General features: G+C 65.2%; 107 protein-coding genes, 3 tRNA genes and 2 pseudogenes (1 of these 112 running past the window's edge). 78 read left to right on the forward strand and 34 right to left on the reverse strand.

What is annotated here, in order from left to right:
- Both EPL00_RS05590 and EPL00_RS05595 read right to left on the reverse strand, forming a co-directional pair.
- Positions 1-967, reverse strand: the 5' end (the start) of a protein-coding gene (locus EPL00_RS05590) for a type II secretion system F family protein (protein WP_135851430.1). Its footprint begins 1,193 nt before the window's first position; 967 of the gene's 2,160 nt are visible here — the first part of the coding sequence; the start codon lies at positions 965-967; its stop codon lies beyond the left edge, outside the window.
- Complete coding sequence (locus tag EPL00_RS05595; protein ID WP_135851429.1) at positions 967-2,625, reverse strand: type II/IV secretion system ATPase subunit; 1,659 nt, start codon at positions 2,623-2,625, stop codon at positions 967-969. The genes EPL00_RS05590 and EPL00_RS05595 overlap by 1 nt, the downstream gene beginning before the upstream one ends.
- 455 nt (positions 2,626-3,080) lie before the next feature.
- On the opposite strand from EPL00_RS05595, the gene EPL00_RS05600 reads away from it, so the two are divergent.
- The 10 genes from EPL00_RS05600 to EPL00_RS05645 all read left to right on the forward strand — a co-directional run bounded on the left by EPL00_RS05600 (position 3,081) and on the right by EPL00_RS05645 (position 13,144).
- A complete protein-coding gene (locus EPL00_RS05600) occupies positions 3,081-3,581 on the forward strand; it encodes a DUF7549 family protein (protein WP_135851428.1) in 501 nt (166 codons plus the stop codon).
- A 130-nt stretch (positions 3,582-3,711) separates the two neighbouring features.
- Positions 3,712-3,864, forward strand: coding sequence for a hypothetical protein (locus tag EPL00_RS05605; protein WP_162224155.1), 153 nt, complete (start codon positions 3,712-3,714; stop codon positions 3,862-3,864).
- A 143-nt stretch (positions 3,865-4,007) separates the two neighbouring features.
- Positions 4,008-4,481, forward strand: coding sequence for a DUF5793 family protein (locus EPL00_RS05610; RefSeq protein ID WP_135851427.1), 474 nt, complete (start codon positions 4,008-4,010; stop codon positions 4,479-4,481).
- Positions 4,482-4,836: 355 nt separating this feature from the next.
- Positions 4,837-6,186, forward strand: coding sequence for a phosphopentomutase/phosphoglucosamine mutase (locus EPL00_RS05615; RefSeq protein ID WP_135851426.1), 1,350 nt, complete (start codon positions 4,837-4,839; stop codon positions 6,184-6,186).
- Between the two features lie 228 nt (positions 6,187-6,414).
- Positions 6,415-7,509, forward strand: a complete 1,095-nt coding sequence (locus EPL00_RS05620) for a BMP family lipoprotein (protein WP_202932545.1) — start codon at positions 6,415-6,417, stop codon at positions 7,507-7,509.
- Positions 7,510-7,612: 103 nt separating this feature from the next.
- The gene (locus tag EPL00_RS05625) at positions 7,613-8,686 is read left to right on the forward strand and encodes a BMP family lipoprotein (RefSeq protein WP_135851425.1); all 1,074 of its coding nucleotides are present in this window, start codon (positions 7,613-7,615) and stop codon (positions 8,684-8,686) included.
- A gap of 149 nt (positions 8,687-8,835) precedes the next feature.
- Positions 8,836-10,392, forward strand: coding sequence for an ABC transporter ATP-binding protein (locus tag EPL00_RS05630; protein ID WP_135851424.1), 1,557 nt, complete (start codon positions 8,836-8,838; stop codon positions 10,390-10,392).
- Positions 10,389-11,729, forward strand: a complete 1,341-nt coding sequence (locus EPL00_RS05635) for an ABC transporter permease (RefSeq protein WP_135851423.1) — start codon at positions 10,389-10,391, stop codon at positions 11,727-11,729. The genes EPL00_RS05630 and EPL00_RS05635 overlap by 4 nt, the downstream gene beginning before the upstream one ends.
- Positions 11,726-12,760 carry an ABC transporter permease gene (locus EPL00_RS05640; protein ID WP_135851422.1) on the forward strand — a complete coding sequence of 345 codons (1,035 nt, stop codon included), beginning with the start codon at positions 11,726-11,728 and terminating at the stop codon, positions 12,758-12,760. Before EPL00_RS05635 ends, EPL00_RS05640 begins: the two co-directional genes overlap by 4 nt.
- A 93-nt stretch (positions 12,761-12,853) precedes the next feature.
- Entirely contained in the window at positions 12,854-13,144 is a 291-nt protein-coding gene (locus EPL00_RS05645) for a hypothetical protein (protein WP_135851421.1), read from the forward strand.
- 60 nt (positions 13,145-13,204) lie between these two features.
- Here EPL00_RS05645 and cdd read toward each other — a convergent pair whose 3' ends face one another.
- Positions 13,205-13,606, reverse strand: coding sequence for a cytidine deaminase (gene cdd / locus EPL00_RS05650; protein WP_135851420.1), 402 nt, complete (start codon positions 13,604-13,606; stop codon positions 13,205-13,207).
- Between the two features lie 790 nt (positions 13,607-14,396).
- Between cdd and EPL00_RS05655 the strand changes: the two genes are divergently transcribed.
- Complete coding sequence (locus EPL00_RS05655; protein WP_135851419.1) at positions 14,397-15,218, forward strand: nucleoside phosphorylase; 822 nt, start codon at positions 14,397-14,399, stop codon at positions 15,216-15,218.
- 33 nt (positions 15,219-15,251) lie between these two features.
- On the opposite strand, the gene EPL00_RS05660 is transcribed toward EPL00_RS05655, so the two are convergent.
- The 3 genes from EPL00_RS05660 to ribH all read right to left on the reverse strand — a co-directional run bounded on the left by EPL00_RS05660 (position 15,252) and on the right by ribH (position 17,780).
- Positions 15,252-16,166 carry a universal stress protein gene (locus tag EPL00_RS05660; RefSeq protein WP_135851418.1) on the reverse strand — a complete coding sequence of 305 codons (915 nt, stop codon included), beginning with the start codon at positions 16,164-16,166 and terminating at the stop codon, positions 15,252-15,254.
- A gap of 68 nt (positions 16,167-16,234) precedes the next feature.
- The gene (locus tag EPL00_RS05665) at positions 16,235-17,377 is read right to left on the reverse strand and encodes a pyridoxal phosphate-dependent aminotransferase (RefSeq protein ID WP_135851417.1); all 1,143 of its coding nucleotides are present in this window, start codon (positions 17,375-17,377) and stop codon (positions 16,235-16,237) included.
- 1 nt (position 17,378) lies between these two features.
- Positions 17,379-17,780 carry a 6,7-dimethyl-8-ribityllumazine synthase gene (gene ribH / locus EPL00_RS05670; protein WP_135851416.1) on the reverse strand — a complete coding sequence of 134 codons (402 nt, stop codon included), beginning with the start codon at positions 17,778-17,780 and terminating at the stop codon, positions 17,379-17,381.
- An 80-nt stretch (positions 17,781-17,860) separates the two neighbouring features.
- Between ribH and EPL00_RS05675 the strand changes: the two genes are divergently transcribed.
- From EPL00_RS05675 to EPL00_RS05750, 16 genes are all read left to right on the forward strand, one after another.
- On the forward strand, positions 17,861-19,687 hold the full coding sequence (locus EPL00_RS05675; RefSeq protein ID WP_135851415.1) for a flippase activity-associated protein Agl23: 1,827 nt from the start codon (positions 17,861-17,863) through the stop codon (positions 19,685-19,687).
- An 89-nt stretch (positions 19,688-19,776) separates the two neighbouring features.
- A complete protein-coding gene (locus EPL00_RS05680; RefSeq protein ID WP_135851414.1) occupies positions 19,777-20,922 on the forward strand; it encodes a 5-(carboxyamino)imidazole ribonucleotide synthase in 1,146 nt (381 codons plus the stop codon).
- Positions 20,919-21,560 carry a 5-(carboxyamino)imidazole ribonucleotide mutase gene (purE, locus tag EPL00_RS05685; RefSeq protein WP_135851413.1) on the forward strand — a complete coding sequence of 214 codons (642 nt, stop codon included), beginning with the start codon at positions 20,919-20,921 and terminating at the stop codon, positions 21,558-21,560. The genes EPL00_RS05680 and purE overlap by 4 nt, the downstream gene beginning before the upstream one ends.
- Positions 21,561-21,927: 367 nt before the next feature.
- Positions 21,928-22,338 (forward strand): NADH-quinone oxidoreductase subunit A, encoded by a 411-nt coding sequence (locus tag EPL00_RS05690; protein ID WP_135851412.1) that lies wholly within the window; start codon positions 21,928-21,930, stop codon positions 22,336-22,338.
- Positions 22,335-23,042: an NADH-quinone oxidoreductase subunit B gene (locus EPL00_RS05695; RefSeq protein ID WP_135851411.1), complete on the forward strand. Its 708-nt coding sequence runs from the start codon at positions 22,335-22,337 to the stop codon at positions 23,040-23,042. Before EPL00_RS05690 ends, EPL00_RS05695 begins: the two co-directional genes overlap by 4 nt.
- A complete protein-coding gene (locus EPL00_RS05700) occupies positions 23,039-24,715 on the forward strand; it encodes an NADH-quinone oxidoreductase subunit D (RefSeq protein ID WP_135851410.1) in 1,677 nt (558 codons plus the stop codon). The genes EPL00_RS05695 and EPL00_RS05700 overlap by 4 nt, the downstream gene beginning before the upstream one ends.
- A complete protein-coding gene (locus EPL00_RS05705; protein ID WP_135851409.1) occupies positions 24,715-25,797 on the forward strand; it encodes a complex I subunit 1/NuoH family protein in 1,083 nt (360 codons plus the stop codon). The genes EPL00_RS05700 and EPL00_RS05705 overlap by 1 nt, the downstream gene beginning before the upstream one ends.
- A complete protein-coding gene (locus EPL00_RS05710) occupies positions 25,797-26,258 on the forward strand; it encodes a NuoI/complex I 23 kDa subunit family protein (protein ID WP_128478025.1) in 462 nt (153 codons plus the stop codon). Before EPL00_RS05705 ends, EPL00_RS05710 begins: the two co-directional genes overlap by 1 nt.
- Positions 26,259-26,310: 52 nt before the next feature.
- Complete coding sequence (locus EPL00_RS05715) at positions 26,311-26,583, forward strand: NADH-quinone oxidoreductase subunit J (protein ID WP_135852455.1); 273 nt, start codon at positions 26,311-26,313, stop codon at positions 26,581-26,583.
- Positions 26,580-27,026, forward strand: a complete 447-nt coding sequence (locus tag EPL00_RS05720) for an NADH-quinone oxidoreductase subunit J family protein (protein ID WP_238398127.1) — start codon at positions 26,580-26,582, stop codon at positions 27,024-27,026. Before EPL00_RS05715 ends, EPL00_RS05720 begins: the two co-directional genes overlap by 4 nt.
- Positions 27,026-27,328, forward strand: coding sequence for an NADH-quinone oxidoreductase subunit NuoK (gene nuoK / locus EPL00_RS05725; protein WP_135851408.1), 303 nt, complete (start codon positions 27,026-27,028; stop codon positions 27,326-27,328). Before EPL00_RS05720 ends, nuoK begins: the two co-directional genes overlap by 1 nt.
- A gap of 4 nt (positions 27,329-27,332) precedes the next feature.
- On the forward strand, positions 27,333-29,399 hold the full coding sequence (gene nuoL / locus EPL00_RS05730; protein ID WP_135851407.1) for an NADH-quinone oxidoreductase subunit L: 2,067 nt from the start codon (positions 27,333-27,335) through the stop codon (positions 29,397-29,399).
- Positions 29,400-30,929, forward strand: a complete 1,530-nt coding sequence (locus EPL00_RS05735; RefSeq protein WP_135851406.1) for a complex I subunit 4 family protein — start codon at positions 29,400-29,402, stop codon at positions 30,927-30,929.
- Complete coding sequence (locus tag EPL00_RS05740; RefSeq protein ID WP_135851405.1) at positions 30,930-32,423, forward strand: NADH-quinone oxidoreductase subunit N; 1,494 nt, start codon at positions 30,930-30,932, stop codon at positions 32,421-32,423.
- A 109-nt stretch (positions 32,424-32,532) separates the two neighbouring features.
- Positions 32,533-34,023: a DHH family phosphoesterase gene (locus EPL00_RS05745; RefSeq protein ID WP_135851404.1), complete on the forward strand. Its 1,491-nt coding sequence runs from the start codon at positions 32,533-32,535 to the stop codon at positions 34,021-34,023.
- 373 nt (positions 34,024-34,396) lie between these two features.
- Positions 34,397-34,696: a hypothetical protein gene (locus EPL00_RS05750; RefSeq protein WP_135851403.1), complete on the forward strand. Its 300-nt coding sequence runs from the start codon at positions 34,397-34,399 to the stop codon at positions 34,694-34,696.
- 296 nt (positions 34,697-34,992) lie between these two features.
- On the opposite strand, the gene EPL00_RS05755 is transcribed toward EPL00_RS05750, so the two are convergent.
- From EPL00_RS05755 to EPL00_RS05795, 9 genes are all read right to left on the reverse strand, one after another.
- Positions 34,993-35,166, reverse strand: a complete 174-nt coding sequence (locus EPL00_RS05755; RefSeq protein WP_162224156.1) for a hypothetical protein — start codon at positions 35,164-35,166, stop codon at positions 34,993-34,995.
- 57 nt (positions 35,167-35,223) lie between these two features.
- Positions 35,224-37,215 (reverse strand): acetate--CoA ligase, encoded by a 1,992-nt coding sequence (gene acs / locus EPL00_RS05760; protein ID WP_135851402.1) that lies wholly within the window; start codon positions 37,213-37,215, stop codon positions 35,224-35,226.
- A gap of 173 nt (positions 37,216-37,388) precedes the next feature.
- Positions 37,389-37,607 (reverse strand): hypothetical protein, encoded by a 219-nt coding sequence (locus tag EPL00_RS05765; protein ID WP_135851401.1) that lies wholly within the window; start codon positions 37,605-37,607, stop codon positions 37,389-37,391.
- A gap of 81 nt (positions 37,608-37,688) precedes the next feature.
- Positions 37,689-38,291, reverse strand: coding sequence for an N-acetylmuramoyl-L-alanine amidase (locus EPL00_RS05770; protein WP_135851400.1), 603 nt, complete (start codon positions 38,289-38,291; stop codon positions 37,689-37,691).
- Positions 38,292-38,388: 97 nt separating this feature from the next.
- Positions 38,389-39,240 carry a DUF7537 family lipoprotein gene (locus tag EPL00_RS05775; RefSeq protein WP_135851399.1) on the reverse strand — a complete coding sequence of 284 codons (852 nt, stop codon included), beginning with the start codon at positions 39,238-39,240 and terminating at the stop codon, positions 38,389-38,391.
- 99 nt (positions 39,241-39,339) lie between these two features.
- Positions 39,340-41,040, reverse strand: a complete 1,701-nt coding sequence (locus tag EPL00_RS05780; protein WP_135851398.1) for an acyl-CoA mutase large subunit family protein — start codon at positions 41,038-41,040, stop codon at positions 39,340-39,342.
- Between the two features lie 101 nt (positions 41,041-41,141).
- Positions 41,142-41,936 (reverse strand): ABC transporter permease, encoded by a 795-nt coding sequence (locus EPL00_RS05785; protein WP_238398128.1) that lies wholly within the window; start codon positions 41,934-41,936, stop codon positions 41,142-41,144.
- Positions 41,933-42,970, reverse strand: coding sequence for an ABC transporter ATP-binding protein (locus EPL00_RS05790; protein WP_135851397.1), 1,038 nt, complete (start codon positions 42,968-42,970; stop codon positions 41,933-41,935). Before EPL00_RS05790 ends, EPL00_RS05785 begins: the two co-directional genes overlap by 4 nt.
- 261 nt (positions 42,971-43,231) lie before the next feature.
- A complete protein-coding gene (locus tag EPL00_RS05795) occupies positions 43,232-44,059 on the reverse strand; it encodes a CBS pair associated ParBc domain-containing protein (RefSeq protein ID WP_135851396.1) in 828 nt (275 codons plus the stop codon).
- Positions 44,060-44,199: 140 nt separating this feature from the next.
- Here EPL00_RS05795 and EPL00_RS05800 point away from each other — a divergent pair, with 140 nt between their 5' ends.
- From EPL00_RS05800 to EPL00_RS05845, 10 genes are all read left to right on the forward strand, one after another.
- Positions 44,200-45,819, forward strand: a complete 1,620-nt coding sequence (locus tag EPL00_RS05800) for a long-chain-fatty-acid--CoA ligase (protein ID WP_135851395.1) — start codon at positions 44,200-44,202, stop codon at positions 45,817-45,819.
- A 320-nt stretch (positions 45,820-46,139) separates the two neighbouring features.
- On the forward strand, positions 46,140-46,817 hold the full coding sequence (locus EPL00_RS05805) for a haloacid dehalogenase type II (RefSeq protein WP_135851394.1): 678 nt from the start codon (positions 46,140-46,142) through the stop codon (positions 46,815-46,817).
- A 207-nt stretch (positions 46,818-47,024) separates the two neighbouring features.
- The gene (locus EPL00_RS05810; protein ID WP_135851393.1) at positions 47,025-48,350 is read left to right on the forward strand and encodes a substrate-binding protein; all 1,326 of its coding nucleotides are present in this window, start codon (positions 47,025-47,027) and stop codon (positions 48,348-48,350) included.
- 132 nt (positions 48,351-48,482) lie between these two features.
- Entirely contained in the window at positions 48,483-49,418 is a 936-nt protein-coding gene (locus tag EPL00_RS05815) for a branched-chain amino acid ABC transporter permease (protein WP_135851392.1), read from the forward strand.
- The gene (locus EPL00_RS05820; RefSeq protein WP_135851391.1) at positions 49,415-50,623 is read left to right on the forward strand and encodes a branched-chain amino acid ABC transporter permease; all 1,209 of its coding nucleotides are present in this window, start codon (positions 49,415-49,417) and stop codon (positions 50,621-50,623) included. Before EPL00_RS05815 ends, EPL00_RS05820 begins: the two co-directional genes overlap by 4 nt.
- Positions 50,624-50,660: 37 nt before the next feature.
- Positions 50,661-51,419, forward strand: coding sequence for an ABC transporter ATP-binding protein (locus tag EPL00_RS05825; protein WP_135851390.1), 759 nt, complete (start codon positions 50,661-50,663; stop codon positions 51,417-51,419).
- A gap of 13 nt (positions 51,420-51,432) precedes the next feature.
- Positions 51,433-52,185, forward strand: a complete 753-nt coding sequence (locus EPL00_RS05830) for an ABC transporter ATP-binding protein (protein ID WP_135852453.1) — start codon at positions 51,433-51,435, stop codon at positions 52,183-52,185.
- A complete protein-coding gene (locus EPL00_RS05835) occupies positions 52,151-53,017 on the forward strand; it encodes a thioredoxin family protein (protein WP_135851389.1) in 867 nt (288 codons plus the stop codon). Before EPL00_RS05830 ends, EPL00_RS05835 begins: the two co-directional genes overlap by 35 nt.
- A gap of 257 nt (positions 53,018-53,274) precedes the next feature.
- Positions 53,275-53,928: a class I SAM-dependent methyltransferase gene (locus EPL00_RS05840; RefSeq protein ID WP_135851388.1), complete on the forward strand. Its 654-nt coding sequence runs from the start codon at positions 53,275-53,277 to the stop codon at positions 53,926-53,928.
- A 336-nt stretch (positions 53,929-54,264) separates the two neighbouring features.
- Positions 54,265-54,335: transfer RNA gene (locus EPL00_RS05845), tRNA-Gly, on the forward strand.
- 332 nt (positions 54,336-54,667) lie between these two features.
- On the opposite strand, the gene EPL00_RS05850 is transcribed toward EPL00_RS05845, so the two are convergent.
- A complete protein-coding gene (locus EPL00_RS05850) occupies positions 54,668-55,516 on the reverse strand; it encodes a hypothetical protein (protein ID WP_135851387.1) in 849 nt (282 codons plus the stop codon).
- A gap of 111 nt (positions 55,517-55,627) precedes the next feature.
- Between EPL00_RS05850 and EPL00_RS05855 the strand changes: the two genes are divergently transcribed.
- From EPL00_RS05855 to EPL00_RS05870, 4 genes are all read left to right on the forward strand, one after another.
- Positions 55,628-56,176: an iron transporter gene (locus tag EPL00_RS05855; RefSeq protein ID WP_135851386.1), complete on the forward strand. Its 549-nt coding sequence runs from the start codon at positions 55,628-55,630 to the stop codon at positions 56,174-56,176.
- Between the two features lie 160 nt (positions 56,177-56,336).
- On the forward strand, positions 56,337-59,642 hold the full coding sequence (locus tag EPL00_RS05860) for a PAS domain S-box protein (RefSeq protein ID WP_135851385.1): 3,306 nt from the start codon (positions 56,337-56,339) through the stop codon (positions 59,640-59,642).
- 105 nt (positions 59,643-59,747) lie between these two features.
- A complete protein-coding gene (locus EPL00_RS05865; RefSeq protein WP_162224157.1) occupies positions 59,748-60,071 on the forward strand; it encodes a HalOD1 output domain-containing protein in 324 nt (107 codons plus the stop codon).
- A 48-nt stretch (positions 60,072-60,119) separates the two neighbouring features.
- Positions 60,120-60,359: a DUF7576 family protein gene (locus EPL00_RS05870; RefSeq protein ID WP_135851384.1), complete on the forward strand. Its 240-nt coding sequence runs from the start codon at positions 60,120-60,122 to the stop codon at positions 60,357-60,359.
- Between the two features lie 33 nt (positions 60,360-60,392).
- Here the strand turns inward: EPL00_RS05870 and EPL00_RS05875 are convergent, their stop codons facing one another.
- On the reverse strand, positions 60,393-62,810 hold the full coding sequence (locus EPL00_RS05875) for a DUF2298 domain-containing protein (protein WP_135851383.1): 2,418 nt from the start codon (positions 62,808-62,810) through the stop codon (positions 60,393-60,395).
- Between the two features lie 189 nt (positions 62,811-62,999).
- On the opposite strand from EPL00_RS05875, the gene EPL00_RS05880 reads away from it, so the two are divergent.
- From EPL00_RS05880 to EPL00_RS05930, 11 genes are all read left to right on the forward strand, one after another.
- Positions 63,000-63,074, forward strand: a tRNA-Met gene (locus EPL00_RS05880).
- A 394-nt stretch (positions 63,075-63,468) separates the two neighbouring features.
- Positions 63,469-64,161: a type 1 glutamine amidotransferase domain-containing protein gene (locus tag EPL00_RS05885; protein ID WP_135851382.1), complete on the forward strand. Its 693-nt coding sequence runs from the start codon at positions 63,469-63,471 to the stop codon at positions 64,159-64,161.
- 54 nt (positions 64,162-64,215) lie between these two features.
- Positions 64,216-64,494 carry a hypothetical protein gene (locus tag EPL00_RS05890; protein ID WP_135851381.1) on the forward strand — a complete coding sequence of 93 codons (279 nt, stop codon included), beginning with the start codon at positions 64,216-64,218 and terminating at the stop codon, positions 64,492-64,494.
- A 145-nt stretch (positions 64,495-64,639) separates the two neighbouring features.
- Positions 64,640-66,685: an ABC transporter substrate-binding protein gene (locus tag EPL00_RS05895; RefSeq protein WP_162224158.1), complete on the forward strand. Its 2,046-nt coding sequence runs from the start codon at positions 64,640-64,642 to the stop codon at positions 66,683-66,685.
- Positions 66,686-66,875: 190 nt separating this feature from the next.
- A complete protein-coding gene (locus EPL00_RS05900) occupies positions 66,876-67,865 on the forward strand; it encodes an ABC transporter permease (protein ID WP_238398129.1) in 990 nt (329 codons plus the stop codon).
- Entirely contained in the window at positions 67,865-68,824 is a 960-nt protein-coding gene (locus EPL00_RS05905; RefSeq protein ID WP_135851379.1) for an ABC transporter permease, read from the forward strand. Before EPL00_RS05900 ends, EPL00_RS05905 begins: the two co-directional genes overlap by 1 nt.
- Before the next feature lies 1 nt (position 68,825).
- A complete protein-coding gene (locus EPL00_RS05910) occupies positions 68,826-69,971 on the forward strand; it encodes an ABC transporter ATP-binding protein (RefSeq protein WP_238398130.1) in 1,146 nt (381 codons plus the stop codon).
- Positions 69,947-71,311, forward strand: coding sequence for an ABC transporter ATP-binding protein (locus tag EPL00_RS05915; protein ID WP_135851378.1), 1,365 nt, complete (start codon positions 69,947-69,949; stop codon positions 71,309-71,311). The genes EPL00_RS05910 and EPL00_RS05915 overlap by 25 nt, the downstream gene beginning before the upstream one ends.
- Positions 71,312-71,406: 95 nt before the next feature.
- Positions 71,407-71,886 carry a hypothetical protein gene (locus EPL00_RS05920; protein WP_135851377.1) on the forward strand — a complete coding sequence of 160 codons (480 nt, stop codon included), beginning with the start codon at positions 71,407-71,409 and terminating at the stop codon, positions 71,884-71,886.
- Entirely contained in the window at positions 71,879-72,325 is a 447-nt protein-coding gene (locus EPL00_RS05925; RefSeq protein ID WP_135851376.1) for a hypothetical protein, read from the forward strand. The genes EPL00_RS05920 and EPL00_RS05925 overlap by 8 nt, the downstream gene beginning before the upstream one ends.
- A gap of 96 nt (positions 72,326-72,421) precedes the next feature.
- The gene (locus EPL00_RS05930; RefSeq protein WP_135851375.1) at positions 72,422-72,682 is read left to right on the forward strand and encodes a hypothetical protein; all 261 of its coding nucleotides are present in this window, start codon (positions 72,422-72,424) and stop codon (positions 72,680-72,682) included.
- 13 nt (positions 72,683-72,695) lie between these two features.
- Here EPL00_RS05930 and EPL00_RS05935 read toward each other — a convergent pair whose 3' ends face one another.
- From EPL00_RS05935 to EPL00_RS05950, 4 genes are all read right to left on the reverse strand, one after another.
- Positions 72,696-72,908, reverse strand: a complete 213-nt coding sequence (locus tag EPL00_RS05935; RefSeq protein WP_135851374.1) for a hypothetical protein — start codon at positions 72,906-72,908, stop codon at positions 72,696-72,698.
- Positions 72,909-72,916: 8 nt separating this feature from the next.
- The gene (locus EPL00_RS05940; protein ID WP_135851373.1) at positions 72,917-73,450 is read right to left on the reverse strand and encodes a hypothetical protein; all 534 of its coding nucleotides are present in this window, start codon (positions 73,448-73,450) and stop codon (positions 72,917-72,919) included.
- A 2-nt stretch (positions 73,451-73,452) separates the two neighbouring features.
- On the reverse strand, positions 73,453-73,662 hold the full coding sequence (locus tag EPL00_RS05945) for a hypothetical protein (RefSeq protein WP_238398131.1): 210 nt from the start codon (positions 73,660-73,662) through the stop codon (positions 73,453-73,455).
- Between the two features lie 83 nt (positions 73,663-73,745).
- Complete coding sequence (locus tag EPL00_RS05950) at positions 73,746-74,141, reverse strand: hypothetical protein (RefSeq protein WP_135851371.1); 396 nt, start codon at positions 74,139-74,141, stop codon at positions 73,746-73,748.
- A 362-nt stretch (positions 74,142-74,503) separates the two neighbouring features.
- On the opposite strand from EPL00_RS05950, the gene EPL00_RS24150 reads away from it, so the two are divergent.
- The 7 genes from EPL00_RS24150 to EPL00_RS05985 are packed head-to-tail and all read left to right on the forward strand — an operon-like array spanning position 74,504 to position 84,450.
- Entirely contained in the window at positions 74,504-78,943 is a 4,440-nt protein-coding gene (locus EPL00_RS24150; RefSeq protein ID WP_368407930.1) for an ATPase, T2SS/T4P/T4SS family, read from the forward strand.
- Positions 78,940-80,961 (forward strand): type II secretion system F family protein, encoded by a 2,022-nt coding sequence (locus EPL00_RS05960; protein WP_135851370.1) that lies wholly within the window; start codon positions 78,940-78,942, stop codon positions 80,959-80,961. The genes EPL00_RS24150 and EPL00_RS05960 overlap by 4 nt, the downstream gene beginning before the upstream one ends.
- 2 nt (positions 80,962-80,963) lie before the next feature.
- Positions 80,964-81,527 carry a DUF7287 family protein gene (locus EPL00_RS05965; RefSeq protein ID WP_135851369.1) on the forward strand — a complete coding sequence of 188 codons (564 nt, stop codon included), beginning with the start codon at positions 80,964-80,966 and terminating at the stop codon, positions 81,525-81,527.
- Position 81,528: 1 nt separating this feature from the next.
- Positions 81,529-82,176: a DUF7288 family protein gene (locus EPL00_RS05970; protein WP_238398132.1), complete on the forward strand. Its 648-nt coding sequence runs from the start codon at positions 81,529-81,531 to the stop codon at positions 82,174-82,176.
- Positions 82,164-83,183, forward strand: coding sequence for a DUF7261 family protein (locus tag EPL00_RS05975; protein WP_135851368.1), 1,020 nt, complete (start codon positions 82,164-82,166; stop codon positions 83,181-83,183). The genes EPL00_RS05970 and EPL00_RS05975 overlap by 13 nt, the downstream gene beginning before the upstream one ends.
- Positions 83,180-83,665, forward strand: a complete 486-nt coding sequence (locus EPL00_RS05980) for a DUF7266 family protein (RefSeq protein ID WP_135851367.1) — start codon at positions 83,180-83,182, stop codon at positions 83,663-83,665. Before EPL00_RS05975 ends, EPL00_RS05980 begins: the two co-directional genes overlap by 4 nt.
- On the forward strand, positions 83,662-84,450 hold the full coding sequence (locus EPL00_RS05985) for a DUF7289 family protein (protein WP_135851366.1): 789 nt from the start codon (positions 83,662-83,664) through the stop codon (positions 84,448-84,450). Before EPL00_RS05980 ends, EPL00_RS05985 begins: the two co-directional genes overlap by 4 nt.
- Before the next feature lie 52 nt (positions 84,451-84,502).
- On the opposite strand, the gene EPL00_RS05990 is transcribed toward EPL00_RS05985, so the two are convergent.
- Positions 84,503-86,443, reverse strand: coding sequence for a DUF7289 family protein (locus EPL00_RS05990; RefSeq protein WP_368407931.1), 1,941 nt, complete (start codon positions 86,441-86,443; stop codon positions 84,503-84,505).
- On the opposite strand from EPL00_RS05990, the gene EPL00_RS24000 reads away from it, so the two are divergent.
- From EPL00_RS24000 to EPL00_RS06015, 6 genes are all read left to right on the forward strand, one after another.
- Positions 86,418-86,549 carry a hypothetical protein gene (locus tag EPL00_RS24000; RefSeq protein ID WP_274380985.1) on the forward strand — a complete coding sequence of 44 codons (132 nt, stop codon included), beginning with the start codon at positions 86,418-86,420 and terminating at the stop codon, positions 86,547-86,549. The genes EPL00_RS05990 and EPL00_RS24000 overlap by 26 nt on opposite strands.
- A gap of 169 nt (positions 86,550-86,718) precedes the next feature.
- Positions 86,719-87,048: a HalOD1 output domain-containing protein gene (locus tag EPL00_RS05995; protein WP_135851364.1), complete on the forward strand. Its 330-nt coding sequence runs from the start codon at positions 86,719-86,721 to the stop codon at positions 87,046-87,048.
- Positions 87,049-87,144: 96 nt separating this feature from the next.
- Positions 87,145-87,351 (forward strand): hypothetical protein, encoded by a 207-nt coding sequence (locus EPL00_RS06000; RefSeq protein ID WP_135851363.1) that lies wholly within the window; start codon positions 87,145-87,147, stop codon positions 87,349-87,351.
- Positions 87,352-87,428: 77 nt separating this feature from the next.
- A complete protein-coding gene (locus EPL00_RS06005; RefSeq protein ID WP_135851362.1) occupies positions 87,429-87,620 on the forward strand; it encodes a hypothetical protein in 192 nt (63 codons plus the stop codon).
- A 133-nt stretch (positions 87,621-87,753) separates the two neighbouring features.
- Positions 87,754-88,041 carry a translation initiation factor eIF-1A gene (eif1A, locus tag EPL00_RS06010; protein WP_135851361.1) on the forward strand — a complete coding sequence of 96 codons (288 nt, stop codon included), beginning with the start codon at positions 87,754-87,756 and terminating at the stop codon, positions 88,039-88,041.
- A 165-nt stretch (positions 88,042-88,206) separates the two neighbouring features.
- The gene (locus tag EPL00_RS06015; RefSeq protein WP_135851360.1) at positions 88,207-88,512 is read left to right on the forward strand and encodes a hypothetical protein; all 306 of its coding nucleotides are present in this window, start codon (positions 88,207-88,209) and stop codon (positions 88,510-88,512) included.
- Positions 88,513-88,664: 152 nt separating this feature from the next.
- Here the strand turns inward: EPL00_RS06015 and EPL00_RS06020 are convergent.
- A tRNA-Ala gene (locus tag EPL00_RS06020) sits at positions 88,665-88,736 on the reverse strand.
- Between the two features lie 582 nt (positions 88,737-89,318).
- Between EPL00_RS06020 and EPL00_RS06025 the strand changes: the two genes are divergently transcribed.
- The 4 genes from EPL00_RS06025 to EPL00_RS06040 are packed head-to-tail and all read left to right on the forward strand — an operon-like array spanning position 89,319 to position 92,013.
- Complete coding sequence (locus tag EPL00_RS06025) at positions 89,319-89,783, forward strand: 30S ribosomal protein S15 (RefSeq protein ID WP_135851359.1); 465 nt, start codon at positions 89,319-89,321, stop codon at positions 89,781-89,783.
- A complete protein-coding gene (locus EPL00_RS06030; RefSeq protein WP_135851358.1) occupies positions 89,784-91,049 on the forward strand; it encodes an exonuclease RecJ in 1,266 nt (421 codons plus the stop codon).
- Positions 91,046-91,381, forward strand: a complete 336-nt coding sequence (locus EPL00_RS06035; RefSeq protein WP_135851357.1) for a KEOPS complex subunit Pcc1 — start codon at positions 91,046-91,048, stop codon at positions 91,379-91,381. The genes EPL00_RS06030 and EPL00_RS06035 overlap by 4 nt, the downstream gene beginning before the upstream one ends.
- The gene (locus EPL00_RS06040) at positions 91,378-92,013 is read left to right on the forward strand and encodes a 30S ribosomal protein S3ae (protein ID WP_135851356.1); all 636 of its coding nucleotides are present in this window, start codon (positions 91,378-91,380) and stop codon (positions 92,011-92,013) included. Before EPL00_RS06035 ends, EPL00_RS06040 begins: the two co-directional genes overlap by 4 nt.
- Before the next feature lie 54 nt (positions 92,014-92,067).
- On the opposite strand, the gene EPL00_RS06045 is transcribed toward EPL00_RS06040, so the two are convergent.
- Positions 92,068-92,493 carry a cupredoxin domain-containing protein gene (locus tag EPL00_RS06045; protein ID WP_135851355.1) on the reverse strand — a complete coding sequence of 142 codons (426 nt, stop codon included), beginning with the start codon at positions 92,491-92,493 and terminating at the stop codon, positions 92,068-92,070.
- 160 nt (positions 92,494-92,653) lie between these two features.
- Between EPL00_RS06045 and EPL00_RS06050 the strand changes: the two genes are divergently transcribed.
- The 3 genes from EPL00_RS06050 (at position 92,654) to EPL00_RS23460 (ending at position 95,194) form a co-directional block, all read left to right on the forward strand.
- Positions 92,654-93,502: a protein sorting system archaetidylserine synthase gene (locus tag EPL00_RS06050; RefSeq protein WP_135851354.1), complete on the forward strand. Its 849-nt coding sequence runs from the start codon at positions 92,654-92,656 to the stop codon at positions 93,500-93,502.
- A gap of 73 nt (positions 93,503-93,575) precedes the next feature.
- Entirely contained in the window at positions 93,576-94,895 is a 1,320-nt protein-coding gene (locus EPL00_RS06055; RefSeq protein WP_135851353.1) for a HEAT repeat domain-containing protein, read from the forward strand.
- Positions 94,896-95,038: 143 nt separating this feature from the next.
- Positions 95,039-95,194: a DUF7837 family putative zinc-binding protein gene (locus EPL00_RS23460; RefSeq protein WP_202932547.1), complete on the forward strand. Its 156-nt coding sequence runs from the start codon at positions 95,039-95,041 to the stop codon at positions 95,192-95,194.
- Here the strand turns inward: EPL00_RS23460 and EPL00_RS06060 are convergent.
- A complete protein-coding gene (locus tag EPL00_RS06060) occupies positions 95,183-95,425 on the reverse strand; it encodes a hypothetical protein (RefSeq protein ID WP_135851352.1) in 243 nt (80 codons plus the stop codon). The genes EPL00_RS23460 and EPL00_RS06060 overlap by 12 nt on opposite strands.
- A 79-nt stretch (positions 95,426-95,504) precedes the next feature.
- On the opposite strand from EPL00_RS06060, the gene EPL00_RS06065 reads away from it, so the two are divergent.
- Entirely contained in the window at positions 95,505-97,376 is a 1,872-nt protein-coding gene (locus tag EPL00_RS06065) for a phospholipase D-like domain-containing protein (RefSeq protein WP_238398133.1), read from the forward strand.
- Between the two features lie 10 nt (positions 97,377-97,386).
- On the opposite strand, the gene EPL00_RS06070 is transcribed toward EPL00_RS06065, so the two are convergent.
- Positions 97,387-99,285, reverse strand: coding sequence for a DHH family phosphoesterase (locus tag EPL00_RS06070; RefSeq protein ID WP_135851351.1), 1,899 nt, complete (start codon positions 99,283-99,285; stop codon positions 97,387-97,389).
- Positions 99,286-99,471: 186 nt separating this feature from the next.
- On the opposite strand from EPL00_RS06070, the gene EPL00_RS06075 reads away from it, so the two are divergent.
- Together EPL00_RS06075 and EPL00_RS06080 are read left to right on the forward strand one after the other, a co-directional pair.
- On the forward strand, positions 99,472-99,981 hold the full coding sequence (locus tag EPL00_RS06075; RefSeq protein ID WP_135851350.1) for a Mov34/MPN/PAD-1 family protein: 510 nt from the start codon (positions 99,472-99,474) through the stop codon (positions 99,979-99,981).
- A 56-nt stretch (positions 99,982-100,037) separates the two neighbouring features.
- Entirely contained in the window at positions 100,038-100,499 is a 462-nt protein-coding gene (locus tag EPL00_RS06080) for an FAD synthase family protein (RefSeq protein WP_135851349.1), read from the forward strand.
- Between the two features lie 45 nt (positions 100,500-100,544).
- On the opposite strand, the gene EPL00_RS06085 is transcribed toward EPL00_RS06080, so the two are convergent.
- Together EPL00_RS06085 and EPL00_RS06090 are read right to left on the reverse strand one after the other, a co-directional pair.
- Positions 100,545-101,702, reverse strand: a complete 1,158-nt coding sequence (locus EPL00_RS06085) for an NAD(P)/FAD-dependent oxidoreductase (RefSeq protein ID WP_135851348.1) — start codon at positions 101,700-101,702, stop codon at positions 100,545-100,547.
- A gap of 129 nt (positions 101,703-101,831) precedes the next feature.
- Positions 101,832-102,365, reverse strand: a complete 534-nt coding sequence (locus tag EPL00_RS06090) for an Rrf2 family transcriptional regulator (protein WP_135851347.1) — start codon at positions 102,363-102,365, stop codon at positions 101,832-101,834.
- 145 nt (positions 102,366-102,510) lie between these two features.
- On the opposite strand from EPL00_RS06090, the gene EPL00_RS06095 reads away from it, so the two are divergent.
- A complete protein-coding gene (locus EPL00_RS06095) occupies positions 102,511-103,434 on the forward strand; it encodes an NAD-dependent epimerase/dehydratase family protein (protein ID WP_135851346.1) in 924 nt (307 codons plus the stop codon).
- 24 nt (positions 103,435-103,458) lie between these two features.
- On the opposite strand, the gene EPL00_RS06100 is transcribed toward EPL00_RS06095, so the two are convergent.
- Positions 103,459-103,710 carry a hypothetical protein gene (locus EPL00_RS06100; RefSeq protein ID WP_135851345.1) on the reverse strand — a complete coding sequence of 84 codons (252 nt, stop codon included), beginning with the start codon at positions 103,708-103,710 and terminating at the stop codon, positions 103,459-103,461.
- A gap of 98 nt (positions 103,711-103,808) precedes the next feature.
- Positions 103,809-104,678, reverse strand: a complete 870-nt coding sequence (locus EPL00_RS06105) for a hypothetical protein (RefSeq protein WP_135851344.1) — start codon at positions 104,676-104,678, stop codon at positions 103,809-103,811.
- Positions 104,679-104,906: 228 nt separating this feature from the next.
- On the opposite strand from EPL00_RS06105, the gene rocF reads away from it, so the two are divergent.
- Together rocF and EPL00_RS06115 are read left to right on the forward strand one after the other, a co-directional pair.
- A complete protein-coding gene (rocF, locus tag EPL00_RS06110) occupies positions 104,907-105,827 on the forward strand; it encodes an arginase (protein ID WP_135851343.1) in 921 nt (306 codons plus the stop codon).
- A gap of 140 nt (positions 105,828-105,967) precedes the next feature.
- On the forward strand, positions 105,968-106,630 hold the full coding sequence (locus EPL00_RS06115; protein WP_135851342.1) for an HAD family hydrolase: 663 nt from the start codon (positions 105,968-105,970) through the stop codon (positions 106,628-106,630).
- A 14-nt stretch (positions 106,631-106,644) separates the two neighbouring features.
- On the opposite strand, the gene gyrA is transcribed toward EPL00_RS06115, so the two are convergent.
- From gyrA to EPL00_RS06130, 4 genes and pseudogenes are all read right to left on the reverse strand, one after another.
- A complete protein-coding gene (gene gyrA, locus EPL00_RS06120) occupies positions 106,645-109,143 on the reverse strand; it encodes a DNA gyrase subunit A (RefSeq protein ID WP_135851341.1) in 2,499 nt (832 codons plus the stop codon).
- Between the two features lie 40 nt (positions 109,144-109,183).
- A pseudogene (locus tag EPL00_RS24265) lies at positions 109,184-109,603 on the reverse strand (DNA topoisomerase IV subunit B); the annotation flags it as partial.
- A gap of 6 nt (positions 109,604-109,609) precedes the next feature.
- A pseudogene (locus tag EPL00_RS24270) lies at positions 109,610-112,792 on the reverse strand (DNA gyrase subunit B); the annotation flags it as partial.
- Positions 112,793-112,893: 101 nt separating this feature from the next.
- Entirely contained in the window at positions 112,894-113,787 is an 894-nt protein-coding gene (locus tag EPL00_RS06130) for a mechanosensitive ion channel family protein (protein ID WP_202932548.1), read from the reverse strand.
- Between the last annotated feature and the right edge of the window lie 333 nt (positions 113,788-114,120).

The following is a 114,120-nucleotide window of genomic DNA, read 5'->3' on the forward strand; positions in this document are numbered from 1 at the left end:
GCATCCGGAGGAGCGGCAGGGTGTCGCCCAGCGCCATCAGCCCCATGATGACGAGGATGGTGATGAAGAGTAGCGGCGCGACGACGAACACCGAGACGTACCCCTCCGCGAGCGTGGCGAGCAGTTCGAGGAACGACTCCTGTTGGGCCTCGGCGTCCTCCTGATATCGCTCGTACTGGGTGTCGAGGTACGACGAGATGCTCTGGCCGCTCTGGAGGACGCTGGCGAGGTTGTCGGCGAACTCGCCGAACTTCTCGCTGGGGGTGCGGTCGGCGAGGCGTTCGATGGCCGACAGCATGTCGAGTCCGGCGTAGTCCATCGCCTTGACCGCGACCGCGACTTCGTCGGCGGCCTCGCCGAACACCTCCCGGTTCCCGGCCAGCGTGCGCAGAATCTCGGGGAACGCCATCCCGGACCGCGAGAGGGCGTAGACGAACGCCACGGTCCGGGCTAGACTCTCGTCTATCTTGCGCTCGCGGGCGTTCGCCCGGTACGAGAGGTTCTCCCACCGGAGCCAGTAGGTCAGGGCACCCGACGCGACCCCGAGCGTCGTGCTACTCGCCAGCAGGATGGCGAACAGTTGCCCCGCAGAGAGGTTCGGCAAGACCAGCAATCCGGCGAGGAAGTCGAGTTGTCCGGGTAAGGTCGCCCGCATCTCCTCGGGCGAGACGCGCAAAATTGCCAGCACGCCCGCGACGACGTAGACGCCGACGATGCTCCCTACCACCGCGGCGTAGCCGGTGTACAACAGCGTCTTGGCCGCGAACATCCGGTAGGTCTCGGCGGAGTGGACCGACTGGAGGAGTCGCCTGCGGACGGTCTGTCGCCGCCCGCGCTCGGAGACCCACCCGCCGAAAGCGGTCAGCGCCAGAAAGACGAGGAGCCGGTCGGCCCGGCGCGATACCGGCGCGAGCGCGACCGGGGCCGCGAACGCGAGTACCGCGAGGAGCGGCAGGAACCCCCACATCAGTCGAACCCGGTCGAGACCTCGGTGTCCAACTCGATGGTGTCCAGCACGCGCTCGGGGTGAGAGTAGTACTCGTTTATCATCGCGGTGAACCGCCGGTAGTCCGAGACGCCCCGTTCGCGGAGGTACTGGAGGACTCGCTCGCGGTCGCGGAGTTCTTCGAGGAGTTCGCTCCGGGACCACCCCCGCTCGTCCTGAATCTCGTCCAAGACGTTGCTGTCGTTGTTCCGGAAGGTGTCCTCGGTGGCGTTCCACGAGAACGTCGTCGAGTAGTCCAAGTCGCCGGTCCGCTGGTCGATGCCCTCGATTTCGGCCAGCACGCGGTTGCGGCGCACGCGCTCGTCGCCGACGTAGGTCAGCGTCTGAACCGACAGGATGTCGAGGCTCTGAATCATCGCCCGCGGGACGTTGATGGGTTCGTTTTCGAGGCGGTTGATGACCGTCTGCACCGAGTCGGCGTGCATCGTGGAGTAGGTCGTGTGGCCCGTGTTCATCGCCTGAAAGAGGGTCATGGCCTCCTCGCCGCGGACCTCGCCGACGACGATGTACTCCGGGCGGTGGCGCAGTGCGGAGCGAAGCAGGTCGTACATCGTGATGTCGGCGCTCTCGCCCCGGCGCTCGCGCGTGACCGACGACAGCCAGTTGTCGTGGTACAGCGCCAACTCGCGGGTGTCCTCGATAGTCAGCACCTTCGAGCGCGGCGGGATGAACATCGAGATGGCGTTCATCGAGGTGGTCTTGCCCGAGGCGGTCCCGCCCGCGAACACGAGCGACTTGTTCGACTCGATGGCGAGCCAGAGGTACGCCATTTGGTCGAGCGAGAAGGTGCCGTACTCAACCAAGTCGATGGGCGTGAACGGCTCGTCGGCGTACTTCCGAATCGTGAACGCCGACCCCCGAGGAGTGACCTCCTCGCCGAGGGCCAACTCCGCGCGCGAGCCGTCGGGAAGGGTGGTCTCGACCACGGGGTCGCCGATGCTGACGTGGCGACCCGACTGCTGGGCGAGGCGCACGACGAGGTTGTCCAGTTCCTCCTCGGCGTAGACGACGTTGGTCTCGATGTCGGTGTACTCGTCGTGGTAGACGAACAGCGGCAAGTCGTAGCCGTCACACGAGATGTCCTCGATGTGGGGGTCGGCCATCAGCGGGTCCAACTTCCCGAACCCGCGGAACGACCGGAAGAGGTAATAAAAGAGCCGGTAGAAGCTCGCGGCCTCCACCTCGACGCCGTACATCGAGAGGAGTTCTTCGAGTTCGTCTTTCAGCACGGCCTCGGCGGTGGCGGCGTCGTCGGTGTCGGCGCGGGTCTCCCGGCGGTGGATGAGCGAGTCGCGGATGTCGGAGAACAGCCGGTCGAGCAGTTCGGTTTCGAGGTCGTCTAGCTCGGGTTCCACGACGTGGTACAGGTACTCGTTCTCCACGTCGTCGTAGTTGATGGAGACGAACGCGAACGGCGCGTCCACCCAGTAGCGTTCGATTTCGTCGTAGCCGGTCAGTCCGGAGAACGTCACCAGCGGGCCGTGTTCCGCGGGGTCGTACTCGTCGGCCTCGACGGTGGTCCCCCGGAAGACCTCGGCGGTCCGGCGGAGCGTCCGCTGGAACTCCCGGATGCGAATCCGCACGTCGTCGGTCCACTCGGAGAGAGGCGACTGAGACATGGTAGTGAATCGCGGGCGGGAACGGCGGTCGCGCGCCCGCGAGGGTTCACGCCCCACGTCACAGCGACGGTACTTAAATTATCGGTCACGCGACGACCGGAACTGAGCGTCGGCGTCGGGCGAGTTCCAGCGGTCAAGCGACTTCCAATCTTTCATCCCGGCGCGTGCGGGCGCGACCGCTCTGCGTGTCGCGCCTTTCCACGCGAGGGATGAGGACCGCAGGCCTTCGGCCGAGGACCGCAATCGGTTGGGGAGGGTGTGGCTCTCGCGGTGCTGTGCCGTGCGGTGACTCCTTCGAGTCGGCTTCAGTGCTGTTTCCGATTCCTGTGTAGCCGGTAGTCGCTGTACGGGTAGTGGCGTCACCAGTCGAACTACCGTTCTTTCCCGACCGACGGACGATTCCCCTTCTCGCCCGTCCCGGTAGTTTTTACTCCCCCGCTTTCGGTGTCTCGCGCATGGTCTGGGTTCGGTCGGAGTACGCGGGCGAGTTGGCAGTGGTGGCGGCGTGGCTCTCGGCGCTCCTCCCGTGGAACGTCACCTACTCGACGCTCGACGGTCTCGGGAGCGTTCTGTTCGTCCGCTTCCCGTTCGTTCAGGTGCGGTACGTCTTCGGCATCGACATCTCGGAGGCCGTCGCGGTCCGGACGCCCCTCGGCGCGCTCGCTTATCAGGAGGGCCAGTCGATAGCGGCCGCCTACCAAGCGTGGACCGTCGGCGCGGCCCTCGTCGGCGCGGCCGTGGTACTGAGCGTCCTCCTCTACCGGTACGAGGAGCGCGTCGAATCGCTCACCGACCCGGTGGCGGCGATGGGGGTTCTCCTCGGGCTGGCGGGCGTCGTCCTCTCGGCGGCGACGTGGTTGCTCTGGACCCGCGGGTTCCCCGGCCTGCCGATTCCGGTCGGGGTCGCGTTCCTCTACCTGTTCGGCGGGACGTTGCTCCTCGCGCGCCGAGAGTGAGTTCCGATCAGTTGGGTTCGGTCGGTTGCGGTCGGCGCGCGTCGCTCCGCGACGCCTGTCGGTCCGTCGGCCGAATTAGTCGTCGCGGAGCTACAGAAAACTTATACCCGAGACAGTTGACCGGCCGAACATGGACGGAGACGGCGGTGGCGGATTCGGCGGGATGGACGGCGACATCACGGGAGAGAACAACTCGCCGCTACTGACCGACGGGGTGAAGGCGATACTGGTCCTCGTCGGATTTCTCGTGGCCTTCTTTCTGCTACTCGTTCTCCTCGGGTAGCGCGGCGATGGGGCGACGAATCGCTCGGGTAGCGCGGCGATGGGGCGACGAGTCCGCGAGAAAGCACGACTTTCTTCGAGTCGTCGGCGTCCTGCCAGTGGCGTTACGTTCATGACGCGCCGGGCCGTAGGTGGTGGTACGGAATGAGGCGCGACTACTTCACGCTGGAGGTTCGGAACGTCGATTGGGTCGAGGAGGACGCCGAAGCCAAGAAACCGACGGTAATGATAGACTTCGAGGGTCCCTCCTCGACGCTCCGCGAGCGCCTCACGGGGACAGACGACGAACTGCTCGACGCCGAGGAGACCGACGTGGCCTTCCGGCTTCAGGGTCCCGTGGACGACGACGACACCACGGGCGTCGTCAGCGTTACGAACCGCATCACGGGTGATTTCGTGCTGGAACTCAACGAGGACGCCGACGACGTGTTGAAGTTCATCACCGCGGCCCGTAAGTACGGGAAATCCACCGGGGACATGGACGGCCGCTACCACGTCGAGATAAGCATCAACGGCGACGACCTCGTGGAGTACGACAAGAGTACGTTCCTCGTCTACAACGACGAGGGGAACCTCCTTCGCCAGCACAGTCTCATCCCGAGCGGCGTCGAACTCTGAGTCCCTGCCGCCGCTCGTCGGCGACAGCTCACCTCCATCTGACCACTCCGAAAATCGACAGTCCGGTAGCTCCTGCTCGGTTCGCCGAACCGCTCAGAAGGTCCCGAACAGTACCATGTACGCGAGACCGACGGCGGCCAGTAGTACGATACCCCAGAGAACGATGTCGAACAGCCCTTGCGGGTCGGTGATGTCCGGTAGCTCCATGTCTTGAGGTATGTCGGACGGGAGTATATCTTTCCTTGGGATTCGACCGAACGCCCTCGGCGTCGCCTCGCGCGCCGAGCGCCGCGGTCGCCGCGCCCGCCGCGCCGAATCGCGGAAAGCTAAGTGCCCGCGGGCGTCACGTGGCAGTATGACTCTCTTCGGGACCGCGGGCATCCGCGGGAGCGCAGTCGATACGGTGACGCCGGAACTCGCGCTGGCAGTCGGGCGGGCCGCCGGACGCGATGGCGAGGAGTTCGTCGTCGCCCGAGACGGCCGCGAGACGGGGTCGGCCCTCGCGGCCGCGATGGAGGCCGGACTGGAGAGCGCGGGCGCGGACGTTCGCCGGGCGGGCCAGCTTCCGACTCCGGCGCTCGCCTACGCCTCGCGGGGTCGCCGCGGCGCGATGCTGACCGCCAGCCACAACCCGCCGACCGACAACGGCATCAAACTGTTCGTGGACGGCGAGGAGTACGACCGGGACGCCGAGCGGACCGTCGAGGAGCGCGTCGCGGCCGACGACCCGTCCGTCGGATGGGACCGGTGGGGCGACAGCGAGCGCGTGAGCGTCCTCGACGACTACCGCGACGCCGTAATCGAGTACGCCCAGCAACAGGGCGCACCCCTCGACGGCCTGCGCGTCGTGGTCGATTGCGGCAACGGGATGGCCGCCGTGGCGACGCCCCAAGTCCTCCGGGCGCTCGGTGCGGAGGTCGTCACCCTGAACGCCAACGTGGACGGTCACTTCCCCGGCCGCGAGAGCAAGCCGACCCCCGAGACGCTCGAAGACCTCCGGGAGTTTCTTCGTGAGGACCCCGAGGCAGACCTCGGCATCGGCCACGACGGCGACGCCGACCGCATCGTCATCGTGGACGGCGACGGCGAGGTCGTCCACGAGGACACCGTGGTCGCCCTCCTCGCGGCCCACTACACCGACGGGAGCGACGCGGGCGACCCCGTGGTCGTGACGACGCCCAACGCCTCGGGGCGAATCGACGAGCAGGTCGAGGAGGCCGGGGGTCGCGTCGAACGCGTCCGCCTCGGGGCGCTCCACGAGGGCATCGCCGCGGCCCGCGACGACACCGAGGTCGTCTTCGCGGCCGAACCGTGGAAGCACGTCCACACGCAGTTCGGCGGGTGGATAGACGGCGTGACCAGCGCGGCCGTCATCTCCCGACTCGTCGCCGACGCGGACGGTCTCGCGCCCCTGCGCGAACCCGTCACCGAGCGACCGTACCGGAAGGTCAGCGTCTCGTGTCCCGACGACGCGAAGGCGGCCGTGATGGAGCGACTGGAGACCGCGATTCCCGAGGCCTTTTCCGACGCCGAAGTGGCGACCGAGTACGGCGTCCGCGCGACCCTCCCCGACGCCTCGTGGGTGTTGGTCCGACCGAGCGGCACCGAACCCTACGTCCGCGTCTACGCCGAGAGCGACGACGTGGACGCGCTGGTGGCGACCGCCAGCGAGGCCGTCGAGGAGGCCGTCGAGGCGGAGTCCTGACGCCCCGAACGAGACGCTCCTCGGGGGGTCTCGGGTGGGACGATTCTCGGGTAGTCTTGAGCGAGACGACTCGGGGCGAATCTCGAACGAGCGCGGCGACTCGGAACCTCGACGCCGAAACGCTCCGCCCCGAAAACGTCGGCGAGGCGTCATCTACCCGCTATTTTCCACAATTTTTGATTCTGAAGCGACGGTTTTATGATGACCTGCCGAACTGGATACGATAAGATGGCGAAAATTGACACGGGTAGACGGCGGATGCTCAAGGTCGGCGGCGCAGGACTCCTCGGAACAGGACTCGCGGGTTGCATCGGCGGCGGTGGCGGCGGTAGCGGTGGATCGGAGACGACCAACGTCGGGATGGTGTACGCGACGGGCGGTCTCGGCGACAACTCGTTCAACGACATGGCCCACAAGGGCATCACGCAGGCCGAAGACGAGTTCTCGGTCAAATCGAAGGACACCGAGCCGTCGAGTCCCAGCGACGTGTCGGCGCTCCAGAAGAAGCTCGCCCGGTCGAGCAACCCGGACTACGACCTCGTCTGCTGTATCGGGTTCGTCCAAGCGACCGCGCTCAAGGAGAACGCCGAGCAGTTCGGCGACCAGAAGTTCATGATCGTAGACTCGACCGTCGAGAAGGACAACGTGTCGAGCTACACGTTCAAGGAACACCAAGGCTCGTTCCAAGTCGGCAACCTCGCGGCCCTCCTCACCTCGCGTGACTTCCAGACCACGGCGTCCGCGGAGGGGACCGAAGTGGCGGCCTCGACCAACGACGACCTGAAAGTCGGCTTCGTCGGCGGCAAGGAGACCCCGCTCATCAAGAAGTTCGAGGCCGGGTTCAAGGCTGGCGTCGAACACGCCAACTCCGACGTGGAAGTTACCTCAGCGTACGCGGGCGCGTGGGCGGACCCCGGCAAGGGCCAGTCCATCGCCAACTCGATGTACGATAGCGGCGCGGACATCGTCTACCACGCGGCGGGCGGCACCGGCAACGGCGTCTTCAACGCGGCCCAGAGCAAGGGCCGGTACGCCATCGGCGTGGACTCCGACCAGTCCAAGAGCCTCCCGAAGTACAGCAACGTCATCCTCGCCAGCATGGTCAAGAGCGTGGACGAGGCCGTCTACCGCTCGGTCGAGGGCGTCATCGACGGCGAGTTCGAAGGCGGGTCGGTCCAAGCGCTCGGTCTCGAACAGGGCGGCGTCGAGGCGGTCTACGGGTCGAAACTCGGCTCCGAGATTCCCGACTCCGTGAAGTCGAAGCTGAAAGACTCCCGCGAGAAGGTCATCAACGGCGATATCGACGTGCCTACAGAGCCGTAGAACGCCCGGAATCCGACGTATCGACGCTTTTCTCTCGGTTTCGGCGCTGACGACTGGCAAGAAAGCATCGGATTCATCACGGTCGATGCTGAACGTGGTGGGTATGCGGGGGAAACGCAAACAACGGCGTCGGTTTCTGCAAGCGGTGGGCGGGGCGGCCGCGTTCGGGACGGTCGGACGCTTGCAGGACCCGACCAACGTCGGGATGGTGTACGCCACCGGCGGACTGGGGGACAACTCGTTCAACGACATGGCCAACTCGGGGGTCCAGCGCGCGGCCGAGGAGTTCGCGGTGCAGTTCCAGAACGCGGAACCGGGGAGTCCGAGCGACGTGGCGACGCTCCAGCGGCGGTTCGCTCGCTCGCGCAACCCCGACTACGACCTCGTCTGTTGTATCGGGTTCGTGCAGGCCGACGCGCTCCAACGTAACGCACAACGGTTCTCCGACCAGAAGTTCATGGTCGTGGACACCGTGGTCGAACTGCCGAACGTCGCCAGCTACGTCTTCAAGGAGCATCTCGGGTCGTTCCAAGTCGGCCACCTCGCGGGGCTGATGACGACGAGGGAGTTCAGCGCGGGCGGCGGCCAGACCAACGACCAGCCGACCGTCGGGTTCGTCGGCGGACAGGAGGTCCCGCTCATCAAGCGGTTCGAGGCCGGATACCTCGCGGGCGTCCAGCACGCGAACCCCGAGGTGAACGTCCTCTCGGCGTACGCCGGGTCGTTCAGCGACCCCGCGCAGGGCCAGTCCATCGCGAGTTCGATGTACAACAACGGTGCCGACATCATCTATCACGCCGCGGGCGGCACCGGCAACGGCGTGTTCAGGGCGGCCCAGAACAACGGTCGGTACGCCATCGGCGTGGACGCAGACCAGTCCAGAAGCCTCCCGGAGTACGCCGACGTGATTCTGGCCAGCATGGTCAAACACGTCGACGAGGCGGTCTTCCGGTCCATCCGGCGCGTCGTGAACGGTAACTTCGAGGGCGGGACGGTCAACGAACTCGGTCTCGAACAGAACGGCGTCGAGGCGGTGTACGGGTCTCAGTTGGAGTCCGAGATTCCCCAAGAGGTCAAGTCGGCGCTCCAGCAGTCCGAACAGCGGATAATCGACGGCGAGATTCAGGTGCCGACCGAACCGGCCGCGGTCGGACAGGGGACGACCACGAGTCAGTAGCCCGCGAGCGCAGAGGCTCCGTCGGGCGAACTCCGTCGCCGACAACGGGAGAAACGCCGAGTTACGACTTTCAGAACACGTCTTCTCCCTGAAAGCTCTTTCACAAATCCGGGTCGCTTAAACGGGCAGACGAAGAACACCGACCAAAGATGAGCGTAGCCGTCCACCTACAGGGAATCACCAAGCGATTCCCCGGCGTCGTGGCCAACGACGAGGTCGACCTCGAAGTCGAGGAGGGGAGCGTCCACGCCCTCCTCGGCGAGAACGGCGCTGGCAAGACGACGCTGATGAACGTACTGTACGGTCTCTACCAACCGGAGGGCGGGACCGTCAACCTGCACGGCGAACCTCGCGAGTTCGACACGCCGCGGGACGCCATCGACGCCGGAGTCGGGATGATACACCAGCACTTCATGCTGGTCGATACGCTGACCACGGCCGAGAACATCGTCCTCGGCCACGAACCTCGCAAGTGGGGCGGACTCGCGATGGACCGCGAGCAGGCCCGCGAGGACGTTCGGGAGTTGAGCGAACGCTACGGCTTCGACGTGGACCCGACCGCCCGAGTCGAGGACGTGAGCGTCGGCGTTCAACAGCGCGTCGAAATCCTGAAGGCGCTGTACGGCGGCGCTGACGTGCTGATTCTGGACGAACCGACCGCGGTCCTCACCCCTCAAGAGGTCGAGGACCTGTTCGGCGTCTTCGACGAGTTGGCGGCCGAGGACAAGACGATTATCTTCATCACGCACAAGTTGGGCGAGGCGATGGAGGCGGCCGACGACATCACGGTCCTCCGGGACGGGGAGAACGTCGGCACCGTGGACGCCGACGCGACGAGTCGCGAGGAGCTAGCCGAACTGATGGTGGGCCGGGAAGTCCTGCTGGAGGCCGACAAGGACGCCGTGGAACCGGGGGAGGTGGGACTGGCGGTCGAGGACCTTCGGGTGACCGACGACCGGGGCGTCGAGCAGGTCGGCGGCGTGGACCTGACCGCCCGCGAGGGCGAGGTGTTCGGCATCGCCGGAGTGGACGGCAACGGGCAGTCGGAACTCGTGGAAGCGGTGACGGGCCTCCGGACGCCCGAGGAGGGAACCGTCTCGATGTACGGCCGGGACGTGACCGACCTCTCGCGCCGCGAGCGCATCGACGCCGGGATGGCTTACGTGCCCGAGGACCGCCAAGCGCGGGGACTGGTCATGGAGTTCGACCTCGTGGAGAACGGCCTGCTCGGGAGCCAGCACACCCCCGAGTTCGCCGAGGGCGGGCGCGTCGATTGGGACCACACGCGCGACCACGCCGAGGACATCATCGAGGAGTACGACGTGCGCCCGCCCGACGCCGACGCCGACGCCGAGTCGCTGTCCGGCGGCAACCAACAAAAGTTCGTCGTCGGTCGGGAGTTCGCCCGCGACCCCGAAGTCGTGGTCGCCTCCCACCCGACCCGCGGGGTGGACGTGGGGAGCATCGAGTTCATCCACGAACGCCTGCTGGACCTGCGCCGCGAGGGCAAGTCCGTCCTGCTGGTCTCGTCGAAACTCGACGAGGTCCAACAGCTTTCGGACCGCCTCGGCGTGATGTACGAGGGGGAAATCGTGGACGTGGTGGACCCCGACCGCGTGACCGAGGAGGAACTCGGCCTGCTGATGGCGGGCCAGACGCCCGAGGACGCGCCGAGCATCGCCGACGCCGCGGGAGGTGAGCGATGAGCGATTCGTCCGACGCCCCCGACGCGTCTGACGGTGGGTCGGGCGACGAGTCGTGGCAGACCCGCGCGGACCGCGCGCTCGGCCGCCTCGTGGACGCTTCGGCCGCCGAGCGAATCCTCATCAGCTTCGCGGCGCTCGGCCTCTCGGTCGTCGTCGGCGCGGTCATCGTCCTCGTGTCGGGGTGGGTCGCGACCTGCGACTCGCCGTTCTTCGCGATGGCTGGCGTCGGGTCGTTCTGCTACGACCCAATCGCGGTCTACCGGGTCATGCTGGTGGGCGCGGCGTGGCCGCCGTACAACTTCGCCATCACGCTCAAGGAGACCACGCTGTTGCTGTTCACGGGTCTCTCGGTCGCGGTCGCGTTCCGCGCCGGGATGTTCAACATCGGGACGCAGGGCCAACTCCTGTTGGGCGCACTCGGGACCGCGCTGTCGGTCCTCTGGGTCGCCCCCTTCGTCCCCGCGGGCGTCGTCGGCGGCGTCCTCCTCATCGCGGTCGGCCTGCTGGTCGGCGGACTGGTCGGCGGCCTGTGGGGCGCGCTTCCCGGCGCGCTGAAGGCCTACGCCGACGCCAACGAGGTCATCACGACCATCATGCTCAACTTCGTCGCGACCGGCATCGCGTTCACGCTGGTCTCGGAGGTGTTCAAGGACCCCGAGAGCCAGACCGTCCAGACGCGAGCGATTCCGAGTTTCGCGCAGTTGCAGGCGGTCTTCTTCGACAGCACGGTGTTCTCGATGTTCGCGCTGGTGGGTGCGCTCGCGCTCGTCGGGGGCGTCTACTGGATGCTCAACGGCACGTCGTTCGGCTTCGACCTGCGGACCAGCGGCGTCCAACCCGAGGCCGCCGAGTACGGCGGCGTCGATTCGAAACAGATGATGGTCTCCAGCATGGCCGTCTCGGGCGCGCTCGCCGGGTTCGGCGGCGCGGTCTACGTGCTGATGGTCGCCTCGCGGTGGCAGACCGGCATCCCGTCGCTGGGCTTCGACGGCATCACGGTCTCCATCCTCGCGGGCAACAACCCGCTCGGCGTGGTTCCGGCCGCACTCCTGTTCGGCGCGCTGAAGACCGGGAGCCTCGCCATCGAGTTCCAACTCGCGGTCCCCAAGCAGTTGGTCGGGGTCCTGCGCGGTCTCATCATCCTCTTCATCGCCATGCCGGAGTTCTTCCGGATGGTCGGCGCGCGGTTCAGCTTCGGCGACGACCAGCAGACGGTCGCCACCGACGGCGGGGAGGCGACGGCCACCGCAGGAGAGACGGCCGACGGTGCGGCCACGCCCGCGGACGAACCGACAGACGGAACTACCGGCGGTAACGAGGGAGGTGACGAGCGATGAGCTACGCCGAACCCACCCGCAAACAGCGGTGGCTCGCAGGTGCCGCGGTGCTAATCGTCGCCGCACTCCTCGCGGTCGAGTTGTTCTTCCCGGAGAGTCCGGTCTCCGAAATCGTCCGCATCGTGGACGCCAACTACGTCCGGTCGGTCCTGCGACTCGCGGTCCCCATCGCGTTCGCGGCGCTCGGTGGTATCTTCGCCGAGAAGAGCGGCGTCATCAACATCGGACTGGAGGGACTGCTCATCATCTCGGCGTTCACCTCCATCGCGGTCGCCGGGACCATCAGCGGCGGGAACCCGACCCAACTCGAACTGTGGGTCGGCTTCTTCGCCGCGGTGCTGACGAGCGTGCTGTTCGCGCTCCTGTTCGCGGTGGTCTGCATCGAGTTCAAGGCCGACCAGATTATCGCCGGTCTCGCGGTGTGGCTCATCGCGCTCGGTCTCGCGCCGTTCGCCAGCAAGGTCATCTGGGGGCAGGTCAACAGCCCGCCGGTCGCCACGCTGAACAACTTCAATCTCGGATTCATCGAGATGAACCCGCCGGTCGTGATGATGCTTCTCTCCGTCCCGGCGGCGTGGTGGGCGCTCAACCGGACCGCGTTCGGTCGCTGGATAGAGGCCAGCGGCGAGAACCCGAAGGCGCTGGACACCGTGGGCGTTGACGTGCGGAAGGTCCGCTACTCGGGCGTCCTGCTTTCGGGGTTCTTCTCCGGCCTCGGCGGGGCCGGACTCGCCTTGGGCCGCGTCGGGCAGTTCATCGGCGGCGGCGCGACGATGGTCAACGGTCGCGGCTGGATCGGTATCACGGCCTACCTGTTCGGTAACTACAACCCCATCGGCGCGTTCGGCGCGTCGTTCCTGTTCGCGAGTCTGGACGCGCTCCAGATTCGCCTCCAGCAACTGGGCTACTCCATCCCGAGCGAACTCATCGGCATCATTCCCTACGTGACGGTCATCGTCGTGCTGGCGTTCGTCGGCCGCACCCGGATTCCGGACGCGGCGGGCGACCACTACGAGTCTGGCGAGGAGTAGCCACCGACCTCGGCGACCGCTTCGTTTCTATTCGTCGCTCCTCGACGCGAATGTCGGTCACACGTTTACTATCCTCGCGTCGTAACACGTATCGTGACAGTCGAATCAGCGATGGGCCGGATTCGAGAGGCCGACGACATCGACCGCACGGAAGCCGACGACCGAGAACAGCAACACGAGATGTATCGCAAGACGTTGCGGGCGCTCGAAGACGTGACGCCGGACGACGACGACGAGGGAGTGACGGTCGTAACGAACTGGATATTAGAGCAGTTAGAGAGCGACGGCGAGCGGCCGAGTTCGAAGGCGGTTCGCCGCCGAGCGCGCGAATACTGCCGAGCGAACGGATACGACGTGTCGGACAACGACTGGCTCGGCCAGTAGCGAACCGCGCACCTCTCGACGCGTGACTTCCGAGGCGATTCCGCGGTCGAAGTCGGGCCGCTACTCCAGCATCTCCTCGGTAATCGTGTTCGGCAGGAGTTCGCCGAGGGTGTACTCGCTCGCGTCGATGCTCCCGTCGTCGCCGCCCTCGTCACAGACCACCGGCAGGTCGTCGTCGCAGAACTCCGCGAGCGTCTGGCGACACATCCCGCAGGGAGTTACACCGTCGCGCGCGCCGGAACTGACCGCCAGCGCCGCGAAGTCGCGGTGGCCCTCCTTGACCGCCTCGGCGATGGCGACCTCCTCGGCGTGCAGGGAGTTGCTGTAGTTGGCGTTCTCGATGTTACAGCCGACGTAGACGCTCCCGTCGGCGGCCCGGAGCGCCGCGCCGACCGTGTAGTCCGAGTAGGGAACGTGGGCCTGCGCTTGGGCGTCGCGGGCCTCCTCGATGAGTTCGTCCATGGTGGCGGCAGTTGGCGGCCGTCGGTCAAATATCTCCCGTCTGCGAGCGGTGGGTGCGAACGAGGAGCCGAGCGATCGTCCGCGAGGAGTGACACTGGGTGCGATAAAAACTCTCTCCCTTGCTAAAAGAACTAAATTCAATCAGTAGACATAGATAGAGGAGTCCCGACTCGCTCGCGTTCCGTGCGGAGGTTGAAGTACGAGAACGGCACGAACCTCGCCCGGACGTTTCGCGCCGTTGCGGGCCAGATAGCTGGCGAGTCAGTCAGCAGTGTCGCTCGGCCGTGCTGTCGTTCGCTGGCGGGACGACGGTACTGCCCCACCCCGTAACGGCCAGTCCGACTAACCTGAGAGAGGGCTGTGCCACACGAGAAATCCGGGTCGTGGTAGTGGAGCGCAATCGCCGCAACACTATTCGTAGCTGTCTCGGGGCGGACCCCGAGGAGCGTGCCGTACCATCGAGTGGAACCCCGGCCACCGACTGGACAGAGCGGCCACTGACCGGACAGCGACCACCGACCGCACTGACGCCGACTCCGAGGAGTCACCGCACCGCGACCGCTCCGCGACAGCCACCGTGAGCCTCACTCCTCCCCAGCCTCGCGGCCGCATCCGCGGCCGCGTCCCTCGCACGGTGGGCGCGGCGCACGAGCCGCCGCGCCCGCGAGCGCCGGGTGGAAAGTTGAGATGTTACAGAACCCGGCCGCATCGTCCCACGCCGAGCCGTGGCCGTCTCGCTCCCGAGGCCGCGACGAACCCTTTAAGCCCCGCCGACGAGTCAACCACGGGCATGACCGGCGACAGCGAAGACCCGAACGACGACGTGCAGTACCACATCGAGGTCGGCGAGGAGGACGTGGCCGACGCCGTCCTCCTGCCCGGCAACCCCGAGCGCATCGAGAAGATCACGCAGTTCTGGGACTCGGCCGACGAGATGGCCAGCCACCGCGAGTACCGGACCGTCACCGGCGACTACGAGGGGACGCCCATCAGCGTGACCTCCACCGGCATCGGCAGTCCCTCGGCCGCCATCGCGGTCGAGGAGCTAGCCCGCGTCGGCGCGGACACGTTCGTCCGAGTCGGCTCCTGCGGTGCCATCCAGCCGGAGATGGAAGTCGGCGACTTGGTTATCTCGACCGGCGGCGTTCGCCAAGAGGGCACCAGCGACGCCTACGTCCGCGAGGACTATCCCGCCGTGGCGGACTACGAGGTCGTCTCGGCGCTCGTCGCGGCCGCCGAGCGGCTGGGCTACGACTACCACACCGGCGTCACGATGAGCGCCGACAGCTTCTACGCCGGGCAGGGTCGCCCCGGCTTCGAGGGTTTCGAGGCCGCCGGGAGCGACGAACTCGTCGAGAATCTCAAGGACGCGAACGTCAAGAACATCGAGATGGAGGCCAGCGCCATCATGACGCTCGCGAACATCTACGGGCTTCGGGCGGGCGCGGTCTGCTCGGTGTTCGCCAACCGCGAGACCGGCGAGTTCCTGACGGAGGGCGAGAACCGCGCCGCCGAGACGGCGAGCCTCGCGGTGAAGCTCCTCGCGCAGATGGACGAGGTGAAAGCAGAGAATGGCGTAGACCGGTGGCATCCCGGCCTGAGTCTCGAATAGGCGTCTCGACCCGCCGGGACGACCCCGGCTGGCTCACTCGCCTTCCGGCGCGCGGACCGAGAGGACGGGCACTTCGGACTTCCGGACGAGCTTCGCGGTCGTGCTACCGAGGAAGTAGCGGTCGATGCCGGTCCGGCCGTGGGTACCCATCGCAATCAGGTCTACGTCGTTCTCGTCGGCGTAATCCAGTAGACTTCGGGCCGGAACCCCGTCGCGGACCTCGGTCACGGCGTCGAGTCCTGCCTCGCGAGCGCGTTCGGCGACGCGCTCGGTCGCGTTCTCGCCGCGCGTTTCGAGGCTGTCCAGTAGGTCGGTCGTCGCCGCCACGTCCACGCCCTCCTCGCTCCACGAGTCGGCACCGGTCGCCACGGCCTGCACGTTGACCACGTTGACGGCGTGGACGGTCGCGTCGTACCGCTCGGCGACGGCGAGTCCGTGTTCGACCGCGACCTCGGCGCAGTCGCTCCCGTCGGTCGGAATCAACACGTCGTCGTAGCCGTCGCCGACGACGCTCCGGTCGGTGACGCGGACGGTGAACACCGGCACGTCCGAGAGGCGGACGACGCGCTCGGTCACACTCCCGGTGGTGTATCGGTCCAGTCCCGTCCGGCCGTGGGTGCCCATGAACACGAGGTCCGCGTCGTTCTCGTCGGCGTAGTCGAGAATTCCCTCGGAGGGCTTGCCCTTGACGACCGCGGTCCGCACGTCGTCGTCGGGTCCGGCGAACTCCTCGACCTCCGAAATCGTCGCTCTGGCTCGCTCTTCGAGTCGGCCGACGAACTCCTGATCGACGCCGCCCGCACTGAAGAGTCCGCCCGCGGTCTGCACGTCCACGACGTTTATGAGGTGGACCGTCGCGTCGAATCTACGAGCGATATCGAGGGCGTGTTCCGCGGCGCGTTCGGCGGGCGGGCTTCCGTCGATGGGAACGAGGAGGGTGTCGTACATGACTACCGCTCACTACGACGGGGCGACCCTTAAGAAGGAAGGAAGTTCTCAGTCGATAGGGGTTCGTTTCACAACAGGTCGGCGTCCACGAGCCGGTCTACCGCTTCGCCGATTCGCTCCTTGCTGTTGGCGTAGGAGATGCGGGCGTAGCCCGGCGCGCCGAACGCGCTCCCCGGCACGGTGGCGACGTGGGCCTGTTCGAGGGCCTGCTCGCACCACGTCTGGTCGTCCTCGGCGACCTCCATCATTAGGTAGAAGGCGCCGTCCGGTTCGGGAGCCGCGACGCCTTCCGCGTCGAGTCTGTCCAGCAGGAACTCGCGGCGTTCGGCGAACGCCTCGACCATCTCGGAAACCGACTCGTCGGTGTGTTCGAGGGCTTCGACGCCCGCGTGCTGGACGAAGTTGGTCGCACACGACACGGAATGAGAGTGGAGCTTTCCGGACTGGGAGACGAGTTCTTCGGGACCGGCGTAGTAGCCGAGTCGCCACCCGGTCATCGAGTAGGCCTTCGAGAAGCCGTTGACGGTGACGGTTCGGTCGGCCATCCCCTCGAAGGTGCCGAGGCTGGTCGGCTCCGGGCCGTAGGTGATTTCCTGATAGATTTCGTCGCTGACGACGGTCACGTCGTGTTCGACCGCGAGGTCGGCGACGCCCGCGAGCGCGTCGTCCGAGTAGACCGCGCCGGTCGGGTTGTTCGGCGAGTTGACGACCAGCAGTTCGGTCTCGTCGGAGATGGCGTCGCCGAGTTCGTCCAGCGCGGGTTCGAGTTGGAAGTCGTGCGGAGCGAGGTCCACGCGATTGAGGTCGCCGCCCGCGAGTTTGACCATCGCCTCGTAGGAGACCCACGCGGGGTCCAGCAGGACCACTTCGTCGCCGTCGTCCACGAGGGTCTGGACGACCTCGTAGAGCGCCTGCTTCGCGCCGGGCGTGACCACCACGTTCTCGGCCTCGTGGTCCAGCCCGTCGCTCCGCAACTTCTCGGCGATGGCGGCCTTGAGTTCGGGGATTCCGTTCGAGGAGGTGTAGCCCGTGTGGCCCGCGTCCATCGCGTCCTTCCCGGCGGAGACGACGTTCTCGGGCGTCGGGAAGTCGGGTTCGCCCACGCTCAGGTCCACCACGTCCGCGCCCTCGGCTTCCAGTTCGGACGCGAGGTTGCTGATAGCCAGCGTCGCGCTCGGTTCGACTCGTTGGATTCTATCTGAAAAGTGCATGTTAGAGTTCCTCCGCAAGTTCGACTGCCGCATCTACCGCCTCTTTGCCTTTGTCCACGCGCTCGCGGGCCTCCGCGCCAGACATCCCCGGTCCGCTCACGCCGAAGGTGACGGGCACGTCGCGGTCGAGGCTCACGTCGGTCAGCCCCTGCGCGGCGGCGTCGGCGATGACTCGGTCGTGGTCGGTGTCGCCGGTCACTATCGTCCCGACCACCGCCACGGCGTCTATCTCCTCGCGCCGGGCCAACCGGTCGGCCGCCAGCGGCGCGTCGTACGCGCCGGGGACGCGGAGGGTCTCGACCACCTCGGCCCCGCGGTCGGCGGCGGCTTCGTGGGCGTGTTCTTCCATCTGGTCGGTAACTTCGCGGTTGAACCGCGAGACGACGAGACCGAGCGAAACCATGTCCGGGTGGAGGTTTGGCCGAGTAAAAGAACTACCGTTCTCCGGAAAACTTGTATCCCTCGGGATGCTTCCCGGAAACGATGACCGCAGACGAGGAGTCCGCGAACGTCCGCCACTGGGCGCGCGAGTCCACGAGTGCGTTCGGGCGAACGGTGGGCACGCGCGCCGCGCTCGCGGTGCTGGCCGTGACGCTGTTCTCACTGACGCTTCGGTTCTTCGCGCTCGGGTCGCGAGTGTTCCACTGGGACGAGGGCCGGGTCGGCTACTGGATTCTGCGCTACGCCGAGAACGGCATCTGGGAGTACCACGCTGTCATCCACGGCCCGTTCGTCTACCACGTCAACAAGTATCTCTTTCAGTTGTTCGGCGCGAGCGACTTCGTGGCGCGCGCGCCGGTCGCGGTGGTCTCCGGCCTCCTGCCGTTGACCGCGTGGCTGTTCCGCGAGCGACTCAACCGCGTCGAGATGGTGACGGTGGGTCTGTTCTTCGCGGCGAACCCCATCATCCTCTACTACTCGCGGTTCATGCGCAACGACGTTCTCCTCGCGGCGTTCATGGTGTACGCGCTCGCGTTCTACACGCGACTGTTCGACACCCGCAAGCCCCGATACCTCTACGCCGGAACGCTGATGCTCGCGCTGGCGTTCACGACCAAGGAGAACGTGCTGGTCTACGTCGTGACGTGGGTCGGCGCGGCGGTCCTGCTTCTGGACCACCGACTCCAACTCTCGGGCGAGGACAGGGCCGAGGCCCTCCCCGGACCGCTCTACGAGGCGGTGCATGCCTACCGGTCGGCCGGTGAGAACGACCGGAGTCCGTTCGGGGCTTTCGGCAAAAAGCTGGTCGTTCGCCTCCTGTCCAGCAGGTGGACGCTCCACGTCGTGCTAGGCCTCCTGTTCTTTTTCGCCGTGGTGATATTCTTCTACGCGCCGCGCTCGCGGGGTATCGCGGAACCGGGTCTCTGGAAGGCGTTCTCGAATCCGGGGCTGTTCCCCGCGGTAATCGAAGAAGCGACGGTCGGGTCGTGGGAGTCGTTCGTCGGCAAGTGGGGCGAGGGCAACCAGAAGTCGTACATCGACACGTTCCGGTCGCTCGGGGCGGTCCTCTGGAAGAGTTCGGCGGCGTTGTTGGCGCTCGCTGGAGTCGGCTTCCTGACCGACCGCTACGTCGGCGACAAGCCCCGCGACGTGGTGGCGTTCGCGTTCTACTGGGGTTTCGTCAGCATCATCGGCTACCCCGTCATCGTGGAGAACGCGTTCCCGTGGGAGGTCGTCCACGCCGTCGTCCCGCTGGCGATTCCGGCTGGGGTCGGACTGGCCATCCTCGTCCGGTGGGGGAGCGAAGCCGTCACGGAGGGCGACGCGATGAGTGCGACGCTGGCGGCGCTCCTCGTCCTGTTGGTCGCCGGGCAAGTCGCCGCGACTGCGGCCACGACGACGTACATGCACCCCGCCGACCAGTACTTGGACGACGGCGAGTCCGAGCGGAACGCGCTCGTCCAGTACGGCCAACCCGCAGAGGGCATTCGGCCGACGCTCGAACGCGTGCGCTACGCCGCGACCAACAACGAGGGAACCGACGTGCTGTACTACGGGTCGGACTTCTACGTCGCCGACGAGTCGGAGAACGACCGGTGGGCCGCTGGCGGCGGGTGGTACGACCGGTTGCCGCTCCCGTGGTACACCGAGATGTACGGCGCGGAGGTAGACAGCACGACCGACGTGCAGGAAATCGAGTCGAACCCGCCTCCGGTCGTCGTCGCCCGCGCTGGCGACCGACAGGTCGTCGCCCAGCAACTCGACGGCTATCGGGCCTTCGAGGAGGAACTCACTCTCTGGGGGAGCGAGACGGTCTTCTTCGTGGACGAGGAGGCCCTTCCACCCGAGCAACGCGGCGAGTCCGGGTGAGCGAAACCGACGAGAAGTAACCACATTCTTGCACAACACTCACCCTAGTTGGCAAATCTTATGCAGGGGCGTCTACAACTGCCGACCAGATGAGCGACAGAGAGACGATTGGCGTCGTCGGCGGGGGACAGCTCGGTCGGATGCTGGCGGAGGCGGCCGCGCCGCTCGGCGTCGAGGTGGTCGTCTTGGACCCAACGCCCGACTGCCCGGCCTCGCCGGTCGCCCGCGACCAAATCGTCGGCGAGTTCGACGACGAGGAGGGAATCGACGAGTTGGCCGCGTGCGCCGACTACTTGACGTACGAAATCGAGTTGGCCGACCCCGACGTGCTGGAACGAGTCGCGAAGCGACACGGCGTGCCGGTCAACCCCGACCCCGACACGCTCCGGACGATTCAGGACAAGTTGGTCCAGAATCGCGCCCTGCGGGACGCCGGGGTGCCGGTGCCCGACTTCCGGCGGGTGGACGACCGCGAGGACCTGCTGGCGGCAGTCGAAGACTTCGGCTACCCTGTCATGCTCAAAGCCCGCGAGGGCGGCTACGACGGCCGGGGCAACGTCCCAATCGCCGACGAGAGCGAGATAGACGCAGCCCTCGACCAAATCGAGGGCGGCGCGGTGGTCGAGGAGTTCGTGGACTTCGAGCGCGAGGTGTCGATTATCGGCGTGAAGGGAGACGGCGAGACGGCGGCGTTCCCGCTCGGCGAGAACGTCCACCGCGAGGAGATTCTGCGCGAGACGGTCGTCCCGGCCCGCACGAGCGAGGCGGTCGCCGAGCGCGCCCGCGAGGTCGCCGAGGACGTGCTGGCGATGCTGTCGGGACGGGGCGTGTACGGCATCGAGTTGTTCGAGACCAGTGACGGCGAGATTCTGGTCAACGAAATCGCCCCGCGACCGCACAACTCCGGCCACTACACCATCGAGGGCGCGCTGACCTCCCAGTTCGAACAGCACGCCCGCGCCGTGACGGGGCGACCGCTCGGCGCGACCGACCTCCGGCGTCCCGTGGTGTCGGCGAACCTGCTGGGCGACGGCGACGAGCGCCGCCCCGCAGACTCCTCGGGCGACGAGGAGATTCTGGCCCATCCGGGCGCGAGCCTCCACTGGTACGGGAAACACGAGGTCTACCCCTTGCGGAAGATGGGCCACCTGACGGTGGTCCGGCGGGACTCCGAATCGACCGACGAACTCCTCGAAACGGCGCGCGAACTGCGCGACGAGGTGACCTTCGAATGAGCGACGACGAACTTCAGACTCTCATCGACGACCTGCGAGCAGAGGCAGAGCGCGACAGGGACCCCGAAGACACCCCCGAAATCGGCATCGTCATGGGGAGCGACTCGGACCTCGACGTGATGGCTGGCTCGGAGGAGGGCCGCCCCGGAGCCTACGACGCGCTGACGCGACTGGGCTTCGAGGAGGTCACCGACTACGACGACCCGCCCGAGGCGCGGTTCACCTTCGAGACGTACGTCGTCTCGGCCCATCGCACGCCCGAGTTGATGTACGTCTACGCCGAGACCGCCGAGGAGCGCGGCCTCGACGTTATCATCGCGGGCGCTGGCGGAAAGTCCGCTGACCTGCCGAACATGACCGCCTCCATCGCGTACCCGCTTCCCGTCGTCGGCGTGCCCGTCCAAGAGAAGTCCCTGCCATCCGTAGTGGGGATGCCACAGGGCGCGCCCCTCGTCGCGGTGGACGCGGGTAAGTCGTTCAACGCGGCGCTGTCGGCGGTCCAGATGCTCTCGCGTCAGCACGACGACCTGCGCGACAGGTTGGTCGAGTACCACGACGACTTGCAGGCGGGCGTCGCGGACGTGTCCCGGCGACTCCACGAGGAGGGCACGCCGGGATTCCGCGAGTCGAGCGAGTAAGGGACCGCGACGGCGACGGACTTGCTTTGTATTCTTCGTGCGCGCGAGCGCGATGTCGCGGCCCCCGAGGCGACCGAAACGACGGGCGGCGGCGACCGACTCACTTCCCCGAAAGTCGGCGCGTCCGACCGTTTCGTCGTTTTCTGGCCGGTTTGGTGGGCTTAACGTCAGGGATGTGGTATCGCGCTGTGTCGGTTCCGAAGACGTTCCCACTCGGAGCGTCAACTCCGACACGAAATATTCGCTTTCCCGACAGAATCCGTCAAGCCGACGAAAGGGGGTTGAGGCGGCCAGATTCGTCCGAATCGCAAGAATCAACGCTTATGAGGGTGCGCTCATAATCTCGGGATGGTAGGAGAATATCGGCATGAATCCATGGATAGCTATTGGCGCGTTGGCGCTGGTGGGGCTGTTGATACCGCTCGGGATGATGGCGGTCTCCAGCCTGCTCCGGCCCACCGTGCCCGAGAAAGGTAAATACGCCACCTACGAGAGCGGCGAGGTGCCGACGGGCGGCACGCGAATCCGATTCAACATACAGTACTACATGGTCGCGCTGCTGTTCGTCATCTTCGACATCGAGACCGTCCTCATCTTCCCTTGGACGGTCATCTACAGGAGCGCGGTTTCGATGGAGGGCGTCGGACTGGTGAAGACGCTGGCCCCGATGTTGCTGTTCATCGGTGTTCTCGTCGTCGGTCTCGGCTGGGCGTGGCGTAACGGTGCCGTACGGTGGGTACGCAACCCCGACCGTTCGCAACGGAGCGTGGATAGATAATGAGTAACGAACCACGGGATACGATTCACAGCAGTACAGACCCACAGACTAAGACCCGCGAAGCCCGGATGGGCGAAGGCGTGGACAACCGGTTCAACTCGAAGCTTCGGGAGGCGTTCGGCTCGTCGCCGTTCATCCTCACCAAGTTCGACAAGTTCATGAACTGGGTGCGGGGCTCGTCGATGTTCATGCTGCAGTTCGGTATCGCCTGTTGCAGCATCGAGATGATGCACACCTACGCGGTCAAGCACGACCTCGACCGATTCGGGTCGGGCGTGCCCCGCGCGTCGCCGCGACAGGCCGACGTGATGATCGTTCCGGGGACCATCGTCTCGAAGTTCGCTCCTCGGATGAAGCGGGTGTACGACCAGATGCCCGAGCCCAAGTTCGTCGTCAACATGGGTTCGTGTTCCATCTCGGGCGGCCCGTTCCAAGAGGGCTACAACGTCATCAAGGGGGCCGAGGAGGTCATCCCGGTGGACATCCACGTCCCCGGTTGCCCGCCCCGGCCCGAGGCGCTCGTCTACGGCGTCGTCAAGCTCCAAGAGCGCATCGCCAACGGCGAGACCAGCCCCGTGACGGTCAAGCCCTACGAACTGGAGCAGTTCGGCGACCTCGAACAGGACGAGCTCATCGACAAGCTCGCGGACGACATCGACGAGGACACCCTCGTCATGCGCTACAACTGGGCTGATTCGCCATGAGTTCCCAAGAGAAATCCCCCGAAGGAGACCTTCCGGCGGTCGAGGGCGTCGATTACGACGCGCTCGAAGCCATGCTCGGCGAGCGGGTCCTCGACCGCGAGACCCACCTGAACGCCGAAGGGTTCGTCGTCCGACCCGACGAGGTCGAGGAGACCCTCGAAATTCTGCGCGACGAAGCCGGGTTCGACCACCTCTCGATGCTCACCGCGCAGGACTACCCCGACCGCTACGAGAGCATCTACCACCTCAAGAAGTACGACGACCCGACCCAAGAGGTCAGCGTCGTCGTCCCCACCGACCCGGAGAACCCGACCAGCGAGTCGGCGGCGTCGGTGTACAAGACGGCGGAGTGGCACGAGCGGGAGGCCTACGACCTCGTGGGCGTCGAGTACGAGAACCATCCGGACCTGCGGCGCATCCTCCTGCCCGAGACGTGGCAGGGCCACCCGCTGAGTTCCGACTACGACCAAGACAAACCTCAAATCGTCACGCTGCAGGAACACGTCAACCCCATCGCCGAGAACCAGCGTGGGACCGACTCCGAGTCGGACACGATGTTCCTCAACATCGGCCCCCACCACCCGGCGACTCACGGCGTGCTGCACGTCAAGACGGTGCTGGACGGCGAGCAGGTCGCGGACGTGGAGCCGGACATCGGCTACCTCCACCGGTGCGAGGAGCAGATGTGTCAGCAAGGCACCTACCGCCACCAGATTATGCCGTACCCCGACCGGTGGGACTACGCGTCGGCGGGCCTGCTCAACGAGTGGGCTTACGCTCGCGTAGCGGAGGACCTGAACGACATCGAGGTGCCCGAGTACGCCCAAATCGTCCGGACGATGAGCGCCGAGTTGTGCCGCATCGCGTCGCACATGCTCGCGCTCGGGACGTTCTGTCTGGACATCTACGGCGACTTCACGGCCATCTTCATGTACGCCATGCGCGACCGCGAGAAGGTCCAGAACATCTTGGAAGACCTGACCGGTCAGCGCATGATGTTCAACTACTTCCGGTTGGGCGGCGTGGTCTGGGACCTACCCGAACCCCGTGACGAGTTCTTCGACAAGATTCGGGACTTCATGGACGACCTGCCCGAGACCCTCGAGGAGTACCACGACCTCATCACGGGCAACGAAATCTTCCAGAAGCGCACCATCGGGACGGGCGTCCTCGAACCCGACGTGGCCAAGCAGTACGGCTGTACGGGACCGGTCGCTCGCGCGTCGGGCGTCGATTACGACCTGCGCCGCGACGACCCCTACGGCTACTACGACGAACTCGACTGGGATGTCATCACGGAAGACGGCTGTGACAACTTCGCCCGTCTCCTCGTGCGGATGCGGGAAGTCGAGGAGTCCGCGAAGATCATCAGCCAGTGCGTGGACCTGCTGGAGGACTGGCCGGAGGACGAACGCGACATCCAAGCGAACGTCCCCCGGACGCTCAAGCCCGACCCGGACACCGAGGTCTACCGCGCCGTCGAAGGCGCGAAGGGCGAACTCGGCATCTACATCCGGTCGGACGGCACCGACAAGCCCGGTCGGTTCAAGATTCGGAGTCCGTGTTTCAACAACCTCCACTCGCTGGAGGCGATGGCCGAGGGCGAGTACGTGCCCGACCTCGTGGCGGCGCTGGGTAGCCTCGACGTGATTCTCGGGGAGGTGGACCGCTGATGTTGCTCCCCTTGCAGGCCGAACCGACCCTGCTACCCGAAACCATCGGTAGAGTGCTGTTCGGCTCCGAGATGGCCATCTGGCAGGAAGCCATCGCGGGGTTCATCGGCGCGTTCATCATCGCGAACGTCATGCTGGCCAACGCCGGGGTCGCCGGGCCGTGGGCCAAGCGGAAGATAACCGCGTCGTTCACCGACCGCATCGCCGTCAACCGCATCGGTCCGTTCGGCCTCCTCATCATTCCGGCCGCGGCGGTCCAGTTGATGGCGAAAGAACTCATCATCCCGGACGGCGTCGACCGACCGGCGTACGACTTCGCGCCCATCGTGTTGGCGGGGTCGGCGCTGCTCGGTTTCGCGGTCATTCCGATGGGTTCGATTTTCGGCATCAATCTCCAACTCGCCGACCCCGAAACCGGGTTGGCCTACGTGTTCGCGGTCGCCTCCATCGCGACGCTCGCGCTGACGATGGCGGGCTACGCGTCGAACAACAAGTACTCGCTGATGGGCGGTCTGCGCGCCATCGCACAGAACATCGCCTACGAGATTCCGCTCGTCGTCACGGCGGCGTCGGTCGTGCTGTTCACGGGGACGCTCCAGACCAGCGAAATCGTCGCACAGCAGGCCGAACCGCTCGTGACGATTGCTGGCGTTACGATTCCGTCGTGGTTCGCGTTCGTGAACCCCTTCGCGTTCGTGCTGTTCATGGTCGCGAACCTCGCGGAAATCGGGCGTAACCCGTTCGACATCCCGGAAGCGCCGACCGAAATCGTCGCCGGGTACATGACCGAGTACTCCAGCATCTACTTCGTCCTGTTCTACATGGGCGAGTTCATCCACATCTTCCTCGGTGGTGCCATCGTTGCGACGGTGTTCCTCGGCGGTCCGTCCGGTCCGATTCTGCCGGGATTCATCTGGTTCATCATCAAAATCTGGGCAGTCTTCCTGTTCACGCAGTGGGCGCGGTCGGCGGTTCCCCGCGTTCGCATCGACCAACTCATCGAGATCGGCTGGAAGGGCATGCTCGTGTTGAGCTTCGCTAACCTCGTCCTGACGGCCGTCATCGTCGGGGTGATGCTCTAATGATCGGAGTACTGAAATCAATGGCGACGACGCTGAAGCACGCACTGGACGGGTCCACGTTCACGGTCGAGTACCCCGACGTGGCACCCGAAGTAAGCCCCCGTTTCCGCGGGGTCCACAAGTTCAGCCAAGAGCGTTGCATCTGGTGTCGCCAGTGCGAGAACGTCTGTCCGAACGACACGATTCAGATCGTTCAGGACGACCAGCGCAACGGCGAGCAGTACAACCTCCACATCGGACAGTGTATCTACTGTCGGCTGTGCGAGGAGGTCTGTCCGGTGGACGCCATCCTGCTCACGGAGAACTTCGAGTTCACGGGCGACACCAAAGACGACCTCGTGTACAACAAAGAGCAGTTGAAGAACGTCCCGTGGTACAAGGACATGGACCCCCTCGAATCCCGCGAACCCGACCGGGGCGCGTGGATCGGCGAGGGCGAGGGCGAGGTGGACTACCAGTAGTCCAGTCTCGAAACGTTAAAAGGACGAATACGAGAACTTCAAGGTGACTGAAATGGTATACGAGCTACTCACGTTCGGGCTGTTCGCTCTCGTCACGATAGCGAGCAGTCTGGGCGTCGTCCTGGTGCGGGACATTTGGCACTCGGCGTTACTGCTGGGTGTCGCGCTGCTCTCCGTCGCTGTACACTACGTACTGTTACAGGCGGAGTTCCTCGCGGCGATGCAGGTCCTCGTCTACGTCGGCGGGGTCCTCGTTCTCATCACGTTCGCCGTGATGCTCACGCGCCAGGCCAAGACTGAGACAGAGGAGGTGACCGACTTATGAGTAACAGCGAAATCGACGACGGCGGCCGTAAGTGGCCCGGTGTAGCCGCGCTCGCGCTCTTCGCGGTGATGGCGTGGATCTTCGTCGGCGCGGAGTTCGGTGAAGCCGCCGGGTTCCCCGACGGAGCCTCGATTACCGCGAGCATCGGCTACGCGATGTTCAACATCAACGCACAGAACGCCGTGCCGAGCGAGGGAATGCTCGTCGCGTTCGAGATAATCGACCTCGTGTTGGTCGGCGCGCTGGTCGGCGCGGTCATGCTGGCCCGACGCGACGACGGCGGCGAGATCGTCTCGGCCCTGCGTTCGGAAGCAGTAGAGGAGACGCCGGGCGACGGCGTCATCGCGGACGGCGGTGAGCCAACCGACGGTTCGCGAACCTCGTCGGAGCTTCAGTCCGACGGCGGTACCGAGCGGACCGACGAGACGGGAGGTGAGCAGTGATGGTACCGGTCGAATACTACCTCCTGCTCTCGGCCGCCGTCTTCGCCATCGGCGTGTTCGGCATCCTGACCCGCCGGAACGCACTGCTGTTCCTGATGAGCGTGGAGCTACTGCTGAACGCGGCGAACATCAACCTCGTCGCGTTCTCGCAGTTCCACGGTAACCTGACGGGCCAGACGTTCAGCCTGTTCACGCTGGCGCTGGCGGCCGCGGAGGTCGCGGTCGGTATCGGCATCATCCTCGTGTTGTATCGCAACTTCAAGGACGTGGACGTGACCGAAGCGACGACGATGAGGTGGTAAACGTATGGCAGCACTCCCCTTCGAACTGGCACCGGCCATCGCGGCCCTGCCGTTCGTATCGTTCCTGATCGCGTTGCTCGTCGGAGCGTTCGCTCCTCGACTGCTCCCCAAGGGCGGAGCGATTCCCGGCATCCTCGCGACCGCTGGCTCGCTCCTGCTGTCCGTGTGGGCGTTCGTGGCCGTCGGGGGCGCTTCCGACGGAATGTACCACGTCTCGACGACGTGGATCGCGGGCATGGGTGAGGCCGCGGTGGACCTCCACTTCGGCATCCTGCTCGACCCACTCTCGACGATGATGCTGATCATCGTCTCGCTGGTCGCGCTGTTGGTCCACATCTTCAGCCTCGGCTACATGAACGACGAGGGCGAGACGGGCCTGCCCCGGTACTACGCCGGACTCGGCCTGTTCACCGCGAGCATGCTCTCGTTCGTGTTCGCGAACAACCTGCTCATGGCGTTCATGTTCTTCGAGCTAGTGGGGCTGTGTTCGTGGCTCCTCATCGGCTTCTGGCAGACCGACGACGCGCCGCCGAGCGCCGCGAAGAAGGCGTTCCTCGTCACCCGCTTCGGTGACTACTTCTTCCTCGTCGGCGTCGTCGGCGTCTTCGCCACCTTCGGCACGTCGATGTTCGTCGGCACAGAGGCCGCCGAGTCGTTCCCCCATCTGGCCGAACTCGCGCTCGCCGGTGAGGGCGCGGCCGAGGTGACGACGTTCCTCGGTCTCGACCCGCAGGCGTGGTTCGCCGTCCTCGGACTCCTGATTCTGGGCGGCGTCGTCGGCAAGTCCGCGCAGTTCCCCCTGCACACGTGGCTGCCCGACGCCATGGAGGGTCCGACCCCCGTCTCCGCGCTGATTCACGCGGCGACGATGGTCGCGGCGGGCGTCTACCTCGTCGCGCGCATCTACGGATTCTACGCCCTGCTACCGCAGGTGCTTGCGCTCATCGCGTTCGTCGGCGGCTTCACGGCGCTGTTCGCCGCGACGATGGGCGTCGTCAAGAAGGAAATAAAGCAGGTGCTGGCGTACTCGACCATCTCCCAGTACGGCTACATGATGCTCGGACTGGGCGCTGGCGGCTACGTCGCCGCCTCCTTCCACCTGATGACCCACGCCTTCTTCAAGGCGCTGCTGTTCCTCGGTGCGGGGTCGGTCATCATCGCGATGCACCACAACGAGAACATGTGGGACATGGGCGGTCTGAAAGACCGGATGCCCGTGACCTACTACGCGTTCCTCTCGGGGTCGCTCGCGCTCGCGGGCATCGTCCCGTTCTCGGGCTTCTGGTCGAAAGACGAGATTCTCTACGAGGCGCTCGTCCACGGCCTCAACAGTCCGCTCCTGCTGGCGGCCTACGCGATGGGCCTGCTCGCGGTGTTCTTCACCGGGTTCTACACCTTCCGGATGGTCGCGCTGACCTTCCACGGTGAACCCCGGAGTGACACCGCGCGTGACCCCCACGGCGTGCGCTGGAACGTGAAAGGGCCGCTCGCGGTCCTCGGAACGCTCGCGGCCGTCGCGGGCGTCGCGAACCTGCTCCCGGTCCAGAAGGTACTGGGTGTGGAGGGCATCGACTTCCTCCACCAGTGGCTCGACGCCGGACCCGAAGCACTATCGGCGCACCACTACGGCGAACTGACCCACGACTTCGCCCACTACTCGGCCGGGTACGTCGGGTCGGAGGTCACGACGGTTCTCCTCGGTGCTGGCGTCTCGCTCGCACTCGCACTCGCGGGTGCCGGACTCGCGTGGAAGCTCTACGCGGTGCCGGACCCCGACGAGCACACCGACAAACTCGGTGGCGCGAAGACGGTGTTGTTCAACAACTACTACCAAGACGAGTATCAGGTCTGGCTGGCGACCGGTCTCACCCTGCCGCTGGCCCGCGCTGCGGACAAGTTCGACCAAGGCGTCATCGACGGCGTCGTTGACGGCGTCTCCAGCGTGAGCCTGACGGGTGGCGACCGCATCAAGCGAATCCAGACCGGCGTGGTCTCGAACTACGCCTTCCTGCTGACGGCGAGTTTCGTCGTCTTGCTCGTCGTTCTCGGACTCGTGGGAGGTTGGTTCTGAATGTGGATCGAAGCACTCATCGCGGTGACGCTGGCGAGTGCGTTCGCTGTGTTCCTCGCCCCGAACAAGTTGGCGGGCAAACTCGCGTTCGCGCTCAGCCTGCTCCCGCTCGGCGGGAGCCTCTGGATGTACAGCACGTACGAGGCCAGCGGCAACGCCCTCTTGGAGGGTAGCGAACTGGCCTTCGAGACGAACTTCGAGTGGGTCACCGCCGGACCCTACGCCCTGAACTGGCACGTCGGCCTCGACGGCATCAGCATGCCGCTGGTCGCGCTGACCACGGTACTCACGTCGCTGGCCCTGCTGGCGTCGTGGACGCCCATCGACGAGCGCCAGAGTCAGTTCTACGGCCTGATGCTGTTCCTCGAAGCCAGCCTGCTGGGCGTCTTCTCGGCGCTCGACTTCTTCCAGTGGTTCGTCTTCTGGGAGATGGTGCTGGTTCCGATGTACGTCCTCATCGGCGTCTGGGGCGGTCCGCGGCGCAAGTACGCGGCCATCAAGATGTTCGTCTACACGAACATCGCTTCCCTCGTGATGTTCATCGGGTTCATCGCGCTGGTGTTCGGCCTCGGCGACTCGGTGACGAGTCTCGACATGCCCGCCATCGCCCAAGCGCTCCGCGCGGGCGAACTCGGCGGTCTCGGCCCGCTCGAGGCGGGCACGCTGAAGGTGGCGGCGTTCGTCGCCATGTTCGCCGGATTCGCGGTGAAGGTCCCGGTCGTCCCGTTCCACACGTGGCTGCCGGACGCCCACGTCGAGGCCCCGACGCCGGTGTCGATTATGCTGGCGGGGGTCCTCCTGAAGATGGGTACCTACGCACTGCTCCGGTTCAACTTCACGATGCTCCCGGAGGTCGCACAGAACAACGCCCAGATAATCGCGGTGTTCGCGGTCGTCAGCGTCATCTACGGCGCGATGCTGGCGCTGGCCCAGTCCGACCTCAAGCGCATCGTGGCGTACTCCTCGGTCTCCTCGATGGGGTACGTCATACTGGGACTCGTGGCGTACACGCTCTACGGCATGGGCGGTGCGACCTTCCAGATGGTCGCCCACGGTCTCATCTCGGGGCTGATGTTCATGTCGGTCGGCGTCATCTACAACACGACCCACACCCGGATGGTGCAGGACATGTCCGGGCTGGCGAGCAAGATGCCGTTCACCGTCGCGGTGTTCGTCGCGGGCGCGTTCGGCTACATGGGCCTGCCGTTGATGGCTGGCTTCGCCGCGGAACTGTTCATCTTCCTCGGCTCGTTCGGCGCGTTCGCTGGCTCGGTGTGGTTCACGGCCGCCGCGATGTTCGGCATCGTCGTGGTCGCGGGCTACCTCCTGTTCGCCATGCAGCGCACGCTGTTCGGGACCTTCGAGGTCGAAACCGACTACGAGGTCGGTCCGGCCGCGTTCCACGACGTGGCCCCGCTCGTGGTCCTCATCCTGCTGGTCATCCTGCTGGGCGTGGACCCGAACATCTTCTACACGATGATTCAGGACGCAGTGGATCCGCTGGTTCCGGCGGTCGGAGGTGGTGCATAGATGGCGATTCAACTCCCGACGTGGATGGCGCTCGGTCCGTCGATTGTACTCGGACTGACCGCCCTCCTGCTGTTGATCTTCGACAGCATCACCCCCGACTCGACCGGTCGGGGCGTGCTGGCGGGAACCGCGACCCTCGGGTCGCTGGTCGCGGCCGGTCTCTCGGCGTGGTACCTGTTCGAGGGCACGGGGCAAGCCCCGATTACCCTCTACGGAGACGCGCTCGTCGTGGACACGATGAGCCTGTTCTTCGCGCTGGTGTTCGCCAGCGTGACCGCGCTGGTGTCGGTCGCTAGCTTCGACTACCTGCGCGACCACTCCTATCAGGCGGAGTACTACGCGCTGGTCACGCTCGCCGCGACGGGGATGACGCTGATGGCGTCCGCGAACAGCCTCGCGGTCGCGTTCGTCAGCCTCGAACTGTCCAGCCTGCCGTCGTTCGCGCTGGTCGCCATCCTCAAGAAGAACCGCGGGAGCGTCGAAGCGGGCCTGAAGTACTTCCTCATCGGGGCGCTGTCGTCGGCCATCCTCGCCTACGGCATCAGCCTCGTCTACGCGGTCACCGGCTCGCTGCTGCTACCCGACATCGCCAGTTCGGTCGGCGGAACCGACCTAACCGGCGTGCTGGGACTCGGCATCGTGATGCTGCTCGGCGGGTTCGCCTACAAGACCTCCGCGGTGCCGTTCCACTTCTGGGCACCCGAGGCTTACGAGGGCGCGCCAGCGCCCATCTCGGCGTTCCTCTCGTCGGCCTCGAAGGCCGCCGGGTTCGCCGTGGCGTTCCGCGTGTTCGTCGTCGCGTTCCCCATCCAGCAGTTGGTCACGGGGGCCGCGACGAGCGTGGACTGGGTCCTCGCGGCCCAGATTCTCGCCGTCGTGACGATGACGCTCGGTAACTTCGCGGCGGCCACGCAGGACACGGTCAAGCGGATGCTCGCGTACTCGTCGGTCGGGCACGCGGGCTATGTCCTCATCGGCCTCGCGGCGCTGTCGGGCGGGAACAACGAGTTCGTGCTGGCTGGCGGCATGAGCCACCTGCTCGTCTACGGGTTCATGAACACGGGCGCGTTCCTGTTCATCGCCCTGACCGAGTACTGGTCGGTCGGCCGGAAGTTCGAGGACTTCAACGGGCTGGCCTCGCAGGCACCGTTCGCCTGCACGGTCATGACCCTGTTCCTGTTCAACCTCGCTGGCCTGCCGGTCGGCGGCGGGTTCATGAGCAAGTACTTCCTGTTCGGTGCCGCGGTCGGTGCCGGATTCTGGTGGCTCGCCGCCGTGGGTGCCATCAACAGCGCGCTGTCGCTGTACTACTACTCGCGGGTCGTGAAGGCGATGTGGATAGAGGACTCCTCGGGCGATTTCGACATCGAGTCCAAGCCCGCGGGCCTCTACGCCGCGCTGGCCGCCGCCGCCATCGTGACCGTCCTGCTGTTGCCCGGATTCGGTCCGGTCTGGCAGTACGCGACCGACGCCGCCGCGGGCATCGTGGCCTGACAGAGACCTCGACTTTTCCCGTTTCGATTTTTCCGACGCCACTTCCCGAGCGCGAGGAGCGACCGTAGACGGTAGACTTTAGGCCGCGCAACGGAAACCCGCGGGTAGAATGGTTTCGCGGCTGGTGTTGGGGTGCGGAACCGTCGGTCAGACCCTCGTGGAGGCGATAGCCGACGGCGAACACAGCATGCTGGTCGTAGACGACGCGGAGAGTCGCATCGACGCGCTCCGCGAGGAGGGCGTCTCGGCCACCCTCGGCGACCCGACCGACCCCGAGACGGTGCGGGCGGGCGTCGAGGGTGCCGACGTGGTGGTCGTCGCCGACCGCGACGCCGAGGTCAACCGCGAGGCCGCCGAACTCGCGGCGGAGCTGTTCCCCGAGGCGTACGTCGTCGGCTACCTCGGCGAGGACTGCGACCCCGGCCAACGCGGGACGATAACCGCGCTTTCCGACCACGTCATCGACCCGACCGCGGCGCTGGTCGAGCAGGTGCTGGCGGTGGCGACCGGCGACCACGCGATTCGGACCGTCAACCTCCGGCGGGCGATTCGGCGGGTCGAGGGCACCTTGGCGGTGTTCATGCACGACAACCCCGACCCCGACGCCATCGCCAGCGCGGTCGCGCTCTGTCGCGTCGCCGAGGAGGTCGGCGTCGAGGCGGTCCCCTGCTACTTCGGCGACATCTCCCATCAGGAGAACCGCGCGTTCGTCAACCTGTTGGAGTTGGACCTCCGGAACTTCGATTCGAGCGAGGAGTTGGACTTGGACGAGTTCGGCGGCATCGCGCTGGTGGACCACTCCCGGCCGGGCGTCAACGACCAACTGCCCGAGGAGACCCCGGTGAACATCGTCGTGGACCACCACCCGCCGAAGGAACCGCCCGAGGCCGAGTTCGTGGACCTCCGGAGCGACGTGGGCGCGACCTCGACGCTACTGGCCGAACACATCCAGCGCCTCGGCATCGACCTCACCGAGGAGGTGGCGACGGGCCTCCTCTACGGCATCCGGGTGGACACCAAAGATTTCTCGCGGGAGGTCTCGACCGCCGACTTCGAGGCGGCGTCGTACCTGTTGCCCCACGCCGACGTGGGGATGCTCGAACGCGTCGAGAGTCCGTCGGTCAGCGCCGACACGTTCGAGACCATCGCGCGTGCCATCCGGAACCGGCGCATCGAGGGAACCGTGCTGGCGTCCTGCGTCGGGTCGCTGTCGGACCGCGACGCGCTCGCGCAGGCGGCCGACCACCTGCTCAACATGGAGTCCATCACGACGACGCTGGTCTACGGCTTCCGCGACGGCACGGTGTACGTCTCCGCGCGCGCTCGCGGGACCGACATCGACCTCGGCGGGACGCTCCGGTCGGCGTTCGGCCAGATCGGGAGCGCGGGCGGCCACGCCGACATGGCGGGTGCCCAGATTCCGCTGGGTCTCCTCGGCACCGTCGAAGAGGAGGAGGAAGCCTCGCTCACGAGCGTCGTCAGCGAAGTCATCACCTCGCGGTTCTTCGAGACGGTTCGCTCGACGCCGGAGAGCGATGGGGAGTACGCTCACGGCGGCGAGGCGAGTTTCGAGGCGACCGTCGTGGACCCCGAGGACTAACCGTCGAGCATCGTTGCTAAACCATCTCTTTCTATTTTTGGGCAACTTTTAGGATTTTTAGGAAGTATACAGGTAGGTTCTTCCGTGGTTGGCGCGCGCGGGCGCGGCACGAGGCCGCGCCCACCCGTGCGAGGGACGAGGACCGCAACGCAGTGAGGACCGCAGTCGGTTGGGGAGGACGTGGCCGTCGCGGCGCTGTGCGGTATGAGAGGCGTCGGCTTCAGTGCGGTTCGCTATCGCCGCGTAGTGGTCACGGTTCTGTGCGGTCACAACCACAGTGTCACCAGAGCTATTAGCCAACGTTCCCGGTTCCTATCCACCGAGACCCGAATCGCCCACCAAGTATTCCCGCGAACCGCCCCTCACGAGTACCATGAGCATCAAGCAGTCGATGCGCGACATCGACCGCGCCGTCCGGGACGCCATCGGGACCCGAGACGAGTACGAGGCCGACAAGGACGGGCGGTCTCCTCGGCAGGTCTACGAGCGGTCCATCGAGGAGGTCGGCGAGGTCGCGGGCAAGACCGAGGCTGAGCGGTTGGCGACGTGGGTGGAGACGACGATTCGGGACGAGGAGGCGCTTCCCTCGGCCGAACGCGTCCGGAAGGAGGGCGCGGACATCTGTCGCGACGTGGACGAGTCGGTGGCGGCGAACGACTGGCTGGACGCGTGAGAATCGGGTTCTCGGGACCGGTCGGTACGAACGATAGTTTTCGAGTCGGGGGAGCGACCGCCGGGAGGAGGGAGAACGACCCCTCGAAAGCCCCCGGTCGCTCATTACGAGTTGGATTGAAAGCGACTCCGAGTACCGAAGCAACCGCCGGAGAGAGGGAGCAGAACGCCTCGAAAGCCCCCGGTCGCTCGCGGTCGTTCTGCGGGATATTTCCGCGCCTCACCGCAACGCACCGCATCGGCGCGGAAATAGTGGCCCGCAGAAGCGACTGAACTGTACGCGAGCGACCGGCCCCTTTACCCCGCCCGCCGGTGGTTTGCGTCACCGAGCGTCTGCCGGTAGTTTGTCCAGTTGAGCGTCTGCCAGTAGTTTGCGTCACCGAGCGTCTGCCGGTAGTTCGTCCAGTCGAGCGCCCGCCGGTCGGGAGACTCACTGACACAGTCACCGTCGAACTCCCCGACCCGTGCCACCGTCGAAAATCGAGAGACAGAGAACCGAAATCCCTCGTTACTCGCCGCCGAGCGTCCTCAGTCCCCGCCGACCTTCCGCTGGATGTCCTCGACGACCTCCGGGTTCCGGAGCGTCGAGGTGTTGCCCAACTCCTCGTCGTTGGCGATGTCCTCCAGCAGGCGGCGCATGATTTTCCCGGAGCGGGTCTTCGGGAGTTCGGGCGTGAACACGACCGCCTCGGGCCGGGCGATGGGACCGATGGCGTCCTCGACGCCCTCCTCGATTCGCTGGCGCATCTCGTCGTCCTCGTCGTAGCCGTCCTCGGTGATGACGTAGGCGTAGACCGCCTCGCCTTTCACGTCGTGCTTGCCGCCGACAACGGCGGCCTCGGCGACGCCCTCGACGCCGACGATGGCCGACTCGATTTCCATCGTTCCGAGTCGGTGCCCGGAGACGTTGAGTACGTCGTCCACGCGCCCCAGCACGGTGATGTAGCCGTCCTCGTCTATCTTCGCGCCGTCTTCGGGGAAGTACACCCAGTCGTCCATGTCGTCGGATTGGGTGTCGGAGTACTCGGCCCAGTACTCCTGAATGTACCGCTCGTCGTTGTCGTAGAGGGTCCGGAGCATCCCCGGCCACGGCTTCTGGACCGTGAGGTAACCCGCTTCGCCAGCGTCCACCTCGTCGCCGTTGGCGTCCACGACCTGCGCGTCCACGCCCGGAAGCGGCGGTCCCGCGGAGCCGGGTTTCATCGTCTTGACGCCCGGTAGCGTCGTGACCATCATCCCGCCGGTCTCGGTCTGCCACCACGTGTCCACGATGGGGCACGACTCGTCGCCGACGTTGGTGTAGTACCACTTCCACGCCCGCGGGTTGATGGGTTCGCCGACCGTCCCGAGGAGCCGAAGGCTCGACAAGTCGTGTTCGTCGGGGTACTGACTTCCCCACTTCATGAACGCCCGAATCGCGGTCGGCGCGGTGTAGAGTTGGGTCGCCTCGTACTCCTCGATGATCTCCCAGAGGCGGTCGCGCTCGGGGTGGTCGGGCGTGCCCTCGTACATCATCGTCGTGGTCCCCAGCGCCAGCGGGCCGTAGACGATGTAGGAGTGGCCGGTAATCCAGCCGATATCGGCCGAGCAGAAGTATGTGTCGTCGGGTTTCACGTCCAGCACCGCTTGGGAGGTCCACGCGGTCCACGCCAGATACCCGCCCGTGGTGTGCTTGACGCCCTTCGGTTGGCCGGTCGTCCCCGAGGTGTACATCAGGAACAGCATGTCCTCGGCGTCACGGGAGACCGGTTCGACCTCCGCGCCCGACTGTTCGTCCACGAGGTCTTGATAGTAGTGTTCGTTCGACTCCAAGTCGTGGCCGTGGTCGTGTTCGCCGAGGCGGTCCACGACCACCACGTCCGACACCTCGTGGCCCACGTCGTCTAAGCCCTCGCGGGTCTTCTCGTAGTGGTCCAAGGCGTCGCCCCGCCGGAAGTAGCCGTTCGCCGTGACGAGGTACTCCGAATCCGCGCTCTCCATCCGGGTCGCCAGCGCCTCCGCCGAGAACCCGGCGAACACGACCGAGTGGGGCGCACCGATACGCGCGCAGGCCAGCATGGCGACGGGCAACTCCGGAATCATCGGCATGTACATCGTCACCACGTCGTCCTCGCCGACGCCCATCTCACGGAGCGCGGCCGCGAACTCGTTGACCTCGCGGTGGAGTTCTTCGTAGGTGTAAGTCCGGTTCTCCTCGTCGGTGGGTTCGCCGACCCACTCGATGGCCGCCTCGTCGCCGCGCTCGTCTAGGTGGCGGTCGAGGCAGTTCGCCGAGGCGTTCAGCTTCCCGCCCGTGAACCACTCGTAGAACGGCGGGTCCGAGTCGTCCAGTACGTCGTCGTACGATTCGTCCCAGTCCAACAGTTCGGCCGCCCGCTCCCAACACTCGGGCCACTCGTCCTCGAACTCGTCGTAGATGGAGTCGTCGGAGACGTTCGCCTGCGACACGAACTCCTCGGGCGGCTCGAACTCGTCTTGCTCCTCGAGCCGTGCTTCTAGTTCGGCGGTATCTTCGGGCATGGTTCGATTCGAATACTCATCGAGACGAGCAATAAATGTTGCCGCGAGTTAGCACGCCAGATTCGGTCGAAAGCGCGCCCGTCGGTCGCGTCGAGTTCGAAAACGCCGCGGTACGCTCCTCGTCGGCGACCTGTCTCCCCTCGAACACCGCTCGAAACGAGCGTTTCGACCGCTTAGTTCAGTACATCGACCTCGTCGGTCAGGTCCTCGGGACCGTCCACCGGTCCCCTGACGAACAGGCCGTGCGCGATGAGGAGCGCCGCCGTCAGGCCCGCGATGGTGACCGCGGTCGGGAGCGCGAGCGAGGTCAGGAGGCCGACTCCGGCCCCCGCCGCCATCGTGGCGAAGATGGCGACCAACACGAGGTCGTAGTACTGGACGGTGTACTCCATGCACCACGTATCGTCGTGCGCTCGGAAAAAATTTGGTAGCCGACCGGTCGCGTCGGCGAGTCGGTCCGCGTCGCTCTGGATTCAGTACTGGTTGACGAGGTCGATGAAGTAGTCCCAGTTCCAGTTGTCGCCGGGGTCGGTGTGGGTGCTGCCGGGGACTTGGTCGTGACCGATGATGCCGCCCGTCTCGTTGTCTCCCGCGTTGGTGGGCACGTAGGTGGCGCGCTGCTTCGGGATGCCGTACTGCTCGCAGAGGTAGGCGACGAGGTCGGCCGACTTCTGGAGCTGGGCGTCCTCGTAGGTGCCGCTGACGTAGCCGCCGTGTTCGATGCCGACGGAGGACTGGTTGTAGCTCCAGTCGCCCGCGTGCCAGCCGACGTTGACCTCCGAGAGGCTCTGATAGAGGTAGCCGTCCTCGGCGACGGTGAAGTGCGCGCTCACGTTGGCGTCGGGGTTCTCGAACCAGCTGACCGCACCGCTGGCCGACCCTTGGACAGTGTGAACGATGATCCAGTCGATCTCGGCCGCACCGCGGTTCGCACTCGTGTAGTTGCTGGGGTCGGCTGGCCGCCAGTCGACCGCTGGCATGTCTGCCGCCGCGGTTCCCGAGAGGGCACTAGCGCCAGCGAGACCGGCCGTACTTGCCGCACCGAGCTTCTTGAGGAAGTTTCTTCTCGAACTCATGTGCATGAAAACAATCGAGGGCATCCCTAATATATTTTTTCTAGTTACAGTTGCAATTTTTATCCAAATAGTTAGGAATGCAACTATACCGGTCTCGTTACGCCCTCTCGTCGTCGGTTCGCGTCAACGCTTCGTCCGTCCAGTCCGGTTCGCGGATGGTCACTTCGTCAGTGCCGACGAGACGGAACTCGCTCCGCAGGTAGGTGTCCGGTCCGCGTCCGCCCTTCGTGAGGTTCATCGAGATGCGACGGACGACTCCGTTCGGACCGACCAGCACCGACCCCGAAACGTTCGTTATCGAGTCTGCGAGGACGAACTTCGCGTCGCTGTCTATATCTGTCAGGCGATACTTGACGAACCGTCGTCCGTCGCGTCGCACTAGCCGGGGGTCCTCGTACTCTCCCGCCTGTAGACGTGACCGAACGTACGTCACCATCCCTATCTTCGGCTGGAACTCGTCTACGGAGTTCGGCGGGACGGTACTCACTTGATACGCCGTCTCGTCGGTGACGAACTTCTCGTAGAACTCGGTGCCGTCGAGATACGAGACGACAGTTCTGTTCCCGTCGTCGGAGGTCCGATTCTGATACTGATACTCCTCGTCCGTTTCGAGGCTTTTCTTGCGAACGGTTCTGCGGTAGTCGGTGCGCGTACCGTCTTCGAGTACCCGAGACTTCTCGAACTCGATTTCGTAGCTACTGTTCCGAACGGCGCTGGCGTAGGCCTCGGCGAGTGCCGTCGCGTTCCCGATACGCCGCCGGTTCGCACCCTCCGGAAGCGTCACGTCGTCCAGCGTCACCTCCGTCGTCGTCACCGCCGCGGTTTCGGTCGCTTCCTCGACCGGTCGCTCCGTGGAGGTGGTTCCTTCTTCGCCGGAGAACGGCGAGTTACACCCCGCCAAGAGTACTAGCACGACGAGTGCGACGGCGACGACCGTTTTTCGACTCATCGTGTTCCGGTGTCTCGCCAAACATATAAAATATCACGCATTCGCTGGCGGACCCTTCGCCGACCGTCGAGACGAGCGACTGGCCCGCGGAGTCGGGCGTCAAGCGACGTTGACGGTCTCCTGATAGCTCCCGTACTCGGCCTCGAACACCTGCATAATCTCGCCCATCGTCGCGTAGGCTTTCACCGCGTCCACGATGGCGGGCATCACGTTCTCGTCGCTCTGGATGGCGTCGTCGATTGCGTCGAGTGCGGCCTCGACTGCCTCGTCGTCGCGCTCCTCCTTGACCTCGGCGAGGCGGTCGAGTTGGCGGTCTTGGACCTCCTCGTCCACTTTGAGAATTTCGGGCTGGGTGTCCTCCTCGATTTCGTACTTGTTGACGCCGACGACGGTCTCGTCGCCCTCCTCGACGCGCTCTTGGTACTCGTAGGAGGCGTCCTGAATCTCGCGGTGGAAGTAGCCCTGCTCGATGCCCGCCAGCACGCCGTCGCGAACCGACCCGTCGCCCATCTCCTTTATCTCCTCGATGTACTCCATCGCCTTCTGTTCGGTCTCGTCGGTCAGGCTCTCGACGGCGAACGACCCGCCCAGCGGGTCCACGATGTCGGCCGCGCCCGACTCGTCGGCGATTATCTGTTGGGTCCGGAGCGCGACCCTGACCGCCTTCTCGGAGGGGAGCGCGAGCGCCTCGTCGAAGCTGTTGGTGTGGAGGCTCTGGGTCCCGCCCAGCACCCCCGCGAGCGCCTGAATCGTCACGCGGACGACGTTGTTCAGGGGCTGTTGAGCCGTGAGACTCTGGCCCGCGGTTTGGGTGTGGAACTTGAGTTGCTTGCTGGCCTCGTCCTCGGCACCGTACCACTCGTCCATCACGTTCGCGTAGATGCGCCGGGCCGCGCGGAACTTGGCGACCTCCTCGAAGATGGCGTTGTGGGAGTTGAAGAAGAAAGAGAGTTGGGGCGCGAACTCGTCCACGTCCATCCCGCGGTCCAGACAGTCCTCGACGTAGGCGAAGCCGTCCGCGAGGGTGAAGGCGAGTTCCTGAATCGCGGTCGAACCAGCCTCCCGGATGTGGTAGCCCGAGATGGAGACCGGCTTGATTTTGGGGGTCTCCTCGACCGCGAACTCGATGGTGTCGGTCACGATGTCCAGCGAGGGTTCCGGCGGGATGACCCACTCCTTCTGGGCGATGAACTCCTTGAGCATGTCGTTCTGGAGCGTGCCCCGAATCTCGTCGCGGGGGACGCCCTGCTGGTCGGCCAGCGCGATGTACATCGCGTAGATGACCGGCGCGGAGGGGTTGATGGTGAAGGAGGTCGAGACCTCCGCGAGGTCGATGCCGTCGAACAGAATCTCCATGTCCTTCAGCGTGTCCACGGCGACGCCCTCCTTGCCGACCTCGCCGTCCGAGAGCGGGTCGTCGCTGTCCTTGCCCATCAGCGAGGGCATGTCGAACGCGGTCGAAAGCCCGGTCTGGCCCTCGTCGATGAGGTAGTGGAACCGCTCGTTGGTCTCCTCGGCGGTACCGAAGCCGGCGAACTGGCGCATCGTCCACGTCCGACCCCGGTACATCGTCGGGTACGGGCCGCGCGTATAGGGCTCCTCGCCGGGGAAGCCGATCTCCTCGTCGTAGTCCACGTCGGCCACGTCGTCGGGGGTGTAGAGTCGGTCAACTTCGAGGTTCGATACGGTGGCGAATCGGTCCTTGCGCTCCCCGTAGGCGTCGAGTACGGGGTCTAAGGTCTCTTCCTCCCACTCGTCTTTCGCGTCGCGTATCTCCGCGAGGTCGTCCTCGTCGTACATAGTTGCAATAATTGCTCGAAGGATAATGAATCTGCGTACATCCGCGCCGGGTCCGGAGAGGAGTCCCGGTGTCTTCCGAGACCGAGAAAAAGACGAGGCAGTCAGTACTCGCCCAGCACGCCGCGCTTGCGGGCCTTCCGCTGGATGATGCGGAAGAGACCGTAGCCGACGCCCAGATAGACGACTGCCACGCCAGCCAGCAGCGCGAGGTCGGCCGTCGGGAGTTCCAGCAGGCTCTTCTGGTTGCTCATCGCTTCCCGGAGGAGGTAGCTCCCCAGCGAGAACGGCGCGAACTTGAACGCCGGGAACTGCTCTACGGGGGCCGCGATGAGGCCGATGAACGCGAACTGCATGAGTTGGAACGCGCTCTCGACGCGCTTGTAGAGGAGCGCCAGTCCGCCGAAGATGTAGCCGAGTCCGACCGCGGGCGCGAGCGTCAACACGAGAATCGGGAAAATCGTGAGAACGTCGAAACTCAGCGTGACGCCAGCGGACACGACCGTCATGGTCACGACCATCAACCCGAGGAGCGTCGAGGCGAGGAACAGGCTCACGCAGACGTTCACGACGGTCTTGACGCCGACGATACGGTCGAACCCGAGCGGCGACATGTAGAGCTGTTCGAGCGTGCCCCACTGGGCCTCGTTGTTGATGTTGCCCGCGATGGACGAGTAGGCGCTCATGATGAGCATCCAGAGGAAGTAGCCCACGATGATGCCCTCTATCGAGTTGGTGATGGCTGCCCCGGCGATCTGTCGGCCGCCGAAGAACATCACCGCGAACAGCAGGTACATGCTGACGATTTGGGCGACCGTGTTGAACAGGTAGCGCCGCATCAGGATGAGCGACTTGTAGAACGACGCCCGGCCGAACAGATAGAGGTGTCGGGCGCTCACGCTCGACCCTCCACCGTTCGAGGCTCGTCGGTCGGTTCGTCTCCGCGCTCGTTCTCGCTGTCTGCTCGCTCGTCTTCGCCGGTCACTTCGAGGAACACGTCTTCGAGGTCGGGTTGGACCACCGACACCGACCGCGGCGTCAGGTCGAACTCCGCTAAGGTTCGCATGAGGTCGTGGACGCGGTCCTTGTCGGTCAGCGAGACCTCACAGACCGTCCACTCGCCCCGTTCGCGCCAGTCGGCCACGTCGAACTCCCCTTCGAGCGACTGGCGGGCCGTCGTGGACATGTCCTCCTCGACGACGACCTCGTAGGCTTGGGTCTGGAACAGTTCCACCAAGTCGGGAACCGACTCGTCGGTGACGATGTCGCCGTCGTCGAGGATGATGACGCGGTCACAGAGGTCCTGCATCACGTCCATGTCGTGACTGCTCAGGACGACCGTCCGGTTCTCTTGGGTCACGAGGCGGTCGAGTTCCTGACGGAGGTCGTGGGAGGCCTCCACGTCGAGACCGAGCGTCGGTTCGTCCAGAAAGAGGACGGGCGTCTGGCGGACGAGCGCGCAGGCCAGCGCGGTCTTCTGTTTCATCCCCCGCGAGAGGTTCTTGACGACCTCGTCGGCCTTGTGGTCGATGTTCAGCAGTTCCATCAACTCGTCGTGTTCCTCGCGGTGGTCCTGCGGGTCGATGCCCTGCAACGACGAGAAAAAGGAGATGTTCTCCCGGACCGTCAGCCGCCAGTAGACGTTTCGCGCGCCTTCGAGGACGGCGCTGACCTTCTCGTACACGTTGTCGCCGTCGTGGACGTTCACGCCGTCGACTCGGATGTCGCCCTCGTCGGGGAGGACGACGCCGAGAATCGACTTGATGATGGAGGTCTTCCCGGCCCCGTTGGGACCGAGCAACCCGACGACCGACCCGCGTTCGACCTCGAAGGACACGTCGTCGACCGCCACGACGCTCCCGTCGCCGTAGGTCTTCCGCAGGTTCTCGACGGAGATGACCGGCTGTTTTTGTCGCGGTTCCGTTGACTGCATGATAGGGGAAAATCAACAGGGAAGTGTAAAATTTTCCATCTCGATTCCCCCTGATTTTTCGCAGAGTGGCGGTCTGGTCCGTAAGACGGTTTATTTTCTGCTGGCCGGACGGGGCAGACCCCCGAGAGAGGCACGGTAACGGCCTGCACACCGTCGAACCGAGTAGGCGGCTACTCGATGCGAGTGCGGACCGATCGAAAATCAGACGCGTTCGAGAGTTGGCGCACCCAGCGACCGGTCGCCTCGCGAATCTCCCGCGAACTACTGGAGTCGCTTGGTCGTCTCCACGAGGGGATGGCGGGCGTAATCTACCACTTTCACGTCCTCCAAGCCCTCCAGCCCCTCTTTCTGGGCGGTCTTCTGCATCCCGAGTTCGACCTCCTCGTCCACGAGGATGACGTAGGCGTCCATCGTGTCGATGTCTATCTTGTCGGCGGCCATCACGCGGTGGTGGCCGTCGGCCAGCAGGAACTCGCCCGACTCGCTGTCGGGCGCGCAGTCGATGACCACGAGCGGTTCGGCCAGACCGCGCTCCAGCTCGTAGGTCCGACCCTCCAACTCGTCGGCGTACACTTTCCCCTGCGTCGGCGTGAGTTCGTCCAACGGGACGTTTCGGCGGGTCTGCTCGACCTCGGTGTCGTGGATGGATTCGAGCGTGCGCATGAGTTTACCGACCTTCTCGGGGGTCGCGCGCTCTATCTGGGACCTGATGACATCCGTGTTCGAGATGATGCCCACGAGGTTGCCCGCGTCGTCCACGACCGGCAACTTCTGGATGCCCGACCGGAGGATGACGCGCGCCGCGTCGTTCACGTCCATGTCGGGGTGAGCGACGATGAGGTCTTGGCTCATTACCTTGAATATCGGCTCCTCGTCTCCGGCCAGCAGCAAGTCGCGGGCGCTGACGAACCCCTCGACGCGTCGGCCATCACAGACCGGGTAGCCGTTGTGTTCGTCGCTCTCGGCGATGCGCCGGGCGACCTCCTCGACGGTGGCGTCGGGCGAGACCGTCGCCACGTCGCGGGTCATGTAGTCTTTGACTTTCGGCTTCCCTTCGGTCGTCCCGCCGTCCGGTGCCGCCACGTCCATGTGTGCAACCCACGCGCCGGGCGGTGAAAAGGGTTCCCGGTTCGCAGGTGCGAGACGCAGGACCGTTCCAGTCGGTGCGCCGTCCACGTATTCTTACCCGGACCCCAACATATATCGTGAAAGTTCGTGAATTTTCTAGCATGCAGAAGCCGCTACTGGTGACCGACTTCCTCGACAGGGCGCGGAGACACTACGGCGACCAAGAGGCCGTCGTGGCGACGACGGGCGAACGCTACACCTACGACGAGTTCGGCGAGCGGGCCGACCGCCTCTCGGCGGCGCTCGCCGAGCGAGGCATCGAGAAGGGCGACCGCGTGGCCGTGCTGGACCCCAACACCCACTACCACCTCGAATCGGCCTACGGCATCATGCAGTTGGGCGCAGTCCACACGCCGCTGAACTATCGGCTCACGCCGGAGGACTACGAGTACATCCTGTCGGACGCGGGCGTGGACGCCATCGTCGCCGACTACGCCTACGCCGAGAAAATCGAGGAGGTCCGCGACGACGTTCCGACCGAGGTCTTCGTCTCTAACGACGCCGACCAGACCGAGGGCGACTGGGAGGAGTTCGAGGACCTCCTCGCGGACGCCGACCCCGAGTCGTACGAGCGCCCGGAGATGGCCGAAGACGAGGTCATCACCATCAACTACACGTCCGGGACGACGGGCGACCCGAAGGGCGTGATGCGGACCCACCGCACCGAGACCCTCCACGCCTACATCCTCTCGGTCCACCACGAACTCTACGACGACGACGTGTACCTCTGGACCCTGCCGATGTTCCACGTCAACGGCTGGGGACACATCTACGCGATTACGGGAATGGGTGCGAAACACGTCTGCACGCGCGGCGTGGACGCCGCCGAGGTGGTCGAGACCATTCGAAGCGAGGACGTGTCGTTCCTCTGTGGCGCGCCGACGGTCCTCAACATGCTCGCGGACTACTACGAGGAGAACGACCGACCCGACATGAGCGGCGACAACGACGTGCGGGTCACGACCGCGGGGTCGGCTCCTCCCGAAGCGACCATCCGGACCGTCGAGGACGAGTTCGGTTGGTACCTCAAGCATCTCTACGGCCTGACCGAGACAGGCCCGCTCGTGACGATTTCGGACGCGCGCCGCCTGCTGGACGAAGACGACGACAGCCGATTCAAGCTCAAGAAGCGACAGGGGATGGGCGTCCTCGGTACGGAGGTCGCGGTCGTGGACGACGACGGCGAGGAGGTCCCGCGCGACGACTCGACGCTCGGGGAAATCGTGGTCCGGGGCAATCAGGTGATGGACGGCTACTGGAACAAACCCGACGAGACAGAGCGAGCGTTCAACGCCAAGCGCGAGGGCTGGTTCCACACGGGCGACCTCGCGGTCGTGGACGACCACGGGATGGTCTCGATTCAGGACCGCAAGAAGGACATCATCGTCTCGGGCGGCGAGAACATCTCCAGCATCGAAATCGAGGACACGCTGTTCGACCACGACGACGTGGCAGAGGTCGCGGTCGTCCCGGCCCCGAGCGAGCAGTGGGGCGAGACGCCCAAAGCGTTCGTCGTCCCGGCCTCGGGCGACCCCGACGAACCGGGCGTGACCGAGCAGGAGATTCGGGAGTTCACCAAGGAACGCATGGCTTCCTACAAGGCGGTCCACCGCGTCGAGTTCGTCGCGGAACTACCACAAACTGCGACGGGGAAGATTCAGAAGTACGAACTCCGACAGCGCGAGTGGGACGACGAGGAGCGGATGGTCGGGGAGGGATAGTGACACAGCACTGCTTGGTCCGGCCTGCTACAGGTAGTCGGTTTGTGAACGATAGGTAGAGTTCTTCGTTTTCGAAAGCCCCCGCCCGCTCGCGGTCACTCGGCGGGATATCTGGCGCGCGCAGTTCTGTGCGCGACAGATAGTAGCCACGCTGAGGTGACTAAATCACACGCGAGCGGGCGACCCCTTCCAGTCCCACCCGACGATAGTCGGACGAGCGAGCGTCGGTAGTTCGTACCGCCGAGCGCGTCGGTCGGAGTCGGCAATCGAGCGTCGGAGCCGAAACGTGAAGGGCGAGCGCGGGGTAGGTCGAGAGAACCGTGAGCGACGACACCGACGCGCTCTGTTTCGACATGTACGGCACGCTCTGTGACACGAGTAGCGTCACCGCGGCGCTCGGCGAACATCTCGCCATCGCGGACGGGTTCGTCGCCGACGTGGACGCGCTCTGGCGGCGCACCCAGTTGCGCTACGCCCAGCAGGTCGCGCTGATGGACGAGTATCGGCCGTTTTCGGAAGTCACGGAGCGCGCGCTCGACTACGCGCTGGAGTTCTACGACCTGACTCCTCCCGAGGAGGCCCGCGAGGAGATCGTCGCAGCCTACGACGAGTTGGACCCCTACCCCGACGCCGCCGACGCGCTGGCCGAGTTGGGCGAGCGCCACACCGTGGTCGTCCTCTCGAACGGGAACCCCGAGATGCTAGAGGAGTTGGCGGCGAACGCCGGACTCGCCGCGCATCTGGACGACATCGTGAGCGCCCACGAGGTCCGGACGTTCAAGCCCGACCCCGCGGTGTATCGCAACGCCGCCGACCGACTCGGGAGGTCGTTGGGGGACTGTCGGCTGGTCTCCTCGAACCCGTGGGACGTGGCTGGCGCGGCCAGCGCCGGAATGGCGACCGCGTGGGTGAACCGAACGCGCGAACCGCCCGAGACCGTGGGCGGCGAGGCGGACTTGACCGTCGAGTCGCTGTCGGCGCTGACCGACCCGCTATAATTATTAGCTGATTGAACAATCTCGCGGAGCGAGAGAGCCAGCGCGTTCCCGAGAAATATTGTAGTGGTAACATACCCCAGTAGCCGGAAAATATCCCGCCTTCATCCCGCCAACGCTTCGCTACTCCGAGAGTAGAGAGATATTTTACAGTTCCACCCTCGGAATCTTCCCGTATGATTATTAATGATGTTACCGTCGCGTGATAGCATGGCACGGGGAGAAAAAACGGACGTGTCGCGACGAGACGTAGTCAAGATAGCCGGAGCGTCCGGTTTAGCGGGGTTGGCGGGAGTCGCGGGGAGCGCGAGCGCACAGGAGAACCCGCCCATCGGGAACTTCCCGATTCAGGGCAACCCGACGTTCGGGTTCACGGTTCCACAGTCGGGACCGTACTCGTCGGAGGGGCAAGACGAACTCCGGGCGTATCGGTTGGCGGTCGAACACCTCAACAACGGGGGCGGTTGGGTAGACAACTGGAGCGACCTCACGGGCAACGGCGTACTGGACCAACAGATAGAGTTCGTGTCGGGAGACACCGCGACCGACGCGGACACGGCGCGCCAGACCGCGCGACGGATGATTCAGCGCGACCAAGCCATCATGCTGTCGGGCGGGTCGTCTAGCGCGGTGGCGATAGCGATTCAGGAGTTGTGCCAGCGCGAGAAGGTCAACTACATGTGCTGTCTGACCCACTCGAACGACACCACGGGCAAGTCCTGCGTCCGGTACTCCTTCCGGGAGATGTTCAACGCGTACATGTCGGCCCAAGCGTTGGTGCCGCCGGTCACCGACGAGTACGGCGGGGACAACAACTTCTACCAGTTGTACGCCGACTACACGTGGGGCCAGACCGTTCAGTCGTCGATGAGTCGGTTCTTCGGCGAGGCCGGGTGGAACGAGATGCAGAGCGTCGCCACGCCGCTGGGGACGAAGGACTTCTCGTCGTACCTCTCGCAGGTGCCCCGAGACCAGACCGACGTGCTGTTTTTGGACCACTACGGACTCGACGGCGCGAACTCGCTGAGTCAGGCCAAGGAGATGGGACTCGACCAAGACATGGAGATCGTCGTCCCGCTGTACAACCGGCCGATGGCCCAAGCCGCGGGCGGAGCCATCGAAGGCGTGTTCGGCACCGTGGCGTGGGACTCCCAGATCGACAACGCACCGTCGAACCAGTTCACGCAGGCGTTCAACGAGAAGTACGCCCGCATCCCGTCGGGACCGGCGCAACTGGCCTACGCCCAGACGCTCCAGTACGCCGCGGCGGTCGAGCGCGCGGGCACCTTCTACCCGCCGGAGGTCATCCGGCAGTTGGAGGGGTACCAGTACGACAACATCGGCATGGGTCCCGAGACGATGCGGGCCTGCGACCATCAGGCACAGCGCGCGGTCCCGGTCGTGAAGGGACTGCCGGAGGGCGAACAACAGCAGGGCCAGTTCTTCGAGATAGTGAACCTCACCGAGCGGGACACGCTCGGCTACGGGTGCGATTCGGGACCGGCCGCCGAGTGCGACCTCGGCCCGTACGAGTAGGTCGAGCGTACGGTCGGTAGCTACCCCTTCGGGGGTTCAAACGAAGGAACCAACCTTTATGCTTGCGAGAGGATATCACACAGACATGGTGGGGAATCGAACTGCGACTACGACGAATCGGGAGGAGAGACCGTGAGCGTTCTCGCCGAAGTCCTGACGGTCCTGTTGAACGGGCTTCAGCAGGGTGCCATCTACGTACTGGTCGCCATCGGACTCTCGATAATCTTGGGGACGCTGAAGTTCGTCAACTTCGCGCACGGCGCGCTCTACCTGATAGGGACGTACGCCGGACTCCTGATAACGCTCGAAATCAACGTCACGGACGGGAAACTCGCCGACTGGGGGTACACGCCCATCGGTCTCGAATGGGGCTTTCTGCCAGCCCTGATAATCGTCCCGGTCGTCGTCTTCGGCGTCGGCCTGCTGATGGAGCGGTTCGTCGCGCGACCGTTCTACGACCGGCCGGACACCGACCAGATTCTGCTGACCTTCGGGTTGGCAATCGTGATTCAGGAGGTGTTCAAGATACTGTTCGGCGGCCAGAGCTACAACTTCGCGCGACCGGGGTGGGCCAGCGGACAGGTCGGCCTCCCGATAATCGGGACGTTCCCCGAGTGGCGACTCTACATCATCGCGATTACGGCGACGGTCGTCGTGTTGGTGTACGGACTCATCGAGTACACCGACTTCGGACTGGTCGTCCGCGCGGGGACCCGCGACGCCGAGATGGTCGAACTGTTGGGAATCAAGCTCTCGCGACCGTACCTGATGGTGTTCGGGGTCGGCGCGGCGCTGGCGGGAGTCGCTGGCGTCGTCGGCGGACCGCTGTACGCGGTCAACCCCAACATCGGAACCGAGATACTGGTCCCCTCGTTCCTCGTCGTGGTCATCGGCGGCGTCGGGTCCATCGCGGGCGCTGTCCTCGGCGGCATCCTCATCGGGGAGACGCTGGCTATCATGGTCGCAATCGCGCCACAGTGGTCGCAGGTCGGCATCTACGTGCTGGCCGCAATCGTTCTGCTCGCGCGGCCGCAGGGACTGCTCGGCTCCGAGGAGGTGGCCCCGTGAGCGACGAACCGACCGAAACCCCGGAGGCGGCCGACGAGACCGGGAGCGTCGTCGAGCGAACACAGCGCGAACTCCCCTCGTGGGAGCGCGTCCGCGAGAGCGAACTGTTCGTGGTCGGCGCGACGGCGCTCGCCGTCGCGGTCTTCCCGTGGCTGTTCGCGCGCGCGCCGGTCATCAGCGGCGTCCTCAACGGATATCAGGACTTGGCGACGCTCATCCTCATCTGGGGCATCTTCGCGATGGGGTTCAACCTCCTGCTGGGCTACACCGGCCTGCTGTCGTTCGGTCACGCCGCGTTCTGGGGCGGCGCGGCCTACGCCGCGGGCGTGTTCAGCGCGCAGGTGTCGTCCAGTCCGGTTCTCGTCATCCTCGCGGGCACGTCGTTCGCGGCGCTGTCGGCGTGGATTCTCGGATTTATTTCGCTTCGGCGCGGCGGCATCTACTTCGCCATCCTGACGCTGGCGTTCGGCCAGATGGCCTACTACATGGCGCTGTCGCCGCTGGCGTGGATTACCGGCGGCGAGAACGGGTTCACCGGCGTCCAACTGGGCAAGCTGTTCGGCGTGTTCCAGCTCCGGTACCCGGTGCCGATGCTGGACTGGCTGGTCGGGACGTGGAAGTACGTGCTGGTCGGCGGGGTCGCGGTGCTGTGCGTCGCGGCCGCCAACCGCATCCTCCACTCGCCGTACGGGATGGTGTTCCGCGCGATTCGGGAGAACGACCAGCGCGCGGAGTTCGTCGGGCTGAACGTCTGGCGCTACAAGCTGATGGCGTTCGTCATCTCGGGGGCGTTCGCGGGCGTCGCCGGGAGCCTCTACACCGTCTACAGCGCCTACGTCCCGCTGTCGTCGTTCTACTGGACGACCAGCGGCGAGGTCGTCATCATGGCCGTGCTGGGCGGGGTCGGGTCGCTGTTCGGTCCCATCCTCGGCGCGGGCATCTACCTCTACGTCGAGAACATCGTCAGCGGCATCCAGCAGTTGACTCTCCCGTTCACGGGACCGAACGAGTGGCTGACGCTGGTCGAGGAGCCGGTCGTTCTCCTCGACGGGTTCGGGGCCTACTGGCACCTCATCCTCGGCCTCGTCTTCGTCGCGGTCGTCGTTCTGTTCCCGCGGGGCATCTGGGGCCTGTTCCAAGACCTCGGGGGCGCGCTCCGGCGACTCGGCGGCAGTGCGGTGAAGCGACTTGGAGGTGGGCGATGACGGTGCGCTCGCTCGGTGAACTGGGAGGTGGTCGGTGATGGCGTTGCTGGAAACCGACGGTCTCACCAAGTCGTTCGGCGGACTGGTGGCGGTGGACGACGTGGACCTCGCCATCGAGGAGGGCGAGTCCATCTCGGTCATCGGGCCGAACGGCGCGGGCAAATCGACGCTCATCAACCTCGTCACGCGGATGCTCGACGCGACCGAGGGCGACATCACGTTCAAGGGCGACTCGATTCTGCACCACGAACCCCACGAGGTCGTCCAGAAGGGCGTGAGCCGGTCGTTCCAGACCGCCTCTATCTTCCCGGCGCTGTCGGTCGAGGAGAACGCCCAAATCGCCGCGTTGGCGGCCGAACACGGCTCGTTCCGGTTCAACTTCCTCCGACACCGCAACAACTACGGCGAGGTCGATAGGCTGGCCCGCCGGACCTTGGACGCGGTGGGTCTCCTCGGCCAGCGCGACGTGGTGGCCGAGGACCTGCCGTACGGCGACAAGCGCAGGCTAGAGTTGGGCATCGCGCTGGCGAGCGAACCCGACCTGTTGCTGATGGACGAACCGACCGCCGGGATGTCGCCCGAGGAGACCGCCGACACGGTGGAACTCATCGAGCAGGTCAAAGAGGAGTTGGACCTGACCATCCTGCTGGTCGAACACGACATGGAGGTCGTGTTCAACGTCTCGGACCGCATCGTGGTGCTGAATCGCGGGGCCGTAATCGCGGAGGGACCGCCCGAGGCGGTGCAGGGCGACCCCGACGTACAGGAGGCGTACCTCGGAGGTGTCGAGGCGTGACGGGGGGAGCGAGATGAGCCTGCTGGAACTCGATTCGGTGGACGCCTTTTACGGCGAGAGCCACATCCTCCGGGACGTGACGATGACCGTCGAGGAGGGCGAGGTCTGCTCGCTCCTCGGGCGCAACGGCGCGGGCAAGACCACGACGCTCCGGTCGATTTCCGGGGCGCGCCCGCCGGAGGTCCGCGACGGCCGGATTCGGTTCAAGGGCGAGGACATCACCGCGATGGACCCCGAGGACATCTCGGCGCGGGGCCTCTCGCTGGTGCCAGAAGAGCGCCGAGTCTTCCCGAATCTCACGGTGGCCGAGAACCTCCACCTCGCGGAGGTCTCGGAGAACGCCTCGAACACGGTCGGGCGGTCGCTCGGGCAGGTACAGGTCGAACACGTCGGGATGACGACCGACGAGGTGTACGACGAGTTCGAGCGGTTGCGCGAGCGCAAGTCCCAGAAGGCCGGGACGCTCTCGGGGGGCGAACAGCAGATGCTCGCCATCGCCCGCGCGCTCAAGCAGAACACCGACCTGCTGTTGCTGGACGAACCGTACGAGGGGCTGGCACCACAGATTATCGCCGACGTGGAGGACGCCATCGCCCGCATCAGCGAGTCGGGCACCACGATTCTGCTGGTCGAGCAGAACGCCGTCGCCGCGATGGACATCGCCGACCGGTGTTACGTCGTGGACCAAGGGAGCATCGTCTTCGAAGGAACCGCGGAAGCACTACGCGAGGATGACGAAACGAGAGACCGATACCTCGGCGTCTGACCCCGAGGAGCGCGCCGAATCGACCGGACGAACGAGCGGAGACGGCGGAACGGCCGCATCGACCGTGGAACCGAACGCGCTGTTCGACGCGCTGGTCGAGGAGAAGGTCCTCGCGGTCGGCGAGTCGGGCGGCGTCCGGACCACCGACGCGTTCGACGACACCCACGCAATCTACCACGACTCGTACGTCGGCGTGGACGAGACCGAGTTCCACGAGGCCGTGGCGGCGACCTTCGGTCTGCCGGACCGCGAGGCCGCGGCCGAACTGGTCGCCGAGCGCGGCGTCTCGCGCGACGAGTTCGTGGTGTATCTGGCGGTCCGGTCGCAGGTGTCGAGTGCGACTCCCGAGTCGGCGGACTCCGGGGCGGCCTCGAACGCGAGTACGGACCGCGAGTCCGGGGACTCGCGGTCTGCCTCGGAAGCGAACGGCGACGCCGCGAGCGCCGACCTCTCGGCCGAGAACCTCGCCGCGATGGCGGGGATGGTCCGGGAAGTCGTCCCCGACTCGCCGGTCCCCGACCGCCTCCCGGACGTGACCGACGACCCCGAGTCGTTCCTCGCGGCGCGGGACCGCGCCGTGGTCGCGGTCTGGAAACGCTTCTGTGACCCCTGCGAGGAGGTCAAGGACGAAATCGGGGGTCTCCTCGGCGCGGTGCCCGACGACGCACAAGTCGCGGGCATCGACGGCGAGGAGGCCGCCGACTTCTGCCGGACCCACGACGTGGAGTCCGCGCCGGGGTTCCTGCTGGCGGACGGCGACGAGCGCCGGACGGTCCACGCGAGCGACGCCGACGAAGTGGCCGAACGAATCCGAGCGCACTTCGGAGACTGATTCTCTGTTTTCACAACAACCTTTTTAATGTCTTCAAGTGGACGGAGATGTCTTTCTCGTCGGTAGCGATAGGTGAAGCCGCCCGCAGGGGCGTGACCGCGAGCGGGCGGGGCTTTCGAGGAGTTCGCGGTCACGATTCTCGCCGCCGTTCCGGTTTCGAGAAGTTCGCAGTCTCACCCGTGGTCGTATGTCTCCGACTCCGACGCGACGAACCGAAACCCGAACCCGTTTTCACGCCCCGCGACCCACCACCGGACATGGACGACGGGGAGCCAGACCGCCGCGAGGTCCGAGCGACGTACGACTACATCGCCGACCACTTCGCACAGACCCGCGAGTACGCGTGGCCCGAAGTCGAGGAGTTCGTCGCCGACGCGCCCCGCGCCGCCGTCGCGCTCGACCTCGGGTGTGGTAACGGTCGCCACGCCGAACTGTTGGCCGACCACGCCGACCGGGTTCTCGCGGCGGACGCGAGTCGCGGACTGTTGGACACCGCCCGCGAGCGCGCCGCCGAGCGGGGCTTCGACGCGGACCTCGTGCAGGCCGACGCCGCGCGACTCCCCGTCCGCGACGCGGCGGTCGAACTGGCCGTCTACGTCGCCACGCTTCATCACTTGCCCAGTCGGGAGGCCCGCGTCGGGAGTCTGGACGAACTCGCGCGCGTCCTCGCGTCCGAGGGCCGCGCGCTCGTCAGCGCGTGGAGTACCGCCCACGACAAGTTCGAAGCGGACGAGGGGTTCGACACGACGGTCGATTGGACCCTGCCGGGCGGCGAGAGAATCGAGCGGTTCTACCACATCTACTCGCCCGAGGAGTTCCGGGCCGACGTTGCCGACAGCGACCTCGAACTGGTCGAGTTCGAGCTATCGAGCGGCAACTGCTACGGCCTCGTCCGCCCGTCCGGCGAGTGACCGGCGGTTCGAGGAATTATCATCTACTCTCGCGTGCGCGCTCTCGCGAGAGAAAACCATCGGCTCGCGGCGGGACCGCCGACCGAAACAGTAAGGCCCTTAATGCCGGGCGGCGAACGGGAGAATACGACGGAGTGCGCCGGTGGTGAGAAAACGCGACGCGTTTTCGAGCCTCGGCGCGCGAGCGAACGTCGTGAGCGCAGTGCGCCGGTGGTGAGACGGACGAAGTCCGTCGATGCTCGGCGCGCAAACGAGCGAAGCGAATGCAGTGCGCCGGTGTCTTGCCGAACGAAGTGAGGCAAGGCTCGGGGCATAAGCGAACGCAGTGAGCGCAATGCGCCGGTGGTCTAGTGGTATGACTATGGCCTTCCAAGCCATCGACCCGGGTTCAAGTCCCGGCCGGCGCACTTCTCCGACGAACTACACGGCGAGGAGCGCGTCTGCTCGCCGCTCGTGAGTCGTAAAATGTGTCCGGGAAGCACATCTCCTATTATCGAAGATTCGTATGACTGAGCAGAAAGTGAAAACGATGATTCCAAGCGACTGTGGATGACGACGCGATGTGCTATTCGGACGTTCGTCCGAGTAGTCGGTCTAAGAGTTTGTTGTGGCGGTCCTCACGCTGGGGACCTTTTGATACCGTCTGTCCCTCGAACGCTTCGTCTTTGCTACCCATTTCAACCGTTACTACAATCTTGTAGTAAATAATTCTTTGGCAGTTGGCTCACGGAGAGCGAATTTAAAATTCGAGATTATAGATAGAATATCCTATAAATGGATAAGTTAACAATATCAATAAGAAAGTCTGAATGTCGATCATGAGCTTTTTATTTTGTGGTGTAATACCTGACCAAGTCTGGAGAGGTACGTGGAGAGCATCCGGTAATGGGGTAATAAAAACACTTCCAATAAGAACTAACATACTCAACAGCAGTACGGATACAAATGAAACGATATACTTTCTAATAGACCACGACCCGAGGAAAATAATTTTGTTCCAGAAAAGAGCTACGAGACACAGGAACACTAAGAGAGTATGAGTAAACAAAAAGTACAACCCCGTGTTTGCTACTACCGTTACGATCACACCTCCAGAAAGGTAAGCGAGCGCCCCAATTTCAACAATAATCGTACAAATCATTAATTTCCCGTTTGACTCTAATACGCCTCCGTTTTCGTCAATCCATTCAGCGTACCCACTTGCTAATCGTAAGTACAGATCGTCTGACTCGTAGTCGTCTTCTACTACGTCTTTTATATCGTTCTGTGTCACACCGATTTCCAAATCTGAGTACGTGTATGTGACACCTGCGAGAGCGATTGCACCGATCAAAAGGAGTAGACCACTAACCGAGTTGAGGTTTGCAAAGTACGAAAACGACCCGTCTGAAGCGAGCGACATTGCGCCGATGATAACGCTCAGCAGAAGCACGTCCGCTCGGTATATTCGAATCGCCTTCTCGTCGATGTCTGCGAGCGTACTGACCTGCTGTTCGAGCGTTTTCCGCCCCTCTTTTGTCGCCTCTCGAACTGCAATAGGCGAGGCTTCAGAATCTTCGATGTTTATTTTGGTCTCCTCGTCAGACATGCGAGTCTATTTAGTTAATCTAACGAGTCTAGACTGTAATAGATATGCCGATTTTACCTTTCCAAGTTCGCCACAACCATTACACCCCTCATTACCGTGCTCCCCACGACGATGCCCGACAATCCAGCGAAGCAGACGAGCGACGAAGTGGACCAGACACAACTCGACCTCGCCCAGCGGGCGGGCGACGCCTATCAGGACGCACTCGACTACATGGCCGAGGAGGTCGCCCACACCGGCGGCAAACGGGAGTCGGGCGACTACGTGGTCGGCTTCGTCCAAGAGGAGGCCGAAGGGATGTACGTCCTCCAAGACGAGGGCCGGTTCGCGTGGGTCGAACCCGACGACGAGAACTGCCACCTCGAAGTCGCGGTGTGTGACGCGGCGGACGGCCGGTTCGTGCCCGAGTGTACCGTCGTCGCCACGCTGACCGGCGAGGACGGCGAGGAGGTCGGCCCGACGCGACTGCCCCTCCTCTGGCATCCCGGACTCTACCACTACGGGAAGAACCTCGACGTGCCCGGCGACGGCACCTACACCATCGACCTGCGCGTCGAACCGCCGATGTTCGAGCGTCACGACGAGCAGAACGGCGACCGGTACGGCGAGTCGGTCGCGGTCACGTTCGAGGACGTGGACGTAGAGACCGGACAGGACTGACGAGGGCGACCGGAGCGCCCGAGGAGTTCCTCGGAAGTTAACATGTTCGGGCCGCATGGTTTTTCCCCGCAAAGCCGTAAGTTGAACCTAACTTCGACCCACTATCGACGCGTCGGGCCGAGGCTCTCGGGGTCGAACGGACCCGCGTTCAGGAACAACGATGACCGATTCGGTTCGCGTCCTCTACGTCACGGCGGACGCATCGACGGGCGAGCGCCTCGAAGCGCGCTTCGAGGAGGAACGGCCAGCGATGGCGTTCTCGTTCGTCACGAGCGTCGCGCAGGCGCTCGCGGCCGTGGACGCCGAGCGCATCGACCACGTACTCCTCGATACGGACCTCCCGGACCGGGCCGACGCCGAGGAGATTCTCAGGGAGGCCGACGTGCGAGTCGGAACCGTCTCGCCGTCCGCGGCCGACGCTCGCGCGAAGTCGGCCGACCGACGACCCCGCGATGCCGAGACCGAGCGCGCGCGGACGCTGGCGACCCGAATCGAGCGGGTCGTCGCGTCCGAGACCGCCGCCGACGGCGGCGTCGAGAGCGACCGGTTCCGCGCGCTCGCCGAGGACCTGACCGATGCCGTCCTCGTCATCGACGCCGAGAGTACGATTCTGTACGCCAACCCGGCCGTGACCGACATCTTCGGCTACCGTCCGGACGAACTCGTCGGTGAGTCGCTCACCCTCCTCGTGCCCGACGAACTCGTCGAGGCCCACGAGGAGGGGATGGCCCGCTACCTCAGCGAGGGCGAGCGGAGCGTCGATTGGGACTACCTCGAACTGCCCGGCAAACACCGTGACGGGAGCGAACTCTCCTTGGGCGTCTCGTTCAGCGAACTCGACGCGGACGGCGCGGTTCGGTTCACCGGCGTCGTCCGCGACATCTCCGAGCGCAAGCGCCGCGAGACGGAACTTCGCGACCGGGTTCGCCAGCAGGAGGCGCTGGCGACGTTCGCCCGGCACGCGCTGGAAGACTGGCCGGTCGCCGACCTGATGGACGAGGCGGTCGAACTCGTCGCCGACGCGCTCGGCAACGTGTACGCCGGGGTGTTGGAGTACCGGCCCGACGACGAGGACTTGCTGGTTCGGGCGGTCCAGGGGTGGGACGACGAGTTGGTCGGGGCGGTCTCCATCGGCACCGAACGCGACTCGCAGGCTGGCTACACGCTCCTGTCCGAGGAGCCCGTCGTGGTCGAAGATATCGCGACCGAGGAGCGATTCGACAGCGACCGGCTGCTCGACGCCGCCGACGTTGTGGGCGGCATTAGCGTGATAATCGGCTCGCCCGACGAGCCGTGGGGAATCTTGGGGAGCCACGACACCGAATCGCGGTCGTACGCCGACTACGACGTGCAGTTCGTCCAGTCCATCGCCCACATCCTCGCCACCGTCTTCCAGCGCCGCGAGCGCGAGCGACGACTCGAACGCTCCGAGGCGATGCTCGACGCGGTGGACGACGGTCTCTACGCGCTCGACGCCGAGGGCCGATTCGTCGCGGTCAACGACGCCTACGTCGAACTGACGGGCTACCCCCGCGACGAGTTGCTCGGCAGACCGGTCGGAGAGATCATCGGGAAGACCCTCGACGAGGAGGTCCAGTGGGTCGAGAAGGCGTTCGACTCCGGCGAGGACGTGGTGACGTTGGAAGCGACGATGACGACCGCCGACGGCGAGTCGATTCCCGTCGAGGCCCGCGTCGCGCCGTTGCCCCTCGAAACCGGCATGGGTCGGGTCGGCGTGGTCAGGGACGTGTCCGGCCGGAAGCGCCGCGAGCGAAAACTCACGTCGCTCAACGAACGGTTCCGGTCGCTGACCGAGGCCGAGACGCCGACGGACATCTGCGACCTCGCGGCCGATGCCGCGGTCGATATCCTCGGCTTCCCGAACGCCGCCGTCGTGCTGTACGACGACGAGGAGAGCGCACTCGTCCCGACCGTCACGCGGTGGACCGGCGGCGAGATAGACGACGCGCTCGTCGGTCGCCACGCCGAGGACGTGGCGTGGCAGACGTTCGTATCGAGCGAGACGAAGGCGTTCGCGGACCTCGACGCCGAACTCGACGCCGACATCGAGATGGGAAGCGCGCTCGCGATTCCACTCGGCAAGTACGGGGTCTTCCTCGCGGCGGCCCCCGAGGTCGGCGGCTTCGACTCGACCGACCGCTCGCTCGCGGACATGCTGTGTTCGAACGTCAAGACCGCGTTGAGCCGGGCCGAACGCGAGGAGACCCTTCGGGACCAGCGCAACGACTTGCAGACGAAGAACCGCGAACTCGAACGCGTCAACCGACTCAACAGCGTGATTCGGGACATCACCAAGGCGCTCACGCAGGCCTCCTCGGAGGACGAGGCGATGCGGGCGGTCTGCGAGCGACTGACCGAGACCGGCCCCTACCGGTTCGCGTGGTTCGGGACCCACGACCGGGCGACCGACGAGATTCGTCCCGAGACCGGGGCCGGAGTCGAGGAGGGGTATCTGGAGGCTGTCGGCGTGACCGCGTCCGAGGGTGACGCGAAGGGCGAGGGTCCGGCCGGGCGCGCGGTCCGGAGCCGCGAGGTGCAGGTCCAGAACGACCTGCTGGGCGACCCGCCGTTCGACCCGTGGCGCGAGCAGGCGCTCGAACGCGGCTATCGGTCGTGCGTGTCGGTCCCCGTGAGCTACGACGAGATGCTCTACGGCGTCTTGACAGTCTACGCCGACGAGGCCGGAGTGTTCGACGAACTGGAGCGGGCGGTGCTGTCGGAACTGGGCGACACCATCGGCTACGCGCTCAACGCGCTCGAACGGAAGCAGGCGCTGGTGAGCGAGCGCTCGATAGAGTTGGACTTCCGGATTCGCGGCTCCGAGAGTCCGATTCTCGCGTTCGTCGCCGAGACCGGCGCGCGATTCGAGTTCGAGAACGCGGTCCAGCGTGAAGACGGCCGACTCCACACCTACTTCACCATCGAGGGGGCCGACCCCGACGAGGCGCTGGCGTTCGCCGAGGGCGTGCCGTGGATAGACGAGGTCCGTCTCGTCACCGAACGCGACGACGAGTACCTCTTCGAGTGTACGCTCGCGGACCGAACCTTCCTCCGGTCGCTGATGGACCGAGGTGCGGCCCCGCGGACGATAACCGCCACCGACGACGAAGGGCGGTTCGTGATTCGAGTGCCACAGAGCGCCGACGTGCGGACGTTCGTGGACTCCTTCGAGGACTACTACGGCGACGCGGAACTCGTCGCTCGACGGGAGCGCGACGACCCCGTGATGACCAGACAGGACTTCGAGGCGGAACTGGCCGAGCGACTCACCGACCGCCAGCGCGAGGTCCTCGAACTGGCGTACTTCGGCGGGTACTTCGACTGGCCGCGGGGCAGTACCGCCGAGGAGATAGCCGAGACGCTCGGCGTCTCCCAACCGACCGTGAGTCGCCACGTCCGGAGCGCGGAGCGCGCGCTGTTCGGCCTGCTGTTCGAGGACGACTGACCGGCGCTCGCGCCGGATTTAGATGTATAACCCCGAGCGGTCTCCGGTGGGTATCTATATATCGTTAATTCCTATTGGTACAGGCCCTATAGAAGTGGGTACAGAATGAGTACGAGCACGAGCGGAGAAACCTTCGAGTCGCAGTCGGTCAGCCAGCGCGTCATCGCCGCAGTCGCCGACGAGACGGGCAAGGAACCGACCGAGGTGGGGCCGCTGTACCACGTCATCGACCCCGACGCGCTCGACCGGTTGTTCTCCGCGACCAGAGGGGGAAGTCGGACACGGGGGTACGTCGAGTTTACGTTCGCTGGCTGTAACGTCGTCGTCCGCGGGGCGGGCGACGTAGAGGTCAGCGAGCGCGACCTGACGGCCGAACTCGCCGACGACACCGAGAGTCCGGCCCGCGTCGGTAGCTACGAAGAGGCGTAGCGAGCGTCCGACGCGTGAGAACGAAACGAGGAGACGACCGAACGTTCGATGCAAGAGATTCGTGAACCACGCCGACCGCCGACCGGCCGACCGGACTCGACCGGCGGCCGACCGACCGAGAGCGAGGCGATGAGCGACCGGTGTACCAACTGCGACGGGCGGATTCCCGCCGAGGAGTGGCATCCCGTGACGACGGTCCGGGACGACGACGGCGAGGTCGAAATCTACGCCTTCTGTAGCGAACCGTGTCGAACGGCGTGGCAGGACGAGCGCGCGGACGACGAGTGAGTCGCGTCCAGCGAAGCGAATTCTTCCGAGCAGTCAGGCCGAGTCAGTGACTTCGTAGACGACGACGCCCTCGTCGCGGAACGTCACTTCGACGCCGGGGTACTGACCGAATCGGAGGTTCTCGTCGTCGTAGCGCTCGCGGGCGGCCGGGCCGACGTAGACGTACTGCACGTCGTACTTCTCCAGCAGTCGCTTCCGGTCTTCCCACGTTCCGGTGTAGACGAGGTCCACGTCCGCCGCCCGAGCGTCCGATTTCTCCTCGCCGCGGTAGACGCCCTCCTGATACACCCACCCGACGACGGTCGGCAGTCCCGTCAGCGAGGCGGCGGGACTCGACCACGTGTAGGGGTTCCGACCCGCCGGTTCCACGATGTGGGGTTGGCCCGACCGGTCGTCGAGCCACGCGATGGCGGCCGCCTCGTCGGGGTGGTAGTCCTCGACGAACGCCTTCCCGTCGAGGGTCGGGTCGTCGATGCGGTGGTGGTCGCTGGTGAAGTGGCCGCCGAGCGCCAGTCCGCCGTAGAGTGCGGTCGAGACGACCAGTAGCGCCGCGAGACCGTTCATGAAGCCCTTCCGGTCGATACCGACTGCGGGGAGTCGCCAGTCCGTGGGACCGACCGACCCGACCAGACTCGCGAGGACTCCTCCGGCGGCGGTCGCCCAGAGGACCCACACCTGCATATACACCTTGAAGACGGTGTTGAACCGGCCGCCGATGGCGTTGTCCTGCACGTAGACGAACTCCACGAGCGTCACGAGTCCGGCCCCGGCGACAACCAGCACCGTCTCGTAGCCGACTCCTCGGTCGGTCCGCTCGCCGCCGACGGTCCGGAGCAACAGCCACCCGACCAGCAACAGCGGCACGACCAACACTAAGACGGGGTAGCCCAACTGCCACGCGAAGACGGTCACCGCGAGTCCGAGGAGGCCCGCCCGGACCGGCCGAACGTCGAACGCGACCCGCGCTCGGGGCCAGAGGAACGCGGCGAACACCAGCAGGAAGGTCCCGTGGACGAGCAGGAGGCCGACCGCGCTCGACTGCTCGGGGAGTAGGCCGAGGCTCCGATTGGTCGCCGACTGGAGGAGGATGCCGAAGACGAACGGCGCGACCCACGCGAGCGCCGCCGCGGCGACGACGCCCGTCACCGCGAACGCGCTGGCGACTCGTCGGGCCTCGCCGAGCAGGAGGTCGGCGGGCGTCCGGGTCGGCGTCTCCCCCGCGGTCGGACTCGCGCCCCCATCGTGTTCGCCGCCGTCAGCGACCGGTTCGGACTCCCCTGCGGTCGAGACGCCGGGGAAGAGGCTCAGCGGGTCGGCGGGCGCGAACAGGACCGCGAGCCAGACGACGCCGAGACCGGTCGGGAAACTCCAGACGTTGACGAGTCCGAGGAGACCGACCACGACGGGGAGCGCCCCGAAGACGAGCGCGCGGCGTCGGCCGAGCGCGCCCGGTCCGGTCCGGAAGTAGGCGAACCCGAGCGCCGCGATGAGAAGCAGGAAGGGCGTGCTGAGCATGTGGCCGTGCAGGTCGCCGTTGAGGAACGCGAACAGGGGGAACTCGTTGATGGTGCCGGGAATCACCCTGCTCGGCCCCCAGTAGCCAAAGTCGGACAGTCCAGTCGTCAGGAGGTCCCCGGAGGTCGAGTCGGCGATGGGTCCGGCCAGCCAGTTCGCGACTCCTCGGGCCGTCTCGTCGGGCAGGAGCCAGACGAGTCCCGTGACTGCGGTGACGAGGTTCGCCGCGAAGCCGACGAAGAAGGCTCCGAGCGCGCCGCCGACCCGGCGGGAGGCCCCGCGAGCGTCGGCGAGCGCGCCCGCGAGTCCGTACGCGACGGTGACGAGCGTCGCGTAGAACCCCGAGAGCGCGAGGTTGTAGGCGTACTGGCCTTCGGTGCCCGTGAGGTGGGTCAAGAGTGCGGACGCGAGGTGGCCGCCGTAGTAGTAGAGGACGTGGTCGCCCGCCCACCACATATCTTGGGGCGGGAGGACCTCGGCACGCAACAGCGATTTGAAGATGCCGAAGTCGAGGAACTTCTCGCCGCCGCCGGGTTGGAGCGCCGGGTCCACCGCCCGGACCGCGACGAGGAGACCGAACGCGACGGCGAATATAAGCATACTTTCCGCGTACGTGCGAAGCGGGAGCGCGTCGCCGCCGAACCGGCCGCCGGTACCGTCGAGTCCGGCCGAGTCGCCCCCGAGCGACCGGTCGCTCCAGAGGACGACCCCCGAGAGTCCGGCGAGGACCGCGACGGCGAGAAAGGCGGTCCACCGACCGAACCCGAGGTGGCCGACCCAGTAGCCGACCACGGTCACGACCGTCAGCGCCACCGGGAGGGCAAACGCCGCTCCTCGGTCCGGAAAGCCGGGGAACAGTCGGGCCGCCAGCGGCAGTGCGGCGAACGCGAGCGCCTGATAGACGACGAACCACAGCAAGACGAGCGCGTACTCCATCGGATTATAGGCGAGCGACCGAGCGATAAACATCTTGGGGTTATCCCCTCGAACGGCCGTTCGACGCGGGTACGGTGGCCTCCTCGAAGGGCCGTACCGGCCAGCGAATCGAGCCGACGATAACGAGAAAAATTCGCATACGGCGTCCGAATCACAATCCTTATCTGTCGGACGGCGTTACGGTGTAGTAGCGGGATGGGATAGCCAGGAGATTCCGGCGGGCTCATAACCCGCAGACCGGTGGTTCAAATCCACCTCCCGCTACTTCTTTCGACATTACCGCCGAGGGCGGCGTCTCGTCGCCGCCCGTCGGTGAGGTCGTGAAATCGTTCCGGAGTAGATTTGAACCCTGCGAGTCGCATGCCCGCGCGGCGAAGCGAGCAGGAACGTCTCGCTCCGGTTCAAGTCCACCTCCCGCTACTTTTCGCGGAAACAACACGAACGACAGCAGTGACGTGCGTAGCGAACCCCAATCTCCATTCTGTCCGCTGAGTATTCTAGCAGTTAGTCGCGACATTCGACCGCCAAATATATTCCAACGAGTTCTGTCTCTCTCGGCCTTCGGCCGGGCGTACGTGGTACTGCACCCGAGAATTAACTACCGGCCGAGTTCTCCCCGGCCGGGCCTTTCTTGCCTATCGCGAAGTAACCTCAGACGATGACTTCGGTACTGTTCGTAGTCAGTGAGGAGGGGTACTGGGGCGAGGAGTGCGTCGATCCGCTGGAGACGCTCTCGGACACCGACGCCAGCGTGGAGGTGGCGACGCCGAGTGGAAACAAGCCGGTGGTAGACGACCGGTCCATCGACCCCGAGAACGTGGGCGAGGAGACCGCCGAGTGGGTCAAAGAGGTCCATCGGAACGACCAGCGACTGCAGAACCCGAAACCGATAGCGAAGGCCGACACCGACATGTACGACGCCGTGGTGTTCCCCGGCGGCCACGGGACGAATTGGGACGTGAATCAGGACAAGCACGCCCGACAACTCCTGCGAGAGGCGGTCGAAGGCGACGACCAGAAGGCGCTGGTCGTCTGTCACGCGGTCGGCCTCTTGGCGTTCACCCGCGACAGCGACGGCGGGATGCTGGTCGAGGGCCGCGAGGTGACCGGGTTCCCGAACGAGTGGGAACAGAACATCGTCGACGACAACGACCTGATGCCCGACGGCCGAAAGCTTCCCTACTGGGTCGAAGACGAGGTGAAAGCCGCAGGTGGCGACTGGGACGCGGAACTCGACGCCGACGCCAGCGTCACGGTGGACGGCGACCTCATCACCGCCCGCGGACCGGAGTCGTCCCACGAGGGCGTGATGGCGCTCATCGAGGCGCTCGGCGTCGCACCGCCCGCGTAACGCCGACCACACACTTTTATCAGTCGAGTCCACTCACCGATAGGTGAGAGTACGATGGCGATAGACACTCGCGGCGTCCTCGCGATCATCGCGGGGCTGTTGATGACTGTCGCGCTTCTCACCGCCCGACGAGAGGAGCGACTCCTCGGGACGTGGATAATGATGATGGCGTTCGCCGTCGCTACGCTGTGGTCGGTGCTGAGTATCGTCTGGGCGCAGTCGAACCCGAGTCCGCTGACGCCGCGGCTCTGGATAACGATGGCGACGATGGCCGCCGCCGCGACGGTCTACTTCGGGTACATGGGTCTCCACGGAGAGGGGTTAGGCGAGTAATACCCGCTTACAATCGACGGTTGCTCGACCGATCAACCGACGTGGCGACTCCCGAATCGAGTCTATACTTCTGTTTATCGTGCCGTTACTATACTATCACCTCACAACCAGTAGATTTAAATGGATGATTCCATACCACATTGGTATGCCACACCGGCGCAACCAATCGGATGATACGAACGATAGCCGACGGAAGTTTCTGAAAGCGAGTGGTGCTGGTGCCGTCGCCCTCTCTCTCGCTGGCTGTAGCGGCGGCGGTAGCGACGACTCACAGGATACCACCTCCGGCGACGAGACGACCGAGGAGCAGACGCCGACGAAGAGCGACAAGAACGCAGAAGATATCCCGCGTGGCGGAACGCTGGTGTACGGGATGTCCTCGAAACCGGACACGTCGAACATTCTGACCAGCAGTTCGGTCTACGCTGGCGTCGCCCTGAATCGGGTCTACCAGTTCGGCAACGAACTCGACCCCGTCACACAGGAGGTCGTTCCGAACGTCTTCACCGACTGGAAGATCGAGACCGGCGATACGCCGAGCGTCTACTTCAACATGCGGGAGGGGCTGAAGTGGAACGACGGCGAGGACTTCACCAAGGAAGACGTGCTGTTCACCTATCGGTACTGCATCGAGAACCAGCCGGGACAGTACGCTTCCGTCATCGAACCGATGGAGAAAATCGAGGAGTCCTCCAAGAGCGACTGGGACTTCCGGGTGGACCTCAAGAGACCGTTCGGCTACTGGGAAACCGACGTAGTCGGCGGCCTTCCACTCCTGCCCAAGCACAAGTGGGAGGGCAAAGACTACAAGAAGTACGACCCGATGAAAGCCAACCCCGACAACGGCCCCGTCGGCCTCGGTCCGGGACATCTCACGAAGTTCGACCCTGCCACTTCGATGCAGCTCGTGTTCGACCACGACAACTACTACGAGAAGCTAAGCACCCTCGACTGGAAGAAGGAACACGACCAGCTCATCGCTGGCGGGCCGTTCCTCGACAAGGTCAACTTCAAAGTCTACGGTAGCAAGACCGCGATGACCAACGCGTTCCTGCAGGGCGGCATCGACACCCACTACGGGAGTCTCACCACGTCCAAGATTCCCGACGTGAAAGACGACGAGGACAAGGACCTCATCAAGGGCCTCGGTAGTGGTTTCAGCTACTTCGGGTTCAACGGGCGGCGAAAACCCCTCGACGACGTGAGCTTCAAGCAGGCGATGTCGTTCCTGTTCGACGAACACTACTGGGTCTCTCGTCTGAAGCAGGACTACGTCATCAACGGCGACTTCGCACAGACGCCCGGTTACGCTAGGCCACGTCCGGACTACCAGTTCGCTGGCGAGGAGGAAGTCGCCACTCATCCGGCGACGGAGGCGTTCAAATTCCGGAACAAAGAGGCCGACATTCCCGACGTGAAAGCCATCCGTAAGTTCCTCACCGACGGGAACGTCATCGACGGGTCTTCGGGCACGTACGCGGGAATGGAGTACCCCGGTAGCCTCTCGGACGTGAGCGCGAGCCAGTCGGAAGCCAAGCACGACTACTCCTTCGGTCCGGTCAAGACCGGCGTGCTCAAGGACTTCGACGGGGCCGACAAGGAGATTCGCGTGAATGGCAACACCATTCCGGAGGTCATGGACGGGGGTCCGATCACCATCTTGATCGACCCGCCGAAGAACAAGCCGAAAGAGGCCAAGGCCATCCAGCGGTGGGCCGACAACCTCAAAACGCTCGGCATTCCGGTGCGAACGCAGGCGCTGGAGTTCAACACGATGTTGTCGAAAGTCTACTACGAGGAGGACTTCGACATCTACCCGATGGGCTGGGGCAACACCGGACCGTTCGGCAGTTCGGCCTACTCCTTCTTCCACAGTAACAACGCCGACGATCTCTCCGACGGCAACGAAGACAAGTTGACCAACAACTCCATCGGCTACGGTCTCGCTGGCGGCAGTGCCGACGAACTCCTCTCGTCTGCTCGGACCGAGCTGGACCCCGAGAAACGCAACAAGACGACCGCGAAGGCCTTAGAGAAGGTGTACCTCGACATGCCGTACTACGTCATGTCCTACGAGAAGCAACGGTGGCCCGTCAACTCCTCGAAGTTCAGCGGGTTCATCTCGAACCTCGTGGACCCGGCGTACGCCGCCTTCGGCGCGGAGATCAACAACATCCACCTGAAAGAGTAACGACCGCGCGACGACACTCGACTTCCGTTTTCGCCCGACGCGGCTCCCACGCGAGTACTCCCGAGTGGGTCCGAAGAGGCTCCGTGCTGTGGTAAATCATCACATTGATAACGAACCTCCACGATGGATATCACGTATTTGCCAGAGTCCCGATTGAAAGAAGTAATCACACGGTCACTGAACACAAACTATGACAAGAATTAGCGCACGATACCTCGGCAAGCGGTTGGTCGTCTCCTACTTGACCCTGCTTGTCATCATGTCGCTACTGTTCGTCCTCATCCGGAGCATGCCGGGGTCGTTCATCGCGTCGATGATCACCCCGGAGTTGGATCAGGCGGACATCGAGCAGTTACGAGAGACGTGGGGTCTGAACGAGCCGATTTGGAGACAGTACATCGATTTCATGATAAACTACCAGACCGGTGACTTCGGTCGCTCGCCGACGTACAAGGCACCCGTCTGGGAAGTCATCATCAGCCGCTTCCCGCGAACGCTGGTCCTCTTCGGCGCGGCGTTCATCGCCCAGTTCATCGTCGGCCCGCTCGTCGGGATGTACCTCGGGTGGTGGCGCGGCACTCGGAAAGACAAGACCATCTTCACGTCGAGTCTCGCAGTGTACTCGATGCCAGCGTTCTGGCTCGCGTGGCTGTTCATCTGGCTGTTCAACTACGAACTCGGCTGGTTCCCGAGCACGTACATGTTCACGAAGTTCGCCGAGTTCGACTGGACGGTCGTGACCATCATCACGGACGTGCTCAAACATATCACGCTTCCGCTCATCAGCATCGCGTTCGTCTCGTGGGTCGGTGCGATGTTGGTGATGCGGCCCGCGATGAACAACGTCACCGGCGAGGACTACGTGTTCCTCGCGCAGGCGAAGGGACTCAGCGAGCGAACGGTGATGATAAAACACGCGGCCCGGAACGCGCTCATCCCGGTGGCGACCCAAGCCATCGTCGGACTGGCGTTCCTGCTCAACGGCAGCGTCATCATCGAAAACGTGTTCAGTTGGCCGGGACTCGGTCAGGTACTCGTCACGTCCGTGCTGAGTCGGGACTACCCGGTCTCGCAGGCGGCGTTCTTCATGCTCGCCATCCTCATCGTCGTCATGCGACTCCTGACCGACATCGTGTACACGTATCTCGACCCGCGAATCAAGTTCGGGGGTGACTCCTAATGTCGACAGAAACCGAAAAATCCTCACAGATCGACTCACTGAAGGAGCGTTGGCGACCTCGTATCGAGCGGTTCCGCCGCGGCTGGGACCGATTCACGGAGGAGAAGATGGGCGTGCTGGGCATCGTCATCATGGTGGTGTTCATCCTCTGGGCGCTGTTCCCCGACTTCTTCGCGCCCCACTCGCTGGAGTGGCGTGCGTATCTGGGCACCGAACCCGGACGCCTCACGGCCGAGCAGGCCGAGTCGCTTCCCCACCCGCCCGCGTTCGGCGACCCGTTCTGGGCGCCGTTCGGCACGAACTACGTCGGACAGGGCATCCTGACGCTCATCGTCCGGGCGGCCGACGACGCGCTCTACATCGGCTTCGCGGCCGGTCTCCTGTCGAGTCTGGTCGGCGTCCCGCTGGGACTCATCAGTGGCTTCTACGGGAACACGTGGATAGACGAGACGATTCAGCGCATCGTTGACGTGATGTACGGCCTGCCGTTCCTGCCGTTCCTCATCGTCCTCGTGGCGATTCGCGGCATCACGACGACGAACATCATCCTCGGCATCGCGGTCACGTCGTGGCTGAACAACTGCATCGTCATCCGAGGAGAGACCCTCTCGCTGAAGGAACGCTCGTACGTCGAATCGGCGAAGGTCGCGGGCGCGAGCGACACCCGAATCGTGTTCCGTCACATCATGCCCAACGTCCTGCCGCTGGCGTTCGTCTTCCTCGCGCAGGACGCCGCGACCGCCATCATCGCCCAAGCGTCGCTGGCGTACCTCGGACTGGCGGACTTCACTGCCAATTCGTGGGGGCTGATGCTCCAGAACATCAAGTCGAACGGGTACGTCTTCGATGCGTGGTGGTGGCTCATCCCGCCGGGCATCTGCATCATGCTCATCGCGGCCGCGTTCTACTTCATCGGCTTCTCGATGGAGGACGTGACCAACCCGCAGGGGGACAACTAACATGTCACTACTCGAAGTAAGCGATCTGTCGGTACGGTACGATGCTGGCGAGGCACAGGTCCACGCCGTCGACGAAGTTAGCTTCAGCGTCGAACACGGCGAGACGTTCGGTCTCGTCGGCGAGTCGGGATGTGGCAAGACCACCCTCGGCAAGTCGCTCATCCAGTTGCTCGACGCGAACGGCTACGTCGAGGACGGCGAAGTCTGGTTCGACGGCACCCTTCCCCGCTGGGAAGACGAGAGCGGGAACCCCAGACGCGAGGTCATCGAGGACGAACAGTACCCCGTCCGCGAGGACGGCATGACCGACCTCACCGCGTTGGACGACCAAGACATCCGGGACGTGCGGTGGCGGAACATCGCGCTGATTCCACAGAGCGCGATGAACGCGCTGAACCCGGTCTACGAGGTCGGCGACCAGATCGTCGAGGCCATCCTCCGGCACGAACCCAACACGACCCGCGAGGAGGCCGACGCTCGCGCACGCGACCTCCTCGAACGGGTCGGCATCGAACCCGAGCGGGCCGACGACTACGCTCACGAGTACTCCGGCGGGATGAAACAGCGCGCGGTCATCGCGATGGCGATGGCGTGCAATCCCGATATGCTCATCGCGGACGAGCCGACGACCGCACTCGACGTGATCATCCAAGACCGCATCCTCGAAGAACTCGAGGAGTTACAGGACGAGTTCGACGTTTCCATCCTCGTCGTCAGCCACGACATCAGCGTCATGGCCGAAATCTGTGACAAGCTCGGCGTGATGTACGGCGGCAAGATGATGGAGAGCGGTCCCAAGCGGGAAGTGCTGGAGAACGCCGCGAACCCCTACACGCTCGGGCTGAAAAATTCCTTCCCGACGGTCAAGCAAGAACAGACCCAGTTAGTCTCGATTCCGGGGTCGCCTCCGACGCTGTTGGACCCCGGTAAGGGCTGTCGGTTCGCCGACCGGTGTCCGTTCGTCATCGACGAGTGTCACACCGAGCATCCGCCGATGTACGACGTGGACGCCGCCGAAAACGGGACTCGAACCGAAGCCACCGACCAGCACGCACACCGGTCGGCCTGTTACCGCGTGGACAAACTCGAACGAATGCGCGAAGACGCAGCTCAGGAGGAAACATGGACCGAAACGCAGACCCACTGATAGAAGTCGAGAGCCTCTCGAAGTGGTTCGGCACGTCCCAAGGCGTCGTGGACCGACTGATGGGCAACGAGCCGTCGCCCGTGAAAGCGGTAGACGACGTGTCGTTCACCATCAACGAGGGCGACATCATGGGCATCGCGGGCGAGTCCGGGTGTGGCAAGACCACGCTCGGGAAGTTGCTCGTCCAACTCTACGAACCGACCCACGGGAGCATCCACTTCGACGGCAACGACATCACCGAGATGTCCAACGACGAGGAGAAAGAGTTCCGCAAGCGGGTCCAGATGATATTTCAGGACCCCTTCGAGAGCCTGAACCCGCGGATGACCGTCTTCCAGTCGGTCGTGGAACCGCTCCGCATCAACGACATGTACGGCGGGTACGACGAGCGCCGCGAGCGCGTCATCGAAGTCCTCAACGAAGTCGGACTCTCGCCCGCGGAGGCGTACCTCAACGAGTTCCCCAAGGAACTGTCCGGCGGCGAACTCCAGCGCGTCGCCATCGCGCGGGCGCTGGTCGTCAACCCCGACTTCGTGGTCTGTGACGAACCCGTCTCGATGCTCGACGTGTCCATCCGTGCGGGCGTGCTGAACCTGATGAAGGAACTACAGGACGAGTACGGCCTGACCTACGTGTTCATCAGCCACGACCTCTCGCTCATCCGGTACATGTGCGACCGGACAGCCATCATGTATCTGGGCGACGTAATCGAGCAGGGTCCGACCGACGAGGTGGTGATGAACCCCAAACACCCCTACACCGAGGCGCTGTTCGACGCGGTGCCGGAGGTCGCACCCGACGCCGAGCGCCAGCGTGCGAACGTGACCGGCGAGGTTCCCAACCCGCGGGACCCGCCCTCGGGATGCCGGTTCCACCCCCGGTGTTCGAAGATTATCCCGCCACAGGACTGGTCCGGCGGCCAACCCGCGTTCCGTCGCGTGTTCCAGTTCAAGCGGAAGGTGCTGGCCGAACAACTCGGTCCGGAGGACGTAGAGACCAGCGGGCAGACCGCGACCGGACGCGCGGCCGACGAACTCATCGAACACGGCCTGTCGCTCGAACTGCCCGAGGAGCATCGCCCGGCGAGTCGGACCGGGACGACCATCGACCCGGACCAACTCGAACTACCGAGAGACGCCGAGAGTACGCTTCGAGAGGCCGCCGAGCGTGTCGTACAGGAGGACTACGACGGTGCGCGCGACGTACTCGACGGCGAGTTCGAGACCATCTGCGAGCAGGAACACCCCGACCTCCGCGAGGCCGGACCGCAGATAACCGCGTGTCACCTCTACGAGGGCGAGAGTCGAAAGACGCGGAAAGCGCCCAGCGCGGACGACTGACCGCCACGGCGGACTCGTTTTTCGACGGTCGGGCACTCACTGCGACTGGTATCGAAAACGCTTATGTTACGGTAGCGACGCGTTTGTGATATCGAATGTCAAGGAGTAGGCTACTGCGGCCCGAGAAGCCGATTACGGTCGGGTCGTTCGTGGTCGTCTTACTCGTCGCGGCGGCGCTGTTCGTCCCGACGTTCTCCGGCCATCTCGCCGTCATGAACGCGGTCAGCATCGACGCGACTGCGACCGACGTGGCGATGTCCGAGGAGGGCGACCAACTCGTGGTCCAGATACGAGTCCACAATCCTACGCGGACCGAGTTCACCGCGGCCTACGGCCAACTCTACGGGAAAGCCGACGGCACGCAACTGACCGGCACCGGCAACGAAGTCGAGGAGACCGCGATTCCGCCGGGCGAGACCCGGACCGTGACCGCGCGAGTCAGCGTCCCGGAGGAACACCGCGAGCAGGCCGCCGAAGCCGCGAAAGCGGGAGCCATCGTCGTGACCGGGCAACTCGACGGGCGGATACGGGACCAACGCGTCGAAATCGAAGTCACGGAGGAGACCGATGGCTGAGCGAGACCTCGCGGGGATGGGGTTCGACCTCGGGGCACTGGGACGCCGACTCCGCCTGCTCGCGCTCGGGACGCTGACCGGCGTCGTCGCCGGGATGGGGTCGTTCATGTTCCTGAAAAACCAGTACCTCCCGTGGGTCGTCACCGAGACGTGGGCGCTGGCGCTGGTCGGCGTGGCGGGCGCGTACACGCACTTCCTCGCCGACGACCTCGCCGAGAGCATCACGCTCTCGCTCGTCGCGATGGCGGTCGGTCTCGCCGTCCACGTCGTCGCGTGGGTCGCCCCGCTGTGGCTGCTGGGGTACCCGCCGTTCGCCCGCGACCTCCTGTTGCCCAAGATGCTCGGCGAGGCGCTCGCCAGCGGCCTGCCGCCGTACGTCGTCACGTTCTACGGGTCGTACTTCGGCGCGTTGCTCCTCGGGGGCTACCTCGAAGCCTGACCTCCGAGTCCGACGACACTCGTCTCGATACGCCCGACCGTACGCTCTCCGGGTCGTATCCCGAAGTTTATGGGCCGCCCCGCGCTACGTCACCCCGTGCCGAAGGACACGCCACAGCGCGACCAGACCGTCCGCGAGCGGGGGACCTACGCGAGTCACGGCGACGACCCGACGCTCGCGGGGTACCTCTCGTCGCTGTTCTTGGTGCTGTCCGTGCCGACGTTCGTCGCCGCGGCCTACGGCGGCCACTGGCTCGGCCTCTACGCCTACTCGGCCATCGTCCCGGTGTTCGCCGGACTGCTGGTCTCCTCGCTCGTAGTGGCGTTCTCGCTGATGCACTGGTTGACCGGCCAGTAGTTGACCGACCGCCTCAGTAGACGTTCGTCCGGAGCGTCATGTAGAACACGACGACCATCGCGGCGAGGATGAGCGAGAACTCCGCGCGCGTCGGGGAGTCGGAACTCCCGGCGAAGAAGAAAAAGAGGCTCGTGAGACCGAGCCCGGCCGCCAACGCGAACAGGAGTACTGTCCGGTTTCGCTCGTCGGTCAACCAGACGTACATCGACTCCTTCGGGTCGTCCATGCACCGAGTTAGTACCAGATATCTTTGTAATCACACTCGACCGGCTCGGTCGTCACGTTCTGGGCGAGCGCCATCGAGGTCACCCCGACCGTCGCGTCGGCGGTGAAGTCGGTCTCCTCGTCGCGCCACTCACAGACGCCGACGCCGAGTTCGAGTCGCCAGTCACAGAGGGTCAACAGCCACTCGTCGGGCAACTCCTCGACTTCGTCTTCGAGTGTGGCCCGGAAGAGGTACTTGTAGGTCGTCTCGTGGCGATCGCTGATGTCCTCGCCTGCCACGTACTCGGGGAACGGCGGCGTGCCGAACAGTTGAACGAGTCGATACAACGCGGTGCCAACGTCGCCCTCGACCGGTTCACCCGGTTCGTCGCTCATCGGCGCGCGCACGTCGAGGTCCTCGCGCTCGTTGATTACGTCTTCGACCAATACCTCGCCGTCTTCCCGGCGACGCCGAATCTCGTCCTGCGAAACGGGTTCGAGGACGAGGTTCCGAAGCTTTTCGAGGTCGGGCGCGTCGGGGTGATTGCGAACGTCTGTCGGCATGGTTAGTAGGCAAAGTAGTTGAAGCCGCGCCAGCCGAGGTAGCCGACTGCCAGCGTTCCGACGCCGATTCCGGTCACGGCGAGGGCCTCGAAGCTACTGACCGCTCCCTGTTCGATAGGGTCCAAGTTGAAGTAGAGCGTGAGACCGGTCGTGACGAGGATATAGCCGATCACGACGCCCAAGAGCATGACCGCCAACGATGCAAAACCCATCGGACCACGAAGGGGCTTTGGAACTTGTTCGCGTATCGCCATGGTTTGTGGTACTATTCGCCAAGGTTAAAAGTTCCGTACTTTCACTCACCCTCGTCGCCCGTGGCCGCTCGGTCGCCGTCGTTTCGGTCGTCTCGTCGCACGTCGTCTTCGTCGGCGTCTACGTGTTCGAGACCGTCGCCGCCGAGCGGCGACAGCTCGGGGTCGAACTCCCCGGACCGGTCGGCCTCCTGCGACTGGTCGGTGGCGGGCGAGTCGTTGCTCGCGTCGCCCGAACGACTCGGCTCGCCCGACGGCATCTCGACGTACTCCTCGACCGGCGAGCGGAGTCGGTAGCCCAGCGCGATGAAGACGCCCCCGAGGAGTATCCGGATGACGACGTACGGCGAGGTCACTGCGAACTCCCGAGTCACGACGCCGCCGTGGAGGGCCTCGCCCACGAGGAGCGCCCCGACCACGAGCAGAGTCGTGCTCACCATCGACAGGAACCGTACTGAAAGCACGCACGAGGGTTGCGAGGCCCGGCAGTTACGCCTTCCGGTTTTTCGGGGGAAACGGCGGCGTTCCCGCCGACGAGTCGGGTTCGCGTCACGACCGTCGGCGAGAGAAATCGCGGCCTCCGACGACCGAGCGCACGGGGACCCGTCACGAAACCGATTGGAGTGACGGGACCGAGATTCGGCGTGCGAACTCGGGAGCCGACCGGACCCGACGTATCAACCTTTCATCCTGTTGGCCACAATTTTGATTACCCCTGCATTGAGCAAGTAAAGTAAACTATGACGACGTATCTGCTGTCTGTTACGAGGTTTTTTGCGTCATTAGTCGAGGGGAATAGCCAATGAGCGACGAACGGGACGCCGGGGGCGACGCCTCCGACGAGGAGTCACGGCGGGACCACGCGGACCGGGGCCGGGACGGGAGCGACCGACACGCGCGAGAAGACGATTCGGGAGTCGAAGGTGCGGACGACACTACAGACAGAACTGTGGGCGGGCCGGACGCCGACGGCGAACGCGACGCCGACGACTCCGACGCGGACGCCAACGGCGAGCGGGACGCCGACGAATCCAACGCGGACGCCGACGGCGATGCCGAGGAACCGGACGAGGGCGCGGGGTCCGATGCGGGCGACTCGGACCGCGACGCGGGGACCGACGACGACTCGGCCGAGGAGACGGACGCGGCCGACGATGCGGCTTCGGCCGTCGAAATCGAGGAGGCGGAGACCGACGACTCACCGACCGCGCCCGACGACGAGGACGTGGCCGACGATGCGGATTCCGACGCGGAATCGGGCGGTGGCGATGAGTCCGACCCCGACGACGAAAGTGCGGACTCCGACGACGAAGATTTACGACCCGAAGACGACACCGCCGCGGACGACGACGCAACCGACGACTTCGAAGACGGGAACGCCGAGGAGTCCGGAGACGACGAGGAGACGGACGACTCCGGAAGCGACGAGGACAGGGAAGACTCCGGAGACGACGAGAGTACAGAAGACTCAGAAGACGAGGAGAGCGCCGAGAACCCCGAAGACGACGAGTCCGAGGGACCGGGGGCACTCGAAATCAGCGACGAGAAACTCGCCAGCGCGGGGGTCACGGTCGGCGAGTACGACTGGGACGAGTTCAAAGGCGAGTTCTTCTACGAGGACGGGAGTCCCCCGACCAACTGGCGCGGGAAGGCCCGACCGTTCGAACCGGAGGAGTTCCTCGGACACGACCCGGCCGAAACCGGCGAGCGCGTCGAGGAGGGCGCGGAGACCGCCGCGGGCCTGAGCGCGTACTTCGAGGAGTACCTCGACCCCGAGCAGACGCCGGTCGCGCTCGGCGAGTACCTGTGGGAACACTTCCGCTACGAGTACTACTACGACGGCGAGGGGATGGCGCTCCCCCGCGACGAGGACGGCGAAGTCGTCCCCTTCGACCGGAGCGAGTGGCTCGGCCACGACGACTTCGGGGCCAGCGTCTTCGAGAGCGGGCTGGCGGTCACGGACCTGAGTTCGTCGTTCGAGGAGTGGCTCGACCCCGCGACGACGCCGGTCACGAAGGGCGAGTACTACTGGGAACACTTCAAGTACGAGTACTACTACACCGACACCGACGTTACCGCACCCGAGCGACCGCGCGACGACGAGGGGGACATCGACCGCTTCGAGAAAGACGAGTGGCTCGGCTTCCCCGAGGAGGACATCGAGGAACTCCTCGCGGAGGGCGCACACGACGCCCGGAAGCTCCTGCAAATCGAGGACGAGCGCACCCTCGACGTGCCCGAGGAGTTGGACGAGGACGCCTTCTTCTCGACGGTCGAGGGCCACACCACGCTGGTCAACCGCTACGACCTCGAAAAAGAGGTCGCGCTCCCGAAGAAACAGCACTTCCGGGAGCGGGACCGCTACTGGGTCAACAAACCCTACTCGTTCGTCGTCATCTTCCACTCGGCGAAGGAGAACGAGACCAAGTACTACCTCGTGGAACCGCACTGCACGCCCATCGAGGAGGACCTCAAGGAGTTCCTGACGAAGAAGCTCCGGTCCTCGATAAAGTACTCCAGCGACGACGTGGTGGTCGAAGCCGAGGAGCAAGAGCGCGCCGAGGTCATCGAGCGCGAGACCCTGCAATTGCTGGCGCGCTACGACCTCTACGCCGAGAACGACGGCGAGCGCGCCGAGCAGTTGGCGGACCTCCTCGACCGCTACGACGAGACCCGAGACGCCGTGAGGGCCTACGTCGAACGCCTCCGCGAGGAGACCGACGAGGCCATCGAGCCGGTCCGGGAGTTCGTAGAGGAGCGCCGCGAGCGACGCGCCGAGGCGGCCGACCGAGCGGACGACGGCGACGCGGAACTCGGAGACGCGGCGGACAGCGACCCGGAAGCGGTCGAGGGAGCCGAACCGGGGAGCGAGGACTCCTCGGCCGACGCCGATGCGGCGACCGACCCGGACGACGCGGCCGACGGCGAGGAGGTCGCCGCGGATGGCGGCGCGGTCGGCGACGACGCGAGCGCCGAGTCCGAAGTCGGGTCCGCCGAGTCCGAAGTCGAGTCCGCCGACGAACCGGACGCGCCCGCGCCGTGGCAACCCGACGAACCGGACCCCGCGACCGAGGTCTCTGCGACGGCCGACGAGGGCGATTTACCCGCGACGACCGACGACGAGGACCGGACCGAACCGCGCGTCCGCCTCGACGAGTACCTCGACCTCGACTTCGAGGCCGAGGGCACCCTGCGCGAGCAGTTGCGGGCCGCGGTCGAGGCCAAAATCGAGGAGCTACGGCCCGACGACGACGGTGGTCTCGACGGCATCATGGTCCGGCCCGAGCCGGTTCTCATCGAGGAGGACAGCGACGACCTCTCGGAGTATCAGGCCGAGAAGTTGCTCTACTACCTCCGGCGGGACTTCGTGGGCTACGAGCGCATCGACGGCATCAAGCACGACATCAACGTCGAAGACATCTCGTGTGACGGGTACAACGCGCCGGTCTTCGTCTACCACACCGACTACGAGCAGGTCATCACGAACGTCTACCACGGCAAAGGGGAACTGGACGACTTCGTGGTCAAGATGGCCCAGCGGTCCGGAAAGGGCATCAGCAAGCGTCAACCGCAGGTGGACGCCACCCTCCCGGACGGCTCGCGCGCACAGCTCACCCTCGGCCGCGAGGTCAGCGACCACGGGACCAACTACACCATCCGGCAGTTCAAGGACGTGCCGTTCACCCCGGTGGACCTCGTGAACTGGAACACCTTCTCGCTGGAGGAGATGGCGTTCATGTGGCTCGCCATCGAGAACCACAAGTCGCTCATCTTCGCCGGGGGTACCGCCTCCGGGAAGACGACGAGCCTCAACGCGGTGTCGCTGTTCATCCCGAGCAACACGAAAATCGTCTCCATCGAGGACACCCGCGAGGTCGAACTGCCACAGCGCAACTGGATTGCATCCGTCACCCGACCGTCGTTCAGCGACGACGACAAGGGCGACGTGGACGAGTTCGACCTACTGGAGGCCGCGCTCCGTCAACGCCCCGACTACATCGTGATGGGCGAGATTCGGGGCGAGGAGGGCCGCACGCTCTTCCAAGTCATGTCCACGGGTCACACGACCTACACCACGTTCCACGCCGACACAGTGGGCGAGGTGCTGAAGCGGTTCACGACCGAACCCATCAACGTCAGCAAGACGCTGTTCACCGCGCTCGATTTGGTCTCCATCCAGACCCAGACGCGGGTACAGGGGAGCAAGGTCCGGCGGAACAAGTCGCTGACCGAAATCAACGAGTACAGCGCCGAGAACGACGAGATAAACGTCCAAGACATCTTCCAGTGGCGCGCGGAGGACGACGAGTACATGCGCCTCTCGGGGTCGAACACGATGGACGAAATCATGTTCGACCGCGGATGGGACCGCGACAGACTGGAGAAAGAGATTCTGAAACGCCGGGTCATCCTCGCGTACCTCATCAAGAACGGCCTGAACGAGTACACGCAGGTCGCGGCCACCGTTCAAGCGTTCATCAACGACCCCGACACCATCCTGACGCTGGTGGCCAACGAGAAGTTAGAGGAGAGCCTGCAGGACCTCCGGGAGATGGAGAGCGTCCAGATAGACGTGGACCCCAAGAAAGAGGAGATGGTACCCCGGCCCGACCCGAGCGAGGACATCTACGAACTCGCCAAGGGCATCCTCGCGGAGGCCGAGGACCGCCTGCTGGACGACTACCGCGGGGCCGACGCCGACGTGGAGGGACTCGCGGTCGCGCTCGCGGAGTCGGCCGAACCGACCGACGCGCCCGCCGAAATCCGCCCCGATTCCGACGAGGGCGGCCCGCCCCGAGACGCCCCGCGAAGCGGCGATTCCACCGGCGAACCCGACACTCCCTTCGGCGGCGACCTGCTGGACTCGGAGCCGAGAGACGAGAGTCCGGTCGAGGACACCGAGTCGGTCGGCCCGGAAGACAGCGTCCGCAACGTCAACGACGCCGGAGAACTGGGCAACTTCCCCGACGTGTACGACGAGACCGAAGACGGGAGTGGCGACGACTTCGGTGAGGGTAGCGACCTCGGAGACGGTAGCGACCCCGGTGACGAGTTCGGTTCCGGGGACGGATTCGGCTCCGGCGAGGGACTCGACCCCGAGGAGTTCGCCGACGAAATCGTCGGCGGCGGGGACCCGGACGGCGACGACGCCGGTGACGACACTGATTCGTTCGGCGACTTCGAGGCGGCCTTCGACGCCGACTCCGACCGCGACGACGCGACCGAGGAGGACCCGACATGAGCCACGGGACCTCCGGTCCCGAGCGGTCGGCCGACTCGCTGGCGGACACGTTCTACCCCCTGTTCGAGTACCTCTTCGACGACGAGGGCGACTTCGTGGCCGACGTGGAGCGGAAGCTCGCCGAGGCCCGAATGCCCGATACCGTGGAACTGTACCTCTCGCGGGGACTCGCGGTCGGCGTCCTCTCGGGGGCGCTCCTCTGGTTGCTCGGGACGTTCGTCGGCTACGTCCTCTTTATGACGGGCGTCGTCGAAGTGGGGGTCCTCATCGGCGTGCCGGTGCCCAACGAGTTCGTCGCGTGGATAATCCGGACGTTCAAGATTCCCTCGCTGGTCGTCGCCAGCGGACTCGTCTTCGGCGCGATAGGCTTCGCCATCGGCTTCGGAATCGTCGTCGGCATCCCCTACATGCGGGCCAGCGAGCGCGAACGCGAGATAAACATGCTCCTGCCCGACGCCATCTCGTTTATGTACGCCCTCTCCATCGGCGGGCTGAACCAACTCGAAATCCTCGAAGCGATGGCGAAGGCCGACGACACCTACGGCGAGGTCGCCCGAGAGTTCCAGTCCATCGTCCAAGAGACCGAGTACTTCGACACCGACTACCGGACCGCCATCCAGAAACGGGCCTTGGAGACTCCGAGCGACGAACTCGCCCAGTTTCTGACCGACATGCTCTCCATCGTCAACTCCGGGGGCGACATGAGCGACTTCTTGGACGACAAGAAGGACAAGCACATGCGGACCGCCAAGCAGGAACAGGAGATGACCCTCGAAACGCTGGAACTGTTCGGCGAGATGTACATGACCCTCTCGCTGTTCCCCCTGCTTCTCATCATCATCCTCGTCATCATGTCGATGCTCGGGCAGGCCCAAGAGTCGATGCTCTACGCGACGGTCTACGGGCTGATTCCCCTGACGGGCGTCGGGTTCCTCGTGTTGGTCTCGACGGTCAAGCAGGACGACCCCGGCGACGGCTTCCTCAGTCCCTCGGACGGCGGTGACCGACTCGAAGCCGCGACCGGCGCGGGCCTGCTCCACCTCGGACTGATAGAGCGGTACGTCGGCGAGTTCTCGGTCTTCGACCGCATCAAGAGCCGCGAGGGCACCTACGAGACGGTCGAACTCCTCAAACAACCACACATTTTCTTCCGAGAACATCCCCTGTTCATCCTCGGGTTGACGGTCCCCGCGTCGCTCGTGCTGGTCGGCAACGCGGTCTGGTCCGGCGCGGCACCCCGGACGTTTCAGGAGATGGTCGCCCGGCCCATCTGGGGCACGTTCATCTACGTCTACGTCCCGGTGTACGTCAACTTCCTCCCGCTGGCCGTCTTCCACACGTGGAACGTCAGGTCCCGACAGGCCGTAATCAGCAAGCTCTCGGACAACCTCCGGAAGCTCTCGTCGGCCAACGACACCGGCCTCACCCTGCTGGAATCCATCCGAACCGTCGCCGACACCTCGACCGGAAAGCTCGCCGACGAGTTCGACGTGATTCACGCCAAGGTCGAGTACGGCATGAGTTTGAGAGCCGCGCTCATCGAGTTCAACAACCGGTATCACATCCCGCGGCTCGCTCGGACCGTGAAGCTGGTCTCGAAGGCACAGGAAGCGTCCAGCCAGATTACGGCCGTCCTCTCGACCGCCGCGCAGGCCAGCGAGAATCAGGACGACATCGCCCGCGAGCGCAAGTCCCGCTCGCGGATGCAGGTCGTCATCATCATCATGACCTACCTCACCCTGCTGGCGGTGATGGCCATCCTGAAGGTGAAGTTCCTCGACGTGATGGCCGGACTCGCCAGTCAGGCCTCCTCGGGCGGGAGCGGTGCTGGCTCGTCGCAGTTCGGCGGCGGCATCGACACCAACCTCCTGTCGATGCTGTTCTTCCACGCCGTGACCCTGCAAGCGATTCTGTCGGGGTTCATCGCGGGCTACATCCGGGACGCCTCGCTCATGTCCGGCGTGAAGTTCGCGGTCGTCCTGCCGACCGTCGCGCTGATAACCTTCGCGTTCATCTGACCATGCTCCGAGAAATCTCCGCTCCGGAAGACGGCCGACCGCCCGACGAGGGCGACCCCCGACCGGCCGACCGCAGGCACTCCTCGCGGGCACAGACCAGCATCGACTTCGTGGTCGGGATGAGCGTCTTCCTGCTGACCGTCGCGTTCGTCGTCGCGTTCCTGCCGGGCGTCTTCGAGCCGTTCACCGCGACCGGGTCGGGCGACGTGCTGGCGGCCGACCGGACTGCGGGCCTGCTGGCCGAGCAGGTGCTGGCCGACCCGGCGAGTCCCGGCGTGTTCGACCCGGCGTGTACCGCCGAGTTCTTCGACGCCGCGGGCGATGGCGCGGCCGGAGTCGCGGGGTGTCAGTACACCACCGACGCCGCCAATTTGGACGCCGCACTCGGACTCGGCCCGGCGACGGCGGTCAACGTCACGATAGAGAACGACGGGGGCGTCCGGTCCCGAGGAGGCGTCGCACTCGCGGCGGGACCGGCCCCGCCGGAGTCCGAGAGCGTGGTCGTCGCCCGCCGAGTCGTCCTGCTGGGCGGCGACGACGTGGACCTCTACGTGAGGGTGTGGTAGCGTGTCGGGCGACGCTCCTCGCGACCGGTCTGGCTCTCGGGGCCGCGAGCGAGCACGCTCTCGCGGCCGCGGGCAAGTCCACACCCTCGAAGCGTTCACGGCCGCGCTACTGGTCGTCTCGGGCGTGCTGTTCGCGCTACAGGCGACCGCGGTCACGCCGCTGACCGCCAGCACGTCGAACCAACACATCGAGAATCAGCACCGGACCGCGGCCGCCGACGTGCTGTCGGCCGCGGCCGAGAACGGGACGCTCCGACCCGCGGTGACGTTCTGGAACCCGGCCGAGTCGGCGTTCGTCGGGGCTGGCGGCCGAGGGTTCTACGCCAACGGCGGGCCGCCCAACGCCTTCGGGGCCGCGCTGAACGACACGTTCGGCGACCTCTCGACCGGCGGGCGGCGCATCGCGTACAACGTCGAAGTCACGTACCGGACGGCGGACAACGGAACGCGAAAGCAGACGATGGTCTACATGGGGTCGCCCAGCGACAACGCGGCGACTGCGACCCGAACCGTCGCCCTCGCCGACGACGCGTCGCTCTCGGGCGCGAGCGGCACCGTCTCGTCGGCGAGCTTCTACGCGCCCGACGCCGCGCCCAACGCGAGTTTCTACAACGTCATGGAGGTGCGCATCGTCGTATGGCAGATGTGAGGCATCGAAACGGCAGTCGGTCCGGCGGCGGGGACCGCGGCGGGACCGCCGACCGCTCGGGCGACCGCGGCCAACTCATCCTCGTGACCGGTCTCGCGGTCGCGGTGACGCTGGTCGCGCTGGTCCTGCTGTTGAACACGGTCATCTACACGCAGAACCTCGCCACCCGAGGAGCCGAAATCGAAGACGACGCCGCGGTCTCGTTCCGACAGGAGGCCGTCGCGGGCGTCGGCGAGGTCGTGGACGCCGAGAACCGTGCCGAGTACACCACCCGAGCCGAAGTCGAGGAGAACGTCACCGCGGGGGTCGCGCGCTACGACAGGCTGGCGTCGAGCTACCACGCCAGTCGCGGGACCATCGCGCAGGTCGATACCGAGACGCTGGCGCTGACCGAGGGGCGACTCCTCCGACAGACGAACTCCTCGCGGAACTTCACGAGCGCGAGCGCGGCGAGCGGTTGGACGCTCGTCGAGGACGCCGGAGCGGGCGGGACGGCGGGCGTACGCGGGTTCACGCTGACGGTGAACCGCGACGACCTGAGCGACGCGAAGACCGGGGCGTTCGCGGTCCGCGTCGAGGAGGGCGGCGACCAGTGGCTGGCCCGCGTCTACGACGACGGCGGGGCCATCACCGTCGCGGTAAAGAACGCCAGCGAGACGACCGCCGACCCGGTCTGCTCGGTGACGGCGGCCTCGGCGACCGTGGACCTCACCTCGGGGACGGTCGGGGGAACGCGGTGTCCGGCCCTCGACTGGGCGAAGGGGGTCGCCGCGCCCTACGACGTGCGCTTCGATAACGCGGACGACGCGACCGGGACCTACGAGGTCACGGTGGACACGTCGGCGGCCGCGACGGCGGTTCAGACCGGGAACTTCGCCGGACCGGGAGCTTCGTCGTCGCCGCGGTGGGCACCCGCGGTGTACGCCGCCGCGTTCGAGATTCACTTCGAGACGCCGAACGTCGCGTTCCACACGACCGTCCGGGCCGCACCGGGTGAGCCGCGATGACGCCCCGAGAGTCGGGCGCGCGGCGGTTCGGCGACGACACCCGGAGCGTCTCGATTACGGTCAACTACGCGCTCAACCTCGTCGTGGCGACGCTGCTCGTCGGTGGGGTGTTGACCGCGACGGGCGGGATGGTCCAAGACCGACGGGAGTCTGCGGTCCGGACCGAACTCTCGGTCGTCGGCGAGCGCGTCGCCGCGGACCTGATGGCCGCCGACAGGCTGGCCGAGGTCGGCACCGCCGGACCGGGCACCGACCCGACGGTCTCGCTGTCGGTGACGCTCCCCGAGCGCGTCGGCGGGACGCGCTACGACGTGTCGATTCGGACCTCGCCCGCCGTGATTGTCCTCCAGTCCGACACGCCCGAGGTGACGGTCCGGGTCGGGTTCCACCACGACACGCCGGTCGAGGAGACCACGGTCCGCGGCGGGGACCTCCGAATCGAGTTGGCGGGCGACGGCGACGTGGAGGTGGTCCCGGCGTGACGGGGCGGTCCGGCGGGAGCGGGACGCTCGACCGACGCGGCGTCAGCGAGACCATCGGTTTCGTCTTCGTGTTCGCCTTGGTGACGGCCTCGGTCGGCGTGGTCTACACGACGGGCATCGGCGGTCTCGAAGACGCCCGCGAGGACGAGCAGTTGACCAACGCGGTCCGGGCGTTCGACGTGCTGGACGACAACGTCGGGGACCTGACCCGCGAGGGCGCGCCGAGTCGCGCGACCGAACTCAAACTCTCGGACGCGACGCTCGGGTTCGGCGACCCGGTGACCGTCGAAGTACGGGTCAACCACACCGCCACGGACGCCAACGCGACGTACTCGGCGACGACCCGGCCGCTGGTCTACTCCGGCGCGGCGGGCGACGTGGTGTACTCGGCGGGCGCGACGTTCCGCGTGGACGACGGCGCGGCCGCGATGCGCACCGAACCCGGCCTACTGGTGGACGACCGGCGCTCGATGGTGCCCCTACTGGTGACGTACCCGCGCACGGATTCGGGCGGCATCGGGGGCTCCTCGACGGTCCTGTTGGTCGCCTACCGCCAGTCGCAGGGACTCGACGGCACCTTCGACACGGGTCCCGACGCGGCCGACGAAGCGCGGGTCAACGTGACGGTGGATTCGCCCCGCGCCGCGGCGTGGGGCCGCTACCTCGAGGAGACCGGCATGACGGCCGTCGATGGCGACGCCAGCGACGGCGAGGTGACCTACCAGTTCCGGACCGACCACCTGCTGGTCTCCGAGACTGTCGTGGAGTTCGACCTGAAGGGCTGAGGCGGTGTCTGGGCGTCGGGTTATCTCTCTCGATAGAAAAGCAGTGGCCTCCTCACGCGCTCGTCACGTTCACGCGACTGACGCTGATGTGGAGGTAGGTCAGCCGCGGGACGTTGCTCCCCGCGCCGACTACGGGGTCTACCGACCGGAGCGCCCTGTCGAAGTGAATCGACCCGCCAGCCTGCAACAAGGTGTTGCCGCCCCCGACGACGCCGCCGAACAGTTCCGACTGGGTGCGGACCGTAATCGACCCCGTCTGGCTGTCGGTGCCCGGCGCGTAGATTAGCCCGACGAACTTCGCGTGGTCGTCGAGTTTCACGTCGAGACCCGGCTTGGCGTACACTCGGAACGTCGGCGAGTCGTGCGTCGTCGTGTCGCCGACTTCGCCGCCGATTACGTGGAACTTCGAGCCGGAGGTGTAGAGTTTCACCATCCCGCCGTCGGGGTCAGCCACCTCGACGGTCGCGTCGGTCCACACCACGTCGTCGTCCACGACGAGCGTGATGTCGCCGCCCGAGTTGTCCAACACCAGCGTCTGGGACGAATCGAGGTTCTCGTTATCGAGGTAGTACGCGCCCGAGGGTAGAGTGAGCGTCGATTCAGATTGGTTCCACTCCTCGCCGTCGATGGCGGTCACGGCGTCGTTGTCGTTGTTCGAGGGCTTGCTGTACGTCGAGACTTTCCCCGTTACCATGTCGCCGATGGGTGTGATGTCCGGAACCGTGCCGTTGTTGGCTTGCCACCCGGAGACCGAGCTACAGTCGCTTCCGGGCGGGCCACCGTTGCAGTCGATGGTGCCGCCGTAGGAGACGTTCCCGTGGACCGTGACGCCGCCGCCGAACTCGACCGTACCGCCGCCCGTCCGCAGGTCGCCGTAGATTTCCGCACCGCCGGTGAGTTCGACGCTCCCTTTCGTGACGATGGTGCCCTTGTATGGCGGCGACGGACTGCCGGGGTACGGGCCGTCCGAGGAGTTGTAGCTGTCGGTGAACGACGACCCGCCAGCGCCCTTGATGGTCATCTGGTCGGGGGTGGTTCCGGCCAGCGCGTTCGTGACGTTGCGGGTCCGAGTCGGGACGACCAGCGTGATGAACACCCGGTCGTCGTCGTGGTCGTAGGAGACGCGCCCGCCGGTCCGTTGCTCGAAGAACCGGCCCCACGCCTCGTAGTACTCGCTCCGGACGGTGACGTTGACCTCGCCGTTTTCGAGGGGGTTCCGGAAGTCGTCGGTACCGGGCTTGGGGAACTTCGATTCGGTGGGACCGTCGCGAGTCACGCGGACCGTCCCGTCCAACGAGTCGGTGCCATTGACCGTGACCAGCGGGAGCGTCAGCGTCGTCCCCCGGTAGTGAAACTCCGGCGGCGAGACCATCGTACTCCCGCCCTCCGTGCGCTTCCAGACGCCGCCGCCCTGATAGGCGATGTCGGTGTCGCCGTTCGCGTAGGTTATCGCGCCGAGCGTCTGGTTCATCACGACGTATTCGGTCGTGCCGTCGGTCCGGTTGACGACTCGGACGCGCATCCACCCGCTTCGGTTCTCGACGGCGACGCTATCGACGCCGAGTGAGGTTCGCTGGACGGGCGACGAACCGATGCCGACCAGACTCGCCTTCGAGTCGAGTTGCGTCATCGCGTTCTCCGCGCTGTCTATCTCCGAGGCCTGCTTCGAGTCGTTCAGCGCCGACGACCCGAACGACACGATGAGGCCCGTCCCGACGATAGTGATAGCGAGCAGAAGTATCACACTCAGTACTTCGGACTGACCACGGAGGCCTCCAACTGTCGCTCTCTCTCGTGTGCCCCCTGATTCGAACCCTCGCCGACCGGTCATATCCGCCCCATCGAACCACTGTGTTATAAACCAACTTGCCACCTCTCGGGAAATATTCACTAGTGCGTTGACTCGACCGGACGAACGACGGTCCGGAGGCCACAAGCGATTCCCTCGTGGCGACCGTGCTTCGACCGTGCCCAAACTCTCGACCGTCGTCATGCTCGTCGGCGTGGGACTGTTCGTCCTCCCGATTCCCGGTACGTTCATCCTCGGCGGACTCGTGATGTTCGTCGGCATCCTGTTGTATCTAGTCCGCGGACGTTGAACGGCGGGCGTCGAACGGTAGTCATTCGGACCGCGGAACCGGCCGCCGATTCGGTCGTTTTCCGGGGTTGCTGGCCCCGTCTCGGCCGCTGGCTTCGGGGCGTCCTCCGGCGGTTCGACCCACCGGAAACTCTTTGTACGACGCCCACTGATAACGGATAGCAACCAGAATGAGTATGTCGAGAAAGAACATCGACCCTGTGGAAATCGAATCTACCTCCGAAAACGGCGACCCTAACTCTACCTACGTCTTCGACATCAGCCAGCACATGCTCGACGGCGAAGTGTGCACAGGTGTCGCGCTCGCACTCTCGGAGGTGGTCGAGCGCGACCCCGCACAGATGACGCCTCTCAGCTCGGTCGTGGACTGCGACGCGCTCCAGTTGTTCTTCCGAACGCGCCGGTACGGCGACCTCCGGGACGACGTGTCGGTGTCGTTTCCCTACGACGTGTACGAGGTCACGGTCCATTCGAGCGGTCGCATCCTCGTGACGGGCTAACTCGACGCTTCGACCGACTCCGATTCGCCCCTGTTCGCGTTTTCCGACTGGTCGCGCGGCGATAGACCTACGTTCCTTCGACAGGTGTGCTATCGTATGGCAACCACGTCGAGCGGGTTCGACTGGCGGGTCGCCGCGCTCGTCGTCGTCCTCGTCGGTGCTGGCGCGCTCCAAGTCGTCGTCGCGGCGGGGGTGGGCGACGAGGACGCCCAACTCGTCGTCATCGGGACCGCGAGCATCGTCATGCTACTGGCACTCGGTGTCGTGATGCTCCTCGTTCGGAGTCGGACGTATCTCGACTGAACGCGCCGTTCGACCGGGCGAGCGCCAACAGGGCCGAGCGCCAACAATGATGTGACCGGCGCGCGTACCCTCGCGAAATGCGGGACCTCCTCGGGCCGACCTCCCTGAACCTCGCGGCGCTCGCGGTCGTCGCGGCGCTCCTCGGGATTGCGCACTTTTCGTCGCCCTCGCCGCTAGTTCGCTACGGCGCGTGGCTGGCCGCGTTCGCGGTCTGGATGGCGTGGTTCGTCGTCGTCGCGCGCGAATGGATTTCGCGGGCGGACTTCTGAGGCTTTCACAGGCGTACTTCTGAAACGGAGTCCGTCGAACCCCGCGCGAGGAGCCCCGACCGGCGAGCGAATCCAGCGTGGCGTTGCCACGCACGATGCAACCTTTTAAAAGCGTGGGACACTTATTCTGGTTGTGAGTGAAAATTCTGGGCGACGGAACCTCCGCATGCCCGACGACTCCGAACAGTTCGCTATCGTAACCGAGATGCTCGGCAAGAACCGCGTACGCCTGCGCTGTAACGACGGCGTAGAGCGCATGGGCCGGATTCCGGGCCGGATGCGAAAGCGAATCTGGATTCGACGCGACGACATCGTGCTGTGCGAACCGTGGGACTGGCAGGACGAGAAAGCCGACATTGAGTGGCGCTACGACGGGTCCGCGCAGGACCAACTGCGGCGCGAAGGCCACATCAACGTCTAATATCGCTGTTTCCTCGGTCAGTCATCTTCCGACCGACTAGCCTCGGTAGTCGGTCGAGAGTCGGTAGTCAGTCCCGAATTGGTAGTCAGTCCCGAGTTACTGCTCGTGCGCGTCGTCGGTTTCGATTTTCGGAAACTTGATGAATCCGTCGCGAAAGGTCGGCGTATGGGAGACGACGTTATCGAAGCGGTTCTCGACGGTGACGAGAGCGTGAGCGACCTCGACGACGAGGAGATCGACGCGATGCTGGACGAGATCGAGGACACCGTCGAGCGCATCGACTCGACCATCGAGTCGCTGAGCCAACAGCGACAGGCGCTACAGGAGAGGGCCGAAGAGTTGCGGACGTTTCAAATGCGGCGCGAACTGTTCCCCGAAGACGCAATCGAGAACCTCAGCGAACTCGCTTCGACACTACAGGCGGCGCGCGAGTCCGAGGGTCTCGACTCCTCGAATAGAGACGAACAGTAGCCAGTGACCGTGTGGACGCTGATACGGAGGGAGGAACGAAAGCGGCGAGAGAATGGGAGTGAACTCGTCGGGACCGAGCAAACGCGGTTCGTTTGCGAGGGTCGAGGAGTCCGCGACTGTCAGGAGTGGACGCAGTGAACGGAAGGAAGGAGTGGACTCGTCGGGATTTGAACCCGAGGCCTTCCCCGTGCCAGGGGGATGATCTACCGCTGATCTACGAGCCCTCGAACGCATTTCTTCGTTGGCCGGGGTTACTGATAAACCTCTCGGATTCTGTCTACCAACGCGACGAGGTGACGCGGGACGGTGAGGATGCAGTACTGCGATTCCTCCGTCGATATCGTTCGCCCCGACAGTAGGGGACTCCTTTTCCGACGAGGGAAACGACGAGAAGCTAGCGTCAAGCTTGAGCAAAGGAGTCTACAGCACCGAAACCGCCCCGCACCGCGACGGCCACCTCCTCCCCAACCGATTGCGTTGCTCGTCTCCGCTTCGCTCCGACCTGCGCTACTCATCCCTCGCGCGGCTTGGCGCGACACGAGGTCGCGCCAGCGCGCGCCGAGTCAAATTAAAGACGTGTCACAATCAACGGACCGATGACAAAACTCAGTGTCGGAGGCGGAAGCGACAACGACTTAAAGTGCCCTCGGTAATTCACTGGATACGGGAACAGCACAGCCGCAAATCTGACTCGCCGTGGGCTTCCACGGCTCGGGATTGCGGACGTGCGCCGCGTCAGACCGACGCAATTGCACGCCTACCTCACAAATCGGCGATAGCGGCCTGTGCAGTTCCAATCAGAAACTATGGCACGAATGCACACCCGCCGCCGCGGCTCGTCGGACTCCGACAAGCCCGTGGCAGACGACCCGCCGGAGTGGAGCGACGTAGACGAAGACGCAATCGAGGAGCGCGTTGTCGAACTGGCAGAACAGGGCCACAGCCCGAGCCAGATCGGCCTGAAGCTTCGCGACGAGGGCGTGAAGGGCACGCCCATCCCCGACGTGAAGCTGGCGACCGGCAAGAAGGTCACCGAGATTCTCGACGAGAACGACGCCGACGACGACCTGCCGGAAGACCTCTACAACCTGCTCGAACGGGCCGTCCGTCTCCGCGAACATATGGACGAGAACCCGCAGGACGCCCAGAACAAGCGCGCGCTCCAGAACACCCAATCGAAGGTCCGCCGTCTCGTGGACTACTACCGCGGCGACGAACTCGACGCCGACTTCAAGTACTCCTACGAGAACGCCAAGGAACTCCTCGAATAGATGTCCACCTCGGGTCGAAGCGGAACCGACGGGCCAGCGTCGTCGGCCAGCGACGCGGCCGCCCGAGTGCGCGAGGCCGACTTCGTTCGAGTCCTCGCGCGCGCCGACGGCGACTGTCTGGCGGCCGCCGGACTCCTCGCTCGCGCCTGCGCCGACCGCGCGACGCCGTACCAAGTTCGGGTCGGGCGATTCGGCGAGACGCTGGCCGACGCGGACGCCGCTGGCTCCGACCGCGACGACTCCGCCGACGGCGATTCGACCGCCGACGCGACCGACGACTCCGGCGACACCACGCTCGCAATCGGTCTCGACCCCGCGGCCGACGTTCACCTGTCGGCCGACGAGACCCCGGCGAGCGTGACCGCCTTCGACGCCGCCGAGCAACTGGGCGCGACCCCGAACGCCGTGCTGGCGCTCGCGGGAGTCCTCGCCGCGGGTCGTCCCGCAGGCGCGGGCGAGAGCGCACACCTCCTCGAACGCGCCCGCGAGGCCGGTCTCTCGCGCCGACCCGGCGTCGGCGTGCCGACCGACGACCTCGTGGACGGCCTCGCCCACTCGACGCTCGCACACGCCGACTACTCGGGCGACAGCGAGGCCGTGCAGGCTACGCTGGCCGAACTCGGTCTCCCGGCCGAACTCGGCGACGAGGCCCATCGGGCGGTCTCCTCGGAGTTCGCGCTCGCAGTCACGGGAGCCGAGGGCGCGACCGACCGCGCCGCGGAGTCGGTCGAGCGCGCACTTCGACCGCACGCGATTCCGGGCGACGAGTCCGGTGGTGCCTCCGACGAGGAGTCCCCGGACGCGCTCGCGCCCTTCGCCACGGTCGAAGGCTACGCCGACGTGCTGGAGGCGGTCGCGCGCGAGCGACCGGGCGCTGGCGTCGCGCTGGCGCTCGGCCACGACGCGCGCGCCGACGCCCTCGACGCGTGGCGCGACCACGCCGAGCGCGCCCACACGGTCCTGCGCGAGGCCACGACCGGCCGATACGACGGCCTGTTCGCGCTCCGCACGGACGACGCGCCCGTCGAGACGGTCGCCCGTCTCCTGCGGGACTTCCGGTCGCCGGAGCCAGTCGCGCTCGTCGTGACCGACTCGGAGGCCGCCGCCGCGGCAGTCTCCGAGTCGGCCGTCGGCGCGGCGATGGCCGAGGCCGCACGGTCGGTCGGCGGCGCGGGCGGCGGCACGCCAGCCCGCGGCTACGCACGCTTCGACCCCGAGACGGACGCCAAGGAGTTTCTCGCCGCCTTCCGGGAGGCCAGCCCATGAGTAGTCGCTCCGATTCGGAGGCGTCGGCCGAGCGCGCGGACGACGAGTCCGCCGGTCGCTCGGCGACGATTCGGACCGAACTCGACGCCGCCGACATCGTGGCAGCGTCGGTTCGCCCGGACAACACGCCCGAAATCGACACGCGCGTCGAGGAGTTCGACGGCACCGACGGCGTCGGCGACGGCGTGGTCGTCACCGCCATCGAGCGCGAGACGACCGGCGGCCTCCGGACGACGGTGGACGATTACGTGGTGAACCTCGCGGTGGCGCGGCAGGTCGTACAGGCAGGCAACCGATTCGCAGACAAGCAGTCAGACACAACTCAATCATGAGCGAACGATCCGTATCCAAGCAGAAGCAGGAAAAACGGTGGTACACCATCCACGCTCCCCAGCAGTTCGACCGACAGGAGCTCGGTGGCACCCCCGCAGACGAACCGGACAAAGTTCTCGGTCGCAACATCGAGACGACGCTGGGCGAGCTGAAAGGCGACGCCAGCGAGAACAACACCAAGCTCACGTTCAAGATCAACGACGTGGGGAGCGACTCGGCGTACACCGAGTTCATCAAGCACGAGTTGACCCGCGACTACCTGCGGAGCCTCGTGCGCCGCGGTGCCTCGAAGGTCGAGGCGTACATCACGGTCCTGACGACCGACGACTACCGCGTCCAGATTCAGCCCGTCGCGTTCACGACCAAGGACGCCGACGCGAGCCAAGAGCAGGCCATCCGCCGGACGATGATCGACATCGTCGAGGAGGCCGGGAAGGACCGCACCTTCGAGGACCTCATCGACAGCGTGGTCGAGGGTCGGCTCTCCTCGGCCATCTACGGCGAGGCCAAGACCATCTACCCGCTCCGCCGCGTCGAGATTCAGAAGGCGACGCTGGAAGCCCGTCCCGAGGAGGTCGCCGCCGAAGAGGAGACCTCCGTGGACGTGGACGAAGAAGAAGTCGAAGTCTGAGCGCGGGACTTCGGGCAGAACCAGATTTTTCGTTTTTACTGCGTTCGACAGTCCCTACTCCGTCACCACGACCTTCCCGACCATCCCGGTCGGTTCGTGAGGGATGCAGTAGTAGTGGTACTCGCCGGGAATCTCGAAGGTCCGCTCGTAGGTCCCACCGGGGCTGATGTGGCCCTCGAATCCGCTCTGCCAGCCGTCGATGGCGGCCTCCTCGGTCTCGAAGCCGCCCGAGGCGAAGTACTCGGCACCGTCGGGATACTGGCCTTGGTAGGCCGTGACGGTGTGTCGCCGGTTGCCCGTGTTCGCCCAGACGACGGTCTCGCCCGCGGCGATTTCGACCACTTCGGGCCGGAAAAACGCCGACCCCATGCCCACGTCGTAGTCGCTCGGCGCGTCGGTCCCGCCCCCGAGCGCGGTGCATCCGGCCAAACCGACGGCAGTGACGCTCGCGGCCCCGGCGAGGAAGGTTCGGCGGTCCATACCCGTGGCTCGGGCTTCGAGCGATTTAGGTCATGCGGAACCCGCCCCAGAGCGTCCGGCGAGCAGTCGGGGCGACGACGGACGCGACTCGAACCTGTCCGCCGAGCGAGAGTCGGCCGGATATAAAGACGTATCAACGGCGGTCGCACACCCGACACGTATGGAACCCCGGTTCGTCGGTCGGCTCGGCGTCGCCGACGCGGTGACGGTCGCCAACGCCGCGCTCGGCTTCCTCGCGGCGGTCGCCGCGACTGTCGAGCCGGAACTGGCCGCCAGACTGGTGTTGCTCGCCGCGGTCGCCGACGGTCTCGACGGCGTTGTCGCCCGGAAGTTAGGAAGTACGCCCGCGGGCGAGTATCTGGACTCGCTGGCCGACGTGGCCTCGTTCGGCGTCGCACCGGCCGTGCTGGTGTTCGTCGTCGCGCGCGGTCGCTGGACGCTCTCGGAACCCTCCGCGGTGACGATTGCAGTCTTCTCCGTGCCCGCGCTGTTCGTGGCGATGGCAGTCGTCCGATTGGGGCTGTACACGGCCTACGACGTGGGCAACGGCCACACCGAGGGCGTGCCGAGTACGCTCGCGGCGACGATTCTCGCCGCCAGCGTGCTGGCTGGCGTCGAGGAGGCCCCGGTTCTCCTCGCGGCGACGGGTGCGTTCGCCTACCTGATGGTGACGCGCGTGACCTACCCCGACCTGTTCGCCCGCGACGCGCTGGCGATGGGCGGGTTGCAGGCGCTGGCCATCCTCGTCCCGGCCGCGTTCGGTCGGGCGTTCCCCCGATTGCTTCTGGGGGCCGCGCTGGCGTACTTGCTCCTCGGGCCGCGGTTCTACTGGCGGGAGGCCGCTCCCGAGGAGCCAGTCGCCGAAACGTCCGCTCCCGAGAAGTCCACTTCCGAGAACTCCGGCACCGAGCGGTCCACCGCCGACGAAGCCACGCTCGACGAATCTACGCCCGACGAACCGGACGTGCGCGAGGTCGAGGGCCGAGAGGTCGGCGACCCGCGAGGGTGAAGGGAAACGCTCTTGAAGTGTACGCACCGAGTTTTGCACATATGAGTCCGGTAAGCCTTGCGGGGTGGGAAGAATGAGCGACGAGGAAGAGGCCGACGAGACCGAAACCGAGGAGACGCCGGAAGCCGACGAAGAGGCCGAAGAAGAATCGGCCGAGGAGACGGAACTCGACACGACGCCGCTCTCCGAGGAGGAAATCGAAGCGGAACTCGACGCCGCCGAGGAGGAACTCGACGCCGCCGAGACCGAGGCCGACTTAGACGACGTGGAGGCCCACTTGGACGACATCGAGGGTCACGTCGAGGAGGCCGACCTCCCGGAACCAGACGACGAGGACGACGAGGGTCCCCGCGAGGCGTTCGAGGACCGCCTCGCGGACCTCCGGAGCGAACTCGAAGCCCAGCGCGGCCCCTACGCCGAGGATGTCGTGGAGGACGTGAGCGCGACCGGGACCACCGTCGAGGAGACCGAGTGGACCGACGACGGCCGCGAGGAGTTGGCCGAAGTGGTCGAGGCGTTCGTCGCGGACATCGAGGAGATTCTGGGCGTCTCCATCGCCGCGCCCATCTCGACCGACATCGAAGACCTCGCCGGAGCCATCGAGGACGCCGCGGTCGAAATCGGCGAGGCCGGACTCGACCCCGACGAGGACGCCGAAACCATCGCGGAACTGCAGGACGCCGCGTCGGACCTCGAAGGCGGCGTGGACGCCGCCGAGGAGTGGGACGACCTCGAAACCCGCGAGCAGATGCAGGCCCACGGCTACTACGACGTTCTCGACCACCGCAAGGACTACCCGCCGGAGTGGCACGCCCTCAAAGTCTGGGAGAAGCGCGGCCGCGCCGACATGGTTCTGCTCGCGCTGGACAACTTCCAGTCGAACTTCATGGAGGAACACTGCAAGGAGACGCTGGTCCGGATGGGCCACCCCGACTCGCTGGAGAAGATGACGGAACTCGCCCAGCGCCGCGACGAGTTCGCCATCGAGACCATCGGGAAAATCGGCGACGAGGAGGGCCTCGACGCCGTGCTGGACTACGTGGATTCGGACCCCGGTCTCGCCGTCCCCGCCCTCAAGGCGGTCGGCGAAATCGGGAGCGACGAGGCGACCCAAGACGTGGCCGACCAACTCGCGTCCGACGAGTCCCAGATCAGGAGTCAGGCCGCCCGCGCGCTCGGTCTCATCGGCGACACGCGCGCCATCGAACCGCTGGCCGACCTGCTGGAGGACGACGAGGCCGACGAGGTTCGCGCCAGCGCGGCGTGGGCGCTCAACCAGATCGGTACCGAGCGCGCGCTCGAAGCGGTCCGGCCCTACGCCGACGACCGGGCGTACCTCGTGCAGGCCGAAGCCGAGAAGGCGGCCGACAGCGAGACCCGGCCCGCGGCGTGACGGCCGAGTAACGGCCGATTACCGCCGCTTCCGTAATACGACGAACACGCGCGGTCGTTTCAGTACGACGTTACCGATTCGATTCTCGGATTACACACACCATAACAAAGCGACGGCTATTCGTCGTAATACGTACGCGAATCATGGCGTACGAACCGCAAACGGTCGGACGGTGCCCCAACTGCGGCGAAGCGATAACTCGCGACTACCTCCTCATCGAGTACGAGTCCGACGGCCGCCCCGCCCGCTTCGCGGAGTGTCCCGACTGCCGGGACGTGGTTCACCCCTCAGGCGAGTAGCGCCGCGACGAACTGCGCGGTGAACGCGACGATGAGGAGGAACGCGCCGACGCGACCGATCCACGTGTGTTCGGTCACCTCCATCGGCGAGATGTCCACGCTGTAGTCGTTGTACTCCTCGCTGTACTCGACGTAGCTCGGCAGTTGGAAGAACTCGAAGAAGACCAACGCCGCCCCGAGCGCCCCGACTGCGTTACCCGCGAGTTCGAGTGCCAGCACCAAGTCCACCATATTCACACCGGCGAACCTATCGAGCAAAAAGCCACCGGTCCCCGAGGGTTTAAGTCCGAAGCCGGGACGAACCGTCCCCGTGTCCCGTTCACCCGACTTCACGCCGACGCTCGCCGCCGTCCTCCTCGTCGCCACCGTCGTCTCCGGAGCAATCCCAACCGTCGCCGCGAGCGCGGCCGGACCGACCTCGACGCTCGCGGCCGGTACAACTGCGAATGCGACCGGTTCGACCGCGGACGCCGCCAGTACGACGACGAAGGTCGCCAATTCGACGGTAGACGCCAGCAACACGACCACGACGACTCCCGATTCGACTACGGCGACCTCCGATTCGACCACGACCCCCGATTCGGTCACGACGAGAGTCGTTAATTCGACGGCGAACGCCACCCAACCGCCCGAAATCGTCGGCCTCGTACCGAACCCGACGGCCGACGGCGACGCCGGGGAGTTGGTCGTCTTGAGAGCGGCCGACCGGACGAACCTCTCAGCGTGGGCGCTCGCCGACGGCGAAGCCACCGTCCGGCTCCCGAACGCCACCGTCTCGGGACGGGTCGCCGTCTCGACGGACCCCGCCGCCGCGCGCAACCTGACGGACGCTCGGCTCCTCGGACTCGACGGCGGACTCTCGCTGGCGAACGGCGGGGAGACCGTCCGACTGGTCCGTGGGAACGAGACCGTAGCGAGCGTCACGTACCGCGACGCGCCCGAGGGCGAACGCTGGCACCGCACCGACGCGGGTCGCTGGCAGTGGACGCCGCTGGGCGCGACCGACTTCGGCGTCCTCCGGACCGGCGCGACCGAGGCCCGCGCGTTCGTCCTGCCCGACGCGCCCGCCGTTCCGGTCGAGACCCTGCGGGCGGCCGACCGGCGGATTCTGCTGGCGGGCTACAGTTTCTCCTCGCCGAGAGTCGCCGACTTGCTGGCCGACGCCGCGCGCCGAGGAGTCGAGGTCCGCGTGCTGGTGGACGGCGCGCCCGTCGGTGGATTGACGAGGCGCTCGGCCAAGATGCTCGACTCGCTGGTCGCCCGCGGCGTCGAGGTCCGGGTCCTCGGCGGACCGCGGTCGCGCTACGACTTCCACCACGCGAAGTACGCCGTCGCCGACGACCGGGCGCTGGTGATGACCGAGAACTGGAAGCCAGCGGGCACCGGCGGCCACGCGAGTCGCGGGTGGGGCGCGGTCGTGCGGAGCGAGGAGGCCGCCGACCGACTCGCGGCCCTCTTCGCGGCCGACGCCGATTGGCGGGGTACCCAATCGTGGTCTCCGTTCCGCCGAGGCGAGAGTTTCACCTCGGCCGAGGGACCGCCCGCGAACGACACATACGCGGGCGAGTTCACCCCGGAAAATGTAAACGCTTCTCAAAGCAACGTTTTGATTGCTCCGGACAACGCGGAGGATGCTTTGCTCGACCTGCTCGACTCGGCGGACGAGTCGATTCGCGTCCAGCAGGTCGCCATCGGCGGGCCGAGACACTCACTCCTGCAAGCCTCGCTCCGGGCCGCGAGCAGGGGCGTCGAAGTCCGAATCCTGCTGAGTAGCGCGTGGTACGTCGAGGAGGACAACCGCGCGCTGGTCGAGTGGCTGAACGACCGCGCGACGGCCGAGAACCTGTCGCTGGAAGTCCGCCTCGCCGACCCCCGCGGGCGCTACGAGAAGATTCACGCCAAGGGCGTGGTCGTGGACGGCGAGGCCGCGGTGGTCGGCAGTCTCAACTGGAACAACCACTCCGCGCGGGAGAACCGCGAGGTCGCAGTCGTGTTGCGCGGCGAGGAGGCGGGCGATTACTACGCCGAGACCTTCGACGCCGATTGGGAAGCGAGCGCGGGCGGGTCAGGAAACGGCGGGCCGAATCGCGTGCCGGTCGGCCTGCTCGCGGCCGTGGCTGTCGGGGCGCTCGTCGCAATCGGGGTCGCAAAACGGGAGGTCGTCTTCGAAAAGAGTCGGTGAGACGAGTCGGTCAGTCGTCCTGCTCGTGGCCGACCGTCGTACTCTGTAGCTCCTCGTCGATTTCGGCGTCGGCCATCTTCTCGACCAGCGCGTCGAGGACCTCCTCGCGCATGCCGGGGACGAACTTGATGGAGCCGACGACGAGGTGTCCGCCGCCCGAAACTCCGCCGCCGACGATTTCGTCGTTGAGTTCCGTCACCATCTCGGGGATGTCCAGCCGCACGCCGTCGCTCCGCAGGACCGCGAAGTCCGGCCCGTAGCCGATGGTGATGACCGGTTCGCCGGTCTCCTGCACTTTGCGGTCGTGGATTTCGCCCGTCGTCTTGCCCGGCGCGGGGTAGGTGAACCGGTGGGCGTGGTTCTCCACGTCGATGCGGTAGAGGTGGGCGTCGCTGTCCAGTCGCTCGTGTTCGACGTGGGGCATGGCGGCGTCGAGTTGGTCTTCGACCTCCGACTCGGCGGTCTCCGAGAGGAACGAGACGAGTTCGCGGTGGCGCTCGTCGCCGTCCGAATTGCCCACATTCAGCACGTCGTTGATGAGGTTGCGCCCGGCGTCGTACTTCAGCCAGTGGGCCTCGTAGTCCAGCGCCTCGCCCACGTCGCGGAGGAACGCTTCTTCGTAGCCCTCCGACTCGGCGAGTTCCACGTAGTCGGTCATCGCGTCGGCCTTCGAGCGGTCACAGAGGCCCGCGACCGCGGGGACGTGGCGAAGCTCCTCGGTGATGGGCGGCCAGATCATGCGGGCCAACTCGACGCACATCATCCCGGTCGTGATGCGGTAGTCCTCGTCGTAGAGGTACGGGTTGACGTGGGCGTCCACGTAGGGCTCGACCGCCTCGGGGTCGGGGTGGTGGTGGTCCACGACGACGATGGGGATGTCGTAGTGCGCGAGGTTCTTGTACGCGGGCACGTCCTCGGCGGTACTCCCGTTGTCGAGCATCAGCAGGAGCGGGAGCTTCTGGCCGTGTCGAGCTTGGTCTTCCAGCGCGAAGTTCAAGTCGCGGGTCACGTCCTCCATCTCGTAGAACGGTGCCTTGCTCGGCAGGCGCTTGAAGAGATGGCGCTTGGCCTCGGGGTCCTGATGCGTTTCTTGGATGAACTGCTCCAAGGCGTACTGAACCGGAATCGAGGCGCACATTCCGTCGCCGTCGGCGTGGTGGCGCACCCGAATCGGGCGACTTTCGAGGACGGTCCGGCGGAGTTGGCGGGCGACCTCCTCCAAGTCGGGGAACATCTGGGTCAGCGCGGGCCACTCCACGAGCGGTTCGGTCTCGTGCGGTTCGGCCCGTTCTTCGAGGGCGGCCGAGAGGCGTTCGCGCACGTCGTCGGCGTCGCCATCGGTCAGCACGTCCAGCGAATCGACCTCGACTTGCAGGGCGTTGTCGCGCTCGTCTACCTGTCCGGTCACGCGAACTACGTCGTCGATTTCGACCTCGGGGTAGGCGCGGACACCGGCCTCCTCGAACGCCGCGCACGGGACGACGCCCGTCTCGTCGCTGACGTGGAAGATGGTCGGGCCGCCGGTCTGTTTTATCTGGACGATTTCGCCTTCGAGGTGGACGGTCTCGCCGACCGCGCCAGAGAGTTCGCCAGCGTCCGAGATGTCGTAGTCGTGGCCGACTTCGACGGTCTCGTAGTCGTCCAACTCGGTCGGCTCGAAGCTCAGGTCGCCGTTCTCCCGAACCTCGGTCAGTTTCACCACGAGGTCGTCGCCGACCGCGTAGCTACCCTCGTAGTTCGACTCGTGGGCGAGTCCGGAGACCGAGTCCGAGAGGTCCACGAACACGCCGTAATCGACCACGCCGTTGACGGTGGCGTGGTAGTAGTTGCCCTCTGAAACGTCTTCGAGGGTACAGTCCGGGTCGAGGTCGTAGACGACGACCTCGCCCGAGTCAGCGGAAGCAGTCATTCTTGTCCGTGGTTTCGGTTCGGCCGATTTTAAGGGTTTGCAACTGGGTTCGTGAGCCCCGATACCCGGTCGTTCGCGGTCGCCGCGCTCGGGTCACGTCCCGGCGCGTGCGGGCGTCTTGGCGGACGCCTACGACGCGCCTCACGGTTCGCAACCTTTAGAACGCGCCCGCCCGGAGATTTGACCATGCGGTTGTTCCGGTCGAGCGAGATTCTCGGCATCGCCGAGGAGGCCCTCCAGTTCGCCCTCGCGGCCTCCGAGGACGCTCACCCTCACGAGTACATGGGCTTTCTCCGCGGGGAGGACGCCCGGTCGCTCGGACTCGAACGCGACGGGACGGTCATCACCGACGTGCTGGTCATCCCCGGCACCGAGTCCAACAGCGTGAGCGCCACGGTCAAGACCAGCCAGATTCCCAACGACTTCAACTCGGTCGGGTCGGTCCACTCCCACCCGAACGGCGTCCTGAAGCCGAGCAAGGAGGATTTGGCCACCTTCGGCAAGGGGAAAGTCCACATCATCATCGGCTACCCCTACGACCGCGGGGACTGGCAGGCGTTCGACCGGAGCGGCGACCCGACGGAGTTGGACGTGCTGGACGTGTCCCTGCCCGAGGGCGAGTCGTTCTTCGACTTCACGCAGGCCGACATCGACGCCGAACTGGGCTACGACTTCGACGAGGACGCGGAGCCGTGACAGACGAGGACTCAGCATGACAGACGAGGAGTTAGCATGACCGCCGAGGAGACAGCATGACAGGCGAGGACGCACCGACCGACGAGCCAGCGACTCACGTCGTCGCGCAGGGGACGTTCGACGTACTTCACCCCGGACACGTCCACTACCTCCGAGACGCGAAGGCGTTCGGCGACCGACTCACCGTCATCGTCGCTCGCCGGGAGAACGTCACGCACAAAGAGCCGCCGATTCTGCCGAATCGCCAGCGCCGGGACATGGTCGAGGCGCTGGACCCCGTGGACGACGCCCGCGTGGGCCACCCCGAGGACATCTTCGCGCCCATCGAGGAGCTAAATCCGGACGTTATCGCCTTGGGTCACGACCAGCACCACGAGGAAGCGGCCATCGAGGACGAACTCGCCCGGCGGGGCATCGACTGTGCGGTCCGGCGCGCGAGTCCTCGGGAGCCGGAGTACGACGAGGAACTCCTCTCGACTGGCCGGATTATCGACCGGATTTTAGAAGAGCGCGGGTAGTCGAGAGCGTTTCGGCGACGGTTGGGCGACGACTGTTCTACGCGTCTACAGCGAGTCCCACGCCTTCAGCGCCGTGGGCACCGAACTCACGTCGGCGATCCAGCGCGCGGCGATGGCCTTCTTCAGGAACTTCGCGGGGTAGGAGTTGAACGTCCGGACCGGAATCGCGTCCACGTCGTGGGCGACGGCCTTGTCGCCGATGGAGAGGACCGTCCCCTTGTCCTCGTGGGTCCACGTCTTGAGCGGTTGGTCGTTGATGGCGCGGGCGATGTTCTCGCCGACGACCTCGGCGGCCTGCCACGCGGCCTGCGCGGTCGGCGGTGCCGGGTTCTCGCCTTGGTCGATGATGGCCGAGTCGCCGACCGCGAAGACGTTCTCGTCGCTGGTCTGGAAGTCCGACTCGCAGGTGACGCGGTTGTGTTCGTTGTCGAGGTCACAGCCGTCGAGGGCGTCCTGTCCGGTGATGCCGCCGGTCCAGACGAACACGTCGTAGTCGAGGGGGTCGCCCTCGTCGAAGTGGATGGCCTCCTCGTCGGCCTCGGTGATGGGGTCGTCGGTCAGAATCTCTACGTCGGCCTCTTCGAGATGTCGGCGGACCGTGCCCTGAAGCTCCGAGTCCTGTCCGGGCATGATCTCTTCGAGGGCTTCCACGAGGTAGATGTCGATTGGCGCGCGGTGTTCGTCGCGGTACTCCGCGATTTCGCCCGCGCTCTGGATGCCCGAGAGACCCGCGCCGCCGATGACGACCTTCGCGGGGTCGTTGCGCGAGGCCTTCGAGGCGGCCTCCTCGACCTGCCGGTGAATCTCGTGGGCGTCGTCCAGACCCTTGAGGGTGAGGGCGTTCTCCTCCATGCCGGGGATGCCGTAGTAGGCGGTCTGGCTCCCGAGCGCGACGAGCAGGTAGTCGTACTCGACGGCGTCGTCGCCGTCCAACTCGACGGTCTGGTCGTCGGTATCGACGCTCTCGACGCGGGCTTGGATGAACTCCGTACCCGGACTCGCAATCTCGCCGACCGGAATCTTGATGTCGTCTTCGACGCTCGGGTCGCGGATGACGCGGTGGGACTCGTGGAGGACGAGGTGGTAGTTGTTCTCCGAAATCCACGTCAGTTCCGCGTCCGCGTGTTCCAACTCGGCTTCGAGACTCTGAACTGCGCCTGCCCCGGCGTAACCCGCGCCGAGTACGACGACCTTCTCAGTCATACTCGAACCTCGTGAGTCCTTGGATACAAAGGCTTTGAAACCCGTGAACGAGTGTGAGAGAGTATCTACCACAGGAAGTGAAAGGGAGCTATCTGGTCTGCGGCGAGAGCGTCGAAAGAGAGAGCGAAGTTAGTGGTCGGGTTCTTCGGCGGGCGCTTCCATCGACCCTATCTTGAGAATCACGATGTTGCTGGTGTCGTCTTTCCCGTCCACCGTCCCCGTGACGACGAGTTTCGAGAGCGGCGTCGGGCCGACGCGAACGCTGTCGCCCTCGTGAAACCGCCCCACCGACCCGCGGACGTGAATCTCGGCCCGACAGAGTTCAGGGTGATGGACGCTGGCGAGGTCGATCTCCTCGACGTTCACGTCGTCGAGCGGTTCGCCGCCGAGCGCGATGGGGACCTCGGCCTCTTGGTCCATGTCTTGGACACCGAGCGCGTCGAACGCGTTCGCGGTCGGCTTGTACCCACCCTTCGGACCGGGGACGCCTTCGACGAGTTGGAGGGCCTTGAGACTCTGCATCTGATTGCGGATAGTACCGGGGTTTCGGTCGACTTCGTCGGCGATGTCTTCGCCCTTGACCGCGTCTTCGGTCTCGCGGTGGAGGTCCACGAGCGCGCGGAGGATCTTCTTTTGACTCGCCGTCAGTTCGATTGTAGACATTGGCGGGAGTTTGGCGATAGATTGGCTTAAATGCGACGAACCGAACAACCCACTGCGCGAAATCGCGGGGTTCGGACCGCCGACACGTCGGCTTCGTTCGGCGAGGAGCGACAGCGATTTGACGGTGGCGGAGGTGCAACCGGATATGCAAGGGAAACGAGTCCTCGTCACCGGCGGCGCGGGCTTCATCGGGTCGAACTTGGCGAACCATCTCGCCGACGACAACGACGTTCTCGCGGTGGACGACTGCTATCTCGGCACGCCCGAGAATCTGGACGAGGAGGTCGAGTTCCACGACGTGAGCGTGCTGGACGACGACTTGCCGACCGAGGAGGTAGACGTACTCTTTCACCTCGCGGCGCTGTCGTCGTACCCCATGCACGAGGAGGACCCGACGAAGGGCGCGCGCGTCAACGTCGAGGGGTTCGTCAACACGGTCGAGCAGGTCCGAGAGGACGGCTGTGACACCGTGGTCTACGCCTCGACTTCGTCCATCTACGGCGACCGGACCGAACCCTCGCCCGAGGAGATGGACGTGACCGCCCGGACCGGCTACGAGGCCTCGAAGCTCGCGCGGGAACGCTACGGCGAGTACTTCGCGTACCACTACGACATGAACATGGCCGGGATGCGGTTTTTCAGCGTCTACGAGGGTTTCGGCGGTGCGGAGGAACACAAAGACGAGTACGCCAACCTCATCGCGCAGTTCGCCGACGACCTCGCGAACGGCGAGGCTCCTGTCATCTACGGCGACGGCACCCAGACGCGGGACTTCACTCACGTCTCGGACATCGCTCGCGGCCTCGAACTCGCCGCGGACCACGAACTCACCGGCATCTACAACCTCGGGACCGGCGAGTCCTACAGTCTGAACACGCTGGTCGAGCGACTCAACGACGCGTTGGGCACCGACATCGAACCGGAGTACGTCGAGAACCCGATTCCCGAGAAAGTGTACGTCCACGACACGATGGCGGACTCCTCGAAAATGAAGGAAGCGACCGGGTGGGAACCGGAGATTAGCTTCGGCGAGGGTCTGAAGCGCGTCTGTTCGTACTACGAGGAGTAACTCCGGTTCGACGTTCTCGATCGTTTATTCGAAAAGAGAGGATTTGTTGACGAGATAGCTCAAAAAGAAAAAGAGAGCGAAGATAGCGACGTACCTCGTGAGCGTAGTCATAATCCGAGAGAATCCGAACAGTTCTATCCAAACGAGACTCAGTACCCACGACACGAGGAAGCCGAGTATCACCGAGGCGACGGCGACGAACCCCTGCAGTCGCTTCGAGTCGTAATCAGTCGCCGCAGTCCACGCGGTGCGGAGCGGTTTGATCGAGGCGGCCATATTATATCGTTATAGACGAGTGAGGAAAATAGTTTGGCTCATCGACAGCTCGTTTTCTTCGACCGTGTCAGAACGCCCTAAAGTAGTTCGATTGAACTCTAGGCACTAGTGACGCAGTCGACGACACAATCGCGCGAACTCACGAGTGCAGTACAACCTGTCCAGATGTCAGCAATACTGATACAGCCCGTGCCGATGGCGCACGCAATGGTTGCTGCTGGCCCTCCGAGTGACGTACCGAGACACAGCGAGCAGACGCCCAGTTGGTTGAGGCAGAGGACTACGTTAGCGAACACTACACCACAGTCACACGAGGCGGTTCGGACTCCGTCTCCTCCGTTCGCGTCGATGACCTCGTGACTGACGACCTCTAGTCCCGGCGTAGATGAAGCGGCCGTGACGCCTCGTTCGACTCGGAATATCTCGACCGTTTCGCTGGAGGCGTTAGCCTCAATTACTCGGAAGCCATCCATTTCGGACGTTGTGGACACGGTGATCTCCGTGGCATCTTTTCCGATGGCCGCGGCGACTCTTTCGGTTTCCGCGTCGGTAGCGCCGCGGACGAAGACGGCTCCATCTTCTGCTCCGTAGAGTTTAGCATCCGTACCGCGCGGCCAATCCACGTCGAAATTCGGTCTGTAATTCTTGAAATCGAAGACGACTTCGAACTCGCTATCCGCGAACTCAACGACGTTTAGTGTCCCAAAGTTAGCTGGAATCTCCGTGTGGGTAACGAATGTCGGGTCTTCTTCGGGTCCGGCCGCGACAGTCTTTGCACGCTGGTCTTGTAGTTGAAGATCAGGTAGTGCGTCTTGGATTGATCGTACTTTTTCTGTCGAAAGGAGTGAATCGATGTCAGTAGTAACTTCCGAAGCCGACGCCGACCCTGACATTCCGAGAGCGAGAACTCCGCTTACGCCCACTTTTTTGAGTACACTTCTTCTCTTGACTTGGTCTTCGTTGACCATATTTTCTCTATCATTTGCTTTTATTAAAGTTTTCCCAATATATTTATTTGTATTTTTAATACGGTATTTTCACGTAGTATCCGAGTCGAAGCATGGAACAATTACGTAACTGATCTCCTATTTAAATACAAGAATATTTGTTATTCTGTCGGAACAGTCCAAACCGAGCCGATACCATAACAGATGAAAATCACGTCTTCTTTATCACACCCCCTCGAACTCGCTCGTATGAACGAACAGGTGCGAATCATCGGCGTCCCGATGGACCTCGGCGCGGACCGACGCGGCGTGGACATGGGGTCGTCTACCATCCGATACGCCGGACTCGCCGACGAACTCGACGCGCTCGGTCTCGACGTGACCGACGTGGGCGACCTGCCGGTCCCCCGCGCCGAGGAGCGCGACCCCGAGGCCGAGGCTCCCAGCGAGGGGAACGCCAAGTTCCTCCGCGAGACCGCCGACGTGTGTACGCGCCTCGCCGACGAGGTGGCCGACGCCATCGACGCCGGGCAGTTCCCGCTCGTCCTCGGCGGCGACCACTCCATCGCCATCGGGACCGCGAGGGGCGCGGCCCGCGACGCCGACCTCGGCGTGGTCTGGTTCGACGCCCACGGCGACTTCAACACGCCCAAAACGTCACCGTCGGGTAACGTCCACGGGATGCCGCTGGCGGCACTCCTCGGTATCGGCGACTTCGCCGACACCGAGTGGGCCAACGCCCCGACCATCAGCGAGGAGAACGTCGCGCTGGTCGGTCTCCGGCGACTGGACGACGACGAGCGCCGGGCCATCCGCGAGAGCGACGTGACCGCCTACACCATGTCGGACATCGACGAGCGCGGCGTCACGCCGGTCGTCGAGGACGCGCTGGACGTAGCGACCGACGGCACCGACGGCATCCACGTCAGCCTCGACATGGACTGGCTCGACCCGAAGGAAGCGCCCGGCGTCGGGACGCCGGTCCGGGGCGGCGTGAGCTACCGGGAGGCCCACTCCGCGCTGGAGACGGTCGCCGAGCGCGACGAGACGGAAGGTATCCTCCGGTCGCTGGAGGTCGTGGAAGTCAACGCCATCTTGGACGAACACAACGAGACCGCCGAGTTGGCGACCGAACTGGCCGCGAGCGGTCTCGGGAAGCGGATTCTGTAGTACGGTCGTTCGCTTGCGGCTGGTCCGTTGCTTGCGGTCAGTCCGTCGCTTGCGGCCGGTCCGTCGCTCGCGGTACGACCGACATCCCGACCCCTACGAACCGACACGGTGAAGGCTCCGGCGCGAGCGTGACCGGACGAATGGCCGACTACGACGCAATCGTCTTCGACAACGACGGCGTGCTGGTCGAACCGCCGAGCGACGCGACCCTGCGTGCGGCCGCCGAGGAGGCCTTCCGCGCGGTGGGCGTCGAGTCGCCCGACGACCAGCACATCGCCGACGTGGAACGGGGCGTCACGCCCGAGCGCCTGCGAGCGGTCTGCGAGACCTACGGCGTGGACCCAGACGAGTTCTGGACCGCCCGCGACCGCCGCGCCGTCGCGGGGCAACGCGACGAGTTCCGCGACGGGCGGCGAGCGCGCTACGACGACGTGGCCGCCGTCGAGGAGTTACCCCACGACTTCGGCCTCGTCAGTTCCAACCAACACGAGACCATCGAGTTCATCCTCGACCACTGCGAGTTCGCCGACTGGTTCGGGACCCACTACGGCCGGAAAATCGGCATCGAGAGCATCGACGTGAAGAAGCCGAACCCCCACTTCCTCGACCGCGCGATGGCCGACCTCGGTGCCGAGACCGGCCTCTACGTCGGCGACAGCGAGAGCGACGTGGTGGCGGCCCACCGCGCCGGTCTCGATTCCGTCTTCGTCCGCCGCGACCACTGCGCAAACGTCGAGTTGTCGGTCGAACCGGACTACGAAGTCGAAGACCTGTGGGGCGTCGCGGAAATCGCAGGTAACTAAAGACGGTCGGGCGGTTATTCGTCGGTCTCGCCAGTCTCGTCGGTCTCGGCCGCGTCGTCGCCGTTCGCGTCCGGAATCACGTCCACGGTGGCCACGCCGTCGTCGCCTTCGAGTTCCATCACTTTCACGCCCATCGTGTTCCGGCCGACCTCGGAGATGTCGGCCGCTCGGATGCGCATTATCTGGCCGCTCTCGCTCATGATGACGAGGTGGTCGGCCGGACCGACTGCCTTGACCGACGTGACCCGCCCGTTGCGGTCGCCGGTCTTGATGTCCACGAGTCCCTTGCCGTTACGCGATTGCTTGCGGTACTCGGTGAGCGGCGTCCGCTTGCCGTAGCCGTTCTCCGTGACCGTCAGCAGGTCCTGCTCGGTGTCGTCCTCGACCGCGACCATCCCCGCGACTTTATCTTGGCCTTCGAGGTCCACGCCGCGGACGCCGCGGGCGTTGCGGCCCATCTCGCGGGCCTCGTCCTCGTCGAACCGAATCGCCATCCCCTCGCGGGTGGCGACCAGCAGGTCGGTCGAACCGTTCGTCACCTTCACGTCCACGAGTTCGTCGCCGTCCTCCAACTTCGCGGCGATGATGCCCGTCGAGAGGATGTTGTCGAACTCGGAGGCCGCGGTCCGCTTGACGTAGCCGTCGCGCGTGACCATGCTCAGACACTCCTCGTCCTCGAAGTCGTCGGTGTTGACGACCGCGGTTATCTCCTCGCCGTCGTCCAAGTCCAGCAGATTGATGGCGGACTTACCCCGCGCGGTCCGGGACATCTCGGGAATCTCGTAGGTCTTCAGGCGGTAGACCTGCCCTTGATTGGTGAAACAGAGGAGGTAGTCGTGAGTGTTCGCTCGGAACACCTTCGACACCCGGTCGCCCTCCTTGATGTCGCCGCCGATGATGCCCTTGCCGCCGCGGTTCTGGGCGTCGAACTGCGAGACGGGCATCCGTTTCACGTAGTCCTGCTCGGTGACGACGACGACCACGTCCTCCTCGGCGATGAGGTCCTCGCGGGTCACCTCGTCGGTGTCCTCGATGAACGAGGTCCGGCGGTCGTCGTCGTACTCGTCCTTGATGGCGAGGAGTTCCTCCTCGATGACCGAGAGGAGTTCCTCCTCGTCGCCCAGAATCGTCTCCAGTCGCTCGATGCGGGCCTGCACCTCGTCGTACTCGTCCTCGATTTCGGCGGCCTCCATCGAGGTGAGACTGCCCAACTGCATCCGGACGATGTGGTCCACTTGGTCGCCGGAGAACTCGTAGGCCTCCCGGAGCGCGGCCTTCGCGTCGTCGCGGTCCTCGGCGTCTCGGATGATGTCCACCACGTCGTCGGCGTGTTCGAGCGCCGTGAGTCGGCCGTCGAGGATGTGAGCGCGGTCTTGCTTCTCGCCGAGTTCGTACTGACTGCGCCGCCGAACGACCTCCTTGCGGTGGTCGAGGTAGTGGCGCAGGGTCTCTTTCAGCGTGAGGACCTGCGGTTGGCCGTCCACCAGCGCGAGGTTGATGACGCCGAACGTCTTTTCGAGGAAGCGTTCGAGCAGTTGGTTCTTGACGACCTCCGCCATCGCGTTGCGCTTCAACTCCACGACGATGCGGATGCCGTCGCGGTCCGACTCGTCGCGCAGGTCACGGATGCCCTCGATAGCGCCGTCGTTGACCGCGTCGGCTATCTTCTCGACCATCCGGGCCTTGTTGGTCTGGTAGGGGAGTTCCGTGATGACGATGCGGTCGCTCCCGTTCTCGCGCTCCTCGACCTCGTACTCGGCGCGGACGCGGATGCGCCCCCGGCCGGTCTTGTACGCGGCGTGGACCGCGTTGTGCCCGACGATGTTCGCGCCGGTCGGGAAGTCCGGTCCCTTCACGTGGTCCATCAGGTCCTCGACGGTCGCGTCGGGATTGTCGATGAGTTCGATGGTCGCGTCGATTATCTCGCCGAGGTTGTGCGGCGGGATGTTCGTGGACATCCCGACCGCGATACCCGACGAGCCGTTGACCAGCAGGTTCGGGAACGCCGCGGGAAGCACGTCCGGTTCCTGCAGGCGGTCGTCGTAGTTGGCCGAGAAGTCCACCGTGTCCATGTCGATGTCGGACAGTAGCTCCTCGGCGATGGGGGCCATCCGGGCCTCGGTGTACCGCATCGCGGCGGGCGGGTCGCCGTCCACCGAGCCGAAGTTCCCTTGGCCGTCCACGAGAGGGTAGCGCATCGAGAAGTCTTGGGCCATCCGGACCATCGCGTCGTAGATGGGGCTGTCGCCGTGCGGGTGGTAGTTACCCATCGTCTCGCCCACGATGGACGAGGACTTCCGGTGGCTCGACCCGCTGGTGACGCCCTCCTCGTGCATCGCGTAGAGGATGCGCCGGTGGACGGGCTTGAGACCGTCGCGAACGTCGGGTAAGGCTCGACCCGCGATGACGGACATCGCGTAGTCGATGTAGCTCTGCTCCATCTCGTCTTCGATGCGAGCGGTGTCGATACGTGCAGCGTCCACGTCTGTCGGTTCGGGTACGTCTGAACTCATGTGTCGTTTTGGTGTCGGTGGTGTGTGCGACTGCCGACGGTCAGATGTCTACCCACTCGGCCTCGGTCGCGTGTTCCTTGATGAACTGCTTGCGCGGTTCGACCGCGTCGCCCATCAGGACCGAGAACATCTTGTCCGCGGCCGCGGCGTCCTCGACCGTGATGCGCTTGAGGATGCGGTTGTCGGGGTCCATCGTCGTCTCCCAGAGCTGGTCGGGGTTCATCTCGCCCAGTCCCTTGAATCGCTGGACCTGCGTGGGGTTGCCGTCGCACTCCTCTTCGATAATCCGCTCGCGTTCCTCCTCGGTCATGGCGTCGTAGGTCTCGCCGCGGTAGCGAACCCGGTAGAGGGGCGGCTGGGCGGCGTAGACGTAGCCCGCTTCGATGAGGGGCTTCATGTGGCGATACAGGAGCGTCAACAGGAGCGTCCGGATGTGCGCGCCGTCCACGTCGGCGTCGGTGTTGTGCGCACACAGCCCTCCGATTCCCGCCACGAAGTTCTCGTCGCTCTCGACCGAGAAGTCGTATACGTACTCGCTCGTCGGTTCTACCGTCTCGGTTTCGCGGACCTCGACTGCAATCAGGTCGTCGGAGATCTCCTCGAACGCGCGGTTCGCGTGCTTGTCGCGCTCGGATTCGACTTTCGCTCGAAGTCGGTCGGCGTCCCGGTGGGCGTCCCACACGTCCCGAAGTCGTTCGAGGTCGGTACGCGTCGAGACCGAAATCGTGTGTCGCTCGCGGACGTTCTCGATTTCGTCACCCGACTCGTTCAACTGATCGGGGTCAAGCGTCGAACGCGAGGAGACGACGCCCTGTGCGGATAGCAGGTACATCAGACCACTCGCGAGGTCCCGCGATGTCGTCGTCCAAGCGACCTTGTCGTCGCCGACCGTTCCGTCGCCGAGCAGGTAGCCCCGGAGGAACGCTTTCTGAAGATCCTCGGGGACGTTGAACGCGAGGTCCGGGACCGTCTTCTCGGCCGCCGTTTCCCCGTCGAAGCCGAAGACGCGTTCCCACGCGACTGCCGCAACTCGATTGATTAGCTTCACCTCGTCCACTCGGCTCTCGTACTCGCTGTGCTTGCCCCGGATACCGAAGACGTGTTCGAACGCGTCGCAGTACTTCGGTATCAGCGAGGCGTCTTTCTCACCCATTGCGAGTCGAACGCCGTTCCGTGGCGACGACGACCCGTCGGCGACGTACATTCCACACAGGTCCAGTAGCGTCTCGTCCACCTCGACGTACCGGTCGATACCCTCCTCGGCGTAGTGTTCCGGCGTCAGTTCGACCTCGGCTTCGTCGGGGATACGTTCCAAGTCCTGCTCGGTCAGTTCACTCACTCGCACGTAATCGCGGACCCGGTTCGACTGGGCACCTTCGTACTGCTCGTCCCAACGCTGGTCGAGGAGCGACCCGGCCTGCGTGACCGAACTCATGACCGACCCCGCTTCGACGCCGACCGCCTCGCAGTAGGCGCGGAAGTTCGACACCGTCGGTCGGTTCTCGCCACGTTCCCACTGCGAGACAGTAATCGGCTGGCTGACGCCCACCGTGTCACAGACCTCTTGTTGAGTCATCCCCCGCGCGTTTCGCTCCTGCCGGAGCGTGGCACGTACGTCTTCGGGGATTTCGACGCGGGACTCGGTCCACTTCGCGTCGTCCGCGTACTCGTCACGGACGCGGTGCTTGAACATCGCTTCGATACCGTCACCGCGTGCATAAATCTCCGAGTCGATGTCGTCGGCACGCTCTACGAACTCCGCGAGCAAATCGATTTTCTCGGGAGCGTCGTCGGTAGCGAGCGGGGCCGAGCGAGGAGCGACGATTCGGTCGCCAGCCGAAATCTCGTCGCCCTTCGCCAGTTCGACCTCGCCGTCCTCGTAGGTGAAGACGCTGTGAGATGCCGTCACCTTGAGTTCGCGGCCGTAGGCGGTGTCGATGCGGTAGAGCGGTTCGTCGATCTCGTGCCGGATAACTTGGTCGATAGGCCGGAACTTGGTTTCGTTGTCGTCCCGACCGAAGCACAACACCTCGTACTCCTCGTAGCCATCGCCGTCAGCCTCGATTACCCCGTCGATGAACTCGCCGATGCGGACGAACCGAGTCCGGCCCTCACCGTCTCGGACGAACCCGTGTTCGTCGCCATCGACGCTCATCAGTATGACCTTCTCGTATCGGGCGTCCTCGATGTCGAACTCCTCGCCGATGCCCGTGCCGATGGCGGTGATGAGCGACCGAATCTCGTCGTTCTCCAAGATACGGTCGAGGCGGTGTTTCTCGACGTTCAGAATCTTCCCCTTGATCGGGAGGATGGCCTGATTCTCGCGGTTGCGGCCCTGCTTGGCCGACCCGCCCGCGGAGTCGCCCTCGACCACGAACAGTTCGGAGTCGCTGGGGTCGCGCGACTGGCAGTCGGCCAGTTTACCGGGGAGCGCGGTCGAGGCCAGCGCGTTCTTCCGGCGGGTCAGCTCCTCGGCCTTCTGTGCGGCCTTCCGGGCCTTCGCGGCCTCGACTGCCTTCGAGACGATGGCCTCGGCTGTCGTCGGGTTCTCCTCGAAGTAGGTGTCCAGCCCCTCGTGAATCGCCGACTCCACGATGCCCCGGACCTCGCTGTTGCCGAGTTTCGTCTTGGTCTGGCCCTCGAACTGCGGGTCGGGGTGCTTGACCGAGATGACCGCGGTCAGTCCTTCGCGCACGTCTTCGCCCTTCAGATTTTCGTCCAAGTCGCCCAAGAGGTTGTTGTCCTTGGCGTAGTCGTTGACGAACCGCGTCAGGGCCGTCTTGAATCCGGTGAGGTGCGTGCCGCCCTCGCGGGTGTTGATATTGTTAGCGAAGGCGTGGATGGACCCCTGCAGTTCGTCGGTAGCCTGCATCGCCACCTCGACTTGGATGTTCTGGTCCTCGTCCTCGAAGTAGATGACCTCCTGATGGAGCGGGGTCTTGGTCTCGTTGAGGTACTCCACGAACTCCCGAATCCCGCCCTCGTACTCGAAGGTGTCCGAGTCGCCGTCCTCGCGCCGGTCGTCCAGCGCGATTTCGACCCCGGAGTTGAGGAAGGCGAGTTCCCGCAGGCGACTCTCCAGCGTCGAGTAGGTGAACTCGGTCGTCTCGAAGATGTCGCCGTCGGGCCAGAATCGAATCTCGGTGCCGGTCTCCTCGTCGGCGTCGAGGTCCCGGACGCGCTCCAGTTTCGTCGCGGGTTCGCCCTGCTCGAACTCCTGATGCCAGAGCGCGCCGTCGCGCTTGACCTCGACTTCGAGTCTGGCGGACAGCGCGTTGACCACCGAGACGCCGACGCCGTGGAGGCCGCCGGAGACCTGATAGGACTTGTTGTCGAACTTGCCGCCAGCGTGGAGGACGGTCAGAATGACCTCAACGGCGGGCTTGTCGTACTCGTCGTGGGTGTCCACGGGGATGCCCCGGCCGTCGTCCGCGATGCTGACCGAGCCGTCGTCGTGGACGTTTACCTCAATCGAGTCACAGTAACCGGCGAGCGCCTCGTCGATAGAATTGTCAACGACTTCGAACACGAGGTGGTGTAACCCTCGTGTGTCGGTAGAACCGATATACATCGCCGGGCGTTTCCGAACCGCCTGTAAGCCTTCGAGGACCTGAATCTGCCCGGCCCCGTATTCACTTTCCTGACTCATAAAACCTGATTCAGGGTAGCAGTTCCGCCCTGATAAATCCCTCGCACACGCGCGCGCGAGACTGGTGTCACTCGGTTGAAAAACGAGGAGGTCCCCGACGCTCACTCGCCGGTCACGTCCGCTTGGTCGAGTTGGCTGGCCTCCTCGACGGAGATGCCGCCGGTGAGTTCCCGGTAGGGGTAGGGCATCTCTATCTCCTCGGCGTCGAACCGCTCTTTGACGCCCTCGACGTGTTCCGAGAGGACCGACTTGAACTTCCCGCGGCCGGGGTCGTCTATCCAGATGCGGGATTCGAGTCCGACGTAGGAGTCGGCGAGTTCGGTCGTCCGGACCGTCGGTTCGGGGTCGTCCAGTACGTCGGGGAGCGACCGGGCGTCTTCGAGGATGATGTCTCGGGCCGCGTCGATGTCCTCGTCGTAGCCGATGCCGAAGACGAACTGGAGTCTGAGTCGGTCGTTGGCCATCGCGTTCGTCACCGCGTTGTTGGCCAGCGTCGAGTTGGGCACCGTGACGACCTCGTTGTTGAACGTCTCGACCTTCGTGACCCGGAGGTCAACCTCGCGGACGACGCCCGACGAGTCGTTCCACTCTATCCAGTCGCCGACCTCGAAGGGCTTGTCCTTGAGGATGAACACGCCCGCGACGAAGTTGGCGACCAAATCCTGCGCGGCGAACCCGAGCGCCAACGCGAGCGCGCCCCCCAACGTGGCGAACGCCGCCAGAAAACTCCCGAACCCCGCGACCGTGAACGCCACCGCGACGGCCACGAACAGGGCTATCGCACCCGCGGTCGTCGTCGCCAACTGCACGACCGCGGTGTCGAATCCGCGGGCCGACAGCGACCGCCGTACGACCCGAACCAGCACGTACCGCCCGAGGAGGTACACCACCACGAACGCGACGAGGAACGCGGCCACGTCCCAGAGGAGGTCGCCGAACTGGGCGATGAACTCCTCGGTCGTGGTCGGCCACTCGAACTGCTGTAACGGAACCATCTCGTACCAAGTCACCGACATGCGGTAAATGGATTCGGGCCGAAACGAGCGATTACGACGCGGACGGTCCGGTTCCCGTCGCTCGGGAATCCGTCACCGCCCGCGGTCACCGGCAGTCCGCGACGGGTCGCTACCGCCTCGCGACGGGTCGCCACCAACCCCGAGCGGGTCGTCACCGGTCGGCGACGGAACCCGGAGCGTCCGAGAGCGGCGGGCGTATCCCGAGCGTACCGCTCCCTTCGAATCCGTGGTCTATCTCCGTCTCTCCCGAACGAGTGCTTGAAACGTGCAACCGAGAGCAACGGATTTGGCCCCTTATCCCGTTCCCGCGGT

This window comes from Halorussus salinus (assembly GCF_004765815.2).
In the GTDB taxonomy this organism is placed as follows: Archaea; Halobacteriota; Halobacteria; order Halobacteriales; family Haladaptataceae; genus Halorussus; species Halorussus salinus.

Bases quoted from the DNA above. Each gene is read 5' to 3' on its own strand.
- EPL00_RS05595 (WP_135851429.1), bottom strand. From the start codon at position 2,625: ATGTCTCAGTCGCCTCTCTCCGAGTGGACCGACGACGTGCGGATTCGC.
- EPL00_RS05600 (WP_135851428.1), top strand. From the start codon at position 3,081: ATGGTCTGGGTTCGGTCGGAGTACGCGGGCGAGTTGGCAGTGGTGGCG.
- EPL00_RS05605 (WP_162224155.1), top strand. From the start codon at position 3,712: ATGGACGGAGACGGCGGTGGCGGATTCGGCGGGATGGACGGCGACATC.
- EPL00_RS05610 (WP_135851427.1), top strand. From the start codon at position 4,008: ATGAGGCGCGACTACTTCACGCTGGAGGTTCGGAACGTCGATTGGGTC.
- EPL00_RS05615 (WP_135851426.1), top strand. From the start codon at position 4,837: ATGACTCTCTTCGGGACCGCGGGCATCCGCGGGAGCGCAGTCGATACG.
- EPL00_RS05620 (WP_202932545.1), top strand. From the start codon at position 6,415: ATGGCGAAAATTGACACGGGTAGACGGCGGATGCTCAAGGTCGGCGGC.
- EPL00_RS05625 (WP_135851425.1), top strand. From the start codon at position 7,613: ATGCGGGGGAAACGCAAACAACGGCGTCGGTTTCTGCAAGCGGTGGGC.
- EPL00_RS05630 (WP_135851424.1), top strand. From the start codon at position 8,836: ATGAGCGTAGCCGTCCACCTACAGGGAATCACCAAGCGATTCCCCGGC.
- EPL00_RS05635 (WP_135851423.1), top strand. From the start codon at position 10,389: ATGAGCGATTCGTCCGACGCCCCCGACGCGTCTGACGGTGGGTCGGGC.
- EPL00_RS05640 (WP_135851422.1), top strand. From the start codon at position 11,726: ATGAGCTACGCCGAACCCACCCGCAAACAGCGGTGGCTCGCAGGTGCC.
- cdd (WP_135851420.1), bottom strand. From the start codon at position 13,606: ATGGACGAACTCATCGAGGAGGCCCGCGACGCCCAAGCGCAGGCCCAC.
- EPL00_RS05655 (WP_135851419.1), top strand. From the start codon at position 14,397: ATGACCGGCGACAGCGAAGACCCGAACGACGACGTGCAGTACCACATC.
- EPL00_RS05660 (WP_135851418.1), bottom strand. From the start codon at position 16,166: ATGTACGACACCCTCCTCGTTCCCATCGACGGAAGCCCGCCCGCCGAA.
- EPL00_RS05665 (WP_135851417.1), bottom strand. From the start codon at position 17,377: ATGCACTTTTCAGATAGAATCCAACGAGTCGAACCGAGCGCGACGCTG.
- ribH (WP_135851416.1), bottom strand. From the start codon at position 17,780: ATGGTTTCGCTCGGTCTCGTCGTCTCGCGGTTCAACCGCGAAGTTACC.
- EPL00_RS05675 (WP_135851415.1), top strand. From the start codon at position 17,861: ATGACCGCAGACGAGGAGTCCGCGAACGTCCGCCACTGGGCGCGCGAG.
- EPL00_RS05680 (WP_135851414.1), top strand. From the start codon at position 19,777: ATGAGCGACAGAGAGACGATTGGCGTCGTCGGCGGGGGACAGCTCGGT.
- purE (WP_135851413.1), top strand. From the start codon at position 20,919: ATGAGCGACGACGAACTTCAGACTCTCATCGACGACCTGCGAGCAGAG.
- EPL00_RS05690 (WP_135851412.1), top strand. From the start codon at position 21,928: ATGAATCCATGGATAGCTATTGGCGCGTTGGCGCTGGTGGGGCTGTTG.
- EPL00_RS05700 (WP_135851410.1), top strand. From the start codon at position 23,039: ATGAGTTCCCAAGAGAAATCCCCCGAAGGAGACCTTCCGGCGGTCGAG.
- EPL00_RS05705 (WP_135851409.1), top strand. From the start codon at position 24,715: ATGTTGCTCCCCTTGCAGGCCGAACCGACCCTGCTACCCGAAACCATC.
- EPL00_RS05710 (WP_128478025.1), top strand. From the start codon at position 25,797: ATGATCGGAGTACTGAAATCAATGGCGACGACGCTGAAGCACGCACTG.
- EPL00_RS05715 (WP_135852455.1), top strand. From the start codon at position 26,311: ATGGTATACGAGCTACTCACGTTCGGGCTGTTCGCTCTCGTCACGATA.
- EPL00_RS05720 (WP_238398127.1), top strand. From the start codon at position 26,580: ATGAGTAACAGCGAAATCGACGACGGCGGCCGTAAGTGGCCCGGTGTA.
- nuoK (WP_135851408.1), top strand. From the start codon at position 27,026: ATGGTACCGGTCGAATACTACCTCCTGCTCTCGGCCGCCGTCTTCGCC.
- nuoL (WP_135851407.1), top strand. From the start codon at position 27,333: ATGGCAGCACTCCCCTTCGAACTGGCACCGGCCATCGCGGCCCTGCCG.
- EPL00_RS05735 (WP_135851406.1), top strand. From the start codon at position 29,400: ATGTGGATCGAAGCACTCATCGCGGTGACGCTGGCGAGTGCGTTCGCT.
- EPL00_RS05740 (WP_135851405.1), top strand. From the start codon at position 30,930: ATGGCGATTCAACTCCCGACGTGGATGGCGCTCGGTCCGTCGATTGTA.
- EPL00_RS05745 (WP_135851404.1), top strand. From the start codon at position 32,533: ATGGTTTCGCGGCTGGTGTTGGGGTGCGGAACCGTCGGTCAGACCCTC.
- EPL00_RS05750 (WP_135851403.1), top strand. From the start codon at position 34,397: ATGAGCATCAAGCAGTCGATGCGCGACATCGACCGCGCCGTCCGGGAC.
- acs (WP_135851402.1), bottom strand. From the start codon at position 37,215: ATGCCCGAAGATACCGCCGAACTAGAAGCACGGCTCGAGGAGCAAGAC.
- EPL00_RS05765 (WP_135851401.1), bottom strand. From the start codon at position 37,607: ATGGAGTACACCGTCCAGTACTACGACCTCGTGTTGGTCGCCATCTTC.
- EPL00_RS05770 (WP_135851400.1), bottom strand. From the start codon at position 38,291: ATGAGTTCGAGAAGAAACTTCCTCAAGAAGCTCGGTGCGGCAAGTACG.
- EPL00_RS05775 (WP_135851399.1), bottom strand. From the start codon at position 39,240: ATGAGTCGAAAAACGGTCGTCGCCGTCGCACTCGTCGTGCTAGTACTC.
- EPL00_RS05780 (WP_135851398.1), bottom strand. From the start codon at position 41,040: ATGTACGACGAGGACGACCTCGCGGAGATACGCGACGCGAAAGACGAG.
- EPL00_RS05790 (WP_135851397.1), bottom strand. From the start codon at position 42,970: ATGCAGTCAACGGAACCGCGACAAAAACAGCCGGTCATCTCCGTCGAG.
- EPL00_RS05795 (WP_135851396.1), bottom strand. From the start codon at position 44,059: ATGGACGTGGCGGCACCGGACGGCGGGACGACCGAAGGGAAGCCGAAA.
- EPL00_RS05800 (WP_135851395.1), top strand. From the start codon at position 44,200: ATGCAGAAGCCGCTACTGGTGACCGACTTCCTCGACAGGGCGCGGAGA.
- EPL00_RS05810 (WP_135851393.1), top strand. From the start codon at position 47,025: ATGGCACGGGGAGAAAAAACGGACGTGTCGCGACGAGACGTAGTCAAG.
- EPL00_RS05825 (WP_135851390.1), top strand. From the start codon at position 50,661: ATGGCGTTGCTGGAAACCGACGGTCTCACCAAGTCGTTCGGCGGACTG.
- EPL00_RS05830 (WP_135852453.1), top strand. From the start codon at position 51,433: ATGAGCCTGCTGGAACTCGATTCGGTGGACGCCTTTTACGGCGAGAGC.
- EPL00_RS05835 (WP_135851389.1), top strand. From the start codon at position 52,151: ATGACGAAACGAGAGACCGATACCTCGGCGTCTGACCCCGAGGAGCGC.
- EPL00_RS05840 (WP_135851388.1), top strand. From the start codon at position 53,275: ATGGACGACGGGGAGCCAGACCGCCGCGAGGTCCGAGCGACGTACGAC.
- EPL00_RS05850 (WP_135851387.1), bottom strand. From the start codon at position 55,516: ATGTCTGACGAGGAGACCAAAATAAACATCGAAGATTCTGAAGCCTCG.
- EPL00_RS05855 (WP_135851386.1), top strand. From the start codon at position 55,628: ATGCCCGACAATCCAGCGAAGCAGACGAGCGACGAAGTGGACCAGACA.
- EPL00_RS05860 (WP_135851385.1), top strand. From the start codon at position 56,337: ATGACCGATTCGGTTCGCGTCCTCTACGTCACGGCGGACGCATCGACG.
- EPL00_RS05865 (WP_162224157.1), top strand. From the start codon at position 59,748: ATGAGTACGAGCACGAGCGGAGAAACCTTCGAGTCGCAGTCGGTCAGC.
- EPL00_RS05870 (WP_135851384.1), top strand. From the start codon at position 60,120: ATGCAAGAGATTCGTGAACCACGCCGACCGCCGACCGGCCGACCGGAC.
- EPL00_RS05875 (WP_135851383.1), bottom strand. From the start codon at position 62,810: ATGGAGTACGCGCTCGTCTTGCTGTGGTTCGTCGTCTATCAGGCGCTC.
- EPL00_RS05885 (WP_135851382.1), top strand. From the start codon at position 63,469: ATGACTTCGGTACTGTTCGTAGTCAGTGAGGAGGGGTACTGGGGCGAG.
- EPL00_RS05890 (WP_135851381.1), top strand. From the start codon at position 64,216: ATGGCGATAGACACTCGCGGCGTCCTCGCGATCATCGCGGGGCTGTTG.
- EPL00_RS05895 (WP_162224158.1), top strand. From the start codon at position 64,640: ATGCCACACCGGCGCAACCAATCGGATGATACGAACGATAGCCGACGG.
- EPL00_RS05900 (WP_238398129.1), top strand. From the start codon at position 66,876: ATGACAAGAATTAGCGCACGATACCTCGGCAAGCGGTTGGTCGTCTCC.
- EPL00_RS05905 (WP_135851379.1), top strand. From the start codon at position 67,865: ATGTCGACAGAAACCGAAAAATCCTCACAGATCGACTCACTGAAGGAG.
- EPL00_RS05910 (WP_238398130.1), top strand. From the start codon at position 68,826: ATGTCACTACTCGAAGTAAGCGATCTGTCGGTACGGTACGATGCTGGC.
- EPL00_RS05915 (WP_135851378.1), top strand. From the start codon at position 69,947: ATGGACCGAAACGCAGACCCACTGATAGAAGTCGAGAGCCTCTCGAAG.
- EPL00_RS05920 (WP_135851377.1), top strand. From the start codon at position 71,407: ATGTCAAGGAGTAGGCTACTGCGGCCCGAGAAGCCGATTACGGTCGGG.
- EPL00_RS05925 (WP_135851376.1), top strand. From the start codon at position 71,879: ATGGCTGAGCGAGACCTCGCGGGGATGGGGTTCGACCTCGGGGCACTG.
- EPL00_RS05935 (WP_135851374.1), bottom strand. From the start codon at position 72,908: ATGGACGACCCGAAGGAGTCGATGTACGTCTGGTTGACCGACGAGCGA.
- EPL00_RS05940 (WP_135851373.1), bottom strand. From the start codon at position 73,450: ATGCCGACAGACGTTCGCAATCACCCCGACGCGCCCGACCTCGAAAAG.
- EPL00_RS05945 (WP_238398131.1), bottom strand. From the start codon at position 73,662: ATGGGTTTTGCATCGTTGGCGGTCATGCTCTTGGGCGTCGTGATCGGC.
- EPL00_RS05950 (WP_135851371.1), bottom strand. From the start codon at position 74,141: ATGGTGAGCACGACTCTGCTCGTGGTCGGGGCGCTCCTCGTGGGCGAG.
- EPL00_RS24150 (WP_368407930.1), top strand. From the start codon at position 74,504: ATGAGCGACGAACGGGACGCCGGGGGCGACGCCTCCGACGAGGAGTCA.
- EPL00_RS05960 (WP_135851370.1), top strand. From the start codon at position 78,940: ATGAGCCACGGGACCTCCGGTCCCGAGCGGTCGGCCGACTCGCTGGCG.
- EPL00_RS05965 (WP_135851369.1), top strand. From the start codon at position 80,964: ATGCTCCGAGAAATCTCCGCTCCGGAAGACGGCCGACCGCCCGACGAG.
- EPL00_RS05975 (WP_135851368.1), top strand. From the start codon at position 82,164: ATGGCAGATGTGAGGCATCGAAACGGCAGTCGGTCCGGCGGCGGGGAC.
- EPL00_RS05980 (WP_135851367.1), top strand. From the start codon at position 83,180: ATGACGCCCCGAGAGTCGGGCGCGCGGCGGTTCGGCGACGACACCCGG.
- EPL00_RS05990 (WP_368407931.1), bottom strand. From the start codon at position 86,443: ATGACGACGGTCGAGAGTTTGGGCACGGTCGAAGCACGGTCGCCACGA.
- EPL00_RS05995 (WP_135851364.1), top strand. From the start codon at position 86,719: ATGAGTATGTCGAGAAAGAACATCGACCCTGTGGAAATCGAATCTACC.
- EPL00_RS06000 (WP_135851363.1), top strand. From the start codon at position 87,145: ATGGCAACCACGTCGAGCGGGTTCGACTGGCGGGTCGCCGCGCTCGTC.
- EPL00_RS06005 (WP_135851362.1), top strand. From the start codon at position 87,429: ATGCGGGACCTCCTCGGGCCGACCTCCCTGAACCTCGCGGCGCTCGCG.
- EPL00_RS06015 (WP_135851360.1), top strand. From the start codon at position 88,207: ATGGGAGACGACGTTATCGAAGCGGTTCTCGACGGTGACGAGAGCGTG.
- EPL00_RS06025 (WP_135851359.1), top strand. From the start codon at position 89,319: ATGGCACGAATGCACACCCGCCGCCGCGGCTCGTCGGACTCCGACAAG.
- EPL00_RS06030 (WP_135851358.1), top strand. From the start codon at position 89,784: ATGTCCACCTCGGGTCGAAGCGGAACCGACGGGCCAGCGTCGTCGGCC.
- EPL00_RS06035 (WP_135851357.1), top strand. From the start codon at position 91,046: ATGAGTAGTCGCTCCGATTCGGAGGCGTCGGCCGAGCGCGCGGACGAC.
- EPL00_RS06040 (WP_135851356.1), top strand. From the start codon at position 91,378: ATGAGCGAACGATCCGTATCCAAGCAGAAGCAGGAAAAACGGTGGTAC.
- EPL00_RS06045 (WP_135851355.1), bottom strand. From the start codon at position 92,493: ATGGACCGCCGAACCTTCCTCGCCGGGGCCGCGAGCGTCACTGCCGTC.
- EPL00_RS06050 (WP_135851354.1), top strand. From the start codon at position 92,654: ATGGAACCCCGGTTCGTCGGTCGGCTCGGCGTCGCCGACGCGGTGACG.
- EPL00_RS06055 (WP_135851353.1), top strand. From the start codon at position 93,576: ATGAGCGACGAGGAAGAGGCCGACGAGACCGAAACCGAGGAGACGCCG.
- EPL00_RS23460 (WP_202932547.1), top strand. From the start codon at position 95,039: ATGGCGTACGAACCGCAAACGGTCGGACGGTGCCCCAACTGCGGCGAA.
- EPL00_RS06060 (WP_135851352.1), bottom strand. From the start codon at position 95,425: ATGGTGGACTTGGTGCTGGCACTCGAACTCGCGGGTAACGCAGTCGGG.
- EPL00_RS06070 (WP_135851351.1), bottom strand. From the start codon at position 99,285: ATGACTGCTTCCGCTGACTCGGGCGAGGTCGTCGTCTACGACCTCGAC.
- EPL00_RS06075 (WP_135851350.1), top strand. From the start codon at position 99,472: ATGCGGTTGTTCCGGTCGAGCGAGATTCTCGGCATCGCCGAGGAGGCC.
- EPL00_RS06080 (WP_135851349.1), top strand. From the start codon at position 100,038: ATGACAGGCGAGGACGCACCGACCGACGAGCCAGCGACTCACGTCGTC.
- EPL00_RS06085 (WP_135851348.1), bottom strand. From the start codon at position 101,702: ATGACTGAGAAGGTCGTCGTACTCGGCGCGGGTTACGCCGGGGCAGGC.
- EPL00_RS06090 (WP_135851347.1), bottom strand. From the start codon at position 102,365: ATGTCTACAATCGAACTGACGGCGAGTCAAAAGAAGATCCTCCGCGCG.
- EPL00_RS06095 (WP_135851346.1), top strand. From the start codon at position 102,511: ATGCAAGGGAAACGAGTCCTCGTCACCGGCGGCGCGGGCTTCATCGGG.
- EPL00_RS06100 (WP_135851345.1), bottom strand. From the start codon at position 103,710: ATGGCCGCCTCGATCAAACCGCTCCGCACCGCGTGGACTGCGGCGACT.
- EPL00_RS06105 (WP_135851344.1), bottom strand. From the start codon at position 104,678: ATGGTCAACGAAGACCAAGTCAAGAGAAGAAGTGTACTCAAAAAAGTG.
- rocF (WP_135851343.1), top strand. From the start codon at position 104,907: ATGAACGAACAGGTGCGAATCATCGGCGTCCCGATGGACCTCGGCGCG.
- EPL00_RS06115 (WP_135851342.1), top strand. From the start codon at position 105,968: ATGGCCGACTACGACGCAATCGTCTTCGACAACGACGGCGTGCTGGTC.
- gyrA (WP_135851341.1), bottom strand. From the start codon at position 109,143: ATGAGTTCAGACGTACCCGAACCGACAGACGTGGACGCTGCACGTATC.
- EPL00_RS06130 (WP_202932548.1), bottom strand. From the start codon at position 113,787: ATGGTTCCGTTACAGCAGTTCGAGTGGCCGACCACGACCGAGGAGTTC.